The sequence below is a fragment of the Mucilaginibacter sp. P5_A4 genome (genome assembly GCF_056400605.1).
In genome coordinates, this window is sequence record NZ_JBFUKX010000014.1 from 1 (window position 1) to 115,343 (window position 115,343).

105 protein-coding genes and 1 tRNA gene (1 of these 106 running past the window's edge) are annotated in these 115,343 nt (G+C 41.6%); 55 read left to right on the forward strand and 51 right to left on the reverse strand.

The genetic code is table 11. The features are described from left to right. The first annotated feature begins 560 nt into the window (after positions 1-560). On the forward strand, positions 561-1,376 hold the full coding sequence (locus AC1DQW_RS10705) for a helix-turn-helix domain-containing protein (RefSeq protein ID WP_477454077.1): 816 nt from the start codon (positions 561-563) through the stop codon (positions 1,374-1,376). Between the two features lie 141 nt (positions 1,377-1,517). Here AC1DQW_RS10705 and AC1DQW_RS10710 read toward each other — a convergent pair whose 3' ends face one another. Further along, on the reverse strand, positions 1,518-1,889 hold the full coding sequence (locus AC1DQW_RS10710) for a hypothetical protein (RefSeq protein ID WP_477454078.1): 372 nt from the start codon (positions 1,887-1,889) through the stop codon (positions 1,518-1,520). Positions 1,890-2,144: 255 nt separating this feature from the next. Between AC1DQW_RS10710 and AC1DQW_RS10715 the strand changes: the two genes are divergently transcribed. Continuing rightward, positions 2,145-3,137 (forward strand): NADP-dependent oxidoreductase, encoded by a 993-nt coding sequence (locus AC1DQW_RS10715; RefSeq protein ID WP_477454079.1) that lies wholly within the window; start codon positions 2,145-2,147, stop codon positions 3,135-3,137. A gap of 177 nt (positions 3,138-3,314) precedes the next feature. On the opposite strand, the gene AC1DQW_RS10720 is transcribed toward AC1DQW_RS10715, so the two are convergent. Beyond that, the gene (locus tag AC1DQW_RS10720; RefSeq protein ID WP_477454080.1) at positions 3,315-3,812 is read right to left on the reverse strand and encodes a DUF6155 family protein; all 498 of its coding nucleotides are present in this window, start codon (positions 3,810-3,812) and stop codon (positions 3,315-3,317) included. A gap of 913 nt (positions 3,813-4,725) precedes the next feature. Here AC1DQW_RS10720 and AC1DQW_RS10725 point away from each other — a divergent pair. Beyond that, on the forward strand, positions 4,726-7,428 hold the full coding sequence (locus AC1DQW_RS10725; RefSeq protein WP_477454081.1) for a valine--tRNA ligase: 2,703 nt from the start codon (positions 4,726-4,728) through the stop codon (positions 7,426-7,428). Positions 7,429-7,527: 99 nt separating this feature from the next. Continuing rightward, on the forward strand, positions 7,528-9,336 hold the full coding sequence (locus AC1DQW_RS10730) for a response regulator (protein ID WP_477454082.1): 1,809 nt from the start codon (positions 7,528-7,530) through the stop codon (positions 9,334-9,336). 181 nt (positions 9,337-9,517) lie between these two features. On the opposite strand, the gene AC1DQW_RS10735 is transcribed toward AC1DQW_RS10730, so the two are convergent. Further along, positions 9,518-9,979, reverse strand: coding sequence for a type I restriction enzyme HsdR N-terminal domain-containing protein (locus tag AC1DQW_RS10735; RefSeq protein ID WP_477454174.1), 462 nt, complete (start codon positions 9,977-9,979; stop codon positions 9,518-9,520). A gap of 348 nt (positions 9,980-10,327) precedes the next feature. On the opposite strand from AC1DQW_RS10735, the gene holA reads away from it, so the two are divergent. The 3 genes from holA (at position 10,328) to AC1DQW_RS10750 (ending at position 13,069) form a co-directional block, all read left to right on the forward strand. Beyond that, positions 10,328-11,350: a DNA polymerase III subunit delta gene (gene holA, locus AC1DQW_RS10740; RefSeq protein WP_477454083.1), complete on the forward strand. Its 1,023-nt coding sequence runs from the start codon at positions 10,328-10,330 to the stop codon at positions 11,348-11,350. 283 nt (positions 11,351-11,633) lie between these two features. Continuing rightward, positions 11,634-12,197 (forward strand): adenylyl-sulfate kinase, encoded by a 564-nt coding sequence (gene cysC, locus AC1DQW_RS10745; RefSeq protein ID WP_477454084.1) that lies wholly within the window; start codon positions 11,634-11,636, stop codon positions 12,195-12,197. Positions 12,198-12,244: 47 nt separating this feature from the next. After that, on the forward strand, positions 12,245-13,069 hold the full coding sequence (locus tag AC1DQW_RS10750; RefSeq protein WP_477454085.1) for a sulfotransferase: 825 nt from the start codon (positions 12,245-12,247) through the stop codon (positions 13,067-13,069). A gap of 86 nt (positions 13,070-13,155) precedes the next feature. On the opposite strand, the gene AC1DQW_RS10755 is transcribed toward AC1DQW_RS10750, so the two are convergent. Then, positions 13,156-16,092: a PAS domain-containing protein gene (locus AC1DQW_RS10755; RefSeq protein ID WP_477454086.1), complete on the reverse strand. Its 2,937-nt coding sequence runs from the start codon at positions 16,090-16,092 to the stop codon at positions 13,156-13,158. A gap of 144 nt (positions 16,093-16,236) precedes the next feature. Between AC1DQW_RS10755 and AC1DQW_RS10760 the strand changes: the two genes are divergently transcribed. After that, complete coding sequence (locus AC1DQW_RS10760; protein WP_477454087.1) at positions 16,237-16,680, forward strand: helix-turn-helix domain-containing protein; 444 nt, start codon at positions 16,237-16,239, stop codon at positions 16,678-16,680. 49 nt (positions 16,681-16,729) lie between these two features. Continuing rightward, entirely contained in the window at positions 16,730-17,143 is a 414-nt protein-coding gene (locus AC1DQW_RS10765; protein ID WP_477454088.1) for a VOC family protein, read from the forward strand. A 57-nt stretch (positions 17,144-17,200) separates the two neighbouring features. On the opposite strand, the gene AC1DQW_RS10770 is transcribed toward AC1DQW_RS10765, so the two are convergent. After that, positions 17,201-17,572 (reverse strand): hypothetical protein, encoded by a 372-nt coding sequence (locus AC1DQW_RS10770; protein WP_477454089.1) that lies wholly within the window; start codon positions 17,570-17,572, stop codon positions 17,201-17,203. A 230-nt stretch (positions 17,573-17,802) separates the two neighbouring features. Here AC1DQW_RS10770 and AC1DQW_RS10775 point away from each other — a divergent pair, with 230 nt between their 5' ends. From AC1DQW_RS10775 to AC1DQW_RS10785, 3 genes are all read left to right on the forward strand, one after another. Continuing rightward, on the forward strand, positions 17,803-18,276 hold the full coding sequence (locus AC1DQW_RS10775) for a pyrophosphohydrolase domain-containing protein (RefSeq protein WP_477454090.1): 474 nt from the start codon (positions 17,803-17,805) through the stop codon (positions 18,274-18,276). Between the two features lie 78 nt (positions 18,277-18,354). Continuing rightward, positions 18,355-19,317 carry a 23S rRNA (adenine(1618)-N(6))-methyltransferase RlmF gene (rlmF, locus tag AC1DQW_RS10780; protein WP_477454091.1) on the forward strand — a complete coding sequence of 321 codons (963 nt, stop codon included), beginning with the start codon at positions 18,355-18,357 and terminating at the stop codon, positions 19,315-19,317. 142 nt (positions 19,318-19,459) lie between these two features. After that, a complete protein-coding gene (locus tag AC1DQW_RS10785) occupies positions 19,460-20,332 on the forward strand; it encodes a 3-keto-disaccharide hydrolase (RefSeq protein WP_477454092.1) in 873 nt (290 codons plus the stop codon). A 158-nt stretch (positions 20,333-20,490) separates the two neighbouring features. Here AC1DQW_RS10785 and AC1DQW_RS10790 read toward each other — a convergent pair whose 3' ends face one another. After that, positions 20,491-21,642 (reverse strand): acyltransferase family protein, encoded by a 1,152-nt coding sequence (locus AC1DQW_RS10790; RefSeq protein ID WP_477454093.1) that lies wholly within the window; start codon positions 21,640-21,642, stop codon positions 20,491-20,493. A 340-nt stretch (positions 21,643-21,982) separates the two neighbouring features. On the opposite strand from AC1DQW_RS10790, the gene AC1DQW_RS10795 reads away from it, so the two are divergent. After that, positions 21,983-22,672: a pseudouridine synthase gene (locus tag AC1DQW_RS10795; RefSeq protein WP_477454094.1), complete on the forward strand. Its 690-nt coding sequence runs from the start codon at positions 21,983-21,985 to the stop codon at positions 22,670-22,672. A gap of 55 nt (positions 22,673-22,727) precedes the next feature. Beyond that, positions 22,728-23,024 carry a hypothetical protein gene (locus tag AC1DQW_RS10800; protein ID WP_477402400.1) on the forward strand — a complete coding sequence of 99 codons (297 nt, stop codon included), beginning with the start codon at positions 22,728-22,730 and terminating at the stop codon, positions 23,022-23,024. 384 nt (positions 23,025-23,408) lie between these two features. Here the strand turns inward: AC1DQW_RS10800 and AC1DQW_RS10805 are convergent, their stop codons facing one another. The 3 genes from AC1DQW_RS10805 to AC1DQW_RS10815 all read right to left on the reverse strand — a co-directional run bounded on the left by AC1DQW_RS10805 (position 23,409) and on the right by AC1DQW_RS10815 (position 26,149). Then, on the reverse strand, positions 23,409-24,371 hold the full coding sequence (locus AC1DQW_RS10805) for an EamA family transporter (protein ID WP_477454095.1): 963 nt from the start codon (positions 24,369-24,371) through the stop codon (positions 23,409-23,411). Between the two features lie 8 nt (positions 24,372-24,379). Next, complete coding sequence (locus tag AC1DQW_RS10810) at positions 24,380-24,859, reverse strand: Lrp/AsnC family transcriptional regulator (protein ID WP_477403308.1); 480 nt, start codon at positions 24,857-24,859, stop codon at positions 24,380-24,382. 276 nt (positions 24,860-25,135) lie between these two features. Further along, positions 25,136-26,149 (reverse strand): threonine aldolase family protein, encoded by a 1,014-nt coding sequence (locus AC1DQW_RS10815; protein ID WP_477454096.1) that lies wholly within the window; start codon positions 26,147-26,149, stop codon positions 25,136-25,138. 44 nt (positions 26,150-26,193) lie between these two features. Between AC1DQW_RS10815 and AC1DQW_RS10820 the strand changes: the two genes are divergently transcribed. From AC1DQW_RS10820 to AC1DQW_RS10850, 7 genes are all read left to right on the forward strand, one after another. Then, the gene (locus AC1DQW_RS10820; protein ID WP_477454097.1) at positions 26,194-26,892 is read left to right on the forward strand and encodes a hypothetical protein; all 699 of its coding nucleotides are present in this window, start codon (positions 26,194-26,196) and stop codon (positions 26,890-26,892) included. Positions 26,893-27,200: 308 nt separating this feature from the next. After that, positions 27,201-27,755: a hypothetical protein gene (locus AC1DQW_RS10825; protein WP_477454098.1), complete on the forward strand. Its 555-nt coding sequence runs from the start codon at positions 27,201-27,203 to the stop codon at positions 27,753-27,755. A gap of 298 nt (positions 27,756-28,053) precedes the next feature. Further along, the gene (locus AC1DQW_RS10830) at positions 28,054-29,637 is read left to right on the forward strand and encodes a flavin monoamine oxidase family protein (protein ID WP_477454099.1); all 1,584 of its coding nucleotides are present in this window, start codon (positions 28,054-28,056) and stop codon (positions 29,635-29,637) included. A 203-nt stretch (positions 29,638-29,840) separates the two neighbouring features. Next, on the forward strand, positions 29,841-31,010 hold the full coding sequence (locus tag AC1DQW_RS10835; protein ID WP_477454100.1) for a pyridoxal phosphate-dependent aminotransferase: 1,170 nt from the start codon (positions 29,841-29,843) through the stop codon (positions 31,008-31,010). Between the two features lie 344 nt (positions 31,011-31,354). After that, a complete protein-coding gene (locus AC1DQW_RS10840; protein ID WP_477454101.1) occupies positions 31,355-32,350 on the forward strand; it encodes a Hint domain-containing protein in 996 nt (331 codons plus the stop codon). Positions 32,351-32,795: 445 nt separating this feature from the next. Beyond that, the gene (locus tag AC1DQW_RS10845) at positions 32,796-33,629 is read left to right on the forward strand and encodes an SDR family oxidoreductase (protein WP_477454102.1); all 834 of its coding nucleotides are present in this window, start codon (positions 32,796-32,798) and stop codon (positions 33,627-33,629) included. A 293-nt stretch (positions 33,630-33,922) separates the two neighbouring features. Further along, the gene (locus AC1DQW_RS10850) at positions 33,923-34,429 is read left to right on the forward strand and encodes a c-type cytochrome (RefSeq protein ID WP_477454103.1); all 507 of its coding nucleotides are present in this window, start codon (positions 33,923-33,925) and stop codon (positions 34,427-34,429) included. Positions 34,430-34,775: 346 nt separating this feature from the next. Here AC1DQW_RS10850 and AC1DQW_RS10855 read toward each other — a convergent pair whose 3' ends face one another. After that, positions 34,776-34,955: a hypothetical protein gene (locus tag AC1DQW_RS10855; protein ID WP_477454104.1), complete on the reverse strand. Its 180-nt coding sequence runs from the start codon at positions 34,953-34,955 to the stop codon at positions 34,776-34,778. Between AC1DQW_RS10855 and accC the strand changes: the two genes are divergently transcribed. Further along, the gene (gene accC, locus AC1DQW_RS10860; RefSeq protein WP_477454105.1) at positions 34,950-36,431 is read left to right on the forward strand and encodes an acetyl-CoA carboxylase biotin carboxylase subunit; all 1,482 of its coding nucleotides are present in this window, start codon (positions 34,950-34,952) and stop codon (positions 36,429-36,431) included. The genes AC1DQW_RS10855 and accC overlap by 6 nt on opposite strands. Here accC and AC1DQW_RS10865 read toward each other — a convergent pair whose 3' ends face one another. After that, a complete protein-coding gene (locus tag AC1DQW_RS10865) occupies positions 36,432-37,076 on the reverse strand; it encodes an HAD family hydrolase (RefSeq protein ID WP_477454106.1) in 645 nt (214 codons plus the stop codon). A gap of 323 nt (positions 37,077-37,399) precedes the next feature. Here AC1DQW_RS10865 and AC1DQW_RS10870 point away from each other — a divergent pair, with 323 nt between their 5' ends. Both AC1DQW_RS10870 and AC1DQW_RS10875 read left to right on the forward strand, forming a co-directional pair. Further along, on the forward strand, positions 37,400-39,238 hold the full coding sequence (locus tag AC1DQW_RS10870) for an ABC transporter ATP-binding protein (RefSeq protein WP_477454107.1): 1,839 nt from the start codon (positions 37,400-37,402) through the stop codon (positions 39,236-39,238). Positions 39,239-39,593: 355 nt separating this feature from the next. Beyond that, positions 39,594-39,923, forward strand: coding sequence for a hypothetical protein (locus tag AC1DQW_RS10875; RefSeq protein ID WP_477454108.1), 330 nt, complete (start codon positions 39,594-39,596; stop codon positions 39,921-39,923). A 226-nt stretch (positions 39,924-40,149) separates the two neighbouring features. Here AC1DQW_RS10875 and AC1DQW_RS10880 read toward each other — a convergent pair whose 3' ends face one another. The 6 genes from AC1DQW_RS10880 to AC1DQW_RS10905 all read right to left on the reverse strand — a co-directional run bounded on the left by AC1DQW_RS10880 (position 40,150) and on the right by AC1DQW_RS10905 (position 46,958). After that, positions 40,150-40,299 carry a hypothetical protein gene (locus AC1DQW_RS10880; protein WP_477401951.1) on the reverse strand — a complete coding sequence of 50 codons (150 nt, stop codon included), beginning with the start codon at positions 40,297-40,299 and terminating at the stop codon, positions 40,150-40,152. A 79-nt stretch (positions 40,300-40,378) separates the two neighbouring features. Then, positions 40,379-40,780, reverse strand: coding sequence for a DUF983 domain-containing protein (locus AC1DQW_RS10885; protein ID WP_477454109.1), 402 nt, complete (start codon positions 40,778-40,780; stop codon positions 40,379-40,381). Positions 40,781-40,793: 13 nt separating this feature from the next. Beyond that, positions 40,794-41,669, reverse strand: coding sequence for an AraC family transcriptional regulator (locus AC1DQW_RS10890; RefSeq protein WP_477454110.1), 876 nt, complete (start codon positions 41,667-41,669; stop codon positions 40,794-40,796). A gap of 88 nt (positions 41,670-41,757) precedes the next feature. Next, positions 41,758-43,521, reverse strand: coding sequence for an ATP-binding protein (locus AC1DQW_RS10895; protein ID WP_477454111.1), 1,764 nt, complete (start codon positions 43,519-43,521; stop codon positions 41,758-41,760). Between the two features lie 252 nt (positions 43,522-43,773). Further along, positions 43,774-44,724, reverse strand: a complete 951-nt coding sequence (locus tag AC1DQW_RS10900) for an aldo/keto reductase (protein WP_477454112.1) — start codon at positions 44,722-44,724, stop codon at positions 43,774-43,776. 89 nt (positions 44,725-44,813) lie between these two features. Further along, positions 44,814-46,958 carry an FUSC family membrane protein gene (locus AC1DQW_RS10905; protein ID WP_477454113.1) on the reverse strand — a complete coding sequence of 715 codons (2,145 nt, stop codon included), beginning with the start codon at positions 46,956-46,958 and terminating at the stop codon, positions 44,814-44,816. Between the two features lie 296 nt (positions 46,959-47,254). Here AC1DQW_RS10905 and AC1DQW_RS10910 point away from each other — a divergent pair, with 296 nt between their 5' ends. Next, positions 47,255-49,828, forward strand: a complete 2,574-nt coding sequence (locus AC1DQW_RS10910; RefSeq protein WP_477454114.1) for a phosphoenolpyruvate carboxylase — start codon at positions 47,255-47,257, stop codon at positions 49,826-49,828. A gap of 318 nt (positions 49,829-50,146) precedes the next feature. Here AC1DQW_RS10910 and AC1DQW_RS10915 read toward each other — a convergent pair whose 3' ends face one another. The 7 genes from AC1DQW_RS10915 to AC1DQW_RS10945 form a co-directional block, all read right to left on the reverse strand. Further along, positions 50,147-50,584: a carboxymuconolactone decarboxylase family protein gene (locus AC1DQW_RS10915; protein WP_477454115.1), complete on the reverse strand. Its 438-nt coding sequence runs from the start codon at positions 50,582-50,584 to the stop codon at positions 50,147-50,149. A gap of 81 nt (positions 50,585-50,665) precedes the next feature. Beyond that, the gene (locus AC1DQW_RS10920; protein ID WP_477454116.1) at positions 50,666-51,238 is read right to left on the reverse strand and encodes a Crp/Fnr family transcriptional regulator; all 573 of its coding nucleotides are present in this window, start codon (positions 51,236-51,238) and stop codon (positions 50,666-50,668) included. Positions 51,239-51,520: 282 nt separating this feature from the next. Continuing rightward, a complete protein-coding gene (locus AC1DQW_RS10925) occupies positions 51,521-51,943 on the reverse strand; it encodes an SRPBCC family protein (RefSeq protein WP_477454117.1) in 423 nt (140 codons plus the stop codon). Continuing rightward, positions 51,940-52,284: an ArsR/SmtB family transcription factor gene (locus AC1DQW_RS10930; RefSeq protein WP_477454118.1), complete on the reverse strand. Its 345-nt coding sequence runs from the start codon at positions 52,282-52,284 to the stop codon at positions 51,940-51,942. The genes AC1DQW_RS10925 and AC1DQW_RS10930 overlap by 4 nt, the downstream gene beginning before the upstream one ends. 298 nt (positions 52,285-52,582) lie before the next feature. Beyond that, on the reverse strand, positions 52,583-53,242 hold the full coding sequence (locus AC1DQW_RS10935; RefSeq protein WP_477454119.1) for a YdeI/OmpD-associated family protein: 660 nt from the start codon (positions 53,240-53,242) through the stop codon (positions 52,583-52,585). A 188-nt stretch (positions 53,243-53,430) separates the two neighbouring features. After that, complete coding sequence (locus AC1DQW_RS10940; protein ID WP_477454120.1) at positions 53,431-53,964, reverse strand: RNA methyltransferase; 534 nt, start codon at positions 53,962-53,964, stop codon at positions 53,431-53,433. Between the two features lie 56 nt (positions 53,965-54,020). Beyond that, positions 54,021-55,187: a galactokinase gene (locus AC1DQW_RS10945; RefSeq protein WP_477454121.1), complete on the reverse strand. Its 1,167-nt coding sequence runs from the start codon at positions 55,185-55,187 to the stop codon at positions 54,021-54,023. Positions 55,188-55,392: 205 nt separating this feature from the next. Here AC1DQW_RS10945 and AC1DQW_RS10950 point away from each other — a divergent pair, with 205 nt between their 5' ends. After that, positions 55,393-55,683, forward strand: a complete 291-nt coding sequence (locus tag AC1DQW_RS10950) for a YciI family protein (protein ID WP_477401943.1) — start codon at positions 55,393-55,395, stop codon at positions 55,681-55,683. Positions 55,684-55,816: 133 nt separating this feature from the next. Here the strand turns inward: AC1DQW_RS10950 and AC1DQW_RS10955 are convergent, their stop codons facing one another. Beyond that, positions 55,817-56,239, reverse strand: a complete 423-nt coding sequence (locus tag AC1DQW_RS10955) for a hypothetical protein (protein WP_477454122.1) — start codon at positions 56,237-56,239, stop codon at positions 55,817-55,819. Between the two features lie 87 nt (positions 56,240-56,326). Further along, positions 56,327-57,190 carry an aldo/keto reductase gene (locus AC1DQW_RS10960; RefSeq protein WP_477454123.1) on the reverse strand — a complete coding sequence of 288 codons (864 nt, stop codon included), beginning with the start codon at positions 57,188-57,190 and terminating at the stop codon, positions 56,327-56,329. Positions 57,191-57,371: 181 nt separating this feature from the next. On the opposite strand from AC1DQW_RS10960, the gene AC1DQW_RS10965 reads away from it, so the two are divergent. Next, positions 57,372-57,803, forward strand: a complete 432-nt coding sequence (locus AC1DQW_RS10965; protein ID WP_477454124.1) for a DUF6526 family protein — start codon at positions 57,372-57,374, stop codon at positions 57,801-57,803. Positions 57,804-57,893: 90 nt separating this feature from the next. Here AC1DQW_RS10965 and AC1DQW_RS10970 read toward each other — a convergent pair whose 3' ends face one another. The 5 genes from AC1DQW_RS10970 to AC1DQW_RS10990 form a co-directional block, all read right to left on the reverse strand. Continuing rightward, complete coding sequence (locus AC1DQW_RS10970) at positions 57,894-58,298, reverse strand: DUF1761 domain-containing protein (protein ID WP_477454125.1); 405 nt, start codon at positions 58,296-58,298, stop codon at positions 57,894-57,896. Between the two features lie 240 nt (positions 58,299-58,538). Beyond that, positions 58,539-61,262 (reverse strand): carboxypeptidase regulatory-like domain-containing protein, encoded by a 2,724-nt coding sequence (locus AC1DQW_RS10975; RefSeq protein WP_477454126.1) that lies wholly within the window; start codon positions 61,260-61,262, stop codon positions 58,539-58,541. A gap of 279 nt (positions 61,263-61,541) precedes the next feature. Continuing rightward, positions 61,542-62,498, reverse strand: coding sequence for a hypothetical protein (locus AC1DQW_RS10980; protein ID WP_477454127.1), 957 nt, complete (start codon positions 62,496-62,498; stop codon positions 61,542-61,544). Positions 62,499-62,677: 179 nt separating this feature from the next. After that, entirely contained in the window at positions 62,678-65,143 is a 2,466-nt protein-coding gene (locus tag AC1DQW_RS10985) for an ABC transporter permease (protein WP_477454128.1), read from the reverse strand. An 81-nt stretch (positions 65,144-65,224) separates the two neighbouring features. Then, on the reverse strand, positions 65,225-66,169 hold the full coding sequence (locus tag AC1DQW_RS10990) for a hypothetical protein (protein WP_477454129.1): 945 nt from the start codon (positions 66,167-66,169) through the stop codon (positions 65,225-65,227). 170 nt (positions 66,170-66,339) lie between these two features. Here AC1DQW_RS10990 and AC1DQW_RS10995 point away from each other — a divergent pair, with 170 nt between their 5' ends. Continuing rightward, positions 66,340-66,807: a CYTH domain-containing protein gene (locus AC1DQW_RS10995; protein WP_477454130.1), complete on the forward strand. Its 468-nt coding sequence runs from the start codon at positions 66,340-66,342 to the stop codon at positions 66,805-66,807. A gap of 15 nt (positions 66,808-66,822) precedes the next feature. Here AC1DQW_RS10995 and AC1DQW_RS11000 read toward each other — a convergent pair whose 3' ends face one another. The 5 genes from AC1DQW_RS11000 to AC1DQW_RS11020 form a co-directional block, all read right to left on the reverse strand. Beyond that, positions 66,823-67,116, reverse strand: a complete 294-nt coding sequence (locus AC1DQW_RS11000; RefSeq protein WP_477406102.1) for a hypothetical protein — start codon at positions 67,114-67,116, stop codon at positions 66,823-66,825. A 430-nt stretch (positions 67,117-67,546) separates the two neighbouring features. Beyond that, the gene (locus AC1DQW_RS11005; protein WP_477406104.1) at positions 67,547-67,765 is read right to left on the reverse strand and encodes a hypothetical protein; all 219 of its coding nucleotides are present in this window, start codon (positions 67,763-67,765) and stop codon (positions 67,547-67,549) included. 140 nt (positions 67,766-67,905) lie between these two features. Further along, positions 67,906-68,457 (reverse strand): GNAT family N-acetyltransferase, encoded by a 552-nt coding sequence (locus tag AC1DQW_RS11010; protein WP_477454131.1) that lies wholly within the window; start codon positions 68,455-68,457, stop codon positions 67,906-67,908. A gap of 6 nt (positions 68,458-68,463) precedes the next feature. Further along, the gene (locus tag AC1DQW_RS11015) at positions 68,464-69,621 is read right to left on the reverse strand and encodes a M28 family metallopeptidase (RefSeq protein WP_477454132.1); all 1,158 of its coding nucleotides are present in this window, start codon (positions 69,619-69,621) and stop codon (positions 68,464-68,466) included. Between the two features lie 123 nt (positions 69,622-69,744). Continuing rightward, positions 69,745-70,686, reverse strand: a complete 942-nt coding sequence (locus AC1DQW_RS11020) for a hydroxypyruvate isomerase family protein (protein WP_477454133.1) — start codon at positions 70,684-70,686, stop codon at positions 69,745-69,747. A gap of 312 nt (positions 70,687-70,998) precedes the next feature. On the opposite strand from AC1DQW_RS11020, the gene AC1DQW_RS11025 reads away from it, so the two are divergent. The 13 genes from AC1DQW_RS11025 (at position 70,999) to AC1DQW_RS11085 (ending at position 83,386) form a co-directional block, all read left to right on the forward strand. Next, positions 70,999-71,595, forward strand: a complete 597-nt coding sequence (locus tag AC1DQW_RS11025) for a TetR/AcrR family transcriptional regulator (RefSeq protein ID WP_477454134.1) — start codon at positions 70,999-71,001, stop codon at positions 71,593-71,595. A gap of 119 nt (positions 71,596-71,714) precedes the next feature. Next, positions 71,715-72,452, forward strand: a complete 738-nt coding sequence (locus tag AC1DQW_RS11030; RefSeq protein ID WP_477454135.1) for an SDR family oxidoreductase — start codon at positions 71,715-71,717, stop codon at positions 72,450-72,452. Between the two features lie 262 nt (positions 72,453-72,714). Next, on the forward strand, positions 72,715-73,239 hold the full coding sequence (locus tag AC1DQW_RS11035; protein WP_477454136.1) for a hypothetical protein: 525 nt from the start codon (positions 72,715-72,717) through the stop codon (positions 73,237-73,239). 303 nt (positions 73,240-73,542) lie between these two features. Next, the gene (locus AC1DQW_RS11040; protein WP_477454137.1) at positions 73,543-74,148 is read left to right on the forward strand and encodes a GIN domain-containing protein; all 606 of its coding nucleotides are present in this window, start codon (positions 73,543-73,545) and stop codon (positions 74,146-74,148) included. 124 nt (positions 74,149-74,272) lie between these two features. Continuing rightward, positions 74,273-74,995, forward strand: a complete 723-nt coding sequence (locus tag AC1DQW_RS11045; protein WP_477454138.1) for a head GIN domain-containing protein — start codon at positions 74,273-74,275, stop codon at positions 74,993-74,995. A 40-nt stretch (positions 74,996-75,035) separates the two neighbouring features. Then, the gene (locus AC1DQW_RS11050) at positions 75,036-76,013 is read left to right on the forward strand and encodes a c-type cytochrome (RefSeq protein ID WP_477454139.1); all 978 of its coding nucleotides are present in this window, start codon (positions 75,036-75,038) and stop codon (positions 76,011-76,013) included. A 114-nt stretch (positions 76,014-76,127) separates the two neighbouring features. Continuing rightward, complete coding sequence (tig, locus tag AC1DQW_RS11055; RefSeq protein ID WP_477454140.1) at positions 76,128-77,483, forward strand: trigger factor; 1,356 nt, start codon at positions 76,128-76,130, stop codon at positions 77,481-77,483. 407 nt (positions 77,484-77,890) lie between these two features. Then, positions 77,891-78,622: an ATP-dependent Clp protease proteolytic subunit gene (locus tag AC1DQW_RS11060; protein ID WP_477416391.1), complete on the forward strand. Its 732-nt coding sequence runs from the start codon at positions 77,891-77,893 to the stop codon at positions 78,620-78,622. 150 nt (positions 78,623-78,772) lie between these two features. Further along, the gene (gene clpX / locus AC1DQW_RS11065; protein ID WP_477454141.1) at positions 78,773-80,011 is read left to right on the forward strand and encodes an ATP-dependent Clp protease ATP-binding subunit ClpX; all 1,239 of its coding nucleotides are present in this window, start codon (positions 78,773-78,775) and stop codon (positions 80,009-80,011) included. 142 nt (positions 80,012-80,153) lie between these two features. After that, a complete protein-coding gene (locus tag AC1DQW_RS11070; RefSeq protein ID WP_477407711.1) occupies positions 80,154-81,008 on the forward strand; it encodes an AMP nucleosidase in 855 nt (284 codons plus the stop codon). Positions 81,009-81,129: 121 nt separating this feature from the next. Next, the gene (recR, locus tag AC1DQW_RS11075) at positions 81,130-81,747 is read left to right on the forward strand and encodes a recombination mediator RecR (protein ID WP_477454142.1); all 618 of its coding nucleotides are present in this window, start codon (positions 81,130-81,132) and stop codon (positions 81,745-81,747) included. 3 nt (positions 81,748-81,750) lie between these two features. Beyond that, a complete protein-coding gene (locus AC1DQW_RS11080) occupies positions 81,751-82,584 on the forward strand; it encodes a glycosyltransferase family 2 protein (RefSeq protein ID WP_477454143.1) in 834 nt (277 codons plus the stop codon). Continuing rightward, the gene (locus AC1DQW_RS11085; RefSeq protein ID WP_477454144.1) at positions 82,571-83,386 is read left to right on the forward strand and encodes an SDR family oxidoreductase; all 816 of its coding nucleotides are present in this window, start codon (positions 82,571-82,573) and stop codon (positions 83,384-83,386) included. Before AC1DQW_RS11080 ends, AC1DQW_RS11085 begins: the two co-directional genes overlap by 14 nt. A 45-nt stretch (positions 83,387-83,431) precedes the next feature. Here AC1DQW_RS11085 and AC1DQW_RS11090 read toward each other — a convergent pair whose 3' ends face one another. Continuing rightward, entirely contained in the window at positions 83,432-84,376 is a 945-nt protein-coding gene (locus AC1DQW_RS11090) for an ion channel (protein ID WP_477416401.1), read from the reverse strand. A 401-nt stretch (positions 84,377-84,777) separates the two neighbouring features. Between AC1DQW_RS11090 and trpD the strand changes: the two genes are divergently transcribed. The 4 genes from trpD to trpA all read left to right on the forward strand — a co-directional run bounded on the left by trpD (position 84,778) and on the right by trpA (position 88,455). Then, positions 84,778-85,767: an anthranilate phosphoribosyltransferase gene (gene trpD / locus AC1DQW_RS11095; protein WP_477454145.1), complete on the forward strand. Its 990-nt coding sequence runs from the start codon at positions 84,778-84,780 to the stop codon at positions 85,765-85,767. 2 nt (positions 85,768-85,769) lie between these two features. Beyond that, positions 85,770-86,414: a phosphoribosylanthranilate isomerase gene (locus AC1DQW_RS11100; RefSeq protein WP_477454146.1), complete on the forward strand. Its 645-nt coding sequence runs from the start codon at positions 85,770-85,772 to the stop codon at positions 86,412-86,414. Beyond that, positions 86,398-87,579 carry a tryptophan synthase subunit beta gene (trpB, locus tag AC1DQW_RS11105; RefSeq protein ID WP_477454147.1) on the forward strand — a complete coding sequence of 394 codons (1,182 nt, stop codon included), beginning with the start codon at positions 86,398-86,400 and terminating at the stop codon, positions 87,577-87,579. Before AC1DQW_RS11100 ends, trpB begins: the two co-directional genes overlap by 17 nt. 105 nt (positions 87,580-87,684) lie before the next feature. Then, positions 87,685-88,455 (forward strand): tryptophan synthase subunit alpha, encoded by a 771-nt coding sequence (gene trpA, locus AC1DQW_RS11110; protein ID WP_477454148.1) that lies wholly within the window; start codon positions 87,685-87,687, stop codon positions 88,453-88,455. Between the two features lie 466 nt (positions 88,456-88,921). Here the strand turns inward: trpA and AC1DQW_RS11115 are convergent, their stop codons facing one another. After that, entirely contained in the window at positions 88,922-90,883 is a 1,962-nt protein-coding gene (locus tag AC1DQW_RS11115) for a M1 family metallopeptidase (RefSeq protein ID WP_477454149.1), read from the reverse strand. 412 nt (positions 90,884-91,295) lie between these two features. Here AC1DQW_RS11115 and AC1DQW_RS11120 point away from each other — a divergent pair, with 412 nt between their 5' ends. From AC1DQW_RS11120 to AC1DQW_RS11130, 3 genes are all read left to right on the forward strand, one after another. Continuing rightward, entirely contained in the window at positions 91,296-93,305 is a 2,010-nt protein-coding gene (locus AC1DQW_RS11120; protein ID WP_477454150.1) for a thioredoxin domain-containing protein, read from the forward strand. A gap of 26 nt (positions 93,306-93,331) precedes the next feature. Next, complete coding sequence (locus AC1DQW_RS11125; RefSeq protein ID WP_477402912.1) at positions 93,332-93,829, forward strand: FKBP-type peptidyl-prolyl cis-trans isomerase; 498 nt, start codon at positions 93,332-93,334, stop codon at positions 93,827-93,829. 189 nt (positions 93,830-94,018) lie between these two features. After that, entirely contained in the window at positions 94,019-95,905 is a 1,887-nt protein-coding gene (locus AC1DQW_RS11130; RefSeq protein ID WP_477454151.1) for a S9 family peptidase, read from the forward strand. A 63-nt stretch (positions 95,906-95,968) separates the two neighbouring features. Here the strand turns inward: AC1DQW_RS11130 and AC1DQW_RS11135 are convergent, their stop codons facing one another. From AC1DQW_RS11135 to AC1DQW_RS11190, 12 genes are all read right to left on the reverse strand, one after another. After that, entirely contained in the window at positions 95,969-96,268 is a 300-nt protein-coding gene (locus tag AC1DQW_RS11135) for a type II toxin-antitoxin system RelE/ParE family toxin (RefSeq protein ID WP_477402908.1), read from the reverse strand. After that, on the reverse strand, positions 96,255-96,482 hold the full coding sequence (locus AC1DQW_RS11140) for a hypothetical protein (protein ID WP_477420238.1): 228 nt from the start codon (positions 96,480-96,482) through the stop codon (positions 96,255-96,257). Before AC1DQW_RS11140 ends, AC1DQW_RS11135 begins: the two co-directional genes overlap by 14 nt. A 138-nt stretch (positions 96,483-96,620) precedes the next feature. Beyond that, positions 96,621-97,511: a polysaccharide deacetylase family protein gene (locus tag AC1DQW_RS11145; protein WP_477402904.1), complete on the reverse strand. Its 891-nt coding sequence runs from the start codon at positions 97,509-97,511 to the stop codon at positions 96,621-96,623. A 188-nt stretch (positions 97,512-97,699) separates the two neighbouring features. Further along, positions 97,700-98,926 carry a Gfo/Idh/MocA family protein gene (locus tag AC1DQW_RS11150; protein WP_477454152.1) on the reverse strand — a complete coding sequence of 409 codons (1,227 nt, stop codon included), beginning with the start codon at positions 98,924-98,926 and terminating at the stop codon, positions 97,700-97,702. 37 nt (positions 98,927-98,963) lie between these two features. Beyond that, positions 98,964-99,986, reverse strand: a complete 1,023-nt coding sequence (gene ruvB, locus AC1DQW_RS11155) for a Holliday junction branch migration DNA helicase RuvB (RefSeq protein WP_477420233.1) — start codon at positions 99,984-99,986, stop codon at positions 98,964-98,966. 104 nt (positions 99,987-100,090) lie between these two features. After that, entirely contained in the window at positions 100,091-100,822 is a 732-nt protein-coding gene (locus AC1DQW_RS11160; RefSeq protein WP_477404912.1) for a polyprenol monophosphomannose synthase, read from the reverse strand. A 49-nt stretch (positions 100,823-100,871) separates the two neighbouring features. Further along, entirely contained in the window at positions 100,872-102,371 is a 1,500-nt protein-coding gene (locus AC1DQW_RS11165) for a POT-type proton-dependent oligopeptide transporter (protein ID WP_477454153.1), read from the reverse strand. 130 nt (positions 102,372-102,501) lie between these two features. Continuing rightward, on the reverse strand, positions 102,502-103,428 hold the full coding sequence (locus tag AC1DQW_RS11170; protein WP_477454154.1) for a hypothetical protein: 927 nt from the start codon (positions 103,426-103,428) through the stop codon (positions 102,502-102,504). 101 nt (positions 103,429-103,529) lie between these two features. Beyond that, the gene (locus AC1DQW_RS11175; RefSeq protein ID WP_477454155.1) at positions 103,530-104,708 is read right to left on the reverse strand and encodes an acetyl-CoA C-acyltransferase; all 1,179 of its coding nucleotides are present in this window, start codon (positions 104,706-104,708) and stop codon (positions 103,530-103,532) included. Positions 104,709-104,952: 244 nt separating this feature from the next. Continuing rightward, complete coding sequence (locus tag AC1DQW_RS11180) at positions 104,953-105,123, reverse strand: type II toxin-antitoxin system antitoxin (protein ID WP_477404922.1); 171 nt, start codon at positions 105,121-105,123, stop codon at positions 104,953-104,955. Between the two features lies 1 nt (position 105,124). Further along, positions 105,125-105,658: a hypothetical protein gene (locus AC1DQW_RS11185; RefSeq protein ID WP_477454156.1), complete on the reverse strand. Its 534-nt coding sequence runs from the start codon at positions 105,656-105,658 to the stop codon at positions 105,125-105,127. A 4-nt stretch (positions 105,659-105,662) separates the two neighbouring features. After that, positions 105,663-106,520, reverse strand: a complete 858-nt coding sequence (locus tag AC1DQW_RS11190; RefSeq protein WP_477454157.1) for an SPFH domain-containing protein — start codon at positions 106,518-106,520, stop codon at positions 105,663-105,665. Positions 106,521-106,637: 117 nt separating this feature from the next. Between AC1DQW_RS11190 and AC1DQW_RS11195 the strand changes: the two genes are divergently transcribed. The 3 genes from AC1DQW_RS11195 to AC1DQW_RS11205 all read left to right on the forward strand — a co-directional run bounded on the left by AC1DQW_RS11195 (position 106,638) and on the right by AC1DQW_RS11205 (position 109,488). Further along, positions 106,638-108,707: an HD family phosphohydrolase gene (locus tag AC1DQW_RS11195; protein ID WP_477454158.1), complete on the forward strand. Its 2,070-nt coding sequence runs from the start codon at positions 106,638-106,640 to the stop codon at positions 108,705-108,707. An 84-nt stretch (positions 108,708-108,791) separates the two neighbouring features. Then, positions 108,792-108,878: transfer RNA gene (locus tag AC1DQW_RS11200), tRNA-Ser, on the forward strand. Positions 108,879-109,128: 250 nt separating this feature from the next. After that, on the forward strand, positions 109,129-109,488 hold the full coding sequence (locus tag AC1DQW_RS11205; RefSeq protein ID WP_477454159.1) for an Arm DNA-binding domain-containing protein: 360 nt from the start codon (positions 109,129-109,131) through the stop codon (positions 109,486-109,488). An 88-nt stretch (positions 109,489-109,576) separates the two neighbouring features. Here AC1DQW_RS11205 and AC1DQW_RS11210 read toward each other — a convergent pair whose 3' ends face one another. Beyond that, on the reverse strand, positions 109,577-109,702 hold the full coding sequence (locus AC1DQW_RS11210) for a DUF5712 family protein (protein WP_477454175.1): 126 nt from the start codon (positions 109,700-109,702) through the stop codon (positions 109,577-109,579). 538 nt (positions 109,703-110,240) lie between these two features. On the opposite strand from AC1DQW_RS11210, the gene AC1DQW_RS11215 reads away from it, so the two are divergent. From AC1DQW_RS11215 to AC1DQW_RS11230, 4 genes are all read left to right on the forward strand, one after another. Beyond that, entirely contained in the window at positions 110,241-110,864 is a 624-nt protein-coding gene (locus AC1DQW_RS11215; protein ID WP_477454160.1) for a TetR/AcrR family transcriptional regulator, read from the forward strand. Positions 110,865-110,999: 135 nt separating this feature from the next. Further along, positions 111,000-113,882, forward strand: a complete 2,883-nt coding sequence (locus tag AC1DQW_RS11220; RefSeq protein ID WP_477454161.1) for a TonB-dependent receptor — start codon at positions 111,000-111,002, stop codon at positions 113,880-113,882. Positions 113,883-113,905: 23 nt separating this feature from the next. After that, on the forward strand, positions 113,906-114,724 hold the full coding sequence (locus AC1DQW_RS11225; RefSeq protein WP_477420205.1) for an SDR family NAD(P)-dependent oxidoreductase: 819 nt from the start codon (positions 113,906-113,908) through the stop codon (positions 114,722-114,724). 115 nt (positions 114,725-114,839) lie between these two features. Beyond that, on the forward strand, positions 114,840-115,343 hold the beginning of the coding sequence (locus AC1DQW_RS11230) for a TolB family protein (RefSeq protein WP_477454162.1). 1,173 nt of this gene lie beyond the right edge of the window; only the first 504 of its 1,677 coding nucleotides appear in the window; its start codon is at positions 114,840-114,842; its stop codon lies off the right edge, out of view.

Genomic DNA, 115,343 nt, shown 5'->3' on the forward strand with positions numbered 1-115,343 from the left:
TGAAAACCCTACTTCGTTTTTTCTCCTGCCGGATATCCTGGATATATCGCTATGCAATATTCCTTACATTCTGTTCAAACGCTAAAGGGTAAAAAGAAATGAGGCAGTATCTCTCTCTCAACATACCAATGGGTTGTTTGGGGCAAACTCTGCTCTCATTCCTCCTCACTTTATAATGCAAATTTATTTGCTTATATTATGACAACAAACATAGGAGGGGCAGACGGGCGTAGCCTCGTCGGGGTGAGTCGGCTCGCAGCCATCTGATATACGTCATTCCCCCTTCAGAATTTCCCGAAATTTTACAACTCAGCCCGACGACCTTGAACCCCTTATTAAAAAAGTGAACAGATGTGTCAATTGACAATCTAAACAAAGCAAAATTGACATTCTCAACAAAGCTTGCAGCATTGCTAAAACATAACTTTGTTCTTAATAAACATTAATAATCCATGATATCTCGTTGTTGATAGCATTCGTTTATCAATGAGTATAAAACTATTAACAGGCAATTTACTAACTTAAACACATTTTGTAAGGCACATCAATTATCAACACTAATGGCAAAACAAAACTTCAGCAGATTTACAGACCTTGTGTGGACGGTTACAGAGGAAGGCATTTTTAAAGATGATCTTAGTTTTGAATTCCACTCCTTCGTTTTGATCACTTCCGGGGAAATGAAAGTAATACAGGCAGAGCGGACTTATACATTCGATGCCCAGAGCATGTTGCTTTTCCCAAGAAACCAAATTTCAACTGTAATCAAACAGCCAAAAGATGGCAGGCCTTACCAGGCTGTCGTATTTGGCCTTACGCTCGATAGGCTGAAATCATTTTATGCGAATGAAAAACCAAAATTAACAGCTCCACCCGATAATGCGGTTAGGATATTGAACAAACAGCCACTACTGGAAAGTTTTTTTTCTTCGGTAATGCCCTATCTTGATCTTGAGCACAAACTTCCCGAAAGCTTAGCAAAACTCAAACTGGAAGAGGCGATTCATATCCTTAGATTTGTTGAGCCAGATATTGACAGTGTGCTGGCCGATTTCTCTGAGCCCGGAAAGATAAACCTGGTTGATTTCATGGAAAAGCATTACAAATTCAACATGCCTCTTGATAAATTTGCCTATCTCACAGGTCGTAGCCTTTCAACCTTTATCCGGGATTTTAAGAAGGCTTTCAAGATCACTCCCCAGCGTTGGCTAATAAAGAAGCGATTGGAATTAGCTCATTTTCAGCTTGCTAAAAAAGACAAGAAAGCGGGAGAGGTGTACTTAGAAACCGGATTCGAAAACCTTTCGCATTTTTCCTTCGCCTTCAAGAAGCATTTTGGGTATTCGCCATCTGAAACCGTAGGTAAGCTTGTATAGAATTGGCATAAACTGCTCTTATTAGCGCGAAGGCACTAAAAGCAAAGCTATCGCTATGAAATAATTCCCCTGGTTAAAAGAAGTTATCATAGCGGCGCTCCTACCGCTTTGCTACCGACCTGCAAATGCTGGAAACACTATTTATTTGTTTTTAAATACGTGGTTATATAGGTTAACTTCCGCACCGTTGGCCATTCCTTTCATCAGCGCGAAAATCTCCGGAGAATAATTTCCAAGTAAGTCTAATCTTTTTATTTTCCAATCCACCTTGTATTTATTCATTACCGGTGTAAAAGCCTCCGCGTGTTTTATTAATTCATTCTCGTTGGCATAAGATTCCAGGAAGAGGATATTGAAAGTCTCCGGATCATAATGACATTCATGGATTAAGACTCCGGCTCCTTCATTTGGCACAACGATTTTCGCTTCTGCCATGAATTGTTCAAGTTTTCCCCAATCGTTGGGATTAACAGTGGCGGACATTGTAAGCCGCAGGATAGATTGTTCTGACATATTTCAACTTATTTATGAGGTAAAGGTAGGCTATGCCTCATTTTTTAGTTTTGTTAGGCTTGTCAATTTTATATTGTTCTAAATGTCAATAACTATATCCGTAAATCATATCCGAACCTTTATGAGGCTGATCGGCTATCATCTTATTATCTTACCAAAGGGGATGATCTCGTGACACTCCCAGCAAAGTGAAATTGACATTTTAAACAAAACAAGAGCGCTTTCATGATTCTAACTTTGGTAAAAAATATAATCATGAAAGCTATAGTATTAAAAGAAGTTGGAGGGTCAGAAAACCTGGTACTTGCAGAGGTTCCTGTACCGTCAATTAAAGATAATGAGGTTTTGGTTGGTGTAAAAGCGATAAGCATTAATCCTGTAGATGCATTTGTCCGCAGAAACCAGGCAGCATTGGATATGATCTATGCCCGAAAAGGCGATGAAGAAAATATCATTCTTGGATGGGACGTTGCCGGTGTTGTGACCGAAGCAGGAAAAGCGGTGACAAAATTCAAGACCGGAGATGAAGTTTTTGGCAACTTTAAGTTCATTGGCCAGGCAAATGCCTATGCAGAATTCGTTGCGGCACCAGAAGATGAAATGGTATTGAAACCAGCCAACGTAAGTTTTGAGGAAGCTGCCGGAGCAACAATGGCAGCTTTAACAGCTTGGGTATCGTTAGTGAATTTTGCGAAAATAAAAAAAGGAGATAAGGTTATTATCCATGGTGCATCTGGCGGGGTTGGGCATTACGCGGTACAATTGGCCAAACATTTCGGCGCATATGTAATCGGTGTTGCATCGGGCGCCAACAGAGATTTTGTTTTGGGCCTGGGAGCTGACGAATTCATCGATTATAAAACGCAGGCAGTTGAGGAAATTATTGATGATGCTGATATTGTGCATGATGCGGTTTGGGTAGAGGGAGAAGTAAGTAGCACTGAAGACACCCATCTGGGCCGGTCATTAAAATCAGTCAGGAACGGAGGTAAGTTATCCAGTATAGTAGTATATCCGGATCAGGAGTTCGTCGATAAGGCAAAGGCAGAAAGAGATGTAACAGTTGAGAGAGTATATGTGACACCTAATGAAAGCTATCTGCAAGATCTTGAAAATATTGCCCGCTTATTGTCTTCAGGTGAAATCAAAACGCATGTGTCGCAAGTGCTACCATTAGCGGATATGGCAAAAGCTCACGATATTATCCAGACCAAAAATACGGTTGGGAAAATAATTCTTGTTCCTTAAGAGGCTGTCTAAAAATAAAAACAGACCGTCACGAATACCCACCAGGATTATCCTGGTGGGTACTCGCAATGACGATCACAAGGTGGTTGTGGTATCCATACATGTCATTACTGTTTTTTTCCAACTTGGCTGGTCCGTACTCGTATTACGACCAGTTTTTTATTTTTAAACAGCTTCTTAATAAAAATTGTAAAACGTATCGGAAAGTGCATCGTGAAAACCCCAGCCGATGTTTTCGCTATCAACAAGTAACTGTGATGCCGGTTGTTCAAATTGACTCAATAAGTCTTCTTTTTGGATAAGTTTTAGTGCATTGGCATATGTGCTTACAAGGCTGTTGTAAAAAGGCTCATTTATATCGCCAAAATCATTTGTAAATTGTACACCTGTTTCCACATAAAACAGCATAAGAGATGCCAGCAATTCGGGTGAAGGTCCTAATTTTTTAAATTCACTGATGCATTGTTTCCCTTGCTTAAGGTTGTAGCCGAAGCCACGCTTTGGATAAAAAGACTCGTAAACTTTAACTTTGTATTTTTCAAATAACCCATTTTCATCTGGCTTAAAATAAAAGTCAAGATACTCCTTCACCGTTTTGTTTTTTTTATACAAATCGGCTATTATTTCAATAAGCGCTTTTTTGTCGAGTTTGGTAAGGTCGTTTTTAAGGGCCATTATCGATATTTTTTTACGAGATAAAGTATTCTTTCATTACAAATATATTAAAGACCCCTAACCGGTCAATGCTTTCCCGTTTTTGGGTTGTAAATTTAAAAGCTTTGGTAAGTTGCACGAAAGGGCATGTGCGTATGATTCGACCAGTTGGCGAACGAGGCCGCCCGAGATAAGTCAAAAATTTGAAGTGGGATAAGTGGAAACGGTTTGGCGAATGGTAATGTTAGGTGTGGAGCCCACTACCTTGCTGTGGCAGGTTTATGTTTTACCTTTGGGGATTTAATGCCGTCAACAGCAAAAACATCCGCCAATAAAGGCCAATACGCAAACAGCATAAAGCACTGGAGCTTTAATTAATAAAAAATTTAAAGGTTAATGAAAACTAATATAAAATCCGCAACGGGTAGGGGGGATACCGCTTAACGATTAAACCAGTTTATCACAAAATCCAGCTTTGATCTTTTTAAAATATCAAACCAAAAACGATGTATATGCATTGATTTCATAGCAATTAATGCTTTAGTTACATATAATAACTTTTTAAATGGGAAATTATTGTGGAAGAGTTTGGTTGCGTGGGTCGGGGAGCGAGGTTCGGGTTGTGTGGATCGCGGTTCGGGTTGCGTGTGGCGAGGTGAAAGAGCCGATATTTTAGAGCATTAGGTTTTGAGTTAATAAAGTGGCATCGAATTTCACTTATCGAAATCCCGGCCTAACCATCCCTCTCCCGGAACCCGACCCCCGCTCCCCGCAATCCGAACCCCACAACCCGAACCACACAACCCGAACCCCACAACCCGAACCACACTCCCCGAAACCCGAACCTGGCTCCCCGCAACCCGAACCCAACAACCCGAAACCCGCACCAAAAAAGCCCTTCAACTATTCATACAATTCCTTATTTTTGCGCGTTATGAGTATTGCTAAAACATATTTGCCTAAAGAAACCGAAGATAAATGGTACAGTTACTGGTTAAAGCACGATTTTTTTAAGTCGGTGCCCGATGAGCGCGAGCCCTATACCATAGTCATTCCGCCGCCAAATGTTACCGGGGTTTTGCATATGGGCCATATGTTGAACAATACCATACAGGATGTACTGGTACGCCGCGCCCGCATGAAAGGCAAAAACGCCTGCTGGGTGCCGGGAACCGACCATGCCAGTATAGCCACCGAAGCTAAAGTTGTGGCCATGCTTAAAGAGCGCGGCATCAGCAAAACAGACCTTACCCGCCCCGAGTTTTTAACTTATGCCTGGGAGTGGAAAGAAAAATACGGTGGTATCATCCTCGATCAGCTTAAAAAATTAGGTGCATCATGCGATTGGGACCGCACCAAATTCACTATGGACGAGGAGCTATCCGAAGCCGTTATAGATACCTTTATCCACCTTTACAAAAAAGGCTGGATTTACCGTGGCGTACGCATGGTGAACTGGGATCCGCAGGGAAAAACCGCGGTATCCGATGAAGAAGTTATCCGTAAAGAAGTTAATCAGAAGCTTTATTATATTAAGTATGAAATAGTGAGTAGTGAGTTGTCAGCAGTGAGTGGTGAGTTGTCGGGCGTTAATAACGACGACAGCACTCACCACTCACCACTCACCACTCACTATTTAACGGTAGCAACCACCCGTCCAGAAACCATTATGGCTGATGCGGCTATCTGTATCAACCCAAATGATGAACGGTATTTGCATTTGCACGGTAAAACGGTATTTATCCCGCTCATCTGCCGCGAGATCCCGGTTATTTTGGATGAGTATGTTACCATGGATTTTGGTACCGGCTGTTTAAAGGTAACGCCGGCCCATGATTTGAACGATTATGAACTTGGCCAAAAGCATAACCTGCCGGTTATTGACATTTTAAACGACGACGGTACCCTGAACAACAAAGCGGAAATATTGATTGGTGAAGACCGTTTTATTGCGCGTAAAAAAATTGTCCTGCTGTTGGATGAAGAAGGTGCTTTGGAAAAGGTGGAGGACTATAAATCGCAGATAGGTTTTTCTGAACGTACCGATGCGGTTATTGAGCCAAAGCTATCTATGCAATGGTTTTGCAAAATGAGCGAAATGGCTAAGCCAGCCCTTGATTATGTGTTAAATGGCGAGGTAAAGCTGATTCCCGAAAAGTTTATAAACACCTACCGCCACTGGATGGAGAACGTTAGGGACTGGAACATTAGCCGCCAGTTATGGTGGGGACAGCAGATACCGGCATGGTATTTACCAAACGGCGAGTTTGTTATTGCCAAAAATATTGATGAGGCCTTAGCAGAAGCAAAACTTAAGACTCACAACTCACAACTCACAACTGCCGATTTAACGCAGGACCCGGACGTAGTTGATACCTGGTTCTCGTCATGGTTATGGCCCATATCTGTTTTCGACGGGTTTAAGGACCCCGACAACGCCGATATCAACTATTATTATCCAACAAACGACCTGGTAACTGCCCCCGAGATCCTGTTTTTTTGGGTAGCGAGGATGATTATGGCCGGGCACGAGTTTAGGGGGCAGGCGCCCTTTAAAAACGTTTACCTTACCGGTATAGTAAGGGATAAGCTGGGTCGTAAAATGTCGAAATCGTTAGGTAACTCTCCCGATCCGCTGGATTTGATAGAACAATACGGTGCCGACGGTGTAAGGGTAGGTATGCTGCTTTGCTCGCCCGCCGGCAACGATTTGATGTTTGATGTAAGCTACTGCGAGCAGGGCCGTAATTTTGCCAATAAAATATGGAACGCTTTTAAACTGATAAAAGGGTGGGAAGTTGATGCAAGCCTGGCAAACCCCAACCAGATAGCTATTGAATGGTTTGGCAGCAGGTTTAACCAGGCGCTGGGCGAGATAGAAGACAACTTTGCGCAGTACCGCTTATCAGAGGCATTAATGGCCACCTACAAGCTGGTTTGGGACGATTTTTGCGCCTGGTACCTTGAAATGATAAAGCCTGCTTACCAGCAGCCAATTGATAAAGATACCTATACAGCAACAGTTGGGTATTTTGAAAATATACTAAAGGTTTTACACCCGTTTATGCCTTTCCTTACCGAGGAATTGTGGCATGATGAATTATTGGGAGAACGCGGAGAAAAGGATTGTTGTATTGTTGCCCAATTGCCAAGCATTGGGGAAATAAATACTCAGCTGATTAATGAGGTGGAGATTGTTCAGCTTGTACTTACACAAATCAGGAACATTCGTAACACAAAACAGATCTCGCCTAAAGAGGCGCTTGAACTGTTTTACAAGTCAAATTCGGGAGTAAATTATCAGCAATACCAGGCCATTATATCCAAACTGGGTAATATAAGCCAGTTTAGCGAGGTTGATGATAAGGTTACAGGAGCAGTTAATTTTATTGCTTCAACCGATGAGTTTTTTATTCCCTTAAGCCAAAACCTCGATCCGGTGGCAGAGTGCGCCAGGCTGGGGAAAGAGAAAGAATATCTTTTAGGGTTCCTGAAATCGGTAGATGCAAAGCTTGGTAATGAGCGTTTTATGAACAATGCCAAGCCCGAAATTATTGAAATTGAACAAAGGAAAAAAGCTGATGCCGAGGCTAAACTGGGTATTATTGAACAAAATTTGATTGATTTGGCTTGTTAATTGTATGGTTAACCGACTGTGAGGGCAATAATGCTTAAAAGGCGACAGTAACGTTTATGCCTTTTAAAGCATCCTGCATTAACAGCTTTGTAGTTAATCATGAGTAAAGGAGTAAACTTTTTTAACTTTTCAATTTATAAAATTTTATCAAAGGAGCAGTCTTTTCTTGATCAGGCACGTATTCGACTGCTTTTTTACGGTTTTCCACTTGTATTTATAGCTTTAGGCGCTGTTTTAATGAGCGTTTATTTCGAGCGGCAAATGATGCTGGCCTATACCGTTGCCGCACTAATGGTGTGCATAGCTGTATTATTTAAATTTTTGACTTACCGGCCCAACTGGCGTTTAATTTCGCATTTACTGCTCAGCGCCGGTACTATAGTTAATGCCAGTATTGTTTTTTTAACCGTTCAAAGCGTAAACATAGTTGCTATACAGGTAATCATAATGGTTATTGTGTTTAGCTATTACATGCTTGGCCAAAAGGCGGGGCTGGTTTATTCTTTATTGAACACAGTGCCGGTACTTGCCTTCATGGTTATTGAATTTACCAGGGGTTATGTGATAGGCATAAAGCCCGATAAGATAGATCAATCAACCATTATTATTACGCTGTTTGCCAATTTTATACTGCTGATATTTATTCACAGCCAGTTTTATACAGCCTTTTTAAAAAATATAAAACAACTTAAAGATAGCAGCGACGAACACGAGGCCCTTAACTCCAGGCTTGAAACAGCAATTGAAAAGGCCGAAAAATCAACTCACGTCAAAACCGAATTTCTTGCAACCATGTCGCATGAAATTCGTACGCCGCTTAATGCCGTTATAGGAATGAGCAACCTGCTGCTGATGAGCGATCCGCGGAACGACCAGGTGGAAAACCTGGAGATACTAAAGTTTTCGGCAAATAACCTGCTTACCATTGTTAACGATGTGCTTGATTTTAACAAGATAGAATCGGGTAAGGTTGTTTTTGAAAACACCCGTTTTAACCTGTCCGAACTGATGAACAATACTTGCGGCGCCCAGATGATAAAGGCTGCAGAAAAAGGTTTGAAGTTTGAAATGGGGGTTGATTGTTTACTAAATGATAAAGTGATTTTTGGCGATCCTACACGCATTGCCCAAATTATTTATAACCTGGTTAGTAATGCGATAAAATTTACATCAAAAGGGAATGTTTTGGTTAAGGCTACTTGTTTTGAAGACCGGCATAATACTGTTATCGTCAAATTTTTGATAAAAGACACTGGCATTGGTATCGAAGAACATAACCTTAACAGCATATTTGAGCCATTTACGCAGGAATCATTAACCACCACCCGTCAATATGGTGGCACGGGTTTGGGCCTGGCCATTGTAAAAAGATTGCTTGATTTGCAGGGCCTGCACATGGATGTTAAAAGTGAGATGGGTGTAGGTTCCGAGTTTTCGTTTTTGATGGAGTTCCCGGTATCAACAGAACCGGTTGTTAAAAAAGCAATCCCCTCATCAATAAAGATCAACGAAAAAGGCGCCGGGGTATCAAGTATAAGGGTACTTATTGCCGAAGATAACATTGTAAATGTTATGCTGATGAAAAAGCTGTTATCAAAATGGCATATTATACCAACCATTGCCGAAAACGGTGTACAGGCTATTGAGATGATGCAATATGGCAATTTTGATATTATACTGATGGATTTGCAAATGCCGGTTATGAATGGTTTTGACGCCACCCTGGAGATCAGGAAAATGGCCGATCCAAAAAAATCAAATATCCCTATTATAGCGCTTACAGCTTCGGCTTTGTTTGATCTTAAGGAAAAAATTTATGAAGCAGGCATGAACGATTATGTATCCAAACCATTTAAGCCCGATGAACTGCTGGCCAAAATTCAAACCCTGGTGGCAGTAGCTTCATAGGTATTTGCCACCCAGAAAAATACTGGAAAAAACAATAATGACGTCTTGGTTTTTGAACCCAACAACAACCACGTCATTGCGAGGTACGAAGCAATCCCAAACTGTGCCGATCGAATTTGCAAGGCTGCTCTGTAAGTAGGGGATTGCTTCGTACCTCGCAATGACGTGGGATATACGTGCATTAAACAGGTTTGCTGTATGCCGGCAACTCTTCTATAAACTTGTATTCTCTTTTCTCCAGGTCGATATTGCAATAGTAGTGCTGCAGGCCGTTACTTACTGCCAGCAGTGATACCTTGTGTACCATGTTATAGCGGGCTACCTGGTCGAAGGTTTTTTGATCAATAGTTACTGATGGAGCCTTGCACTCTACAATTAATATCCGTTTCCCCTCGCTGTTAAACACCACAATATCCGTACGTTTTTGCAGTCCGTTGAGCTTAAGGCCGCCTTCGAGCCTGATAAGCGACCGCGGATAGTTTTTTTGCCTGATAAGGTATTGCACAAAATGCTGCCTTACCCATTCTTCGGGTGTGAGGATGATTGTTTTTTTACGGATCTCGTCAAACAAAGACAGCTGACCGTTCTCGTCGCTTATTTTAAATGGGTAGGGAGGAAGGTTAAGCGGAGGTAAATTCAAAATTCAAAATTAAAAAGTCAAAATTAAAAAGGAATATCTGAAACATCAGCCAGGTTTTGAACTTTAGTTTCAACATTTACCATAAAAGACCGGCTTTGCGGGCTGGAATTTTTAATTTTGATAAATAAAACAAACCGTCATTGCGAGGTACGAAGCAATCCCCGACTTACAGAGAAGCTTTGCAAATCCGATCTGCATAGTTTGGGATTGCTTCGTACCTCGCAATGACGGTCGGTTTATTTATTTTGACAGATTCGCAGGTTCAAAAACTATAAAAACATTAATAAATAAATTTTTAATAGCTTCTAAAGGTCATTTTTGACTTTTGAATTTTTACTTTTGACTTAAAAGATGACCGCAGCCGAGATTTTAAAAGATATCAAGAACCATAAATACAAGCCCCTGTATCTGCTGCATGGCGAAGAGCCTTATTTTATCGACCTGGTAAGTAATCATATCGAGCATCACCTGCTTCCGGATGCCGAGAAAGGCTTTAATCAAACTGTTTTATACGGTAAGGATACCGATATGATGACCGTGCTTAATGCCGCCAAACGCTACCCCATGATGGCCGATTACCAGGTTGTGATGGTAAAGGAAGCCCAGGACATGAAATGGGGTAAGGATGATGACGGCAAAAAAGGCATCGACCCGTTATTGAGCTATCTTGAAAAGCCATTGGCAAGCACCATACTGGTTTTTTGCTACAAGTACGGCAAGTTTGATAAACGGAAAAAAACGTATAAAGCCATTGAGAAAAGCGGGCTTATATTTGAGTCGGCCCCTTTATATGATAGCAAGATTCCTGCCTGGATTGAAGGGTTCATAAGCGATAAAGGATATAAAATAAACCAGCAGGCTTCGGCTATGTTGGCTGAGTATTTGGGCAATGATCTTTCAAAAATTTCAAATGAACTCGAAAAACTGATGCTGAATGTAACTGCCGGGCAGGAGATAAGCCTGAAACTTATTCAGGATAACATCGGCATAAGTAAGGAGTACAATGTATTTGAGCTGCAAACTGCGATAAGCAAAAAAGATGCTTTTAAGGCTAACCAGATTATTAATTATTTTGAGGCTAACCCCAAGGCCAACCCAATAGTACTGGTGCTGGGTAACCTGAATAACTTTTTTAGCAAGGTGCTGGCTTATCATTATGTAAAAGATAAATCGCAACAAAACGTTGCCCGCGAGTTGGGGGTTAACCCTTATTTTGTAAAAGATTATGAACTGGCCGGTCGTAATTATAGCTATCCGAAAACTATGCAGGTTATCAGTTACCTGCGCGAGTACGATTTGAAAAGTAAAGGGGTTGAATCAAACGCCCCTCACGGCGAACTCATGAAGGAACTGATGTTTAAAATATTGCATTAACAACAGGGCAAACCAGCCCGGATGATCCCAAAAACAAGTAACATTTTTGTTAGGTGTATCATTTTTATACTTTTATACGTAGCGCTGTCATTTAACTCAAAAACGCCCTTTACAGCTCAATTTAAGGGTTTTTTTACCTCTCTCGACTTGATTGTTAACTTATTTGTAAAGAACTCTTTACAATGTAACATAATTTAACCCCTGATTTAATCGTTATGTTCATTAAACGAAAGCAACCTGCAGTGCTTTCCGGTCATGGTAATAAAACATAAATTATTAAATTATGATACTACTTTTCTGCGGATTATCGGGAGCCGGTAAAACAACATTGGCTAAAAATGTTGCTATCGAACTAAACGACCTGGGCATAAGAACGGAGATAATTGATGGCGATGAATATCGCAACGAAATTTGCCGCGACCTGGGATTTAGTAAAGCCGACAGGTACGAAAACATACGGCGTTTGGGCTTTGTGGCCAGCCGGTTTTCGGCACACGGAATAGTTACTATAGTGAGCGCCATAAATCCTTACGATGAGTTGCGCCGCGAACTGGCCGAAAAGTATGAGCATGTAAACATTGTTCACATTGATTGTCCTGTTAGTAAACTGATTAGCCGGGATACAAAAGGGTTGTACAAAAAAGCCTTTTTACCAGATGGACATCCCGATAAGCTAACCAACCTTACCGGCATCAACGCCCAGTTTGATGTGCCCCATGATCCGGATTTGTATATAAATACAAGTAAAAGTACCATAGCACAAAGCACCTCGTCTCTATTGTACTTTATCCTGAATAATCTTCACCCTGTTGAAAAGGCTCAGCATAAAATGGCCGGCAAAGTTTAAACTTATCGGTCACATTATTGTTTATGTTATTTGCCCCACTGTAATTTATGCAAAAAAGAACGCTCATTATTGCCGGTATGCATCGCTCTGGCACCTCGCTTATTACCCATTGGCTTTCCAAATGCGGTATGCAGCTGGGTGAAAGACTGGCTTTGCCAAATCATGGAAACGTGGAGGGGCACTTTGAAGATGTAGAGTTTTTAAAAGTACATGAAGAGATCCTTGCCAATCATCAGCTTCCAATTTCGGGTTTAACAGATGAACATGTTTCCTTTTCAATTTACGAGCGGGAAAAAGTGAAAAGCATTATTAACGTTAAGCAGCGGTTATATGATCAATGGGGATGGAAAGATCCCCGTACATGCCTGTTCCTTGATGTTTATAAAGAGTTGCTCCCGGATGCCTGCTATCTTATCATTCTGCGCGACTACCAGTCGGTAATCAGCTCGTTACTGAGGCGCGAGTTCAGGTATGTTGATAATAAATACCTGGCCCGTAAATATTTATCACGACTTGCATGGCTAAAATTCAGGCGAAGCCGGAGACTTGAGGAATTTTGTCATACTTACGCCCAGGAATTTTTAAAAATCTGGATCACCTACAACCGGGATATACTAAATTGTATTAAAAAATTAAGCCGCGATGCTTTCATAGTGGTTAATTATTCGATGTTAAATAAAGAGGATGCCAACGTTTTTGCGCACCTTAAAAATAACTGGAATTTTTCGTTAAAATATTTCAGGTTCAAGGATGTATTTAAAGAAGGCATGATAGGTAAGGATGTTGATATTGAGCCCTACATTGCCGATAAATCATTAATTGCGACTGCAAAGCAACTCCAGGCAGAGCTTAAGGGGTATATGATTGATTAAACCCCCTAACCGGCGGGTCGTACCGTTCGCCAACTGGTCGGGATCGGTACCCCACATGCAAAGTTTCCCACAAGAGCCGTTTGCTGCTACTTGCTATCTATCCATTTTATCGCCGGCTCCACATCGTTAAAAAAACGGAAAACGATTTTGCCAACCAGGGTATCCACGCTTTTCCGGGCAGATAGCTGGCTGAAAACACTTGGCGAATTAATCCAGGCGAAGTACCTTAATCCCGATTTTTCCATAGCCGGGAACCATTCGTTATTGCTCCAGTCTGCCGCTTCAGACCAATTACCAAGTACATGAATGTTGTTATTAAGTACGCTGTGAACTTTGTTTTTTTTCAGCATATCCAGCATGCGAAGGCATCCCTTTTGTATCGATTCCAGGTTTTGAAAACCGGTCCAGTCGGCATCTATGCGGTTACGCGGCTGGTTATAAGTAAGGGTGATTGTGCTGTCCTGGTAGTAACGGTCGCCATCTATTACGGGTTCAGTTTTTTTGGCGGGGTCAAGCATCAGCCTGAAAAAGAAGGTTGAGCCTTCACCGGGTACGCTTTCTATCCAGAAACTGCCATGGTGTCTTTTCAGGATTTCGGCGGATATAAAAAGGCCCAGACCTAAACCCTCAAAACGCATGGCGGTATTATCAACCCGGTAATAACGATCAAACAGGCGCATCAGGTTTTTTTCCTCAATGCCGATACCAAAGTCCTGAACAGATACAATGAGGCTGTTATCGGTATGCAGGGTACAATTCACTATCACCCTGTCGGCCTCGGGCGAGTATTTGATGGCGTTGCTAAGGAAATTATTCACCACCTGTTCCAGCCGGAAACGATCGCCGGTGTAGGTTACATCATCGGCTTTTTCCAGAATGATCTGATGCGATGTTGTTGCCTGCTGAACACTTTCTATACTATCTTTAAGCATCTCCAGGAAACTGAAGGGTTCCATGTTATAAGCGATTTTACCGGCATTGATGCGGGTAACGTCCAAGAGGTTATTGATCAGCTTTTCCAGCCGCAGTACATGCGCTGCCGACTTTTGGACAAAGCTGTTGAGCTTTTGCGCATCAGTTGTTCGCTGCATCAGCTGGTTAAATGCTTTAATGCTGGTAAGCGGTGTTTTTAACTCATGGCTGGCTATTGACAGAAACTCATCCTTCTTTTGTTCGTTATGCTTTTGCATCTCGATATTGGTATTGGTACCCAGCCATAGCCTTACCTGGCCATTTTCTACCAGTGGCACAGCCCTCACCAAATGCCATATATATTGCCCGTTATAAAATTTAAGGCGAAACTCAACCATAAATTCATCAGCGTTTTGCAAAGCTGCCTTCCATTTTTGCGAACTGATAAGCCTGTCATCGGGATGGATAAATTCCTGTAAACTGCGGCCCAATATCTCCTCCATGCTTTGGCCAAAGTCGTCGCATACAACTTCGTTCACATAATCAAGGTAACCATCTGGGCGGGCCGTCCAAACCTGTTGTGGCATTGCATTCAGTAAAAAGCGGAAACGCTGATCGTTCTCCTTTTCTTTTTGCCGGGTAAGTATAGTCTCGGTCATCTCAAAAGCAAAGCCCAAAATTCCATCAACAGTGCCATCAGCATCGTATCTTGCCTGGTAAATAAACGTAAAGTAGCGGTCTTCAAGCGGGCCGTTAACAGTTCGTGCCAGCGGTACTAATAGCTCTTTACCTTCAAATGTATTGCCGGTGTAGTAAACATTTTTTAAAATATCTATAATAGGGGTGCCTGCCAGTTCGGGCAAAGCTTCTATAATAGGTTTGGCAAACAGATCCCGGCCCGGGAAAAGCTGCTGGTACGCCGGGTTTACCAGTTCAAATACCATTTCGGGGCCGTCGAGTACGCAAATGCCGGTAGGTACCTGCATAAAAAATCTTTTCAGCCTGTCGCGCTGACTGGCCGCTGCGGCCTGGGCATTAAAAAGTTCAATATTGCGTAATTCCACCCGTTCTTCCAACTCGTCATTTAGCTTAAGCACATCTTGCTGCGACTGGAACAACTCTTCGTTGGCGGCGCTTAGTTCCTCATTTGCTGATCTTATCTCCTCGTTGGTTGCCTGTATCTCTTCGTTGGCATTTGCCAGGTCCAAATTTGCAGTCAATAAGTCCTGCTTGTTTTGTTCATGGCGATTTTTTGCCAAAACAAGGTCGGTTATTTCGTATTTAAAACTTAAAACAGATACTATTTTGCCACTCTCGTCTCTAAGGGCCTGGTAAAACACGTTGAAATAATGATTTTGTATTGGTCCGCCCGGTTCCTTGGCCAGCGGGATACAAATCTCGTTGCCTGTAAAGGTTTCGCCGGTTTTGTAAACATGCTGCAGGGCATCAAAAATTGGCTGTCCGCCTACTTCGGGCAAAACGTCTAACAAGGGCTTACCTAATACTTCGCGGTTTGGAAAAAGCTCATTTTTATACCGCGGGTTTATGAAATCATAAACCAGGTTGGGGCCGGTGACTATGGCTATCTGCGCGGGAATCTCCTCCAAAAGCTTTTCCATTTGCCTGCTCAAATTTGGGGCTTTTGCGGCGGCAGTTATTTCTTTTTCCAGACTTTGCTTTAAATTCCGCTCGGTAATTACCTGTTGGGTAACATCCTCTGTATAATGAATGATGTAGCTCATATCGCCCTCGGCATCAAACACCGGGGTATGTGCGGTATTCCAGTAACGTTCTTCCATTTGCGAAGGATCGGCTGCGTTGGGTATATCAAATCGCATTATGGGCAACTGATGCGGCTGCCCGGTTTCTAATACTTTATTAAGCGAAAAGCAAATGCCTCCATCTTCAGATGACCAGTCGGGAATTTTAGGAAAAACATCAAAAAGGTATTGCTCTGCCAGCGCCAGCCTTGTTTTGCCTGTTAGCTTTAAATAGGCATTGCTGGCTGTGAGAATAAATAGTTCTGGCGAAAGAATAAGGTAGGGTTGAGGTAACGTCTCAAAAACCCTTAACATTTCCGGAGGTAAAGCAGAACTATGTTTTAAAGCCATTTAAGCTGTAGAAAGATGGATGCAACAATACTAAACGGATAATGTTATTATAGGGGAAAATGTTTTAAAAAAAATTAATTACTGGTTATGGTTTGAGTAATTTAACTAATTGCCTCATCTTTACCCAGGTTTTTATATAATGATATGGCAGGCACCGCATCAATCCCAAAGGTATATTTATACAGGCGTATTGTACATGCCAAATTATTTATTGATGATTACTACCACCAGCCGATTAATCTTGATGATATTGCTGATGAAGCCTTTTTCTCAAAATTCCATTTCATTCGCCTGTTTAAATTAACTTATGGCAAAACGCCGCACCAGTACCTGATAGCGGTAAGGATTGAAAAAGCCCGCTTATTGTTACAGGATGGCACCCCGGTAACACAGGCCTGTTATGCTGTAGGGTTTGACAGTGCCAGTTCATTTTCGGCTTTGTTTAAAAAGATTGTTCATCTGTCGCCATACGCTTACCAGCAACAGGCACTTAAAAGACTGGCCGATATGTTGCAATCGCCATTAAAATTTATTCCCAATTGTTTTGCGCAGGAAAATGGCTGGGTAAAAAACAGCAATTTTCAATAAGTAAGCCCCTGGTTTATTGTTCATCTTTGGTTTAAACAAATTATTCCACATGATCACAAAAATGAACCACGTTAGCATATTTGTTCTTGACCAGGACAGTGCTTTTGAGTTTTACGTTAATAAGCTTGGTTTTAAAGTGCACACCGATGCGTCAATGGGCCCCGGAATGCGCTGGCTCACCGTATGCCCGCCCGAACAACCCGAACTGGAAATATCGCTTATGGCCATTGCCGAAGGCATGATGTTTAAAGGGGAAGCTGCACGGCAAATGCGTATGCTGGTAAGCCAGGGTACCTTTGGTTTTGGCGTATTTGAATGTAACGATCTGATGGCAACCTACGAAGAGCTGAAAGCCAAAGGCGTTGAATTTAAAAAAGAACCAACAAAAGAGTTTTATGGTTTTGAAGCCTTGTTTAAAGATGACTCGGGCAACTGGTTCTCCTTAGGCGAAAAACAAAAATAACAAAGCCGGGTCATAAAACCAGATTTTGTTATTTTATTAAAATCGTAATAAACGAAATTATTTTACAGGTGAGCTCTCCTCTTTGGCAACAACCGGTTTGGCGGCAACTTTTTTGACGCTGGTTTTTGCAACGGGTTTTTTAACTTCTGCTGGTTTAGCAACAGGTGCAACCGGGGCTTTAACTTCGGCTGAAACCACTTTGGTTTTTTTATCGGCTTTTGCAGGAGCTTCTTTTTTGTCGCTTATTTTGCCAGTAAGTTTTTTTGCTAAGTTCCTGGCAGTCTTTTCAATAGCCTTTGTTGCTTTTTTAAGATCGGGTTCAATTTCGCTTACGATAGCTTTTAGCTGAGCGGTAAACTTATCGGTTAACTGATTTTTTAGTGCTTTGCGGGCTTCTTTTTCAGGGGATTTTGCTTTTTTATTTTTCATAGAGAACGTTTGAGAAAATTCAGGTTGGGTTTGAACTTATTTTCGGCACAAAGATAAGTTAATATAATGCTATTTTAATATTATGTTTATGTTAACAAAACGCCTGTATGTTAAGTGATTGTTAATTATATAATATAACCCAATCTTTAACACTCTGTTTTAAATTTGTGTTTTTTTGAAAGCGTTGTGGTTATTCATAACTTAGCGGCCTTAGATATTTCCTGATAATCATGATCAAAGATTTAAACTCATTAAACCAGGTTGCCGAATTTCACAGCACTTTTAAACATCCTATTATAGCAGCACCGCAAATCCCGTCAAAGGAGCGCTGCCAGTTGCGGATAGAACTTTTGGCCGAAGAGTTGAAAGAATTGCAGCAAGCCGTGAATGACAATAACCTGGTTGAAATAGCCGATGCATTGTGCGATTTGCAATACGTATTATCAGGCGCTGTACTGGAGTTTGGTCTTGGAGAAAAGTTTAAGGAATTGTTTGATGAGGTTCACCGGTCAAACATGAGCAAGGCCTGTAAAACCATAGAGGAAGCCAACCAGACTATTGAACATTACCGTAATACAGCCGATACTGAGTCGCACTATAAGGAGATTGACGGCTTGTTCCTGGTATACCGTACTGCAGATAACAAAACCCTTAAATCAATTAATTACTCGCCTGCCAATTTGGGGAGTATTGTGATAGCTTAAAGCTTAAAGCTGAAGGCCGAAAGCTTAAAGCTAAATAATGGACTACCGTTTTTAAATTATAAATTAAAGTACAATAACTTGCCCGAATCAGCACCAAACCAACCCGAAGTTAAAGAATTTATGCACCCGCGTAACCGCCACCGCGAGGGGTATGATTTTAAGGCGCTGATGAAGGCTACGCCCAAATTGCGGCCCTTTGTAACCGTAAATAAATACGATAGCCAAACCATTAACTTTGCCAATCCCGAGGCGGTTAAATTGCTGAACAAGGCTTTGCTAAAGCATCATTATGGGATTAGCTTTTGGGATATCCCCGAAAGTTATTTATGCCCTCCTATCCCTGGCCGTGCAGATTACATACATTATGCGGCCGATCTTTTGGCTGCAGCTAATGACGGTGTTATCCGTAAAGGCAAAAAGGTTAGGGTATTGGACATTGGGGTAGGAGCCAATTGTGTTTATCCCATTATCGGTCACCAGGAATATGGCTGGAGTTTTGTTGGGGTTGATATAGATGAGCAGGCTTTACAATCGGCACAGGAGATCATCAGTAAAAATGATGAGCTGAAAAATGCCATCGAGCTTCGCCTGCAAAAGCACAAGGCCGATATTTTCACTTTTGCCATAAAACCTGGCGAATTGTTTGATCTTACGGTATGCAACCCGCCTTTCCACGCGTCTGTTAAAGAAGCTGCCGAAGGCTCAAAACGTAAATGGAACAACCTTGGTCTTAAAGTTGGCCGGGAAGAACCCTTGCTCAACTTTGGCGGCCAAAATACCGAACTTTGGTATCCCGGCGGCGAGGCCGCGTTTTTAAAGCAAATGGCCACTCAAAGTACCCGGTTTGCCAAACAATGCTTATGGTTTACCACCCTGGTATCAAAAAAAGAAAATTTACGCATTTTGTATAATGCTTTGCAAAAGGCAGGTGCAATTGAGGTGCAAACCATTAACATGTCGCAGGGGCAAAAGGCAAGCAGGATAATGGCCTGGACTTTTCTATCGCCCGAAGACCGGCAACAATGGGCTAAAAAGCAATAATTAAGCTGGTAGCATTTAATCAATTGCTGATTGTTTTTTACCAATAGCGGCTTTTCTTTAAAGTTGAATGTTTACTTTTAATGTGCAATAACAATCGATTGCGTGTTAAATTAAACCTCAAATTTTATAGCATCTCACCACTATGAAAAAAATCTTAACCATCGTAATAAGCTGCTTGTTTATTTCAGCGCTTACATCCTTCAACGCTGATAAAGGGTGGACCAATCTCATGGATAAAAAAATGAGTAAATGGTCCATTTACCAAAGTTACCGGCTTAAATTCCCATATAAGGGCGAAGCCCCTAAAGATGCCGATGGCAAAACCCTGCCACCTATCGGCTATGATAAAAATGTGGCCAATGTTTTCACGGTGGAAATGCAGAACAACGAGCCTGTATTACACATCAGCGGCGAAATTTATGGTTGTATTTATACCAAACAGGATTTTCAGAATTATCACCTTAAACTGAAAACTAAATTCGGTACCAAAAAATGGGATCCCCGTTTAAATGAACCCCTTGACTCGGGCTTGTTATACCACTCGCAGGGCGATTGCGGAGCAGACTATTTCCATTCGTGGATGCTGTCAGAAGAATTCCAGGTGATGGAAGGCGGCATTGGTGATTACTGGAACGTAGGCACTGCACATGCCACAGTTCGCGCCGGCAAACCAACAGGAGTGCCCAATTATGTGTTTAACAAGGATGCCGATAAGGTTTTTATGGGCGTAGGCGCACCTAACCAGGGTTTTTGCCAGCGCAGCGAAAACTTTGAGAATCAAAAAGGAGAATGGAACACCATGGAGCTGATTTGCTACGGCGATAAAAGCGTGTACATTGTAAATGGTCATGTGGTTAACGCGCTATCAAACCTAAGTTACCAGGATGGCAATGAAAGCAAACCCCTAACCAAAGGCAAACTCCAGCTGCAAAGTGAAGCCGGTGAAGTATATTTTAAAGATATCCAGATTAAAAGCATTGATAAAATGCCGGAGGAGTATGCTGCTTTCTTTTAAACAGGATTAAAAGATTAGGCAGGATGAACAGGATGCAGATTGTTTTGCCTGAACCGAAATTCATCGAATTGGTTGAATTATTAGAATTCTAAAATTCTGCAAATTCGTTAATTCGATGAATTCCGGTTCAGACACCCTGTTAATCCTTAAATCGTGTATTAAACGCGTAAAAATGTCTTCTTCTGGTACAAATAATACAAAAACAGCCATTTCACCATTACAAAGGTAATGGCCATAGCTACGGCATTAAAGGGATCGCCAATGAGCTTGCCTATCCAGCCAAAGAAACCGTTGTTGGTATAGCTCCATTTAATAAAGTGACCGGATACATAGATCAGTATGGAGTTCATGCCGATCACCCTGAAATAAAACGACCACTTTTGATAACCCAGCACATCTATGATATAATAAAAAAATGCCATCAACAGCAGACTTAAACCACCCACCTGCATTACAAACGAGCTGGTCCACAGGTTTTTGTTGATAGGGAAATCGAGGTTCCATATTTGGGCTATCACCAGGAATATTATACCGGTAATAGTAAGTATAGCCACTTTTTTCATTTGCGCTAAACCGGTCTTTTTTAATACGGTACCGGTAATTATACCTAATAATCCGGTGCTGATGGCCGGTATGGTAGAGAATAAACCTTCGGGATCATGAATGCCCAGATACAACTTGCCCGGCAGAATGATCCTATCCATATAGGATGCAAAATTGCCCTGCATGGTTAAATCGCCATGCGGGAAGCCTGGCGCCGAAGTAAATTTAAGCAGCAACCAGTAACCTATAATGAATACCCAGAACCATACCATTTGCATGCGCTCGCTGCTGTATAGGTAAATAATGTTGGCAAACATATAAGCAATCCCGATACGGCCCAGCACACTGGCAAAACGGATCTCGGATATTGGCATAATGTTTAATCCGTTGTTAACCACTAAACCCAGCAATACCAATATTAATGCTCTTTTTATAACCCTAACAACCAACTGTTTTTTGCTTTTGCCTTTCTCTAATTCCCGGCCAACCGAAAACGGAGTAGATACACCGGCCATGAACAGGAATAGTGGAAAGATAAGGTCGTACAGGTGAAAACCATTCCAGTCGGGGTGTGTAAACTGGTTTGCAATGGCCTCCCAAAATGGCGATTTGGTGGCTTTGGCCATGGTATGAAAAATCTCTTCACCACCCATAATCCAAAACATATCAAACCCGCGAAGGGCATCCAATGAAAATAAACGTGTAGGGGCGGCATTAATATCATCAGGCGCGGAATCGCCTGATTTTGTTTTGGTTGTAGTGGTCATTGTTTATAAGATTTTGTTTGAACTAAAGATATAAAAAGACCCACTAATTAAAATATTTTTTTTAGCTGCCTTACTTTTTAAATTAATTGAATATGAGATATGAGATATGAGATATGAGATATGAGATATGAGATATGAGATATGAGATATGAGATATGAGATATGAGATATGAGATATGAGATATGAGATATGAGATATGAGATATGAGATGAAATTTTCAGGAGGCTGGTTAAAAATAGATCGTCACAGCAATGACGTTCTTTTATTTATTTTTAAACAATTTCCGGGTCTCAAATCTCATATCTATTCTCGTACCTTCGCGGTTTGTAATCGCACTGAATGTTAGAGATCTTATATCGCGACGAATTCCTTATAGCCATCAATAAACCGCATGGTTTGCTGGTGCATCGTTCTTCTATTGCTGCAGATGCATCGGAGTTTGCCCTGCAGATGCTACGCGACCAGGTTGGCCGGAAAGTTAACCCGGTGCATCGTATTGACAGGAAGACAGGAGGTATATTACTTTTCGCGCTGGATAAACAGGTGGAAATTGCCATGCAACAGCAATTTATGGAAAACCAGGTGCAAAAAAAATACCTGGCCATAGTGCGTGGTCATACTGCCGATACAGAGGATATTGATTATCCCCTGCGGAAGGAAAACGGTACGCTTCAGGATGCGTTTACAACCTATACCACCCTTAAACGAGCCGAACTGGATATTCCATTTGGCGCTCACCCAACAGTCCGGTATTCGTTGGTTGAGGCAGTCCCAGCTACAGGGCGAATGCACCAGTTGCGCAAACATTTTAGCCATATTTTCCATCCCATCATTGGCGATCGTACCCATGGCTGCAATAAGCAGAACAAATTTTTTAAAGGTACCTGGGATATGACCACCATGCTGCTGCATGCTTCGTACCTGAGCTTTAACCACCCTATAACCGGCGAAAGCATTACTATACGCGCAGATTTACAGCCCGAGTTTAAAAGAGTTATGCAGCTAATGAAATGGCAGCTTCATAATTAAAGTGATAATGAAACAAAACCCGCCTATGTTTGTAAGTTAACCATATACTTTAAACATGATAAAGCCGGCGAATTATAATCTCTATACAAATAATGGAGATCGCCTGATCATTATAAAACCAGTAACTCAAATTATGCCGGGGGGTGACATATATTCTACCGGGGTATTTGGCTTGAGCGAAGGCAGCATTGATTTGGGCGACATTGTTTTTGACGATAAAATGAACGAATGGGAATACAGCGGCATGGGTGACCTAACCCACAAGCAAGCCGAAGAAATTGCAAGGTTTATTAAAAATTACCACGAGCCCGATCCTGAAGACAGGATGATGGATGAGGGTAGGATTGTGTGATATTAAAACTATAAAAATCTTATTGTTTGTATATATCCATGATGTGTTTTTCCTGATCGCGAAAAAAATCTACGAATTTTGACCCGAATATATTGCTTTTGGCCCCGTTGAGGGCTTCGTTGTCTTAAAACTAAGTCTTTCGCCGGTTTGCAATTCTTTACTTCAGGGTCCGCAGGATTTTATCATTACCCATAACGTGTTAAAAAAAAGCCTTTCGTCACGCTGAACGCTTGAAGCGTCTATTATTCGCCCTGTACAGTCTGCGAAAAGATCCTTCAATTGTTCAGAATGACAAATCTTTTTAAACGTCATTTACCCTTCAGAATCCCCAGGTTTTACCCTTCATATAACGGATGCGAAGGCAATAGCTGTTGACTGATATAATTAGTTAGTTGCTAATTCCTCTTCCTTCGGCACCCTCTCTTTTCGGTACTTGCTCAAATTTATCAGCAGCACACTGCCTAATATAATCACCAGGCCGCCAACCTGCAATAAGGTAACGCTTTCGTGGGCAAAAAGCACCCCTAATATAACGGCTATAACCGGGTTAACATAAGCGTAGGTACTCACCTGCGTGGCCGGGCGAACCTGCAACAGCCATACATAAGCGCTAAAAGCAGCTATCGAACCAAAAACTACCAGGTAAAGCAATGCATACCAGCTATGAGCCGGGATAGCGTGCCAGTTGAGGGTTTGTACCTCGTTATGAAAAAAGCTTGATGGGATAAATACAATACCTGCAGCCAGCATTTGCCACGCGGTGTTAACAGATACGGATCCCTTTGTGTTATTGTGCTTGGAGTATAACGACCCCGATGCCCAGCCTAGTGTGCCCGCCAATAATAACAGCATTCCCGGTAGTTTTGACGGACCGGTTGATGGGCCGACCATGCTTCCTATCTGTTCGCTGAATAATAATATTACACCTATAAAGCCTATTATAAGCCCCAAAATGGTGCTTTTACTTTTAAAGTTGGTACTCCAGTTTGGCTTATCCAATAACACAAACCATATTGGGGGAGATGATACCATAATGGCTACCATGGCGCTTGGCAATGTTTGCTCGGCCCATATTACAGCGCCATTACCTACTACAAGTAATAAAAAGCCACTTACCGCGGCATGAATGATGTTGCGCTTTACAAAAATTTGTTCGCCTTTAATGGCGCACCATATCAGCATTAAAATACCGGCTGTAAAAAAGCGCAGGGCTCCCAGCAGAAACGGCGGGAAACCATCAACAGCCATTTTTATAAAAAAATAGGTAGAACCCCAAACCAGGTAAACAGTAGCAAAAGCTATGATAACCAACAGGGGAGAAGCAGTTTTTTGTGTAGTTGTAGTCATGGCAGTATTTATTTTTCGGGTATAACTAATTGTTGTTGTTCTTTAACAGTTTCGAGCACTATGGTGGTACGGGTGCTCAAAATATTAGGGATCTTACTAAAGTAAGTGCGCATCAGCTGCATCAGCGAGGCTGAATCATAGGTGCGGATCTTTACCAGGTAGCAATCATCGCCGGCAATATGATGCACTTCCTGTACCTCGGGTATTTTGGCAAGCTCGCGCGACGTATCGTTACATCCCGGGCCATCCGCAGCACGCATGAAAATAAAGGCCAGCATTTTTTGCTGTAATGCCACCGGGTTAATGCGCGTGGTATATTGCTGGATAACGTTTTTCTGTTCCAGTTTTTTTACCCTTTCCAATATGCCCGATGGGGCCATCCCCAGCTCGCGGGCTAGGTCGGCATTTGATATGCGGGCATTTTCCTGCATCAATCGTAAAATATGCAGATCGGTTTTGTCTAAAACTATTTCTGTTTCGCTAATCATGCAGTAATATTAGCCATTGTATGAATTAAATTCAAAATAATTTTAATAAAATGAATTTAATTCGACAAAAGTACCGTATTGGTGTTTAAACAGATATTTGAGTAGGTAGGATTGTGAGTAAAGATGCTTATAGCATCAGCTTAAAATGGGCGTTGTTTGCAAGCTTCGGGGAGAAAGAAGAATCCGGTCAGGCAGATAGTGAGTAAAATATTTGCAATCCCTCACTAATTTCCATTCACAACTCACCATTCACAACTCACCGCTCACTACTCACAATTACATCCCCTTCAACACATCAACCAAATACTCCACCTGTTCTGCATGTACATCCAGGTGGGTTACAAAGCGGATGCGGTGTTTGGCGGTATCAATGGCCTTAATGTCTTTAGCAGCAAGTTTGGCCAATATGGCGGTTGTAGGCTCAATAGTATCAAATAATACAATGTTGGTTTCTACAGGCAATACATTACTTACCCATGATAGCTTGATTAGTTCATCGCCCAGGATGCGGGCATGGGAATGATCTATCTTCAGGCGTTCTACATGGTGGTCAAGGGCATAGATGCCCGCCGCGGCCAGGAAGCCCGCCTGCCTCATGCCGCCACCCAATACTTTACGGATGCGGCGGGCATATTTAATAGTATCCTTATCGGCCAATAAAACCGAACCAACGGGAGCGCCCAATCCTTTGGATAAGCAAACCGAGATGCCATTAAAATATTTACCATAGTCGGCCGCCTTATCACCGGTATGAACGAGGGCATTAAATATGCGTGCGCCATCCAAATGAAGCTTTAGGCTTTTGGCCTGGCATAGTTCGGCAATGGGTTTTATATCGTTTAGTGTATAGCAACTGCCGCCGCCTTTGTTTACGGTGTTCTCTAAAACAACCAGGCTGGTATGCGGGTAGTGAATGTTTTCGGCGTTTATTTCCGGTTCTATCATTTCGGGGGTGATGATACCCCGGTAACCATTCAATAAGCGGGTTGATACGCCGGAGTTAAAAGCTATGCCGCCGCCCTCGTAACGGTACACATGGGCGGTTTGGTCGGCAATTAACTCATCCAGGGGCTGGGTAAAGCATTTAATGGCAATCTGGTTGGTCATGGTGCCCGATGGGCAAAATATACCAGCCTCCATCCCAAACATGGTGGCTGCTTTTTGCTCCAGTTCGTTTATAGTTTCGTCTTCGCCAAACACATCATCGCCAACTTTTGCACTCCACATGGCTTCCAGCATGCCGGGGGTAGGCTTTGTTACGGTATCGCTGCGTAAATCAACAGTTATCATATTAAATATGTAAAAATTGCGTTCTTTGTATTATTATACTTGTTATGCGCTCAATTTTAATCATTTTATTTTTTATGCTGTGCTTTGTATCAGCAAAATCGCAAAAATGGCAGCCCGGTAATTTTACCGATGTAAAGGGCAACCGCACAACCGGCTTTATAAGGTTATACCCTGGCGGCAAAAGCCCGATAAAAGATGAGGGCTTTATTGAATTTAAGGATGACCCCAAAACAAACCCCTATAAACTGAGTGCAAGTGATATACGGTCGTTTGTGGCAGGTAAGGATAGTTTTGTGGTTGCCCATGCTCCCCGCAACGAAACCTGGAGCCTGGAAGAAACCGATTTTGTGCAGGTGGTGCTTGATGAGCCATTGAAACTTTACATGGCAAAGGCTGGTTCGGGCGGCGGTGGCGGCGTGCGTTTTTCGCCGGGAATATCCGCGGGTTACGGCAGCGGCGGCTACGGTGGCGGACTTGGCGGCGGCGTAGGTGTGTCTATTGGTGGAGGTGGAGGGGGCGGTCGTGGAAAAAGCTCCAAAGCTGTTTACTACTTTGGCGAAAGCACGGCTGATATGAAGCGCATTACGGATGAAAACTTTGAAGATATTATGGTAGAGATCATGGGTGATGAAGAGCCGGTGGTTGATAGCATCAAAGAGCATAAATTCAGCCTCAAGAGCATGGATAAGCTGATTGATTATTTTAATAAGGTAGCAGCATCGCATGCCCCGGCGGCTCCCTGAAGGGCGAGCTTTTGATCTTTTAGTTCATTTTGCGAGTGCCCGGATGTTCCATCGGAACGCCTGGTACACCTGGAACGCTGTGGAACGCATTTGTGTTGATAGTCAGCGTGTTGTGGTTTCTAAAAAATAGAGGTGGAACACTGGTGTCTCTGATAATCAACACTTTATCTTCTTCTGTAAATTGGCAAGTGTGAACTTTTTTCAGGACGAGACACAATATATTCTCCGCTTTAAGCCTCTTTAATCAAAAATTATACTATTTGTAGCTATCATTTTGAGAGAAATAAAAAGAAATATTTATATATAACGTGAAAAAACTATTTTGCATTTTTAGTGTGATTTTTACATTTTCCTGCCAAAAAAATGACAAAGTCATATCAAAGAAAACGATAGACGATTTTATCGAAAAATATCAAACTGAAAGCTTTTTAGAGTTAAAAAATGTAACCATTTATGTGAGGCAAAAAGATTTGCAAAATACTACATATATATTGCAGAAGAATGAGGGAAATCTACCAGTATATATTGTAACCTACAACGAATGGATAAATGAAATAACTGAAGTAAATAACTCAGTACTGAAAGGAAAAAAAGTAGCCGATTATTTTACCAGAAATCAAATTGCTTATCTCATAAATAAGTTCAGGGTTTATAATTTTTGTATGTTGAGTATGGACAAGCAGGAAAACGTTTTTATAAACCCATTTTATCCAGATAATCCAGCCTTTTTTTTACGATTAGGTAAAACATCCAAACTTAAACCGTCTAAATTGTCGGGAGATTTTAAACAGTACAAAGATAGTTGGTATGTAAACCATTCATTGGTTGATACAAGTATGCATTTAACGGGACCAGGTATGTGACGTTTGCAAGCCGTTAAAAGCCTGCTTCTGATTTTATTTGTTGTGCGGAACAATACATAGGTTGATTCATTGACGAATGATCTGCCTTATGAAGGCCCGTATCCTCATTTCCGGATGTGTTGTTTTTGCATCCGGCCCGAAAGCTTCATTTCTTCTCCATAATATTCTCCATTTTCAATAATGCATACAAATCCTGTAGATGTTATCATATTTAAAAAAATATGGCTTATCTTTTATTAAATCATTTAAAAAACTATCTTTAAGGCTGGCATTATTGTAAAACGTAAAATTAGTCTTATTGAAAACTATTACACGCAGGGATTTTCTGGGTAAAGGCGCTATGCTGGCCGGGGGTGCTTACCCCGCCATGATGGCTTTAGGTCTGTTGCGCCCTGCCCCGGCTTATGCCTTTAATTTAGAGGGAGACGGTAAAGGAAAACATATCATCATATTAGGTGCGGGTTTGGCAGGGATGACCTGTGCCTATGAACTTAATAAACTGGGCTACCAATGCACTATTCTTGAGGCCCGCCAGCGTACCGGCGGCCGCTGCTGGAGCATCCGTAACGGCAGTACCAACCAGGAGATTGATAAGCCCGCCGCTACCGCAAAATTTGATGATGGCTTGTACTTTAATGCTGGTCCGTCGCGCATCCCTCATAACCATGAGCTTACTTTGCATTATTGTAAAGAATTGGGCGTGCCTATCCAGGTTTATAACAACGTAAACGAAGGCGCTTACTATTTTGCCGAAGGCAAAGGCCCGCTATCAAACAAAAAAGTCCGCGTACGCGAGGTTCATAACGATATCCGTGGTTACATGACCGAGATGCTGGCCAAAAGCATCGATCATGGCAGCCTTGATGCTAACCTTACCAAAGAGGATGGCCAAAAGATCATCGAATACCTGCAGGCCGAAGGCGGCCTTGATGTGGATAAGCTGTACAAAGCATCTGCAAGGCGTGGGTATACCGAATCGCCCGGTGCGGGTGATAAGCCCGGTAAAATTGCCGATGCGCACAAACTGGCAGATATCCTGCACTCAGGCCTGATGGATCCTGATTTTTATAACGTTGCGGAGTACACTTACGAGCTGCAGATGACCATGTTCCAGGCTGTAGGCGGGATGGACCAGATAGCAAAGGCATTAGAGAAAAAAGTTGCCCCATCCGTAAAAAAGGGAGCCGAGGTTACTGCAATAAATAACCTTGCCGATGGTGTTAAAATAACTTACAAGGATGCGCTTGGCGAGCATCAACTTGCAGGTGATATGTGTATTTGCACATTGCCGCTGCCGGTATTAAGCAATATCAGCAATAATTTTTCTGGTGATGTTAGTCGTGCAATTGATTATATCGGGTATATACAAACCGGCAAGATAGGCTTGCAGTTTAAGCGGAGGTTTTGGGAGGAAGATGAGCATATTTACGGCGGTATTACCCACACCAACAACGATTTAACTCAAATTTTTTATCCATCCTATGATTATTTAGGAAAAAAGGGTATCTTAATAGGTTATTACAATTTTAACGAAAAAGCTCAAAAAATAGGTAACTTAGATTATGCAAACCGGGAGAGATTTGCATTAGAAAAAGGCAGACTTATCCACCCACAGTATGATAAGGAATTTGAAGGGGCGTTTTCGGTAAGCTGGCATAAAACAAAATATAATTTAGGCGGATGGGCTGTTTACAATACCGATACCCGTAAAACGCAATACCCGGCACTGTTAAAACCCGATAAGCAAGTATATTTTGCAGGTGAACATTTAACCTATTTAAATGCCTGGATGGCCGGAGCATTTGAATCGGCCAGGAGCACCGTGGCTGCCCTGCACGCACGGGTAACCGATGGACGCGCGAGCTACCCCGTGCAGAAATGAAGAGAATAAGGGGAGCAAGGATAAAAAGATAAAGGAGCAAGGACAAAAAGATAATGGACAAAGGATAGAAAGAAAAAGGATAAAGTTTTTTGGAGCTGTCTGGATACTTGATACTAATTACTTGATACAAAACGCATGGAGTAGTCTTGATGCTTGATACTGACTACTTGATACCGACTACTTGATACTAAAACCAAACCACCATGGCAAATTTACTCAACCGCAGAAACTGGATAAAATCCAGTGCAATTATGGCCGGAGGACTGGCCTTCTTTTCGGGAACTATTAATAAGCTGGCAGCTATGCCTGTTGCCAGGGCCTTTAAACCTGCCGCAAGGAATTTAAACGACCAGGAAGCAATTGTCAATGCAGGCTTCGAGCTAAAGGCAAGGTTGTTAGCCAATGAAAATCCGTTTGGCCCTTCGCCTGCAGCAAAAAAAGCTATCCAGGATGCCCTTAGTCTTAGCTACCAGTACCCTATGTTTTCAATGGGCACCCTTTACAATAAAATAGCTAATTACGAGGGGATCTCAGAAGGTAATATTTTAATAGAATCAGGCTCTTCTCCGCTGTTGCTTGCCGCCGCCCTTTTATTCAGTAAAGGAGGAAAAAGCATTATTACCGGCGATCCTTCCTATGAAGATCTGCCAACGCGTGCTCAGCAATTTGATGGTAAATGGGTGAAAGTTCCGCTTACTGCCGACTATAAGCTTGATCTGGACGCTATGGAGGCAAAAATTGATGCTAACACCGGCCTTGTTTATATCTGTAATCCTAATAATCCAACTGCAACAATATTAGATACCGCCAAATTGAAGGCCTTTTGTGAGCGCGTATCTAAAAAGGTAACCGTATTTGTCGACGAGGCTTATATCGATTACCTGCCCGATCCGCAAGGGAGCAGTATGATAAGCTCGGTTAAAGCCGGAAACAATATTATTGTGGCCCGCACATTCTCCAAATTATATGGTTTTGCAGGCCTACGCTGCGGTTATGTAATTGCACAGCCCGAAACCATTAAAGCATTGTCTATCTACAGTACCGGGTTCTCACTTTCGGCTACAACAATTGCCGCTGCCATAGCTGCTTATCGCGAAGAGGACTTTTTGAAAGAGGCATTACAAAAAACACTGGCTTCAAAAGAATATTTATACTCAGTACTTAAAAAGGAGGGTTACGATTACATTCCTTCGTCGGCCAATTTTGTGATGTTCCCGCTAAAAATGGATAGCAAAAAATTTGTAAGCGAAATGATGAAGCGCAGCGTAGGGGTACGTAGCTGGCAATTTGATAACAAGCAATGGTGCCGTGTAAGCATTGGCCGCATGGACGAAATGGAAGCCTTTGCCGAGGCGTTTAAGCAGCTGAGTTAGGGGCAGGCCAACCTTCCCCGGAAGGGAAGGCTTAAAAACAGTCCGTCATTGTGGTAAAATTTCGCGAAACTCTGAAGGGAAGAATGACAAATCGGCGAAAGACTTAGCAGTTTTAAAAACTTCGTAAGACTGGGTTTCTCCAACTTGTCATAGGTAGTACGAAGCAATCCCAAACTACACAGAGCGGATTTGCACAGCTACTCTGTAGGTTGGGGATTGCTTCGTGCCTCGCAATGACGGGACAATTTGCGTTACCCTGAGGAGACGAAGAGAATATTTAATTAATAACAACTAACAAATAAAATCTCCCTGCCAACCGGCGGGGGAGATTTAAAGGGGGCTTTATGCGTAAACTAACATTAACACTACTTTTAGCAGGTTCTATTTATTTAGGGCAGGCGCAAACTGCGGCAAATCCTCGTCCGCTTACTATGGACGAGTATAATAAGGCACAAACCTTTGCTATAGCCGATCTGGATAAGGATACCTATGTTAAATTCGAGAACGCTTATGTGCTCGATAGGTACGAGAACCGCAAACCTTATTTCGTTACCGGATCTGATGGTTTAAAAAAACGAATCGACCTGTACAAACTGATTGCGAAAGAGGGTATGCAGGAAATTGGGCTAATGGTGTTTTATACCAACGAAAAGGGTAAATTATACAAGGCCCTTGTACCCGATTTTACCGCCGGTGGCAAGGTGTGGGAAAAGTATTTTACCGATATTGATAACATTAATAAGGCCGAAACTAACTTCATCCTTAAGCTATCATACATTTTATCAAAAGAAATGAGCTTTCAGCAATATAAGCTGTTGAATGGCGGTAAGGATATGAAGGAAGAATCGGCCACTTACGGTAATGATATTTGTTTCCCCGGCGATGAAATGGTAACCATGGCTAATGGCGCTAAAAAGATGCTGAAAACCATAAAAAGCGGCGATGAGGTAATTACTATTGATCCCGCTACCAATAAAAGTTCGGCAGTTAAAGTGAAAGCACTAACAGTTCATGATGCTAAAAACTATGCGCTAACCCGTTTGGTATTGGTATCGGCAGATGTAAAAAATACAAATGCGGGTCAATTGATAAACCTTAATTCGAAAGTATTGCAGGCTACGCCAAACCACCCTATGCTCACCAAACAGGGCAACCTTAAAATGGGCGAGATAACACAAGGGAAGGAGGTGCTTTGCCTTAACGAGCAAACCGGCAAATATGAAGCCTTTACCGTGCTGCAAAAAACAGAACAAGGCGGCGGTATCCAAAAAGTATACAACATTGTAGCCGATGGCGGCAGTACCCTGTTGATGAACGGTGTAATGGTGATGCAGAAGTAGTGTTAAGTCAACAGTACTAAGTTGTAAGTTTTTCGTCCCCTCAGGGTCTCTCGCAGAGGACCCTGAGGGACCCCGATCATCACGCATAAACGCGGTTTTCGTAAATAAAACGGGCTTAGTGCAACCGCAGGGTCCTCTTTCGAGAGACCCTGCGGGGACGGAAAAAACAGACCGTCGAGGTACGAAGCAATCCCAAACTATACAGATCGGATTTGCAAAGCTACTCTGTAAGTTGGGGATTGCTTCGTACCTCGCAATGACACGTGGAGATGGCCTTCATTGGAAGTACAAAAACATTAATAAATCAAATTTAGACAGCGTCTTTGCTTCTTTGCGTGAAATTATCTTATGCTATTATCCTTTTGCTTAAAGTGTAACAGATAACCACTATCTTACACGCAAATCAAAAAGTATCCCCTTCAGGGGGCGGAGGGGGCTTGCGCTTATGGCATTAAAAACAACCGTAATAACCGGCGCCACATCGGGCATTGGGAAAGAGACAGCGCTTTCATTAGCAAGACAAGGCCATGCGCTTTATTTACTGGTGCGCAACACGCTAAAAGGCGATCGGCTTAAAGAGGAATTAATAGCGCAAACAGGTAATAAAGAGATCAGTGTTATTAAATGCGACCTGGCCGATTTACAAAGCGTACGCGATGCCGCTGCCGAATTATCAGGAAAACTGTTTGCTATTAATATACTCATTAACAACGCCGGTGGAATTTTTGCCCGGCGGGAGTTGAGTAAGGATAGGTTTGAAATGACTTTTACCACCAATCATTTGGGCCATTTTCTGCTCACCACCAGTTTAATGCCACTGCTGCAAAAAGGGCAGGCGCGTATTATCAATGTGAGCTCAAATGCACATAAAAGGGGTAGCCCACGTTTTGATGATCTTCAATGGGAGCAATCCTATGGCGCCTGGAAAGCTTATGGGATGAATAAACTATTCAATATTTATTTTACCCAATCGCTTGCTTCAAAATTTGGCAATACCGGTATCCTTGCGTTTTCGCTGCATCCGGGCGTGGTAAATACCGATTTTTGGGTTGGCTTTAAAGGGCCCGAGAAACTGATGGGAGTGTTGATCCGTCCGTTTATGATCACGGCCGAAAAAGGTGCCGAAACCTCCGTATTCCTGGCCACCGCCCCCCGTCTTGATAAATACAACGGCGGGTATTTTAAAAATAAAAAGATCGCCAAAACATCATCCATTGCAACTGATACCGCTGCCCGCGATAAGCTTTGGGCTATAAGTGAAAAACTGGTAAGGCTTTAGAAATTTCAGATGTGCGGATTGTTTTCTGAACCGGAATTTTTCGAATTCATCCAATTTTTCGAATTTTAAGAGTTATCGTATAAAAATTCTGTTAATTATTTAATTCGAAAAATTCCGGTTCAGAAAATAAACCGGAATCAAATCATCATCTAAATCTGAACATCTGAAATCTGCACACCTGCACATTTAAAATCTGCAATCTCTGTATCCAAAAAGTTACTTTCGAAAGTGAAGGCTAAAAGTTGTAACATTAAAAGTTAATCGATACATTAGATGACTTAAATATGACAATTATGCTGGTAAATAAAAAATTATTAGTCACTCTCGCGTTAATATCGGTTGTGGTATTAGGTGCCATGACATCTATGACACCAAAGGCTGCGGACGATGAAGGGTTTAAAAACCTGAAAGTGTTGCCGAAGAATATTACAAAAGATCAACTTCATGCGGTAATGGATGAATGGGAACATTCATTAGGCGTACATTGTAATTTTTGCCATGTGCGTGATGAAGCGGCCAAAAAGATGGATTGGGTAAGCGATGCCAAACCTGAAAAGCAAATGGCCCGCGATATGTTCAAGATGATGAACAAAATCAACAGCAAATATTTTCATGCAAAAAAAGATTCATTGGGTATGGTGCTAAAAGCCGGTGTTAATTGTAACAGTTGCCACCGCGGTACCGCTCATCCCGAAGTTACTGTTCCTGTTGGCCGTGGCCCTGGTGGCCCGCCTCAAGGCCCCGGTGGTCAGCCTGGTCCGCCACCTGTTGGTACTCCGGTTTCCGATAAAAAGGAGTAATTTTTAATTTAACCTATATTTAACATGCCCGTAACCAAAAATTACGGGCATTTTGTCTGAAAAGGGTAAAAAAAAGTGTTAAGGTAGGGTAAAAAACACCTTTTTTTAATTTATTGTTGAAATGTTCACGGTATATTCATGATTTAGTGGTAAATTTAATTGATTTTAATCCCCTTAATGAATTAATACTGTATGACTGCCGATCTAACTAAATCTGATATTGATAATACAACTCAAATAAAACAATTGAGTGCCGAAAAAGCCGTGCGTTGCAGATCATGTAATGGTAGCCTATCCCGTGTAAAACGCGGCCCGGTGGTTAAAACATTTTTGTTTTGGTTGCCGATTAAACGATATGTTTGCTATCGTTGTAATAATAAAACTTACCGGCTGGATAGAACTGCCAGGTAAAAATGTAAGTTACCAGCGTAGTAAGTTTTGCATTATCGTATTTTGTTATTTTGATTTCCGGGTAGAATTTTTCCTGCCTGCTATCCGGTAATTCGGTTACATTTGTTTTATGCAAAAGATACTGGTAGCCAACCGTGGCGAAATAGCTTTAAGGGTAATGCGTTCGGCACGCGAAATGGGTATAAAAACTGTTGCAGTTTACTCGGATGCTGATCGCGATGCGCTTCATGTTCGCTACGCAGATGAAGCTGTACATATTGGTGCCGCCCCTTCAAATCAATCCTATCTTGTTGGCAAAAAAATTATTGCGGCCTGTATCAAAACCGGGGCAGAGGGCATTCATCCCGGTTATGGTTTTTTGAGCGAGAATGCTTCGTTTGCCAGGCAGGTACGCGAGGCCGGGCTTATCCTGATTGGTCCATCGCCCGAGGCTATGGAAGTAATGGGGAATAAGCTATCGGCAAAAGCTGCTGCACTAAAATACAACATCCCGATGGTTCCGGGTACCGTGGAAGCCATAACCGATGTTGCCGAAGCAAAAATACGCGCGGTTGAGGTGGGTTTTCCCATCCTGATAAAAGCTGCGGCCGGTGGCGGCGGCAAAGGGATGCGCATAGTTGAAGGTGCCGGTGATTTTGACGAACAAATGCAGCTGGCCGTATCTGAGGCTACCTCGGCATTTGGCGACGGATCTGTTTTTATTGAGCGTTACGTTTCATCTCCCCGGCATATCGAAATCCAGGTTTTAGGCGATACCCATGGTAATATTGTGCACCTGTTTGAGCGGGATTGCTCGGTGCAGCGCCGCCATCAAAAAGTAATAGAAGAAGCTCCCTCAAAAGTGCTTACGCCTCAAATAAGGGCGCAAATGGGCAAATGCGCCGTTGACGTTGCCCGCGCTGTAAATTATACCGGTGCAGGCACGGTAGAGTTTATTATGGATGATGAGCTTAACTTTTATTTTTTGGAGATGAACACCCGTTTGCAGGTAGAGCATCCTGTAACCGAGTTGATAACAGGGATAGACCTGGTGAAAGAGCAGATAAATATAGCCCGCGGTTTACCTATAAGTTTTAAACAGGAAGACCTGCAGATGCGTGGCCATGCCATAGAACTTAGGGTATATGCCGAAGATCCGGCTAATGATTTTTTGCCTGATATTGGTACACTGCAAACATACATTACCCCAAAAGGAGCTGGTGTAAGGGTTGATGATGGGTTTGAACAAGGCATGGAGATCCCCATTTATTACGATCCGATGATAGCCAAGCTTATTACCTACGGTAAAGATCGCACGGAAGCCATAGAGCGGATGATAAGGGCTATTGATGAATACCGGATAACCGGTATTACAACTACATTAGGCTTTGGCAAATTTGTGATGCAGCATGAAGCTTTTACATCCGGTAATTTTGATACTCACTTTGTAAAAAAGTATTTCAGCCCGGATGTGTTACAAACGGGTAATAAAGATGAGGCCCGGATTGCGGCGATATTGATGGAATTATTGCTTAGCCATAAAAAAGCTAATATATCATCGGTTAGTACTGCTGAAACAAGTAACTGGGTGAAAAATAGAAGCAGGCATTAATTACAACAATTCCATCAGCTCGCTAAAGCTATCCACGGTAGCAACCATTCCATCGGGCACCACGCCAAAACCATAGCTGGCAAAAATGAAGGGTACACCTGCTTTTGTTGCCGATGAATAATCGCCCATGGTATCGCCTACGTAAACGGGCGCCTTAAGATCATGATCGTTAACAATATCTTTAATATTATCGGCCTTAGGGTTGCCTTTGGTGCCAAAACACTGGTGGGCCAAAAAGTAAGGGTGCATATCGTTCAAATCCAAAAAAACTTCAATATAGCCCCTTTGGCAGTTGCTCACAATGTACAGCTTATAGTTGGCACCCAGGTATTTTAGGGTTTCTTCCAGTTGTGGGTATAGCTCGCCTCCTTTGGTATGTAAAATTTCCAGCTCGCTTACCGCGCAAAGGCTTTGCACCTCTTTACGCTGACCGGCATCAAGGGTAGGGAAAAGTTTATCAAAAATGGCATCATAGGTCATCCCGGTTATGGATCTTACACGGTCAACAGTCATATCTTCGTTCAAATAATCAACCTGGTTAAGCGCATGTTGCCATGCCAGCGCTACGTTGGCGGTGCTATCCCAAAGAGTGCCATCCAGGTCGAAAATTATACTGTCGAATTTGTTTTTTAGTGAAGTAGCCATAATGGCGGCAAAAATACGGGATTATTTGTTGAAGGTTTTCAAAAAGTAATAAAAAAAACCGTCGCTACCTATTATGTTTTAAAGTGTTTGTCATCCTGAACGGAGTGAAGGATCTATTCGCAAACTCTACAGAGCGAAGAAGCATGGCGTATAATAGATCCTTCACTCCGTTCAGGATGACAAAAAGTTTTTTGAAAAACCTCAGGAGTAGATAAGAAGATACCCCATTGCTAATGCTATGTAAAATAAGGGCACCTCGGGACAAACACCAGTAACAATTAAGTAAGTTTGTTTAAACACATTAAACAAAGAAAGATTTTATATTGAATACCGATCGTCCGCCAAAAAATACAATAAATACCAAAGTAACTTTAAAGGAGCGTTTCGACGCATTACGCAACCTGCCCGCCTTTTTTAAACTGGTATGGCAAACCAACCGTTGGATGACAGTGGTTAATGCCCTGCTGCGTATTGTTCGCTCGGCTATGCCCCTGGGTTTACTTTATGTTGGTAAGCTCATTATTGATAAGGTGGTTACTATAAGCCATACCCCGGTTAAAGACATGACCGAACTTTGGGAGCTGGTAGGATTGGAATTTGCCCTGGCAATTTTAACCGATGCGCTAAGCCGCGCTATTACCCTTATGGATAGCCTGCTTGGCGACTTGTTTAGCAACCATACTTCGGTAAAAATTATGGCGCATGCCGCCACGCTTGACCTTGACCAGTTTGAAGATTCGGTGTTTTATGATAAACTGGAACGCGCCCGGCAACAAACCGTAGGCCGCACCATATTACTATCGCAGGTAATGAGCCAGGTGCAGGACCTCATTACTATGGGGTTTTTGGCTGTAGGGTTAATGACCTTTAATCCATGGCTCATTGTTTTATTGTTAATTGCCATAATCCCCGCTTTTTTGGGCGAATCGTACTTTAACGACAGAAGTTATGCCCTCACCCGGGGCCAAACACCTGAACGCCGTGAGCTTGATTACATCCGCTACCTTGGCGCCAGCGATGAAACCGCTAAAGAAGTAAAGATTTTTGATCTTTCGAATTTTATTATCAATCGCTTTAAACAACTATCGGGCAAGTTTTATAACGATAATAAGCGCCTTGCTGTTAAACGCTCATTATGGGGAACATTTTTTGCTATGCTGGGTAGTTTGGGCTATTATGGGGCCTATGTAGTTATTATAATGAGGGCCGTACAGGGTAGCGTAACTATTGGTGAGCTGGCTTTCCTGGCAGGGTCATTCCGTCAGCTTCGGGCTTTGTTAGAGGGGATCCTTACCCGTTTTACAGCAGTATCGCAGGGCGCTATTTACCTGCGCGATTTTTTTGAATTTTTTGAGATAGAACCTAAAATAAAACGGACAGAAAACGCACTGCCTTTCCCTAAAACCATACAGCAGGGTTTTACTTTTGAGGATGTGGGTTTCAGATATGTAAATACCGACCGATGGGCCAACCGGCATTTAAATTTTACACTATATCCCGGCGAAAAACTTGCCCTGGTAGGCGAGAACGGAGCGGGGAAAACCACCCTGGTAAAATTACTATCCCGCCTTTACGACCCTACAGAAGGCCGAATTTTGCTGGATGGTATTGATCTGCGTGATTATGACCTTGCCGATCTGCGGCTTAATGTAGGCATCATTTTCCAGGATTATTTACGCTACCAGATGAGCTTTGCGCAGAATATAGCTGTTGGTAAAATAAGCGAGCAGGATAACAGGCCATTGATAGTGAATTCGGCCAGGCAAAGCCTTGCTGATGTGCTTGCAGCCAAATTACCCGGCGCTTATGACCAACAATTGGGTAAACGCTTTGCCGATGGTGTAGAACTATCGGGCGGCGAATGGCAAAAGGTTGCCCTTGCCCGTGCGTACATGCGCGATGCGCAGTTGCTGATACTTGATGAGCCAACCTCGGCACTTGATGCCCGCGCCGAATTTAACGTTTTTGAACGCTTTGCCGAGCTTACCAAGGGCCGGTCGGCAGTGCTGATATCACATCGCTTCAGTACCGTACGTATGGCCGACAGGATTCTTGTATTGGAAAAGGGCGAACTGGTAGAAATTGGCAGTCATGAAGAGTTGCTGCTTAAAGGCGGGCGTTATGCCGGGTTATTTGATCTGCAGGCGGCGGGGTATAGATAGTGGTGAGTGGTGAGTGGTGAGTGGTGAGTGGTGAATAAAATTGCCATACAATTTAGTCAAAAATCGTGGTAATCCTTTTAATCTGTTTGATCCGTGGTCCACACAAAGCTCTGAAAATTCGTGAATCCGATAGGCAGGTTCAGGTAGACTTCATTGTAATAGATTTGTTACAAAAAATTCAATTCCTGCTATGTTTCCTATAAATAATGCCAATAAAACGCAATTTTCCTTAAAAATTGCGTAAAACTACGTATGCATTTTCAGTGAAATCCCTATACGTTTTTTGTAGATCAAACCTTATCTTTGATAGAACGTTCATTGATTACCTAAGTCTACATTTAATACACCTATCGCTATGAAATTATTTTACCACTTTTTATTTTTTGTGTTTACGACGCTCATATTGCTTGCCTGTGCTAATATGTTTGCTTCAGATCCTCAAAGTAAATCACAAGCAGATGAATTTCCTTCACCAGAATCCAATAATTATGAATCGAAAGATGATTCAACATTTGCAGCCAGTCAGAGTAGTTCGGTTGTACTTGCCAATTTAAAAGATAATACGCTGGTATATTCAGGTTTAATGCTGCAGAGTGCAGAAGATTTTGCACGCCAAAAAGCCATCTATTCAAATAACTTTCAAATAGCACTTAATTATTTCGGCACACTTAAAAAAATTAAATAAGTAGTTAGTTAATAGTTAGTATAATTTAGTTAGGGAAACAGTTGCAAGCAGCCATTACAGAAATGTAATGGCTGTCTTGTTTTTGGTGACCAGGATGAAACCCTGCGGGGATTAGTGTCGTGTCAACCTTGAATTGACATCAGCCTTTAGTCTAAAGTCTTAAGTTCGAAGTCAAAAAAGAACAAATCCGGCTTATAACTTACGACTTAGTACTGTTGACTTAATACTAATATTCAAAGTGCCCCAAAGTAAAAATTACTGTTAAAAGGGGGATAGCTAATAAAAAGTATGCTTTGGCTAATTGCACGTTATCGGCATTACCCAATATAAATACCCTGTACATGTCGTTTTTTATGGTGTTTAATTTCGCTTTCATTGTTCAAAAGTTTGGAGTCCGGTAAATGTGAACTGTTGTAGTTTTGACAGAAAGCGCCGGGCAGGGTTTAATCCATTTATTATTTATCCTTACTCATTTCGGGGTGATAATGCAGGCCTGGGGTAAGCCAGTGAAGCAAAACAACCCTTGAATACCTGAAATTAAACGGTGATAACAGTACAGCTACACTCAGTATAATGGCACAATACAACCAGGGATTGCTGCTGCCGGTTAACACATGTATGGCCACGGCAATGGTAACCATCTCGGCGACGTTTAAGGCATAGCTCACAAACATGGCCACATAAAAATAACCAGGTTCGCGTTCATAGGTTAAGCCGCAATGCGGGCAGGTTTTATTCATTACCTGTCCTTTAAAACCATACATGCTGTTGGCAAACAAATTGCCCCTGCGGCAGCGCGGGCATCTGGCATGTACTATTGCAGGCCAGGCAGCTAATTTATATTGGGTATTTTCCATGATCGTATAATTATTAATTTTTCAATATTTGTTTGCGAAATTCCTCGGGGGTAATGTTCTCTGTTTTTTTAAAAAACTTGGTGAAATACGAGTTGTCGCTGAAGTTTAGTTTAAATGCAATATCGCTGATGCTAAGCTGTGGATTGGTTAACAATCGCTTGGCCTCCAATAAGGTACGGTTACGGATCAATTCGCCGGCCGAGAGGCCCAGTAAGTCTTTACAAACCGCGTTAAGGTGGTTTGGGGTGATATATAGCAATTCGGCATAATCCTTTGGTAATTTGATATTGGTATAATGCTGCTCAATTAAATTCTGATAGTTTTTTAGCAGGGTTTGGTTGTAGGTTAATTTACCCGTGATATCCTGTTTTGCGTTTAGTCTGTTGATATGGATAAACATCTGCAACATCAACAGCCTCACCATATCACTGCCCGATTGGGCCGGTTTAATAATCTCTGAGAGTATACTCTCTAATAAAGCTTTAACCAAATCAAAACTATCGGCTGGCAAGTTAATCACTGCATCTTTTAAACTTCCGCTGAAGAATGAAAAGTTATTCAGATAACCGGGTTGTAATACAAACGACTGGATAAATGATTCAGAAAAATTAATGATATATCCGTCTGTAAAGCCATCAAAATGCCAGGAGTGTACCTGCCCCGGAATCATAAAATAAATTTGACCAGGTTTTACCTCAAAGCTTTCAAAATCGATGGTATGTGATCCGGCACCATCGGTAAACAATACAAGGTGATAAAAAGAATGCCGGTGGGGGAAAAACAAGTTTTTATGTATATCCAGGTAAGCAGCAAAACGGCTCACCAGCAGGTCATCCTGCCTTATGTCAGACAGGGAGCAAATATCATATACCGGGATGCTTTGTATCATGAATCAAAATTACATACAATACCATAGTTTTAATGGTACTATACTTATTTTGAATGGTACTATTTACTGATCTTTGGTTTTCAGCCAATTAAGTGCTCGTCCATTTCTGGATTACGTTTTCTAAACGTTCAAATGTAAATGGCTTACTCACAAAATCTTTCATACCGGCCATGGTGCATTCGTTTTCATCTTCGCTTAATACATTGGCTGTCATGGCTATAATGGGCGGCGCACTCTTGCCGTGCTTTTTAATAATGCTCCTGGTGGCCTGCAGGCCGTCCATTTCGGGCATCTGGATATCCATGAAAATAAGGTCGTATTGCTGGCTGTCATTCATCCTGATGGCATCTAAACCGTTTTCGGCAATGTCGATATTGTAACCAACTTTTTTAAAAATCTTACTTGCTATAAGCTGGTTCATTTTGTTATCCTCGGCCAATAAAATCCGTAAGGGACGGTAATGAAAAGTTTCTTTATCGGCTGGTTTTAGTTCGGCAACTACCTCTTCGCTGGTTACCTGCAGCGGCAAACTAAAAATAAACATAGACCCTTCTGTTTCTTTACTGATGACCCATATTTTACCATGCATCAATTCAACCAGCTTTTTACAAATGGAAAGACCAAGCCCGGTACCGCCATATTTGCGGAGCGCGGTGGTATTTACCTGGGTAAATGGCTTAAACAGCTGCGTTAACGATTCCTGGCTGATACCAATGCCATCATCTTTTACATGAAAGCTGATATCCTGTACGCCATCTTTTATTTCAGATCCTTTTACCGTTACAGTAACTGCGCCTTCATCCGTAAATTTAATGGCGTTACCTATCAGGTTAACTAAAATTTGCTGCAGGCGGCCTTCATCAACTTTAACAAATTGTGCCACATTATCATCAACTATATAGCTAAGTACAATAGGTTTATGCTGATTGGTAATTCCGGGCTGGCTAATATCAATTACAGTTTTAACACAACGCCTTATGTTGGTCGTAACAGGAGCGATGATTAATTTATCGGCCTCTATTTTAGAGATATCCAGGATATCGCTGATAATGTTAATAAGCAAATTGCCGCTTGTTTGCAGCGTTTGTAAAAGTTCCTGCTGATCGGGCAATACTGCCGACCTCGACAGTAATTGTGAAGCTCCTATGATGCCGTTAAGTGGTGTGCGTATTTCATGGCTCATGTTGGCTAAAAAATTCGATTTGGCAAATGTAGCGGCTTCCGCCTCTTCTTTCGAAGCCTGTAACGCAATTTGCGATTTTTGCAGCTCTTCGCTTTTGTGAACAAGGTCGCGCTTATCGGCTTCGTGACTTTTTTTGATAAATCCTATCAGCAAGCCCACCAGCACAATGTTTGTAACTGCCGATGATATAAGGTCAAATTGGTTTGTCGATTCGTCTGAAGCTGCCGAAATCCATTGTGGGTGTGCTTTTTCGAGCAGATAGCAGGCAATAAATACGCACGAGAGGATACCTATAAAAATATAGTGGTAACGCTGTTTCACCAGCAAGGTTATCAGTACAATTAAAAAAACAGCTATTTGGGTGGTTGAGCCGTGTATGCCCCCGTTATAAAACCAGCCAGGAAAAACTACAGCTATTCCTATGCCTATGAAAATATATACAAGGGTTTCTTTATAGCCTTTAAAGCGGCTTTGGTAATAGGTAATTGCCGAAAATAAAAATACAAAACCATTTGCCAGGATTAAACCCAGCCCAAACCCTAATAAGATGTTTATTATCAGCGATATAATATTAATCAGGCAAACGAATAAAGTAATAGCATTAAAGAGTTTATTCTCAAGAGACAATCGAGAATCGCCATAACCAATAATTTGTTTTAGCTTCTCCATTTAAGTTAAAAAATTAATTATAGGGTTTTTTACGTAAAATCCATCAAAAAGGATAGGCTAATTAAGGGAGATTTTTTGAAAAAATGCTTTTATTGTTAAAATAGTAAAATACCTGCACAAAATTGTTTAACAAGTAAATTATTATATAATGCTGATTGTTAGTAAATTAACTCACTTAAAAATTTAATGTTAAAAAAGATAGGAAGAGATAAATAAGGCAGGCGTTGGTTAAAGCATGCAGTTTAACGAGCATCAATATGAACTTGCGTTGGTTAGCGCATCAATTGCTTCATTATTTAACTGTAGGGTAGCTGCAAGGATAAGCTCGTTCAATTGAGGTATGCTTGTGGCGCTTGCAATTGGTGCTGTTATGGTAGGCCGGGCAATTAACCAGGCTAAGGCAACAGCGGCGGGTTTGGTATTATACTGTGCCGATACTTCATCAAGTGCTTTTAAAATGCGCATGCCTCTGTCGGTTAAATATTTTTTTACCAAAGAAGGACGATTACTGCCTTCCAGATCAGCGCCCGAGCGGTATTTACCAGTTAAAAAGCCGTTTGCTAATGAAAAATAGCTGATAACACCTATATTCTGTTCTTTGATGAATGGCTCAATACTGGTCTCGTATTTTTCTCTATCGAACAGGTTATACTCGGGCTGCAGGCTCTGGTAGCTGGCCAGGCCTTTTTCACGACTTGTTTTAAGTGATTCATGCAGCCTTTCAACAGAAAAATTAGATGCGCCTATTGCCCTTACTTTGCCATTATTTATTAATTGGTTAAAGGCCTCAAGCGTTTCTTCAACGGGTGTATACGGATCGTCATAGTGCGCTTGGTAAAGGTCGATATAATCGGTTTGCAGCCTGGTCAACGAATCTTCAGCTGCTTTTATAATATAATCCTTTTTAAGCCCCTTTTTACCGGCAGCAAATTCGGCGCCTACCTTGGTTGCAATAACAACTTTATCGCGCTTACCGCTTTGCTTAAGCCATTTGCCAATTTCCAATTCTGATTCGCCGCCTTTATTGCCGGGTACCCATCGATTGTATACATCGGCTGTATCAACAGCGTTAAAACCTGCATCTAAAAATGCATCCAATAATAAAGCTATATCGTTGCCTTTAACTGTCCATCCAAAAACATTTCCTCCCAAAACCAGGGGGGCGGTTTTTATGCCCGATGTACCCAATTCGCGCTGTTCCATAATAAAATTTATAAAAAAAAACGTTTGATGATAAAACCGTGCAGGGCGTAAGTTGTTTGTTGGTGCAATATAACAATATGGCAACAAACTTACTTCAAAATGCTATCGGTAACCTTGGCTATATCGTAGCTTATCTTATTTATAAATCCCAGTTGCTCTTTCAATAAACTTTCATCTGCCGTAAGCACAGGTTTTTCAACTTCGGGTACAGAATTGGCTTTGCCAATATTAAACTCAATACTTTGTCCGTGAAGCTTTTTATTGGTTTCGTTTAGTACTGCAATATTTTTTTTAATGAGCTTTAATGCTTCGGGATGTTGCCGGTGCGTGTTTTTTAGAAGGCCGGCTGCAATGGTGGTGATATATGACGACAGAATATGGTTAAGTACAACAAATTTATGTATTTCCTTTACATTGCGCTGTTTGCTTTTGGGCTCGGATGTCATCCTTTCAAACGTTGCCGATAAATTGGCCGATTTTACATATACATCTTTGCGGGCAAGCTTATACGCTGTAGTGCCAACAATCTTGTCTGAAATACTTTCGGCAATGGTAATAAGGTAATTGATATTGGCTGTTACAACCTCGCGCAAGGTTTCCTCTATCATTTCAAATTCCCAGGTTGGGAATATAAGGTAACTGGCAACAAACGCTATAGAAGAGCCAATAGCGGTATCCAATATCCGTTCCTGGGCCACATTAAGCAATCCTACGCCCAAAAATTTGAACAGGATGAGCACGTATGGCGTCATGAAAATTACACTCACAATATAGTTAAGCCGCTGAAAGCTATAAGCACCGATCATAAAAATCATCAGGAAAATGAACTGAACGATTGTATTGGGTATAAAGCTCAATATCAGGATTCCTATAGCTCCGCCGCCGATGGTGCCTATAAGCCTTTGGTAATTACGCTGTTTGGATAGGCTGAAGCCAGGTTTTAGTATCACAATGATGGTTAGCAATACCCAATAGCTATGATGCCCCTGTGCTATGGTTTTGGCGGTAATAAAGCCCGCCAAACAAACCAGGGCTACTCTGAGCGCATGCTTAAATGCACCAGAGCCTAAAGTTAAATTATCGAAAAATATGTGGGGCGCGTAATCCTGATGGGTTACAAACTGCGAGTATTCTATTTCGCCCTTTATTTCGGTTGATTTTTGGGCGGTTTTGGAGTTATAATAGTTGTAAATGTTATTAATGCCTTCGCTGAGGTTACGCAGGTTGATCAGGATTTTTTTTAGCACCAGGTTACTGGTTTCCTGCTGGTCTTTACCAATAGAATCTATCTTTAGCTTTAGTTTCTCCAGTTCTATATTAAAATCCATTACATGGCGGTGCCTGGTGTTTGATAGCACGATATAGGCAATATCCTCCAGTTCATCGGCCATATGGTGCAAAATGCGGGCTATCTCATTTAATACCCCGGTATCTTTAAACTTTTCGCGAATGGAGCTGTAATCATAATGGGTTGCCATTATCTGCTCAAACATATCCACCAGGTCAACAAACGTTAATACCAGGATCCTGCTTGCCCCGGTTGATTCCCGTACCATCAGCCTGCTTTTAAACAACAGCTCGCGTACGGCATCCTGGTGCTGGCTCACCTGTATCTGCTGCGATACCAGCTTGCGGTAATTTTCGTCGATATCGCTTTCTGTGTTATAAAACTCGGCTTTGATTCGTAAAAATTTAGCTATATCGGCTACGTTTTCGCCCAGGGTTTGCTGCGCGGCACGGTAAGGGCGGATACCAAAAAATACCAGGCTGAATACCATATACCATACCCCTCCCAGTAATATGGTGGCGCTATACATCAGTACTTGTGACGGGGCAAGGGCCTTATCCATCATAAATATCATAATAAGTAATGATGATGTACCTACTGATGCAGCACGGTTACCATAAACGGTAAACATGCTGAACAGGAACGAGAACAGGGTGATCTCTAAACCAAGGGTATAAACATTTAACCTGGCAAAGCCTGTTGTAACTGCCACCTGGAATAAGCATAAATTACCAACGGCCATAGCATTACGCTTGTGTGTAAGCGGACCGGGATTATCTATGACACAAATACAAAGTGCGCCTAATGACAACGTTAGTCCAAGATCGAACTGGCCAAACTCCAGCAGCACCAGGGATGGAAGCAATATTCCCGCAGAAATACGCAAGCCATCAGAAAAATACTGACTGTAGAAGAAGCTGTTGATCTCCCGGGTATTAAATTTCATCAATTTGTATTTGTATTTTTAACCGAGATAAAGCTATGATGTTTATACGGTTCATTGCAAATTTTTAGCAATGGGTATCCTCATTTCATTTAACACTTTTTTTGTGCCAAAAACGGTTTCCAAATTTACAAAAATTAAATATTTTAGGCTTATTTTAATAAATATGGCATTAATAGCTAATAATTGTTATAAATTATTCACTTTTTGCTGAAATTAAATTTTAGATAATTAAATTCACCCCCGGTATTGTGCCCTGCTCATTGCCCATCAATTTTAACCTTCAATTTATTTGTGCTATGTCGTTAACCTTAAAACTCAGTCAAAGAGAAACAACTTTTAATAACGAAGTTGTAACCCGGTTTGAGTTGTACAATAGTTTATTTCAAACTCTTCCTTTTTACCAGGTAAAGGATACCGGTATTTTGTTGCCTTTTTTTAGCTCACATTGCGAAAAGGGGGCTGCAATGAACGCATCGCCTACAGATATTATTGAAACTTTTTTTAAGAAATACGTTCCCGATATCGATCACCGCGAACAGATAAACCGGATGTTTCGTTTTATACAATATATTGAACGCCAGGTTGTTTTGTTTGATGCTATTGAAGATTCTTCTTTTAATAAAATAGGCAAGTTTGATGATACCGGTACGCTGCAAAGCCTGTTGCAACAAGCTGCTATTAGTGACGAAACCCGCAAAAACATTAGCGAAAAGTTAAAAGATTTTTCACTTAGGCTGGTACTTACCGCGCATCCTACCCAGTTTTACCCGGGCACGGTGCTGGGCATCATGACCGATCTTATTGAAGCCGTAAAGGTTAACGATATTCCAACTATTGATGTATTGCTGCAGCAATTGGGTAAAACACCATTCTTTAACAAAACTTCACCTACGCCGGTTGATGAGGCCATTAGTCTATCGTGGTTTTTGGAGAATATATTTTACCATGCCGTATCGGGCATACAGGCCAAGCTTGAAGATGAGTTTGATATTGATGCCAGCAATCAATTGCTTGAAATGGGCTTTTGGCCAGGCGGCGACAGGGATGGTAACCCCAACGTAACTACCGAAAGCACAAAGGCTGTTGCCGCTTATTTAAGGCTGCGCCTTTTTAGATGCTATTACCGCGATTATCGCGTGCTTAAACGCCGCATCACCTTTCGCGGGGTTGAAAAACCGATGGCCAAGCTGGAAAAACTGATCTACAAAAATGCGAATGAGCAGCATGGTGAGCCAAAGGATCTGCAACCCGAATTGTTAGATCTGCTGCAAGACATCAAGCAAACGTTAATAACAGATCACGATGCTCTTTTTGTGGATGTTGTGGATAACCTGATCCAGAAAGTTCGCTTATTTGGTTGTTATTTTGCTACGTTGGATATCAGGCAGGATAGCCGCGTATTGCGCAGCGTATTTAATTTTGTGACTTCAAAAGCCGATACCGGTGTTGCCAAAGGATATGCAGAATTGGAGGAGGACGAAAAGCTTGAAAAGTTAACTTTTAACGAAGTTGATTACCATCGCCCCGAAGATACCGATGCCATGACCTGCGATACGCTGGATACCATCAGGCTGATGAAGCAAATTCAGCATAGCAATGGCGAGAAAGCCTGCCAGCGCTTCATTATCAGTAACTGCCAGCAGGCATCGGATATTTTACAACTTATAGATTTGTTTTTATGGAGCGGATGGCAAAAAGACAACCTGACGGTTGATTTTATGCCACTGTTTGAAACTGTTAATGACCTTACCCGCGCCGGTGAGATCATGGAACAATTATATACACATCCGTACTATGCCCAACATTTAAAAATGCGCGGCAATAGGCAAACCATTATGCTTGGTTTTTCTGACAGTACCAAGGATGGAGGCTACCTGATGGCTAACTGGAGTATTTATAAAGCTAAGGTTGAATTAACAGCCATGGCCCGTAAATATGGAGTAAGTCTGGCGTTTTTTGATGGCAGGGGAGGCCCACCGGCACGTGGCGGTGGTAAAACACACCGCTTTTATGCCTCAATGGGCAACGAGATAGCCAACGAGCATATTCAGTTAACCATACAGGGGCAAACAGTAAGCTCGCAATACGGATCAATTGAAACCGCGAGGTTTAACATGGAGCAACTGGTTAACGCTGGTGTTATATCGGCGTTGCACCCTAATCGTAATGATCTTTTGGATAACAGGCATAAATCCCTGATATCGCAAATGGCCGACGAAAGCTACAGTCTGTTTATGGCGTTGCGCGCACATCCTTTATTTGTAGAGTACCTGGAAAAATTTAGTCCGCTTAAATTATTGTCCCGCATCAATATCAGCAGCCGCCCAACCAAACGTGGTGTAGGCGGTCCGTTAAAACTGGAAGATTTGCGTGCTATCAGCTTTGTGACTTCATGGAGCCAGCTTAAACAAAGCATTCCCGGTTTTTATGGCGTAGGTACAGCATTGAAAAAAATGAAAGACGATGGCAACTGGCACGAGATTCAGGAATTGTACCAAACATCCGGTTTCTTTAAAACAATGCTGGATAATTGTATGATGTCTATGTCGAAATCAGATTTCAGGGTTACGGCTTACCTCGAAAAAGATGAAACATTCGGCGATTTCTGGAAAATGCTGAAGGATGAATTTGATCTTACGCGTGTTATGCTGCTTGAACTAACCGGCAGTACGGTACTGATGGAAGAATATCCGGTTGAGCGCCGTTCTATCGCTATCCGCGAAAAAATAGTACTGCCCCTGGTGATCATTCAGCATTATGCCCTGCAATGCCTGAACAATTGCAAGGATAACGAACTTGTTGATATTTATGATAAGCTGGTGATTCGTACGGTTTATGGTATTGTAAATGCCGGAAGGAATTTGGCGTAGACCTCTCTAAATCTCCCCCGGTAGGGGGAGACTTTTTAATATATAGCAGAAGGGCCATACAAAATCCCGTTGCGGAAATAAAATGCGTAGGGTCTGAAGCGGAAATTGCAAATCGGCAAAAGACTTACGAAGTTTCTAAAACTTCGTAAGTCTGGGCTTCTCACGATTGCCGCGCTGCGCTTATAATGACGTAATTGTAAGTAGTTGATTGTCAATATATATGTCATTGCGAGGCACGAAGCAATCGCAGGCTGTACAGAGCGGATCTGCATAGTTCGGGATTGCTTCGTGCTTCGCAATTACATAATGTATAATCCCTTACAAAGCTGGCTGCATCCCTGTTGAAATAGCAAACCTGTTCCATGCATTAATTGCTATAATGGCCAATATCACCTGTGCAATATAAGTTTCGGGCAACACTTTGGCCACGGCTTCATAGGTAGCGTCAGAAACGTGGTTTTGTATCAACGTAACCTCTTCTGTAAGGGATAGTATTGCTCTTTCCTCTTCGGTAAAAAATGGTGTTTCTCTCCAGGCGTTAAGGGCATAAATGCGTTGCTCGGTTTCGCCGGCTTTACGGGCGTCTTTGGTATGCATATCTATACAAAAAGCACAGCCATTTATCTGCGAAGCACGAATCTTGATCAGTTCGCGGTGGGTTTTACTTACGCTGCTTTTAACGATATACTGATCAAGGTTTAATAATATTTTGTAGGCTTCCGGGTCTGTTTTACCGATGTTTACTCTTGTTTTCATTTTCTTGTTTGTTTTAATACCCAAAGGTGGTAACAAAACATGTTTCAAAAAATGAATCAGGATTAAGAAAACACAAGTCGATTAGCTTTTTTTAGCCCGTATTTTGCTCATAAATTGCGGGGTAAATCCAAGATACGATGCCAGCATGTATTGAGGAACCCGTTGCATAAAAGCCGGGAATAAACTGCTGAAATGCCTGTATCGTTCCTCATCGGTCATGCCGTAAATATATTTAATACGGTTTTGGAACGCGGCAAAAGCCCGTTGCTGTATTATCCTGAAATAGCGCTCCAGTTTAGGTATCGTCATAAAAAGCTCTTCGAGTTTGTTTTTTGTTATGCTTATAACTTCTGTATTTTCAATCGCCTGGATATAGTAAAATGAGGGGCGGCCGCTTTCCAGCCCATCATAATCTGTTATCCACCAGTTTTCTATTGCAAACTGGGTTATCTGCTCATTTAGTTTTTTGTTGATGAAATACAGGCGCAAACACCCCGTGTTTATAAAGTAAAGCTCCTTGCAAACATGATCCGGCTGTAGCAAGAAAGCTTTTTTTTTAATGGTTTTCATTTCTACAGCTGCATTGATCAGTTGTTCATCAGCTTCTGTAAGCTCAATGAACTTCTTAATATGATCTGTAAGATTGGAGTGCATAATTGTAGATAGAATTAAGAATCCGTTTAAATTTTATTCAATAATGTTTTATACGTTTTTGAAATATATAACTCACCGTCATTGCTTCGTGCCTACCCATGAGTTTTTGCAATTAAAGCTTTTTGTCATGCTGAACACAGTAAAGCATCTGTTATTCGCTATGTTTCTTCGCCCAGCACAGTCTGCGAATAGATCCTTCACTGCGTTCAGGATGACAAATCTTTTAAAACTTCATTCCCCCTTCAGAGTCCCCGGATTTTAGTTCTCGCAATAGCGATCTAATCATTTTTCCAGGTATTCTTTTAATGATCGGCCAGTAATATCGGTCCAGCCGGCAACAAAATTCTCCTTTTTGAAGGCATCCACGCGAGGGAAGGTTTCGAGGCCCGAATGGGTAAGTTTAAGGCGGGTTTGCTCACCCAGGGGGAACAACTCCCATGTAACTTCCGAATCGCCTTCATAGCCGTCGTAACGCCAGGTATAGGCAATTTTACTGCCCTCAACAACCTGGGTTACCCTGCACAGGTGGCGATACTTTACGTTATCATCACCAGCGGTGAATTCAAACTCAAAGCCTACTTCCGGTTTAAATTCTGCCAGGTCAAAGTACCATTCCTTCATTTTGTTCTTGTCGGTAATAGCTTCCCAAACTTTGCTGATGGGGGCGTTGTAAGTACGTTCAATTTCAAAAGGTTGTGCGCTCATAATTTTTCATTTTTAGGATTTATAGTTTCTGTATTTTGTTCATTGATAAGGAATACATCCAATGCATCAAGTTTTTGCGTCCAAAATTTGCTGTACTGTTCGGCCCAATCAGTAACTTCTTTAAGTTGTTTTAAATCGGCCCTGCAAAAACGCTCCCGCCCTTGTTGTTTAATAACCAGCAGGCCGCATTCGGTTAATATTTTGATATGTTTAGATACAGCCGGTCTGCTTATATCAAAATTATCGGCCACGGCATTAAGGTTCATGCTTTGGTGCGCAATCAGGTTGATGATTTCGCGGCGGGTAGGGTCGGCAATGGCTTTAAAAACGTCTCGGTGCATAACATAATGGCAATATGAAACCATATGGTTACAAATATATATGAAGCCTTTTGGTTACGCAATAAGAAAATAAAAAAGTTAGTCACATGATTATAGAGAGCTAAATTCGGGGATTCTGAAGGAGAATGGCATTTTAAAGATTTGTCATGCTGGACAGTGAAGGATCTATTGGCAGGCTGTACCGGGCGAAGAAACATAGCGAATAATAGATGCTTCACTGCGTTCAGCATGACAAAAGGCTTTTTTTGCAATACGCCATAGGTAGTAACCACAGAGAGTGTTGTATGGGCTTAAACGCTTACTTATCCGAAGGATTCTTCTTCTTATCCAACAGCATATTCACCATTTTAATTAAACGGTCGTCACGCGTTTTTTCCTGCTTGGCGGTTAATATCCACAATGCATATTCTTTTTTATTGCTGTAGGAGAGTTGCTGAAACCAGGCGAGGGCAGCAGGTTGCTGTTCAAGAGCATATTTGATATAATCCGGGAGGGTTATGATCTTGTTATCAACATCAACATAAGCACTATACTCGTTATTACGGATACCTTCATTGCGGCCTTCGGAGGTTTTAACCTGCTCTATTGGTCGAAAGCGTAACGCTGTCCAGGTTTCATTCACAGCGGCAGAAGCAACGGGGCGTAGGCCGTATACCGTTGGTTCATCCCAACTGCTCATCATCTCCAGGTCGGATTTTATGCCTGAACTTTTTTTAGGGTAGATTATCCAAAAAGTAGTGTTATCCTTTAATAAAGAAACAATTACTTTAAGCTCGTTTGTTAGCTCTGCTCTATTAGTAACAAATAACAGGATGCCGTCGAAATCGCCAACAGTATTAAATGCCACCTGGGCGCCATCGGGCAGGGGCGTTAAGCTATCCAAAAAATTAGCAGGGGCGTTATAGAGCAGCCAGCGTGATTCGGGTTTTATTTGTAGTTTTTTAGCTAAGGCGTTCATCGGTTTATTTTAATGGCGATAGCTAATTTAGGAAATATGTTTTGCATATGTAATTACAAATGGTAACATCTGAAGACGCCGGGGTAAATTGAACTGATAAGTTTAACACGATAATATTATTGGGGGCCTCGTTGAGGGCTTCGCCGTTTTAAAACTTTGTAAGTAGTTGATCACATGCAAACCGCCAACTACTTTACCACCAGCTTTGCAAAAAAATCCCAGAGTACAATGCCCGCAGAAACTACAATGTTGAAAGAATGTTTAGTGCCAAACTGGGGGATCTCGATACAGGTATCTATGTTTTGCATCACTTCGTCGCTTACACCGTTTACTTCGTTACCAAATATAAGAGCATATTTTTTAGCAGCATCAGGGATGAATTCATTGAGCATGGTACTATTTTCGGCCTGCTCCACGGCGATGATCTGGTAACCGTCGCGGCGCAGTTGTTCAACGGCCTGCAATGGGGTTTCATAATAGATCCAGTTTACAGATTGGGTGGCGCCAAGCGCGGTTTTCTCAATTTCACGATGGGGAGGTTGTGCGGTAATACCGCAAAGGCAAATTTGCGTTACGGCAAATCCATCCGAAGTGCGAAAGATAGAGCCGATATTGTGCATACTGCGTACATTATCCAACACTACGGTAACCGGCAGCTTATCCTGCTGTTTAAACTCATCAACCGAAGCACGGTTCAGCTCATCTAACTTTAATTTGCGCATATAGTTTGTCCATGGTCTATAATCCACAAACCACGGACAAAAGTATTAAAAAGTGCTTAACTAACCACTGCGTTTAACAAGCCTACGCCGTTACCAATCAGTGAGCTGTAAACTGATGGCGCGTAACCTATTTTATTGGTATAATATTCGGTAACGCCTTTGCTGTAATCTTCAAATGCATCACCCTTTACCAAAGCAATGGCGCAGCCGCCAAAACCGGCACCTGTCATACGGGCACCAGCAACATTGGGGTTGGTTTTACTGTATTCGGCCACAGTATCAAGTTCGATACCACTTACTTCGTACAAATCGCGCAGCGAATCATGAGATGCATACATGAGTTTGCCAAACGCAGCTAAATCATTATTGGCCAAAGCCCTGGCGGCAAGTTTTACCCGGTCGTTCTCTTCAATAACGTGTTTGGCACGCTTAAGCACAACAGCGTCAGTAATCAGATGTTGGTATTTTTTTAGCGTTTCGGCATCAATATCGCACAAGTGGTTGATATTCAGTTCCTGCTGAAGGGCAGTTAAGGCCATCTTGCATTCTTCTACGCGTTCATTATATTTTGATTCTGCCAGTTTACGGGGTTTGTTGGTGTTAATAATGGCCAACACGTAATCGCCCAGGTTGCTGTCAACAGCCTCATAATCCAGGGTGTCGCAGTTAAGCATCAGCGCTTTGTTCTTTTCGCCAAAGGCAACAGCAAACTGGTCCATAATGCCGCAGTTTACGCCAATGAAGTTGTTTTCTACTGATTTGGAAAGTTTTACCAGGTCAAGCTTGCTGTAGCCGCTGCTGAAAATATCATTCAGCGCAAAAGAGGTTACTACTTCTATAGATGCAGAAGATGACAAGCCCGAGCCGATAGGGATATCGCCATAAAACAGCATATCCAAACCCTTAAGCTCATGGCCGTCTTTTACAAAACTATTGATAACGCCAATAGGGAAGTTATACCAGTGTTCGCCTTTTTTTACATAGGATTTCTGCAAAGGGACATCCTGTTTTTCTGCAAAATTTAAGCTCCTGAAACGGAAAACGCCATCGTCATTAGGTGATGTTAGCAGGTATGTGCCAAAAGTAATTGCGCACGGCATAACCAGGCCGCCGTTGTAATCAATGTGTTCGCCAATAAGATTTACACGCCCTGGCGAAAAGTAGGCATTGTCGGCTTCTTTGTTAAAAATCTTATTAAATTCCTGGTGCAAAGTGTTCTTCATTATTCAGGTTAGTTTATTGGAAAACAAATATTGTAAAAATTGTCAACTTTACAGTTATAAATATAAATTAATTTGAAAAAAATGTCCAATTAGAGGATATGTCGTAAAATTTTGTCTGCATTTTTAATTTTATAGCTTTACAGCGACCAAAACAGGCAGAAGCCTGCCCGACAGGTTAGCTAATTAATTACCAAATTTTAACCCCATGAAACAATACCTGGTTACCGGATATGACTATACCGACGAAGGCGCGCTGCAACGCCGCATGAATGTACGCCCGCATCACCTTGATGGTGCCAAAGCTCTTAAAGCAAGTGGAAATTATGTTTTAGGCGGCGCTATATTAAATGATGAAGGTAATATGATAGGCTCGGTGATGATACTGCAATTTGAAACCGAAGAGGAGCTTGATGCCTGGAAACAAAACGAGCCTTACATCACTCAAAAGGTATGGGAATCTGTTGATGTAAAGCCATATAAAGTAGCGGCGGTTTAGTTAACACTGGGCAGTATGCAAGATTATGCCATTGCCTCTCTAAATCTCCCCGGTAGGGAAGAATTTTGATCTTTGGATTTTTAGCCCTCCCTTTCGGGGGGGCTGGTTGGGCTCGTATGATATTTTGAGCCTGCTACCTCCCCAGTTTCCATCTTTTCATTTGCCAGTAGCCATCACTGTCTTTTGCGTAAAAAGCGGTGTAACCAATTCCCATCATGTTAAAATCAAACGAGAATTCATTTACGGAAGGATCATCGGGTAAAAAGTTTGGTAATACGCTGTCGGCAACTAAAGCTATATGTTCGCCCAGCTCATCTTTTTCTGCCTTTGATACTTTAATCCCGATATTTTTAATGTATTCATTAAAGTTAGCAAACCTGTAATCGGGTTGGATAGATGATTCATCTTTAAGTTTACGGGCAGCGTTAAAAGTTTCTTCCAGGCTTTGTTGTTTGTAGGCTTCCATAGCCTTAAGAAGGTCGGCTGCAGATATTTCGGGCATGCCATCTGCACTGGCGGTGTAAAAGCTGTTTAGTATTTCTTCTTTGGTTTTCATGTTCGTTATGTCGCTTTCAACTAAAACAAAAAGATGCCATAAACATAATGACATCCTTTTGTTTTTATCTGCAAAAAAAGAAGTTTTTTATACTTCGCCCAGCGTGTTCAATATATCTATATCATCCTCTGATAATTGGATATTGGCGGTTTTCATATTTTCTTCCAGGTGTTCAATGCTTGATGTGCCCGGAATTAACAAAATATTTGGCGAATGGTGCAGCAACCAGCTTAATGCAACCTGGTGAATGGTGGCGTTATGCTTGTCGGCAATACGTTTTAATACCGCTTCGCCCTGTACGTTGCCGCCGCCCAGCGGGAACCACGGGATAAAGGCTATATTATGGTCGCGGGTATATTCCAGTTCGGCCTCCCATTTACGGTTATCAACGCTGTACATATTTTGTACCGATACTACCTCGAAAAACTCCTGTGCCTTTTTTATTTCATCTATACTAACTTCGGATAGGCCGATGTGTTTAATCTTGCCTTCCTGTTGTGCTTTTTGTAAAAACGCAAACGATTTTTCGGCCGGTACTTTTGGGTCGATACGGTGTAACTGGTAAAGATCGATTCTTGGTAATTTTAAACGCTTCAGGCTGCCCTCCAGTGCCTGCATTAAATGCTGGGGTGATGAATCAATAGGCCATTCGTCTGGGCCGGTACGCAGCAAGCCGCCTTTAGTGCCAATAACCAATTTGTCGGGGTAGGGTGCAAGGGCCTGGGCAATTAACTCTTCAGATATGTTAGGGCCGTAGCTATCGGCCGTATCAATAAAATTTACGCCCAGTTCAACCGCACGTTTTAATACGCGGATACATTCAAATTTATCGGCCGGAGGGCCCCAGATGCCTTTTCCGGTAATGCGCATGGCGCCATAGCCCAGGCGGTTTATAGTGAAATCGCCGCCTAAACTAAAAGTTTTTTCAAATGAACTTGTTGTAGTAGCCATAATGTTGGTGTTGGTTATAAATTCAACTCAAATATGGCCGCATTGTTTAAGGAAAATACACATAATTCATTATAAGTATCAAGTAGTTAGTGTCAAGTATCAAAATCTTGAGGCCATACCGATACCTGATACTAACTACTTGCTGCTAAAAAGCTATCTTTCCGCTAAAAAAGAAATCCAAATGACCGATCAAAATTTTGCCAATCACAGGCGTCATGTAACAGGCTATCATTATGTGCTAAATGTTTTCATTTTAGCGGGATTTATATTAGCAATAATAAATGTAGTAAAGCAATGGCAAACCAACGGGCAGATTACCTCAGTGCTGCTTTTGCTTGTTTTTGTTTGCTTCTTTTTTATATTCTGGTTTATGCGTGCATTCCCCTTGAAAGCGCAGGACAGAGCCATACGCGCTGAAGAAAGTCTACGATATTTTATACTTACCCGCCAACCCTTAAGCCGCCAGCTTACAATTGGCCAGATAGCTGCCTTACGTTTTGCACCTGATGAAGAAATGGTACAGCTTGTTGAAAAAACATTAACCGAAAACCTTCAACCGAATGATATTAAAAAAGCCATCCAAAAGTGGAAGGGCGACCATCACCGGGTATAGTAAATTGTTGAGGTTGTGATTTAATTAATTATGTATTAGTTAATTACGTCAGTTGTGGAAATAAATTGAGGCTTTGTCCATTTTAACCACCTACCTCCATGCTCCCAAAATAGCACCCATCAGCGTTAACGATACCAGGCTGTAGCCGCCATTAATAAATATCAACCGCCAGCTTTTTAGCTCGAACAGGCTCATGATGGCAATGGCGCTAAATGTCCAGATGCCGGCCAGGAAACCTGCAGCTGTACCCCAGGCTAAGTCGGTTTTGGCATCGGCTAAAAATGCGGCAAGGTTTGCAGCCATAATTAAGGAGAACAAGGCCGTCATCCCAAATGATCGTAATTTGTTTGCTGCTTTTAATTCATCAACGTTGAGTTTATTATCGGCTACCCAGGCGTTAGCAAACAGCACAGGCGAATACCAGATACCGCCAACTAAAAACGAAGACAGGGCAGCTACTATAACCGCCAGCCAATTAATTAATGAAGGATTCATGATGATAAGTTTATGTGTTTAATAAAATTAAACTTTTTTTACGATAAAAGACGATAGGAAGTTGGGACGGAAGGACGAAGGATTTTCAGACAAAGGATTTTTAGACAAAGGACTTAAAGATATTTGGATAAATGATGAAAAGACAAAGGACAAAGGATCTGTTCCTTTGTCCTTCCGTCCTTAATCCTTTGTCCGAACGTCTTTTGTCCGAAAATCCTTCAGTTCGAATGTCCAAAAAACTTACTTCACGTTAAAGTGCACTACCTGCCTGCCTAAGTTGCCATCGCCGTCAATGCCTTCAATTATGGCACGGTATGAGCCGCGTGCATCGCTGTTGTAAAAGCTAAAGGTTGCCACACCGTTTTTATCGGTAATGATCTTAGGGTTCCAGTAAATGGTGTTGCGCAGATCGAGACCTATAACACTGCTTTTGCCCACCTCATATTTAGGTACATAAAAATCTTTTGCTTTGCTATAACCTTGTACGGCAAACGTAATTACGTTTTGCTTTGGTATAAGCGCCATCAGCTGCGAAAGGGAGATCTTTTGTTTTTTAACTATTTTTTTATTAATAACCAGTACACCATTTGTATTGGTCAGGCGGTTAATTCCACTTAAACCATCTTTCATAAATATCTCTACCGATTCAACCTCGTCGCCGGTAATGGTAGATAAAAAGCTAACCTCAACAGGCATACTGCCTACATAAATTTGTACCGGCAGCTTTTTACCCTGGTTATAATCGCGGGTTACATAAAAGTTATTATCAACATATGTTAATCCCAGGGCCATTGTGCTTAAGCAGTTGATCAAAATAGGGCATCCTTTTAGCTGATCGGAATTTATTTCGTGATCAGCCTGCGGACTTAAACCCGAAAAGGTTCCATAATCACTATGGCTTGCTTTTTTAACAATGGTTTTGGCCTTTATCACTACCTCTTTAAGTACCCTTGAACTTTGGTATTGTTTACGGCTGTTTTCAAGATAAGGGCGTATAACACTGTCGATATTTACTATTTCATCGGCTACGTTGTTGTTTTTGCTGATCTTCTGATAAATTTCGCCGTTTACATTGATCACCATGTTTTTACTGTTTACGTTATTACGGGCGCTCAGGGTAATCTTTGAAGTATCTCTCACAGCCACATCCGCGAATTTAAAATTACCCGACATGTCTGTTAGCGTTTCGGCCGAGAAATTATTATCAGGAACAAGCAGCCTGATACTGCCTTTACTTACCGGTAAACCTGTATTGGTACGCAATATACCCGATACTTCAATGCCCTGCTCGGGAGCCACATAAATTGGCGGGGTTTTATCGGCCAGGATATCCTCAAAACTAAAACGACTGTAGCCCTGGGTAAGCATCAGGATATCAAGGTTATCCAGCTTTTCCTGGTCGGGTTTGTTAAAGTAGTAGTTGGGTTTTTCTATGTAGCCTTTCAGGTCTGACGTTAAGAGTATGTTGCTTAAAATAGTTTGCTCATTGTTTTCATCTGATGGTATGGTAGCATCATCCAAAACAGCAACCGAAAAACTGCCTATAACAGGAGCGGTTTTGTTAAGTGCCGTTACCGACATTTTTACATTTTGCCTTATGGTATAGGATGGTTTATCGGTTTTTAAAGTAAGACTTAACTGATCATTATGCTGAATGAAAACTACGCGCTGACACAAAGCATAGCCACCTGATGAAAAAAGCGTTACCTGCAAAATACCCGTAGGAAACTTGTTTTTAGGGATACTGGCCGAATAGCTAAGGTTTTGCAGCACTGTTGAAGCAGCATAATAAATAATGCCGCCGCTTTGCGCTACCAGGTAAAAGCTTTTGTTTTGCTTACGCTGTAAAAATATATCATTGGCCGATATTTTAACAGTCAGGTTTTCAGGATCGTTATTATAAACAGCCAGGCTTATACCCATATTTTGTACCCGGGGCAGCTTATAAGTAGCTGTTGAGCCGTTTGGGAAGGTAACGTTTGCCGTATAGATCTTACCGCTTTCGGGTGTTATGCCAAATACGCCCATACCCAAATGACTTGATGTAAATGTGGCAACTTCGGCACCTTTATCATCGGTAATATTTCCTTTAACATCTGCACCCAAACCTTTTGCGTTAATGGCCTTAAATGCAATTTTTGTACGTATGCCGTTGGTTAACTGCCCGCTTTCGGGAAAAAACTGTACATCAAAATTAGTAATGGAGCCGTTTAACGGGAAAGTGTTGGTAACAAACTGGCGGTCGCCCATATCAATAGCTGTTACTAATGATCCGGATGTTATAGTTTCTGCATTATTTTCAGGTATCTCTACCAAAAGGTTACCATTGGCATCTGTTGTGCCCCGGCCTTTACTTACGGCGTCGCCGTTGCGCACCAATTGCCAGTTTACTTTTTTATCGGCATAGGGTACGCTCGATGGATTTTTATAGAGGATGTTTGCATTAAGCTTTATAAGTCCCCCTCTTTTGCCCGAACTTTTGAAGGATATATAGGTGTTTACCTTGTTATCAATAGCATTACCTACATTTATGGTACGGTCATAAAAATAATCCGGATCAAAATTACGCATCCAGTTTGTATATGCCCTTATCCTATAGGCGCCCTGCTTAAATGTTTCGCCGTCGAGCGTTATATTGCCGTTGGCAAAACCGTTTTTGAGCCGCAGCCTAAGGCCTGCCAGTACCGAATCCTGGCTATTAAGCAGGTCGACATACACAATACCGCTAAGTGCCGATGGCTGATGCTTTTCAACAGTAACATAAGCCTTAAGCCAAATGGTATCGCCGGCGGCATAGTAAGGTTTATCTAAATGAAGGTAAACCTTTTCGATAGGGAATGCTGCCGAATATTTGGAGGTTTTTTCGATAATGGTGTTAATGGGGATGCTATCCTGCTGGGCCAGTGTGGCTAAGCTAAAAGATAATAACAGGGATACTACGAGTAAAAATTTTCTTGATATCATTAATATAATATAAAGCGGCTAACAGGGGCTAATATAAACATTTAGGGTTGTTGCATACCGGGCACACATATGATTTAACATTTTTTTACAACCCGGCAAAATTTTGAACGAAGTTTTATAGTTTAAATTACATTCAATTGGTACGCAAAATTGCCTAATAACATACTTTGCAGCGTGAAAGTTAAGGGCAATTGTATGCACCGGTTTTATAATAACATAATTGTTACTTTTTATGCCCCCAAAACAAGCCCTGTAATACGGTTGGCTGCTACTTGGCTGCTACTTGGCTGCTGCGGTTTTTCCCTCCACATGCACAGATATCATGCTGGAATGTACTATTCCAAGCGTTGATCCAGGTTTAACATTTAAGTAAAATTTAAAATAGCTGTCCATAATACCGCTGGCAACCCGGCTGTAGGCCTGCTCAAATTCGGGGCCGCTTAAGCCAAGGTCAATAAGGGGTTTACCATAATACATCCCGCCTTTATCATCAACATACATGGTGAAAGAGTAATAAAAATCCTTATAAGCCTTTTTAATAACAATATCATAAGTAGGATCGAGATAATCGTCGGATGGGTCGAAATTGTTTTCAATTTCGGGTTTGGTAGTACGGCGGGTAACTTTTACCTGCGGACTTTTGCTGATAAGCTCAACCGGTTGCCTGGCCGAAAAAGCTTTTTTATAATCCCTGTTTGCCTTTACAGCTAAAGATTGGATGAACAGGGTATCCTTGCGACTGGGGCGCCTTAATATGGATGTATCGCTACGCAATACGTTTTTTACATAGTTATCGGCAAAAAAACGCATGTACACCTTGGTGCCTTTAATATCCAGCGAATCGCCTTTTTGTTTAATGATCTCGAGAACAAGGCTGTCTTTATTAATTTTTTGAACCTTTAACCATGATCGTGCCGCATTAAAAATGGAGTCGTAACCGCGGGTGAGCGGGAAGTTGATAAAAGTCCTTTTTGTAGGACTGTATATGCTTACCGAATCGTCTGACACAAACTTCATTTTCCATTGAGGTTCCAACTGGTAGCCATATTCATTAAACGAAAGTCCGTTTTTTTGCCTGCGGGATACTTCTGAATAATTGATACCATTATAGGGCTTAAAATCTATGAGTTGCTTTTTACCTTTATTGGAGCCGCCGCAACCTGTTTGGATAATTGAAATAGCAGTAAGCAGTGTAAAACCAACCAGCTTTAATGTTTTTTTATTGATAGATAGCATACGGCTTAAAGATATATATAATTCAATAAACCGGTAAAATGATGAGGGATTTTTGGATAAAAGACGATAGTGTCGTGTCAACCTAAATTGACGTAGCCTTTAGTCGAAAGTCTTAAGTTCGAAGTCAAAAAAGAGCAAACCCGGCTTATAACGTACTACTTAGTACTGTTGACTTAACGCTACTCACTTTTTAAGCTTTTTACAGGATTAGCAATGGCTGCTTTTATAGTTTGAAAGCTTGATGTAATTATGGCCACAATTAGCATTCCGCCGCCACTTAATGCAAATATCCACCAGCTTACAGGGGTGCGGTCGGTAAAGCTTTGTATCCATTTATTTATGGCCAGCCAGGCAATCGGGGTTGCTACCATAAACGCAAGCATAATAAGTAAAACCAACTCTTTTGACAACAGCGTCACTATCTGGCCAACGGAGGCGCCTACTACTTTACGGATGCCAATCTCTTTGGTGCGCTGGTTTGTGGTGTATATAGTAAGGCCTAAAAGGCCCAGGCAACTGATTAAAATAGATAAGCCGGTTGTCCAGCTAAGAAGGGTAGAGGTGCGTTGTTCGCTTTCATAAAACTTGGCTATATTTTCGTCAAAAAAGTGATAATCAAAATCTTGCCCCGGGTAGGCTTGTTTCCATGCGCTTTGCATAGTTGCGATGGCTTTTTTCCAATCGCCGGAGGTAGTTTGTGGGTTTAAGGCGATATGGAACGTTCTGTTAAAATATTGTCCACCCTGAACTATCAGTATTACAGGTTTAATCACGTTATGTAGTGATGACTGATAAAAATCGGCAAGTACACCGGTAACTTGTCTTTTGCCATGAAAGGTTATGGTTTTTCCAATCGCATCGGCAGGATTTTTAAAACCAATTGCTTTGGCATAGGTTTCATTAATGAGCATGCCGCTTAGGGTATCACGTTGTTCCAACGTTCTGCCTTTTATCAATTTTAAATGATAAATCCTGGTGTAATTTTCATCACCGTACTTTGGCAATACATCTGTTTTAATCTCTTTTGTACCATCGTTGTAAGTGGATTGCTGCATATCTGTATAATCAGATGCCGGCGCATCAATGCCCATACTCAACTGCTTAACCTGCGGAATAGCCATTAATTTGTTTCTGAAAAAGTATTGAACCTGCATTGACTGGTTTTGCCACGGAGTTTCTATAATAAGAATAGCATCTTTTTTATAGCCCAAATCTTTGTGCAATGCATAATATACCTGTTTGCTAACCAACAATGTTGCCATCACAAAAAATTGTGCTATAACAAACTGCGTAACTGTTAAACTTTTGCGTAAAAAAGCGTTCCTGGTTTGTGTACTATCAAAACGCGACTGGTTTTTAAGCACCTGCAGCGTTTTATAACCCGATAGTACCATAGCCGGGTAAATACCGGCGATAAGACTTACCGTAATTGTTAAGGCCGATAAAAACAAAATAAGGTTTAACCTGGTAAAATCAGCGTTGATACCAGCGGGTATAAAGCCCGAGAATATGTTGAGTAAAACGGGGGTAAGGGCTACTGCAATTAAAACAGCAAAAAGTGTTACAAAAAAAGTTTCAAACAAAAACTGTAATACCAGCTGCTTGCGGCTGCTACCCAAAGTTTTTCGGATACCTATTTCCCGGGCCCTTTGGGTAGCCTGAGCAGTTGTTAAGTTGATAAAATTGATGCAGCCCAACAGCAACAACATAATTGCAATTGCAATTAAGCCATACAAAGTTGGCTTGCTGGCTGTAGGCCGGTTGTAAAATATGCCGTACCTGTTATCGAAATGAACATCGGCCAACGGCTGTAAATGAAACTGATAAGGCTGGCTTTTGAATAACTGATCTGTAGCAGTATAGGCCTTTAATATAGTATTTAACTGTTTTTCAACCGAGGAAGGAGAGGTGCCTGCTGATAATTTTATAAAATATTGGTCCCAGGCCAAATTTGTATTGGGGTGCCAATCGGCAAACTTATATTTTAAATCTTTATTAGCCTTTAATGTATTTAACGAGATAAAATCATGAAAAGCAAGATCAGTATTACCGGCGGGTAGTTCCACAATGCCGGTAACAACAGATGTTTGTTGATCATAATGCCTATCGTAAATGATTGTTTTGCCTATTACTTCGGCAGGAGATAGATTGGGGAAATATAACTTAGCCCTGGCAGCGGTTAAAACCACCTGGTTAATGCCGGTTAATGCCGTTTTTGCCGAGCCAGCAAGCCAATGGTAATTGAACAGCTTAAAATAACGTTCATCAGCATACAGCATATCGTCCTGTTCTTTATAACGTGTTGCAGCCGCCTGGCCATTAGATATCACAACATCAAGGTGCGCAATGGTTTCAAAAGGGGCAGCTTTTTCTATCCCGGTGGCTTCCTTTTCTGCCTCATCTGGCAGCGGCCACGATGAGGCGCTACTATATGATAAATTGCCATTAACCGTATAGCTGGTTACTACACGATAAATGCGGTCACCATCTTTATGGAATTTATCAAACGTAAAATCAAAATGTACAATGAGGTAAATGACCAACGCGGCGCTAACGCCTACAGATAAGCCAATGATGTTAATAAGCGTGAAAAGTTTGTGGCGCCAGAAATTTCTAATGGCAAATTTAAAATAGTTTTTAATCATAGGTATTACTATGGTCTACAGATCACGCGTTTAATGTTAATTTATAAATTTAATAGGCTCAGTTTTAAATTAGAAATTTAACTAACCCCCCGTTTTGCCTTCTACGTGTACATTAATTACACTTGCATGGGGTATTCCAAGGGTTTTACCCGGAATCACCTGCAGATAATATTTAAGATAGCCATCCATAACCGACTGTGAAAGACGGATGTAATTATCTTTAAAAGATTTGTCGAAAAAAGGTATTAATGGTTTGCCGTAGTGCATCTGTCCGGCTACATCAACAATAGCGGTGAATGAATAATAAAAGTTAGTATTTGCTTTGCTGATGGCAATGTCATATGTTGGGCTCATATAATTATCAGTGGTATCGAAATGATTAAACAGGTCGCCCTCTGCAACCCATTTTTTTACCCTTACCTGTGGGCTTTTGCTAATAAGTTCAACCGGTTGCCTTGCCGAAAAAGCTTTCTTATAATCTTTACTTGCAGCGTCTGATAATGATCTTACAAATGAAGAGTCTTTACTTGTAGGCTTTTTTAGTTTTGCTGTATCGCTATGAAGTTCGTTTTTGATGTAATCATCTGCATAAAAGGTCATGTAAACTTTGGCGCCCCCTGTATCAACGGTATCACCGTAGGCTTCAAGTATTTCCAGCTTAAGGCTGTCTTTGTTCATTTTTTTAACCTTGAGCCATGTTCTGGCGGTGTTAAAAATAGAATCGTACCCACGGGTGAGCGGGAAGTTAATAAACCGGCCCTTTGTGGGGCTGTAAATACTTACAGAATCATTAGAAACAAAGTTTATCTGCCATTGCGGCTCCAGTTGGTAGCCGTTCTTATCAAAGGAAAGCCCGTGTGCGGTGCGTCGCGAAATTTCTGTATAACTAATTCCCAACACCGGTTTAAACGATATCCGGTCTTTTTCGCCACCATGTTTAACAACGTTGGGTTGCTTACAACCCTGGTTAATAAGATTAATTGATAATATCAGAATTAACCCTAAAAGTTTTGTGCTCGGTTTCATATGGCTATTATTAATTGGTTAAAAGGAATATAACGGTTATAGGGATATAACATTAAATATAGCTTATTGATTTAATATTTTGTTGATATTTTATAAAATAAGAGTACCATTGCCCGGTAAAATTTAAAACCATCTGCCCGGCCGCAGGTTAATTAAAAAACAAGAAACTGATGGGAGTTGAAATTGAACGCAAGTTTTTGGTTGATAAGGAACAATGGCAGCAAATGCCCAAGCCGGTAGGGACATACTTTAGACAAGGATACATTTTAAGTGATGATACCAAAACCATCCGCATCCGCGTAACGCCTGATAAGGGTTTTATCACTATAAAGGGCAGTACAAAGGGTATTAGCCGATCGGAATATGAGTACACCATTCCGGCTGTTGAGGGCGAAGAATTGCTTAATAATTTTGCCGTATCTGAACTAACGAAGCGCCGCTATCGTATTGAAGTTGCTGGTAAGGTATGGGAGGTAGACGAGTTTTTAGGAGATAATAAGGGCCTGCTGCTTGCCGAGATTGAGCTTGACAGCGAAGATGAAAAATTTATACTTCCGCCATGGGTTACCATTGAAGTTACCGGCGACGAAAGGTATTACAATTCATACCTTTCTGTAAAACCGTTCGGTAAATGGTAAATTCAAGGTCGATTTTTAGGCGCTCTCAGGTAGTCCAAGCAATACGTCGGGTTCAGATTCATCTTTAACCGTTTTTACATATTTATTTCCTTCGGGACAGAGGGCCGGGATCAGGCTGGTTTTATTACCCTGCTCGTCAATAATGTAAGCTTCACCGGCCTCGTTCTTTATCCAGTCGTAAAGTTTGGTGCGTTCGGTTATTCCTTTAACATTAATACGCTCGTTAATCCACTCTAATGAATCAATAGCTACGTATGGGTTATGATGTAATGTGGTATCGGTTTTAATACAAAGTATGCGTACAGCCATATTAAATTGCTTTAATGAATGAGATGCTGTAAAATTAAAGGAAATGTTAAAGCCGATGAATAGGTGTTTTCACCCATTTTTGCGTACGTAATATTACTTATTTATAGCTGTTATTAGTAAAGATTGGTGTTGAGGGTACAGGGAAAGTGCTACTGTTGTGTTCGCAACAGGTGAAACAGTAAGAAATTACATCTGTCTAACAATCAGGAAATTGTGAATTGTCATAAAATCAAAAACGCAACAAAACCGCAACGGCAGGCGAAAAAGAGCGGCTATCAAGAGGCAAAACTTTTGGTTTTAACTTTACCATAGCAATTTCCGATGTTAAAGTATTCGATATTAAGGATAGGGGAGTTGGGGAAAAAAGCTTGATACATACAAAAGCCCTGGTTAAGCTTACTTAACCAGGGCTTTTGCGGCTAATAAAATACTAAGCCCAGCCAGTACCTTTTTTTGCATTACCATTGGCGATATGTTCTTCGGCAGTAGCTTTGCCCATAATGGCAGCCATTTTATTTCCGGCACCATCTGTACCCGTTGCTATGTACCTTCCCGATTTAATATCAATCACTGGATCAATCATCGGTACATTCTTAGTTTTTGTTTTTACTGAATACGCGGTAATACCGCTTCCTTTTTCTGTTGCCATGATAAGTTCTTTTTTGTTTTTTAGTTTAACCCCATTTATACTGAATTGTTTTCAGCCCATCTATAATTGGTTTCGAGTTGTAAACATGCATTAAAATTTTTTAAATCAAAATACTTCGTATGAATATTTTGTTAACACATTTACAATTTTGTTAATAAAGAATAAATAATGGTATCTGCAAACCTTCCGTTATGCAAATGATTCTCTTTAAAATGGCCCTCACGCTTAAAATTATTGGTTTCGAGCAGTTTGATGGAGCCTATATTTCCGGGGCTTACATTGGCCTGTATGGAGTGCAGGTTCATCGCCCCAAATCCAAAATTAATAACCGCTTCTACAGCTTCCTGCATAATACCAATGCCCTGGAAAGCCGGATTTAGCAGGTAACCTATTTCGGCCCGGTGATTATCTTTCTCTATTCGCCAAAAACCAATACTACCTATAAATTTAGAGTTGTTTTTGAATGATATGCACCAGGTAATACCGTTATTACCTTCCAGCAGATCGTCAATAACTTTTATAAGCCCCAGGGCATCATCCAGCGTTTTAGTTAGGGGGCGGTTGATATATTGCATAATATCGGCATTGCCGCGTAATTCCAAAAGATCGGCCGCATCAGCATCAATAAACCGGCGTAGTATTAACCTTTGGGTTGTTAAAACAGGAAAGGGCTGAAAATTTGGACTGAGCATAAAAAATCAGGGCTTTGCTTTTTGCATCAAAAAATTATTAAACTTTACAATGAGCCTGAACAGATCGTTATACTTATTGAGCGGCAGGGTGGCGCTGATATCAAAAACATCATGATACGCTTTGATACCGCCCAAAGTGTATATAAAAAATGCAGGCACACCTTTTTCTGTAAATAAATAATGGTCGCTATTGGCAGCTTTTCCACGGGGTACTACCTTTGCAAAGTAATGGTACTCATTGTTAATCTGCCGCATGGCGGCAAATTCTTTTTGATAAACAGTTGCGTTTACCACAGTAATTCCGTCGATGCCTGTACCATTAAGATCAAGATTGATCAAAAACCGGATATTTTTTAAGGGGATCAGCGGGTTTTCTGTAAAGTACCTGGAGCCGAGCAAGCCTGCCTCTTCGCCCGAAAAACCAATGAACGCCATGGTATATGGCTGCGGATTTGCAGCGTAATATTTGGCCAGGCTTAATAATTGGGTAAGCCCGCTGGCATTATCATTAGCCCCCGGGAAATAGGTATCGCTGCCCATACCACCTAAATGATCATAATGAGCCGTAATTACAATAATCGAATCGGGTTTTATTGTTCCTTTTACCACACCGCAAACGTTGGCCGTTTTAAAATCGGGGATAACCTCATTTTCTATGGCAACTTTAAGGGTGGCAGGCATTTGTGTAAATGCTTTTTTATCAACCTGTATCAGCGTAAAATCAAGCGCTTTACCTTCAACAGACCAGGTAAGCTTATCCTCTAACGAAACGATGACCCTGTTTTTACGGTCGACAAAATGTGTACTGTCAGTTTGTTCCAACTTGCCTTCACCGGTAACCCCTTTACTGTCCGGACTTACAATAAATTCTTTACCGGGGATAAGTTTAACGCCATTTATAGCCACATTCATTTTGCCGGGGAAAATATTTACCGGGTAACTAAACTCCTGCAGATAGTTTTTGCCATCCATTGGCTTTACACCGTAACTTTTAAATTGTGAAGCTATAAATGCCGCCGCCATGTGTACCCCATCGTGCGTGTAACCGCGCCCCCAAAAGTAGGGTGAGGTAAGAGTATCAACCAGTTTACGGGCAAACAGGCTGTCCTGGGCGTTGCTAAGGCCGGATATGAAAAGGAATAAGATGGTAAGTTTAAATTTCATTTTGGAAAAGAAGATGATTCAATTAAATAAAACCCACGCAAAGCCACTCAGGAGTAAAGAAAAATAATGCATGAATTTTACATCCTGAAATATTGACGGGAAATTATCTGATTCTCATTTTTTCTACATAAAGCTATCTGCTTCCCTATAAGCTTTGATTAAAGCCAGCTCGCCCTCTTTGCCCTGCCCGGCTGTGCCATGCTCCATACCCAAAACGCCTTTATAACCCTTGCTATAAATGTGCTTAAATATGTTCTTGTAATTTACTTCGCCGGTACCCGGTTCTTTACGGCCGGGGTTATCACCAATCTGGTAGTAGCCAATTTCGTCATACACTAAATCGAGGGTAGGGATAATGTTGCCCTGGTTACGTTGCACGTGATACATATCGTAAAGGATTTTGCACGATGGACTGCCCACAGCCTTGCAAATGGCGTAGGCCTGGTCGGGTGTACGCAGGAACAGGTCGGGGTTATCGCTCAGTGGTTCCAATACCATGATAACGCCATGCGGTTCCAATATGGCGGTGCCTTTTTTTAGGGCTTCTATTACATTGCCTGTTTGTACGCCAATGGGCAGGCTGCGTACAAAATCGCCGGGCACTACCGTTACCAGTTTGCTGTTGAGGCGTTTGGCTATTTCAACAGCTTGCTTGCACGAGTTTATGAAATTTTCAACCTGGTCGGCCTTGCCCGATGCCAGCATGTTGCTATCATTACCCAGGCCCGGCTGCACAAAAACGCCCATGGCCATACCCAGTTTGGCAAGTGTATCGCCTATTTTTTTCTGTTGATCTTCGGGGCGGCGACTCATACCATTATCTTCTATCGAGCGGAAACCTTTATCGTACGCAAATTTTATCTGTTCAATAAAATCATCGCCTGCATGATTTTTAAACATGCCATCATGGATGCCATAATTAAGGGTGAATGGTTTATCGGAGGCTGTAGTAGCTACACCGGCTGGATCGGTACACCCGGTAAGCGTGGCTGCATTTAAAACGCCTGTTGTAAGTAATGATGCGCCTGCAAGTACCGAGCTTTGGACAAAGTTTCTGCGTTTCATAGGTTTGGATTGGTTTGAGCAGGCAAGATAGGTTTTTGAGGATAAAGGACAAAGGATTTGTGGACTTATGAACAAAGGATTTTCGGACAAAGGACAAAGGATCTTCGGACGAAGGAACTTATAGACAAAGGATTTATGGATAAAGACAAAGTGGTGAAGTACACTTACTTTGCGTCTCTGTATCCGTTGCGCGAAACAAAAATGAATATTTTTCCGCTTTCTTCATCCCAATGTCACAACAAAAAGAACTTTGGAAAATAATTTCATTTTTAGACTTTTTGGTCTATTTTTGTTCTGTTAATCAATAACACAATGAGCAAAGCAGAAAGAACCAGGCAATTTATCATAGAGCAGGCTGCACCTATCTTTAACCAAAAGGGTATTGCCGGTACTACTATTGATGACATCCTGGCTGCTACTAAAATGGCAAAGGGTGGCCTGTATGGTCACTTTAAAAGCAAGAACGAAATTGCCGCCGTAATGGTTGATTACCTGCTGACTAAGTTGACAGACAACGTAAATTTGGTAATGGCAAAAGAAAAAACCGCCATAAAAAAGCTTTTGGCCGTTATTGATATTTACAAGGATCCAATTAACTCCTATATAACGGGTGGTTGTCCGGTATTAAACTTTGGTGTAGAGTGCGATGATACCAACCAGGACATTAAACAAAAAATTAAAGCGATTATTGAGGGTGGCCAGCAAGGTTTTATCAGCGTAATTAAACAAGGGGTTGCGGATAAAGAATTGTCGCCTGAAATTAATGCCGAAGAATTTGCATTAAAGATCTTCGCTATGCTGGAAGGCGGCATGGTTATGTCAAGGGTTACCGGTAATACAAAATACATGCATACGCTCATAAAAATGTTGAAGGCTGATTTGAAAAGCTACCAATTAAAGTATGCGTAGCAGTGATATGCTTCAGGTCGGGAACGGCCTTTTTTTAATTATTAAAAACGACCAAAAAGTCTAAAAAAACAAAACACAATAAAGTAATCATTTAACACAACATCATTTAATAAAATATCATGTCAACTAAAAAAGTAGCCTTAATAACAGGCGCAAACCGCGGTTTAGGATTAGAAACTGCCAAACAATTAGGAGAAAAAGGAATAACCGTGATTGTAGCCGCGCGCCAGATTAGCGCTGCCGAAGCAGCAGCAGCCCAGCTTACAGCCCAGGGAATTGAGGCATATGGCATTCAACTGGATGTTACCAATGCCGATGACAGAGCAGCCGCAGCTGCCTATATCGAAAATAAATTTGGTAAGCTGGATATTCTGGTGAACAATGCAGGTGTTGGCCCCAAAGAGTCAGCGTTTGTAAAGAAGAACGTAGAAACCACCGCAGATGAATTTCAATATGTTTTTGAAACCAACTTTTTCAGCGTTGTTTACTTCACTAATACCTTGTTACCGTTATTGAAGAAAAGTGAGGGCGGCCGTATTGTTAACTTATCAAGTATATTGGGCTCGCTCACCGTTCACTCTATTCCTAACGGCCCTATAGATGCAGCCAAGAGGTTATCGTACAATGCCTCAAAAACAGCTTTAAACGTATTTACAGTGCATTTAGCACAGGAACTTACAGGTACAAATATTAAAGTAAACTCGGTACACCCGGGCTGGGTTAAAACAGAAATAGGTACAGAACATGCCCCAATGGAAATTCCGGATGGTGCAAAAACCAGCGTAGAAATGGCATTGGTTGGCGAAGATGGCCCCAGCGGTAAGTTTTACCACCTGGGCGAAGAGTTGCCCTGGTAAATAAAAGAACTATAGTAAATAAAAGAGGAAGTTGCTTTTAAACAACGCCCTCTTTTATTTATCCATCTGTTATATCAAAAATTGAGTTTTTTGTTATGTATTAGGAAATGCATTTTAGCTCAATTAATATGAGGCAGATTAAGCGAGCTAAAACAGACAGGGGAAAGTCCTTCCGGTATAAAAAAGACATCCGAAAAGTAAAAAGGATACCAATAGTTAAATTTATACAATTTTAACATGGGATGCTTTTATAGTATTGCGCATGCATTTACCTATAAAGCTATACAAACCTTATATAATCATTATAATCTTCATTTTAGGAGCCGCTAAAATCAGCCATGCACAGCAACCGGCAAATTATCCTAAAATTACGGGTTACTTTAGTGTTTTAAATCCTGTTGCAACCTGGAATAAAGATGGGGTCACCAGCAATTTTTCTGACGTCTACACCATTGCCTTTCCCTTTGGAGTTAATATTTTAAAAAGCGACCGCTTTGGTGTGAGCTTTGAGATTGCGCCTGCAATCCGCACAGAAAAAAATATATCAAAAGTAAATTCTGTTTTATTTCATCCGGGCGCCATGTTTCGGTTTAAACATGGCTTTACCTTTATTGGCCGTATGGCTTTTGAAACAAATGGCCGTTTTGGGTTTACACCGGTTTTTAACCAGGTGGTTTTTAAGGGTAAGGATGCCGGTTTTTTTGTATCGGTGCCCTTGCCGGTAAGGTTTGGCAATAACCTGCCGGCTTCTGTAACTACCGGCCTGCAATTGGGTGTAACTTTTTAAGCAGATCTTTAATAAACAATTCCCAGGTTAAGGGTCAGTTCAGCGCTATTCTTCTAAATTATAACAGAAACTTTTGTTTTCGGGTAGCTGTATGCTCATAAAACAGCTATAGTTATATTATTGCGCCCTCTCCTCCAAAAATAATCCCGCCATTCACCGATGATTTCACCCCGTTCGCCGAGGAAAACAGGGGGTACGTCTAATTCGCCCAAAATGCCTGTAACGTTTTAAAAACGGGGGCGTCTTATTGGTGTATTTAAAAATATAACAATACAATTACTTGACAATCAAAATATTAATATCATGAAAACAAAATTATTTACCATCGCTGCTTCATTAATTTTAGTAACCGGTTTATCAAACTCAACTTTCGCATCTACAAAAAATACTAAAATTGTTGCTACCGTTTTAACCGATGTAAGCAATATCAACAAGATCGAGATCCGCGGTAATGTGGAGCTTTATGTATCTGCCGGCACAACCGACCAGGTTAAGGTTTACAATAAATACTATGCCGAAGGCGCATTGGTACAAAGCTCAAAAGGTGTATTACGCATTGCATCATATACCAAAGAAAAACTGGTAGTTTGGGTAACAGCAAATGACCTGCATGCCATCAGCGCTTATGACAATGCCGAAGTTAAATCATTTGGTAACTTATCTGCTATTGACCTGGAAGTTAATCTGCACAACAATGCAACTGCTAAATTGAAACTTGAAACTTACAATACCAATGTTAACGTAAGCGACAATGCTAAAATTGAGCTTAGCGGTACAGCTACTATGTATACCTTAAACCACAACTTACAATCAAGTGTAAACAACAATAACTTTGTTGCCGATACATACAATGATAAAGTAACCAATGGTACAATAGCTAAAAACGAGAATGATTTAGCGGTCCTTTAATTATAAAACCAGCTTTTGCAAAAGTCCATCATATATTTTGAAAAGCTATCGCTCAAATGCGGTAGCTTTTTTTATTTTTGATGTAACTTCCTGTTTATAAACAGCGTCTAAAAAAAGAAATACTATGAAAAAGCTTGGTTTAAATATTGCAGCGGTTGTTGCTATCGCATTGGTAAGTATACTTTCATCATGCCGTTTCAGGTGTGTGCATGGCTCTGGTAATATTACTACCGAAAACCGTAAGGCCAATGAATTTACCAAACTGGATATTTCTGGTGAATTTAAAGTTAATTTAAAACAGGATAGTTCATTAACCATCAGCATTACGGGCGATGATAACCTGCTTAAATATGTATCAACATCTGTTGAAGGGAACCAGTTAACCATTAAATCTAAAAAGAATTTCTGCAAAGAAGATAGTATCGTGGTTAACGTAGGGATCCGTCATCTAAAAGAAATTGGTGCATCGGGCGCGGTAACTGTCTCTTCAATCGGTAAAATAAATACCGGCGATATTAAGTTTGACCTGTCGGGCGCTACCAGGATAAACCTTGATCTGAACGCCGCCAATGTAATAACCGAAGGCAGTGGCATGAGCGAACTGAATTTAACCGGGCAGGCAGCATCACATCATGTAGAATCAAGCGGGGTATCTAAAATCAATGCCTTTGATTTTGTGGTTGGCGATTATGTGATCAAAACCTCGGGAGTAAGCCATTGCCGGATCAACGTATTAAAAACATTAAATATACACTCAAGCGGTGCTGCCGATATTGATTATAAGGGTTCACCATCAACAGTAAATAACGATAAATCAGGAGCATCAACTGTAAAAAAGGTTGATTGATGTAGCCCGAAAGTAAAAACCTTAGCCTTATAACCTTATCATGAAAAAGTTTTTAAAGTATACAGCTTACGTTGTAGTAGCTGTAATTTTAATTGTAATTGGCGGCGTATCGTATATTACGCTGGCCCTGCCAAATGTTGGCGACCCCGCTAATATTAAAGTAGATGCCACCCCGCAGCGTATTGAGCGGGGCGAGTACCTGGCCAACCATGTAACCTTATGTATGGATTGCCACTCCACCCGCGACTGGACTAAATTTGCCGGCCCTATGATAACGGGTACCGAAGGCAAAGGCGGCGAAAAGTTTGATGCCAGTGTAGGTTTTCCGGGCAATGTAGAAGTGCCCAACATTACACCATACCATTTAGGTAACTGGACCGATGGTGAGCTCTTTCGCGCTATTACAACCGGTGTTAAAAGGGATGGTTCGGCTATATTCCCGCTGATGCCATGGCCAAGCTATTCAAAAATGAGCAGGGAGGATGTGTATAGTGTTATTGCCTACCTGCGCAGTCTTAAACCTATCGAAACAAATTATCCTGAGGGTAAACTTGATTTTCCGTTAAATGTACTGGTACATACCATGCCGCAAAAGGCAACATTGGGTATTGTACCCAGCGAAAAAGATACCCTTAAGTACGGCGAATACCTGGTAACCATTGCAGCCTGTAAAGATTGCCATAGCCAGGTAAACCAGGGTAAAATAATAGCCGGGCTTGAATTTGCCGGTGGGAGGGAGTTTACTATACCCGGATCAGGGATTGTACGGTCGGACAATATAACGGCGGATAAAGCTACAGGTATTGGTTCATGGACCAAGGAACAATTTGTAAGCCGTTTTAAGCTATATGCTGATAGTGCCAAAAAAATGGTTAGTGTAAAATCGGGTGAATTTCAATCAATTATGCCTTGGTATAAGTACGCGGGGATGAAAACCGGCGATCTGGAAGCAATATATGCGTATGTTAAAACTATTAAGCCGGTTAAAAATCAGGTTGTGAAATTTATGGCGAAGTAAATGGACGTTTAAATTAAAAATAAATTCATACTTTTGCGCCTCGAAATTTGTATAGTCCGCAATTGATTTTCGGTCTACGGTTTCAATAGATCAATTAAAATACCCGGTAGAAAGATGAATATTACACAGGAAAAAGTAGATGCCCTGAATGCTGTTGTTAAGATCAACATCAACCCCGAAGATTATCAGCCACGCGTTGATAAAGCGATAAAGGAAAACGCAAAAAAAGCAAAATTGCCGGGTTTTCGCCCGGGTATGGTGCCAGCATCACATATAAAAAGAATGTACGGTAAAAGCATATTGGTTGATGAGATCAATAACTTATTACAAGATACTTTAACCAATTACATAGACGAGCAGAAGCTGCAGGTATTAGGTCAGCCGCTACCTAAGCTTGATAACGAAAAGGAATATAACTGGGATTTTAACGATGATTTTGAATTTAACTATGAGCTGGGCTTAGCTCCTGAGTTTAATATCGACTTTTCATCAAAAGATAAAGTTACCCAATATGTGATCAAAGTTGATGAGGAAACATTGGCTTCACGTATCAAAAATATTCGCCGCAGTTATGGCAAAATGACAAATCCTGACGTATCGGCAGATGATGACGTGCTTTACAGCGAATTGGTTCAGCTTTCTCCGGATGGTAGTGTTTTTGAGGGTGGGATAAGCAATACCGCATCTGTGCGTTTAGACCAGATCAAGGATGAAACCATTAAAGCTTCGTTGATTGGCCTTAAAAAAGGTGATGTATTAACGTTTGATATTCAGAAAGCTTATGATAACGATGCAGCTAAGGTTGCTGGGTTATTAAAGATAGAAGAAGATGAAGCGGCTGATTTAAAATCAAGCTTTCAGTTAACTGTTAAAAACGTTAACCGTTTAGAGGAAGGTGATTTGAACCAGGAGTTCTTTGACAAATTATTTGGTGAAGGTGTAGTAACAACCGAAGCGGAATTTACAGCTAAAATTACCGAAGAGCTTGAAACAATGATGGTACAGGATTCTGAACGCAAATTGCAGGATGATATCTACAAAGTAAGCATTGCTAAAGTTGACTTTAATTTACCTGACGAATTTTTAAAACGCTGGTTAAAAGCTACCAATGAAAAACTGACTGCAGAAGAACTGGAAGGTGGTTATAATGATTTTGCTCAAAACCTTAAATGGACGTTGATTGAAAATAAAATAATTACTGATAACAAAATCGAACTTAAGTACGATGAAGTTTTCGCTTTGGCTAAACAACGTTTAGATCAGCAATTCAGAATGTACAGCCCGCAACCGATCCCCGAAGATCAGTTAGCGCAGTACACTGTTCAATACCTGCAAAACAAAGAGAATGCTAATAAAATATTTGAAGAAGTAAAAGCATTAAGAGTATTTGACTTTATTAAAGGTGTGATCACTTTGGATAAACAAGATATCCTGTTTACCGATTTCAATAAATTGGTTTCTGAAAAATAAGCCGCTCTAAATCTCCGCTGCCGGTTGGCGGAGAGATGTTAAGAAGCGATATATAATTTACCAAAAGCAACTCACAAGGTTGCTTTTGGTGTATAATAGCATATTGCATAAAAAGCACTCATAAAAAACGCGTCATTGCGAGGTACGAAGCAATCCCAAACTATGCAGATCGGATTTGCAAAGCTACTCTGTAGGCGGGGATTGTTTCGTGCCTCGCAATGACGGTAGAGTAAGGTCACTTCACTAATAAAATAGCCTTTCAAAGCCCTCTCCTTTAGAGGAGGTAGCATGAGGCTAAATAATTTTTACTTTATACAAACTATCTTTTTAAAATTGTATTCAACTAAAAACTATATTTATCGCGGGTAAAAAAGCCTGCACACCTAAAATTAATATACACAAAAACCATGAGTAGTAACATCGATAAAAACGAATTCAGAAATTACGCTGTTAAACACCACCGGATTAACAGCATCTACGTAGATAAATTTATTTCGAACGTTGAGCGCAGCAATATGCCAAGCGGTATTGCAACCCTGCCAACCGGCATGACCCCTTATATTATAGAGGAACGCCAGCTTAACGTAGCTCAGATGGACGTGTTCTCGCGCCTGATGATGGACCGCATTATTTTCCTGGGTGATGCTATTTATGAAAATATTGCAAACATTATCCAGGCTCAATTGCTGTTCCTTCAATCGGCTGATAGTAAACGCGATATCCAGATCTATATCAATTCACCCGGAGGTTCGGTTTATGCTGGTTTAGGTATTTATGATACCATGCAGTTCATATCAAATGATGTAGCAACAATTTGTACTGGTATGGCCGCTTCAATGGCTGCCGTATTATTATGCGCAGGTACCGAAGGTAAAAGGGCGGCATTACCGCATGCAAGGGTAATGATCCACCAGCCATCAGGCGGTGCACAAGGTCAGCAATCAGATATTGAGATCACTTATCATGAGATCACTAAACTGAAAAAAGAATTGTACCAGATAATTGCCGATCATAGCGGCGCATCATACGAAAAAGTTTGGGAAGCATCAGACCGTGATTACTGGATGATAGCCGAAGAAGCCAAAGAATTTGGTATGGTAGATGAAATTTTAAAGGGAAGCAAAGGAAAAAAAGTATAAGTGAGAAGTGAAAGGTAAGTCGTAAATAGTGAGTGGTACGAATGGAAGTTAATATTTTTAATCTTTTCGCCACTCACTACTTGCTATTCACCATTCACTACTTTGATTTCTCAGTCCTATTAACTAATTTTGATCAAGTAAAGGAATCAGATGAATAAAAACAGTAAGGAAATCAGGTGCTCATTTTGTGGCGCCGGTAAACAGGATTCCCTGATGTTGATTGCAGGGCTCGACGCTCATATCTGTGATAAGTGCGTTAACCAGGCTAATGAAATATTAGCTGAGGAGTTAAAGGTGCGTAAAGTAAAAGCCTCGCCTTTGGCCCCGGCTTTGCTTAAACCATACGAGATCAAAACTCACCTCGATCAATATGTTATTGGTCAGGACGATGCCAAAAAGATATTATCAGTAGCCGTATATAATCACTACAAGCGCCTTAATCAACGTATTGACAAGGATGAGGTTGAGATTGAAAAATCAAACATCATAATGGTTGGCGAAACAGGTACGGGTAAAACCCTGCTTGCGAAAACGCTTGCCAAAGTACTTAATGTGCCGTTTTGTATTTGTGATGCTACAGTATTAACCGAAGCCGGTTATGTAGGCGAGGATGTTGAAAGTATCCTTACCCGTTTATTGCAGGCCGCCGACTATGATGTAACCCTTGCCGAAAAAGGCATTGTTTATATTGATGAGGTTGATAAAATTGCCCGCAAAAGCGATAACGCCAGCATCACCCGTGATGTATCCGGCGAAGGGGTACAACAGGCATTGTTAAAAATACTGGAAGGTACTATGGTTAACGTACCACCACAAGGTGGCCGTAAGCACCCCGATCAGAAAATGATTACTGTTAATACCAGTAATATACTATTTATTTGCGGTGGAGCCTTTGACGGTATCGACCGTAAAATAGCGAACCGTCTGCGTACCCAAACAGTTGGTTACAAATTAAAGCGCGATGATGGCGAGGTAGATATGAAAAACCTGTACAAATACATCACCCCGCAGGATTTGAAATCATTTGGCTTAATACCAGAACTGATTGGCAGGTTACCAATATTAACTTATTTAAATCCGCTTGACAGGACTGCCCTGCGTAACATATTAACCGAGCCTAAAAATTCATTGTTGAAACAATACAAAAAACTGTTTGAATATGAGGGCGTAAAGCTTGATTTTGAAGATGAGGTGCTAGAGTTTATTGTTGATAAGGCAATGGAATTTAAGCTGGGAGCAAGGGGTTTACGTTCGATATGTGAAGCCATTATGATTGATGCGATGTTTGAGTTCCCATCAAAAAAAGATGTGAAACGCCTGCACATTACATTGGATTATGCTCACGAGAAATTTGAAAAATCAGATCTGAAAAAATTAAAAGTAGCTTAACCTACCGGTAAAAATCGATAGCTATCTTTATTAAAATAAATGCAGACCCTGGTGCAACGCCGGGGTTTGTTGTATAAGCAGAAATTTTCAACAGGCAGCTTCAGGGCTGCCATTGGAGATTAAAAGCAAAAATATTACGCATATGAACGAAGAATTAAATGTTAAAAAAAATCCTACCGATGCAGCGGTAGTAAAAGAAGTAGGCTCACCGGTAAAATCGGGGTTAAAAACCAAGGATGCCATTGTTGCCAACTGGTTACCGCGTTATACCGGCCGGCCGCTGGAAGCCTTTGGTGATTATATTATATTAACCAATTTTTCTAAATACATACAGCTGTTTTCGCAATGGAACGATAATGCGCCTATTATGGGCCTGGAGAAACCAATGCAAAGCGTTACTGCCAATGGTATTACCATCATTAACTTTGGAATGGGAAGCTCGGTTGCAGCAACCGTGATGGACTTGCTTACGGCCATTCATCCCAAAGCGGTTATATTTTTAGGCAAATGCGGCGGCCTTAAAAAGAAGAACAACGTAGGCGACCTTATCCTGCCTATAGCGGCCATCAGGGGCGAAGGAACATCAAACGATTACCTGCCGCCGGAAGTGCCTGCATTGCCATCATTTGCCCTGCAGAAAGCCATCTCAACCACCATTCGCGATTTCTCACGCGATTATTGGACCGGTACCTGCTACACCACCAACCGCCGCGTTTGGGAACATGATAAAGTGTTTAAAAAATATTTGAAGGATCTACGCGCCATGGCCGTTGATATGGAAACTGCCACCATTTTCACTACCGGTTTCGCCAACAAGATTCCAACCGGTGCATTGCTGCTGGTATCAGATCAGCCGATGATTCCCGAAGGTGTAAAAACCGCCGAAAGTGACTCAACCGTAACCGAGCAATATGTAGAAACACATCTGAAAATTGGTATCGAATCGTTAAAGCAACTGATCAATAATGGCTTAACTGTTAAGCACCTGAAGTTTTAAGGTTTTTGAATGGTTGATTAGTGGAGAGGTTGAAAAGATTGGCTGTCATTAACCTAACCTAATCTATTCTTTCAGACTTCCCCGACTTTCGGACTTCCTTACTTATTATTAACTTCGCAAAATGAATTTTTCGTCCAAGTTGCTGGAGAATGCTGTAGCCGAGTTTGCTAAACTACCGGGTGTGGGCCAAAAAACCGCTCTTCGGCTGGTGTTGCACCTGCTAAACCAGGATAAACCGGATGTTGAGCAGTTTAGCACTGCTATAAGCAAGCTCCGTAATGAAATTCAGTTTTGCTCTGTTTGTCATAATATATCCGATAATGCTGTTTGCGAGATCTGCTCATCACACAAACGCGATCACAGCCTCATTTGCGTGGTTGAGGATACCCGGGATGTAATGGCCATTGAAAATACCAACCAATATAATGGGATTTATCACGTACTTGGAGGTTTAATATCCCCAATGGATGGGGTAGGGCCTTCGGACCTGCAGGTTGATACTTTGGTAGAGCGCTTAAAAAACAACGAAACCAAAGAAATCATTTTTGCCCTTAGCGCTACCATGGAGGGTGATACCACATTGTTTTATCTTCATAAAAGAGTAAAATCTTTCAATATTACCATATCAACTATAGCCCGTGGCATAGCCTTTGGGGGTGAATTGGAGTACGTAGATGAGATCACCTTAGGGCGATCCATTGCTACACGTGTTCCGTATGAAAATTCCTTGTCAAAGTAAGATATGAAACTATCCGTAATAGTTGTAAACCACAATGCCTGTGCAATGCTCAGGATTGCCCTTAATTCGTTAATGGAGGCTGTTACGGGCGTTGAAAACGAGGTTTTTGTGATCGACAACGCATCTGCGGATAAATCTGTAGATATGATTAAAAATGAGTTTCCTGGTGTTAAGGTAATAACTAACGCCCGCAACGAGGGTATTGCAAAGGCCTGTAACCAGGGTATTAAACAAACTACAGGTGAGTATATTTTAGTGGTCAGTGCGGATACAATTACAGGCAAAAAGACCATTGAGAAGTCGCTGCAATTTATGGATATGCATTTAGATGCCGGCGGTTTGGGCGTGCGTATGATAACGCCCGATGGCAGGTTCCTGAAAGAATCTAAACACGGTTTCACCAGGCCATGGGAAGTGTTTTTTAAGCTTACAGGTTTGGCCAGGCATTTTTCAAAATCGCGTTTAACAGATGTACAACATAAGGATTGGGTAGAGGAATTTCAAACATCAGAAACTGATGTGGTGAATGGCGCTTTTATGCTGATGCGTAAAGAAGCTATTAATCAAACCGGGCTGTTTGATGAACGCTTTCGTACTTATGGTTATGATATCGACCTGAGCTATCGTATAAGGCTTGCCGGGTTTAAAAACTACTATTTCCCCAAAACATATATCATTAACTTCAACAGTAAAGGTAGTATGAAATTTAGCTGGAGTTACCTTAAGGAATTTTATGGTGCGATGATTATCTTCGCGACCAAATATTTATTTAAGGTGCCCGAAATTAAAGTGGAGGGCTTACCGCAGCTATTCCCTTCTGCTTATGAAGTTAAATGATAAAGTTATAGTTATTACCGGGGCATCATCCGGCATCGGAAAATCATTGGCTATTGAATGTGCTAAACGGGGAGCCATCGTTGTATTGGCGGCCCGCCAGTATGTTACCCTTTGCGTTATTACACAGGATATAGAAAGGCGATATCAAACAAAGGCCTTAGCCATACAATGTGATGTAACCATTGAAGACGACTGCGCTCAGCTCATCAAACAAACCCTTACAACTTTTGGTAAAATAGACGTACTGATAAATAATGCAGGTATAACCATGCGAGCGTTGTTTAAGGATGTGGATTTGAAAGTACTCAAATCTATCATGGATGTTAATTTTTGGGGAACAGTGTACTGCACAAAATACGCCCTGCCCGAAATTACCAAAACCAAAGGAAGTATTGTAGGCGTATCATCCATAGCAGGCTATAAAGGTTTGCCGGGCCGGATAGGTTATTCCGCGTCAAAATTTGCTGTGAATGGTTTTTTGGATGCTTTAAGGGTCGAGAACCTTAAAACCGGCGTACATATATTAACTGCCTGCCCGGGTTTTACGGCATCAAACATCCGCAATACAGCGCTTAATAAAGAGGGGGTAGAGCAAAGAGAAAGTACCCTGGAAGAAGATAAAATGATGACATCTGACCAGGTTGCTAAAATTATTGTTGCTGGTATTGAAAGCCGCTCCCGCACCCTTGTTATGACCTTGCAGGGGAAACTTACAGTGCTGTTAAGTAAACTGTTACCCGCTTTTTTAGATAAAATGGTGTACAATGTTTTTACAAAGGAAAAGAATCCGCTTTTGAGATAGCTTATGCGTCTTCAGAAAAATATAAAAGCAATAAGCACCAATTAACTATTGAACCACTTCATATTCACTTATCTTACTCAAATCCAAAATCGCCTGGCCATCTTCATTCCTGTGGAACACGGGCTTAAATTTAGCACCCCAAACTATATCCGAGTATATGTATGACGTACGTGAGTGCACGGTTTGAGAGAATGTATCATCAAAGGTTTTAAGAATAACCGATAAGCTGGCCTGGTTGGTTTCAAGTTCTTCCGGGGTCATATCTTTTAGGGGGCTGTTTTCGTCAAGCGGGTGTACTACCGTCCAGTTCAGGGTTAAAATACTTACATACTTCCTTTCCAGTTCAAGCTGGAAAAACTTGCGGATCACCTTGCCGTTCACTTCCTCGTTGTAGCCAAAAACAACTTCCATTTCCAGGTCAATCAATATATTGCGTCTTAAATTGGCCAGCCTGAACATCAGTCCCCTGCCATTATCACGATAAGGAGCTATCAGCACATTATTGCTATACAATATTTTGGCCGATGGACGGGAGAAACGCCCGTAAAGCAAACCGGTTGCCAAGGCAAAAGCCAGTAAGCCCATCATCGATTCAAATGCTGCTACACTGTTTGCAGCCATTCCCAGGGGGCTGATGTGCCCGTAACCAACCGTTGAAATGGTTTGTGCCGAAAAAAAGAAGGCATCCATAAAATGGTCAAAATAAGTTGTACCGCTTTTACCGTCAAGACTATCAGTGCCCAGCGAAACATATATGAATGCAAAAAACAGGTTAGCTGTTAAATATCCGCTTAAAACTATCGCCCAAAACTTACTCCAGCTCATGGTAATAAGCGAGTGATAGTTATTTGAGGTACTGAAAAATGGCAGCCCGGTGCGTTTTACGTTAATAGAACCATCCTTATTAATAACCGGCTGGCTTTTTACAACAGGCTGCGTGCCAAAGCCAAGATCATCCTCGGGGTTTATTTTTTCTTTATGTATCGCCATTTTGATTAATTAGTGAATTGCTGATTTAGTGAATTATTGAATTTTGATTCGCTGAAATATAGGCTGATCTTTTACCCAATCACTAATTCAATAATTCTGCAACTCACCAATTGCCTCCGGTAAATTTATCATTCTGTTTGTTTTTATAAAAACTATTTCCATATTTGTGGCATAAATGAAAATAAACGCAATAAACAATAACTGGTGGTGGCTTAACGAGTAATCGTAAGGCAATTCCGTTTTTTGTTTTTTAACATAATATTCAGAAGGGTTGCCATACGGTAACCCTTTTTTTTTAGTCCACCGGCCTCCGTTAACCGCCGGGGAGTATAAATCAGGATGGCAAATAATAGTAACGACGCAAATCAAAATTCCCCTGTAGGGGCTTAGGGAGCGAGCATATGAAACAGATACTTAATCATCTTTTTGAACATAAAACCTTCAGCAGGGAGCAGTCGAAAGAAATTTTGATGAACATTGCACAGGGTAAATATAATAACTCGCAAATGGCTGCCTTCATGACGGCCTATTGCATGCGCAGCATAACCGTTAACGAGCTGGAAGGCTTTCGCGATGCCATGCTGGAGCTTTGCCTGCCCATTAACCTGGAAACCGATGAGCTGATAGACCTTTGCGGTACAGGCGGCGATGGGAAGGATACATTTAATATATCAACCCTTGCATCGTTTGTCGTAGCGGGTGCCGGTTATAAAGTGGCCAAACACGGTAACTATGGGGTATCTTCGGGTTGTGGTTCATCAAACGTGATGGAATGTCTTGGTTATCAGTTCACTAATGATGCCGATAAGTTGAAAAGAGGAATTGATAAGGCAAATATTTGCTTTTTGCATGCCCCCTTGTTTCACCCGGCTATGAAAACGGTTGCACCTATCCGCAAAGAGCTGGCTGTAAAAACGTTTTTTAATATGCTGGGGCCGTTGGTTAATCCGGCAAAGCCTGGTAATCAGCTTGTTGGTGTATTTAACCTGGAGCTGGCCCGTGTGTATGCATATCTTTACCAAAAATCAACCACCAAATACACTATAGTAAATGCTTTGGAAGGTTACGATGAGGTATCGCTCACCTGCGATTTTAAAACATTCTCGGCCGATGGCGAAAAGATACATAGTGTTGAAAGTTTAGGTTTTGAAAAACTAAACCCTACTGATATTGCCGGTGGTGATACCGTAAGTGCCTCAGCAGCAATATTTAGCAATGTGCTTAACGGGAAAGGCACCACAGCGCAAAATAACGTGGTGTTATCAAACGCGGCGCTGGCTATCAAAACCATCGGCCCCGAAAAAACTTTTGCCGATTGTTTTTATGAGGCCGAAGAAGCTTTACTCACCAGGAAGGCGCTAAACAGTTTCAATGTCTTATTGCAGAACTAAGCATGAAAATAAAAGTTTGTGGTTTAAAAGATCCCGAAAATATTGAAGCCGTAGCCGCCTTAAAGCCGGACTATCTGGGCTTTATCTGTTACGGACCTTCGCCGCGATATATTGCTCAATTATCTGCAGAAAAATTAAAAAAAATCGAGAAAAATATTAAAAAAACAGGGGTTTTTGTAAACGAAATTGAGGAAAATATTAATAAAATGATTGATGCCTATAATTTTGACGTAATACAACTGCATGGCGACGAAACGCCGGAGTTTTGCGAAAATTTTAAGAACAGGGTTACCGTGTTTAAAGCTTTTGGCCTGGATGAAAATTTTGATTTCGGCAAGCTTAATAATTATGTAAACAAAGTAGATTATTTTCTGTTCGATACCAAAACCGCCGCTTATGGTGGTTCGGGAAAAACCTTCAACTGGGGTATGCTGAATAATTATAAACTGGATGTACCCTTCTTCTTATCGGGCGGGATAAGCCTTGATAACCTGGACGAGATAAAAAAGATAAGTCACCCGCAGTTTTATGGGGTTGACCTGAACAGCCGTTTTGAAACGGCGCCTGGTGTAAAAAACATCAGTAAACTGGAACAAGCATTTGAGATCATCAAAAAACAAAATATTAACGATGAAGTACGGAGTTAACGAACATGGTTATTACGGCGATTTTGGCGGCGCCTACATCCCCGAAATGCTGTACCCAAACGTGGAGGAACTAAGACAGCAATACCTCAGCATCATTAACGATGCGGATTTCAAAGCTGAATTTGACGACCTGCTGAAAAATTATGTAGGCCGGCCTTCGCCATTATATCATGCCAAAAGATATTCGGAAAAGTATGGCGCCAACATATTTTTTAAACGGGAGGACCTTAACCATACCGGTTCGCATAAAATTAATAACGCCATCGGGCAGATCCTGCTGGCCAAGCGCCTTGGCAAAAAACGCATCATAGCCGAAACCGGCGCCGGGCAGCATGGTGTGGCCACCGCTACAGTTTGCGCCCTGATGGGTATAGAGTGTGTAGTTTACATGGGCGAGATCGACATGGCCCGCCAGGCTCCTAATGTATCGCGCATGAAAATGCTGGGCGCTACGGTGAGGCCGGCTTCATCGGGCAGTAAAACGCTTAAGGATGCAACCAACGAGGCCCTGCGCGATTGGATTGGTAACCCTGTTGATACACATTACATTATTGGTTCGGTTGTTGGGCCGTACCCGTACCCGGATATGGTGGCCCGTTTTCAATCGGTTATATCCGAAGAAACAAAAAAACAGTTGCTGGAGCAAACCGGGAATGATCTGCCGCAATATGTAATGGCCTGCGTGGGCGGCGGTAGTAATGCAATGGGGATGTTCTATCATTTTTTAGATGATGAGCAGGTAAAACTCATTGCGGTTGAAGCAGCCGGCAAAGGTGTTGATAGCGGCCACTCAGCAGCTACTACTTTTTTAGGTCATGAAGGTGTGCTGCATGGTAGTCGTACCATATTGATGCAAACACCGGATGGGCAGGTTATTGAGCCGTATTCCATTTCGGCGGGATTGGATTATCCGGGTATTGGTCCGCAGCACGCGCATTTGTATAAAATAAACCGTGCACAATATACCAGCATTACCGATGATGAAGCTTTGCAGGCGGGTTTACTTTGTTCGCAAATGGAGGGCATTATCCCTGCCATTGAAACGGCACATGCCTTGGCACAGTTAGAGAAAATGACATTTAAGGCCGATGATACCGTAGTGATCTGTATATCGGGCAGGGGAGATAAGGATTTGGATACGTATATAAAATATTTTAATTTCTAAAATGGTCTGAACCGGAATTCTCAGAATTAATGAATTTACAGAATTTTAAAACTCGTGTAATTCTACAAATTCGATAAATTCCGGTTCAGACAAATAAACCGCATAATGAACCGCTTAAACCAGCTTTTTACATCAAAAAAGGATAACCTGTTATCCATATACTATACAGCCGGGTATCCTGCTTTAAATACTACGGTAGCTATTGCCGAAGCTTTGGAAAATGCCGGGGCCGATTTCCTGGAAATAGGTTTCCCATACTCGGATCCCGTTGCAGACGGACCTACCATTCAGCACAGTTCTGAACTGGCCCTGGAAAATGGGATGACCCTGAACAAGTTATTTGAGGAGTTAACTGAGCTGAGAAAAAGGGTAACAATCCCTATTTTGCTGATGGGGTATTTTAACCCTATTGTACAATATGGTATCGAGCGTTTTTGTAAAAAGGCTGCGGAGCTGGGTGTTGATGGTGTTATAGTGCCCGATTTGCCCATGTACGAGTACGAAGAGATGTATTCATCCTGCTTTATTGATAATAACCTGAGCAATATATTCCTGGTAACTCCTCAAACATCAGAAGACCGCATCCGCAAGATTGATAACCTGAGCAACAGCTTTATTTACCTGCTGTCGTCATCATCCATAACCGGTGGCGACCTGAAACTGACCAACAGTATTGAAGATTACTATAAACGCATAAAAGCCATGGACCTTAAAAATCCAACCATCATAGGCTTTGGCATTTCGGACAATAATACCTTTAAACAGGCCTGCGCCTATGCAAATGGCGCCATTGTAGGCAGCAAGTTTGTAAAACTTTTAGCCGAAGAAGGGTATATGGAAAAAATTCCTGGGTTTATTAAAGCGATAAGGGGGTAAGTATAGGCAATGACGGATCTTAAGAATGACGTACCTCACCTTACAAGCTGCTTAAAAACGGTTCAACATAAGTCTTATAGCGGATAAACTTATGCTCCTGAAATTTTAATGCGTTTGCCCTGTTCATATCTCCGGTTGCGTTGTGAATCGAAATATTTTGACATAACTTGCCATTGGCTATCGCTTAAATTGCCTGGATAATTTGTCATACTAATTGCGTTTGTGGTTATTCTCAATTAGTATTTATTCAGCCATAAAGCAATGGCCTTTTTATCCACTTCTCAACACATACACTTTTCTTTTATTCATTTTTAAACAGCTTCTAAGAGAATTATAAACAACAAAAAAATAGCGATGAGCCTAAAACACCCATCGCTATTTAAAATTCTCACTACTCACTACTCACTACTCACTACTCACTACTCACTACTCACTACTCGCTACTCACTACTCACTACTCACTAAATTACTCCCCGTAATAAACGTTGTTTTTCAAATTAATATCCGGTAGCTCATGCTCAGGATCAATCACCATCGATTTAATTTTTGAAGTTGATGGATATTTAAACGTCCATACACCGCCGCGTTGCCATACATTTACAGGTAAATGTATGGTTTCGGTTTTTCCGTTGGCCTGGGTGATTTTCAGATCAACGGGCATAGCCATTTTTTCGTTATTGGTGATGGTGATCAGCGCGCCTTTGTCTGCTTTATCATCTACGTATTTAACGTTGGTAATTGCCTGGTCAAGCTTCCAGGTGGTGGTAAACCATGCTTTCCAAAACCAGTTAAGGTCTTCGCCGCTGGCATCGTTCATGGCGCGGAACAGGTCGTAAGGTAATGGGTGTTTAAATGCCCAGTTTTTAATGTACTCATGGAAAGCATAATCAAAACGCTCGGGACCTAATACTACGTTGCGCAGCATATCCATGCCTAAAGCGGTTTTTACGTAATACTGACCATAATCATTCAAGCCAATAGCCTCGGGGGCTGTCATCAAAGGGTCGTTGCTGTGGCGAAACATACCCAAAATACGCTGAGCCATTTTAGTAGTATCGTTATACTCGCCTTTATTGAATTGCTGGCTGGCATATTCATTAATAAAGGTGTTAAAACCTTCATCCATCCACATGTATTTGCGCTCGTTTGATCCTACTATCATCGGGAACCAGTTGTGGCCTATCTCATGTGTCACATCGCCCCAAAGCTGTCCTTTTTTAAGGTTGTTTAAGCAAAATATAGCTCCCGGATATTCCATGCCCAAAGCCACGCCCGATACATTTACTGCAGAATTCCATGGGTATTCAAAATAAGCTTTGGAGTATATCTCCATACTGTTTTTCAGGTACTCGGTTGAGCGGCCCCAGCTATCAGCACCAGCGCTTTCAACCGGGTAGGCCGACATGGCAATACCTTTACGGCCCGATGGGAAATTAACCATTGCAGCATCCCAGATGAATGCATTTGAGGCTCCAAAAGCAACATCACGACTGTTCAGCATTTTATAATGCCAGGTAAGGCAGCCTTTAAACGGACGGGTTGCCGCTTTGCCAACTTCGTTCCGTTTAATCAGCATTACGGTTTTATCGCTGTTTTTAGCTTCGGCCATGCGGGCTAATTGCGCGGGCGATAATACATCCTCCGGGTTTTGCAGATCGCCAGAACCAACTACCACCATATTGGCAGGTGCGGTTATGTAGTAATCAAAATCGCCGTATTCGCAATAAAATTCACCAAGGCCCATATAGGGTAGGGTGTTCCAGCCTTCAACATCGTCATAAACACACATGCGGGGGTACCATTGGGCAATTTCGTAAACATAGCCTTGTTTAAACTTCTTGCGTCCCATACGGTCGGCTCCATAAAACGGAATTGCGAAATCATAATTGATCTTCACGTTTATCTTTTCGCCTTTACCATCCATTGGCGCGTTCAGGCGCAGCTGCATACGAGCGTCAGTTATTACCGGGGTTACTTTATAGGTTTGACCTTTGTAAGTAACCTCAACCGAACCTATGTGATAGCCGCCACGATTAAAGCCGCGCACATCAAAGCGGTCGCCAGTAACCGGGGTAACTGCTGCTCCGCGCGAATCGGGTTTAAATAAGTTTTGATCCAATTGCAGCCACAGGTAGTCTAATTGATCGGGGCTGTTATTGGTATAGGTGATGGTAACCTCACCAGTGATGGTAGTATCCTTGCCCTCGTTAAGACTGGCTTTGATCTGGTAGTCGGCACGGTTTTGCCAGTAGGTTGGCGAAGGTTTGCCACTGTTTGAGCGTGTTCCCTGCCCGGTAACCGGCCAGGTAATGGGGCCGAATGATTCCTGGTGATTATACTTAATGGAGTCGATTTGTGCCGATGCCGGGCCTGCGATAGCAAACAAGCCGCCAACGCATAAAATGTTGATCAGTTTTAAATAGCGCATTTTGTCAGTCAATAATAAAAACCGCAAATAAAGGGAATTAATTTGTGAAGTTGGCAATATGAGCGCTCTGAGGATGCAGATATTTGTGATTAATAGGTTTTTATGGAGTTGTAATGGGAATGTTACGTGAAGGAAATAAACTACGTAGCGATGTGTTAAGAAAACGACGATTCGATTTTCCATCGTTATGGACTATAAATTTCATTTTAGATACTGAAGCAGGAAGGCCATCGGTTTATAAATATTTGCTGCCGTAATTGTCCTTGATTATTTTTTAAGTATTTAAGGAAAGTCTTCCCCTTTGGAGAGGATTTAGGTGAGGCTATGTAAAACTTTTCCAATAAATCCAACTTTACCTTACAGGTACAATTATATTCGCACATTGCATTTATAACGCAATACATCATCAGTTATGAACAGTCTCGCAAATTCTACATCGCCCTATTTGTTGCAGCATGCCAATAATCCTGTAAACTGGTTCCCCTGGGGTAAGGAGGCACTGGATAAGGCCAAAGCCGAAAACAAGCTGATATTGGTAAGCATCGGTTACTCGGCCTGCCATTGGTGCCATGTAATGGAGCATGAAAGCTTTGAAGATGAAGCCGTGGCCACGGTAATGAACGAATTTTTTGTTTGCATTAAGGTAGACAGGGAAGAGCGTCCAGACGTAGACCAGATTTATATGAGTGCCGTACAACTGATGAGCGGCAGGGGTGGCTGGCCGTTAAACTGTATTTGCCTGCCCGATCAAAGACCCATTTATGGGGGTACCTATTTTCGCAAAAACGATTGGACATCGCTATTGTTTAACCTGGCCGATTTCTTCAAGCAAAAACCCGAAGAAGCCGAGGAATATGCCGTACGATTGACTGAGGGCATCCAGAAATATGAATCGATACAGTTTATAGCCGAACAGCCCGACTATACCAAAGAAGATTTAAAGCTGATAGCCGATAACTGGAAACGTTATTTTGATAAACAGGAAGGTGGTACCGGCAATGCGCCCAAATTCCCGATGCCTAATAACTGGCAACTGCTGATGCGTTATGCACACCTGGTGCATGACGAGGAGATTGCCAAACAGGTAAAACTCACATTGCATAAAATGGCTTATGGAGGTATTTATGACCATGTGGGTGGCGGTTTTGCCCGTTACTCGGTTGATGGCAGGTGGCACGTACCGCACTTTGAAAAAATGTTGTATGATAATGCCCAGCTCATTAGCCTGTATGCAGAAGCCTACACCTGGCAGCCGGATGAACTTTACGCGCAGGTGGTTGACGAGATCATTCATTTTGCTACCAAAGAGCTTACTTCACCCGATTTTGGCTTTTACTCGGCACTTGATGCTGATAGCGAAGGAGTAGAAGGCAAGTTCTACATCTTTACTAAAACAGAGATAGAAGAGATCCTGGGCGATGATGCCGACCTGTTTTGTATTTACTATCATATCACCGAAGACGGCAACTGGGAAGAGGAACAGTCCAATGTGCTTTTTCGCAAAGAAACTGATAAGCAATTGGCCGAAAAATTAGGCTTAGGTGTTGATGATCTGTTATCACAAGTAAAAGCATCCCGAAAAAAAGTTTTTGAGGTCCGCAGGCACCGCATCAGGCCCGGCCTTGATAACAAGATATTAGCATCTTGGAACGGTTTGATGCTGAAAGGATTGTGCGATGCTTACCGCGCGTTGGATAAACCTGGGTACCTGGAGCTTGCTTTAAAGAACGCTGATTTTATTGTAAATAATCTTTTAGGTCAAAATGGCAGGCTATCACGGATTTACGGCAGCACTACGGTGAATGGTGTCCCGGTGGCATTTTTAGATGATTATGCCAATATCATTGACGGCTTAATTGCCCTGTACGAGGTTACTTTCAACGAAGACTGGCTGCAGCATGCAAAAGCCCTTGCAGATATAGCTATTGCCCATTATTACGATGAGCAGAACGGTATTTTCTTTTATACAGCAGATGATGATGAGCAGCTGATAGCCCGCAAATCTGAGATTATGGATGGTGTTACACCGGCCAGTAATTCGGTAATGGCACGCAACCTTAAAAAATTAGGCCTGCTTTTTGATAACGAAAACTATGCAGCGGTTTCGGCGCAGCTGTTACGCAACATAATGCCACAGCTGGCAAAATATGGTACGGCTTATTCAAACTGGACTATGTTATTGCTTGATGAAGTGTTTGGTATATATGAAGTTGCGGTAACTGGCCCCGAAGCTGAACCTGTAAGAAAGGAACTTGAAAATAATTACATCCCAAATAAAATAATCTTGGGCGGTACAAAAGGAAGTTTACCTTTGTTACAGGATAAGTTTGGTAAATCAACACAAATATTTGTTTGTAAAGATAAAACCTGCGGATTACCTGCTAATAACACGGCCGAGGCATTAAAACAAATGCAAGCCTGATTGCTTATTTATAAAAATACTTTACAATGAAGATTGAACCACAACACGTAGTGTCATTAACTTACGATTTGTATGTTGACCAGGATGGTACCGAAACCTTAACGGAAAGTGCCACAGAAGAACAACCTTTAACCTTTTTGTTTGGTGCCGGCCAGATGCTGCCCAAATTTGAAGAAAATTTAAGCACCCTATCAACCGGAGATGCTTATGAATTTCGCTTGTCGGCCGAAGATGCTTATGGCGAATATGATGAAGAAGCAGTAGCCAACCTGCCTAAGGAAATGTTCCAGGGAACTGAAGTTCCTGAAATTGGCAGCATTTTACCTTTACAGGATAACAATGGCAACCGTTTCCAGGCCCAGGTAGTATCTGTTGCCGAAGATGCGGTGATAGTTGACCTTAACCACCCTATGGCCGGCCAGGAACTTCACTTTAAAGGCAGTATCCTTAACGTACGCCCCGCCACACCAGAAGAATTATCACACGGCCACGCGCATGGTCCGGATGGTCACCACGCTCACTAATAGCCCCCTCTAAATCTCCCCCTGAAGGGGGAGACCTTTTAATATTTTAGCCCGTTATGTGAATAGCGGGTTTTTTTATGTCCTGTTCCGAGATGAAATATTGAGGCTGTTTATTTAAACTATGAATTGAGTAAAGTTCCTTTTGGTTTTCAAATATTTTGGCATAACTTGCTGAAAATTAAACCTAAAATGAAATACCTATCCTTAATTGCACTGGCTATTTTATTTAGCGCGTGCAGCAGTCCCGATAAGCCCACTGCAGTAAAATTATACTCCATTGAGCAATTGTATAACAATAAAGCGATAAATGGGGCCGGTTTTAATGCCGACGAAACGAAGGTGCTGGTTGATGATAACAGCACAGGGATATTTAATGTATACGCCATAAATATTGCCGATACCGCCTCAAAACCACTTACGCACTCTGTGAAAGATTCATACTTTTCAATAGGGTATGTACCGGGTACCAATAACTTTTTATACAGTGCAGATCAGGGAGGTAACGAAAATAGCCACATCTACCTGCAAAAGGCCGATGGATCAGCGGTGAAAGATCTTACACCCTGGCTCAATACCGCGAATGGTACCAATGGATGGAGTGCCGATAAAAAGTTCCTGTACATTGTCAGCAATAAACGCGATCCTAAATTCAACGACATTTACAAACTCGATGTAAATACCTGGAAGGACGAACTCCTTTATCAAAACGACGGCGGGTATTCGCCCGGCCCGGTTTCAAAGTCGGAGCGGTACGTCGCCCTTACCAAGTCTATCACTACCGATAAAAATGAGCTTTATATTTACGACAGGACAACAAAAGCAGTCAAAAAAATAAGCAACGATAATGAAGCTACCTGGTATCCGGCCGCGTTTACCAAAGGCGATTCGAGTCTTTACTACATTACCAACGATGGCAACGAGTTTAGTTACCTGGTAAAATACAACCTGAATTCAGGAGCAAGGTTAAAAGTTTATTCAACCAACTGGGATGTGGTTGGGATGGAACTTAGCGACCTGGGGAAATATTATACCGTGTATGTAAATGCAGACGGCAAAACTAAAGTGTTGTTGTTTGATAATAATACCGGCAAACAACTGGATTTTCCGGAAGTGAAGGATGGGGAAGTAAAATCGGCGACGTTTTCACTCAGCGAAAAAAATATGATGCTTACAGTAGGAAGCAGCGTTAGTCCCAACAATCTCTATGTTTATAATTTCGAGAAAAAGGAATTAAAGCCAATTACACGTACGCTTAACCCGGCAGTAAGTACTGATGACCTGATATCGGCCGAAGTGGTGCACTTTAAATCTTTTGATGGATTGGAGATCCCTGCCATTTACTACAAACCCAAAAATGCAACCAAAAATCACCCGGTACCTGCTATACTTTTAATACATGGTGGTCCGGGCGGGCAAAGTAATACCGGCTTTAGCAATCAAGTTCAGTTCCTGGTAAATCATGGCTATGCTGTACTGGCGGTAAATAACCGGGGCAGTAGCGGTTATGGCAAAACCTTTTATAAGCTTGATAACAAAGACCACAGCAATGGCGACCTGAAAGATTGCATCTGGGGCAAAAAATGGCTACAGCAACAGGCCTATATTGATACTGCAAAAATTGGCATTATGGGCGGCAGCTATGGCGGGTGCATGGTATTGGCTGCACTGGCCTTTCACCCCAATGAGTTTAAAGTGGGTGTCGACCTGTTTGGTGTGGCCAATTGGATGCGTACGCTAAAAAGTATCCCCCCTTATTGGGAAGCCGAGCGTAAGGCCTTATATAATGAGTTAGGCGATCCATACAGTGCCGATAGTGTACACCTTAAAAAGATCTCGCCGCTGTTCCATTACCAAACCATCAATAAGCCACTAATTGTTTTTCAGGGGATGAATGATGTACGGGTATTGCCTATAGAAAGTAAAGAAATTGTAGATGGCGTTAAAAAGAACGGCGTGCCGGTTGAGTATATTACCTATCCCAATGAAGGCCATGGTTTCCAGAAAAAAGAAAACCTGGTAACTACTGCCAATAAAATACTTGCGTTTTTGGATAAGTATTTGATGGAGAAGAAGTAAGAGAAAAACGTATCGCTAAAATAAAAAAGGTTTCATACTGAGACCTTTTTTATTTTAGCATATTTATTTGGTTTCAAAACGTTCCGGATCTCTTTTGGTATGAAAAATTGATGTGATAAATATAGTGGATAGTTGCTCATCATACCAGTAAACAATGATGTATGGAAATTTTCTTACCGGTACAAAACGTAGATCTGATTGATACCTTTTTGCATAGAGTTTAGGATTCAGATCAATAGAATGAATGATAATTTTAATTTCTCTTCTAAAATTTGCCGAAAGGCCTCTTTGCTGTTTTTCGTACCATTCGCAAGCATCAATCAACTCAAGTTCGGCACGTTTTAGAAGTTTAATTGTAGGCACGGTTCAGATCTTCTTCTATGTCTGTCCAGTTTCGGGCAGTGGTTTTTCCATCCAAAAAGTCCTGCCTGGTTTGCAGCAGATCCTTCATTTCATCTTCAGAAAAGGTGTGATCATTATCTGAATCAATATGATAGCTTAAACCAAACCTGTTTAGTATCTCTTGCAAAACAGGCAGATCTTTTTCGTTTTGAATATTTACTGTAAGCGTGGTCATAAACAAATTTACTAAAGATAAATTTCAAAATGTTGGAATTTGAAATATTTATTGATTCATTATCAAAATAAAAACGGCCTTTCTCTACAAAAGAAAAGCCGTTTAATATGTTGATTAGCCCCTACAAGGAGTTGGGTATTAGAAACTATTTCTTACGCTATTGCTGAAAGTTTTGGTTGTCCAATATCCGCTATCCAATATACGGCGTACCGTCATTAAAGGGTAATCGGGGTCGCGCTTATCAGCCAGTTGGAAAGCTATTTTAAAGCCTTTTTTCTGGATCTCGGGTAAAACCGGTTTTTTCCATATCCCAAAAGGATAGGCAAAATATTCTATTTTTTTACCGGTAATTTCTTCAAGTTTTTTGGTCGGCTTATCTATTTGGGTAACCCAGTCGTCAACAGGTCTGGTAGTTATTTTGCCGTTTTTTCCGATGATCTTCAGTTCAGAATTATGCGAGTATTTGTCAACCCTGTGATGGTCCCAGGTATGGCTTGCAATTACATTGCCCTCGTCAGATAGTTTTTTAACCATATCAGGTGTCATGTAATGCGGGCGGCCTAATGATACCGTCATCACAAAATAAACAGCTTTAAAACCGTATTTTTTTAACGTAGGGTTAGCTATTGTGAACTGATCAAGATCTGTATCATCAAAAGTAAGCATAATAGGCTTTTTGGGCAGGGGAGCCCCGGTTGTGAGATAAGCATATAGCTGATCGGGCAGTATAGTATGGTACCCACTATCGGCCAGCATTTTAATATGTTCTTTAAAGGCGGCTATCTGTACAATATAGTCTTTGGCATTTTTTGAATCAGTAGGTTTCCAATCGCGTATTTGGTGGTAACAAACAACAGGTACCTGTTTGCGGGCCATAATGGCGGCTTTATCCGCCGGTTTGCCAGCGACTGTTGCTGCTGCGGCAGTACCTGTAGCAGGTGTTCCTGCTGTTTTATCGGTAGGTTTACTCTGGCAAGACATTGTGCCCAAAGCACATACTGCTAACCATACAAAAGCTTGTTTAATCATAGTAAAATGATATTTTTTTAATTAATTCAACAACGGCGAAATTAGGATATAATATATGGAAGGTGATAATTATTTTGTTTTTTTTAATAGAGGCAAAATATTGGAATCAAAGGGCAACAGTGAAATATTACATAGAGGGCGAAGGGGCTCATTGCTCATTTTGTCTCTTGAGTTAATATCTTGCTCTTTTACAAAATTATCCGCTTACCATCCCTGATCGATCTTTTGGCAGCATCCAGTATCTGCATCACAATCATATTATATCTTAATGAGGAACGGTCATTACGGGATTTGATGGGGTTTTTAAGCGCTGCTGTAAAATAGGGCACCGGTGCATCGGCCGGCGAAGGCAATGCCGGGGCCTTAAAGCTGCGAACGTCATTATTGATCCTTACTTCAAGGCTGTCTTTATCAAAGGTGTGGATATATCCTTTAGCGCCAAATACTTCCATATCTTTTATGCTGAAAGGCCAGTTCCAGGAGGCTTCTATCAGTCCTGTGGCATTCGGATATTCCACAATAATGGTGGCATCATCTTCTACTTTAGGATATACTGATGGCTTGTAGTGTTTGGCTACCGCGGTAACCGCTATAGGCCTTTGTCCCTGCATTAGCCAGGTCATCATATCGGCGCCGTAACAACCAAAATCGTTAAGTGCACCCGCGCCGTTAAGCAAAGGATCTGTAAGCCAGCTTAAAAAATCTTCGCTGCAGCCAATTTCCCGCGGTCCCTGGTGTCCGTCATGAAACACCATTTTGCGGATCATGCCCACACTGTCGGTTTTGATAGTATTATAAGCGCTTTGTACCGATGGATACCAGGTAGTTTCATAATTGGTAAGCAGGTTGATATAGTACTTGAGTGCCAAAAACTCCATACGTTTAGCCTGTTCAAGCGTGGCGGCCAAAGGTTTTTCAACCATTACCGAAATACCCATAGGGGCACAGGTTTCCACAATATCAACATGTTTGGCAACAGCGTTGTAACCCAGTACAATAACTGGTTTACGGGCCACACACATGGTTTTCAGGTCTTCAAAAAATAAGGAATCGGGTACGCCGTATATTTTGCCAAACTTTGCCCACAGTTTTTTATCGGGTTCGGCAATGCCTACAATGTTTACATTACCATTGCGGTATTCGTTTAATATCAGGTGGATATGATCGTGGTTTAACCCGGCGATGCCCACTTTTGGCCCGGTGGCTATTTTTCTCACCGGGACGGTATCCTTTTTTATTATAACGGTGTCCTTTCTGAGCTTTTTTGCGGTGTCTGCCGGTAATGCCTCTGGTTTGGTTGGCGCCATTGGCGAAGTGGGGGTAGGTATTGTTGTTTGAGCCTTAGTTATTGCCGCGAAACTTATAAAAGCCAGCACGAAGAATAATTTAAGACCTTGTTTTAGTTTTGTTTTCATGGTAGTATAGTAGATAGCTGATGTAATATTGGTTTGATTAAAATAAGGAAGGATTGCCTCCCAGTTTTATTTTCCCCAAATGTTTATAAGCACTCTCGGTTGCCTCCCGGCCACGGGCGGTACGCATTAAAAAGCCCTCTTGTATTAAAAACGGTTCATATACCTCTTCAATTGTGCCCTCATCTTCGCCCACGGCAGTAGCAATGGTTTTTAGGCCTACCGGACCACCTTTGAATTTGTCGATAATGGTGGTCAATATCTTATTGTCCATTTCATCAAGTCCGTGCTCATCAACATTAAGGGCGTTAAGTGCATATTTGGCAATGGCGGTATCAATATTGCCATCGCCTTTTATCTGGGCAAAATCCCGGGTACGGCGTAACAAGGCATTGGCAATACGTGGGGTACCACGGCTACGACGGGCAATTTCATAAGCACCCTCATCTGTTATTGGGGTTTTAAGTATAGATGACGACCGCAGCACAATGGTAGTAAGCAGTTTGGCATCATAATACTCCAAACGGGCATTAATGCCAAACCTGGCTCTCAGCGGGGCTGTAAGCAGGCCCGAGCGGGTGGTAGCGCCAACCAATGTAAATGGGTTAAGCGAGATTTGTACCGAACGGGCGTTGGGGCCGCTCTCCAGCATAATATCTATCTTAAAGTCTTCCATGGCCGAATACAGGTATTCCTCCACCAGTGGACTTAAACGGTGAATCTCGTCAATAAAAAGGATATCGCCCGTTTCCAGGTTGGTAAGCAGGCCTGCAAGGTCACCGGGTTTATCCAATACGGGGCCCGATGTTATCTTGATGCCCACACTCATTTCGTTGGCTATAATGTAAGATAGGGTGGTTTTACCCAAGCCGGGAGGGCCATGCAGCAGTACATGGTCAAGCGCTTCGCCACGCTGGCGGGCAGCCTGTACAAATATTTTTAAGTTGGCCAATATTTTATGCTGACCGGTAAAATCTTCAAACTGCTGCGGACGTAAAACTTTTTCAATATCACGTTCGGCATTACTGAGACGTTCCGGCGCCGGATCAAGATGCTCATTCATTACCAACGAAATTAGTTTTTTTAATTAGATTTGAGATGTGAGATTTGAGATATGAGACAGATTTTTTACATTTCATCTCAAATCTAATATCTCACATCTCATATCTATCCTTCGGGATACTTTCTGAAAATACTATTAATCTTCATCTGGATCACTCCAAAAAATGCTTCCTTGAAAATTCCGGTTGACATTTTGGAGGTACCCGCCGTGCGGTCGGTAAATATAATAGGGACCTCTGTTAACTTAAAGCCATGTTTAATAGTAGTGTACTTCATTTCAATCTGGAAGGCATAACCTACAAATTTTATCTTATCCAGGTTTATGGTTTCCAGTACTTTACGCTTATAGCACATAAAACCAGCTGTAGAATCGGCCACGTCAATCCCTGTAATAAACCGTACATATACCGATGCAAAATAGCTCATCAGTACCCGGCTCATAGGCCAGTTAACCACATTTACGCCACTGCTATAGCGCGAGCCTATTGTTGCGTCGGCGCCGTCAATGCAGGCCTGTCTTAATCTTAACAGGTCATCCGGATTGTGTGAAAAATCGCAATCCATTTCAAAAATATAGTCATAATGATGTTCAATGGACCATTCAAAACCACGGATGTAGGCTGTTCCCAGGCCCTGTTTACCGGCCCGCTCTATTAAAAAAAGCTGCTCAGGATAAACATTCATCAGGTTTTTAACAATGACATTGGTGCCATCCGGCGACCCGTCATCAATAATAAGTAAATGAAAATCATGCGGAAGGGAAAATACTTTACGGATCATCCGTTCTATATTTTCCTTTTCGTTATAGGTAGGTATAATAACAATACTGTCTGGCACGTATTAATTTTGATGTTTAATGAAATAAAACACAAAACAACGATTTTTATTATACAATTGGGTTATCCGGATGAATTGGAACTACTTTATTATCCTGAATATCTAATCCCTTAGCTAATACATCATCTACCAGGTAAGCCTTTTCTCTTAATCTTGGACTAACAAAAAGGAAGATCACAAAAAATCCAAGACAAATACCTACAAAAAGCCAAAAGAATGATGCACCTGTATACCGTGCAAAATAACCATGGTTGGCAATGCTGTTGTTTACCACCGTATTAAAAAATGAACCCACTGAATACGTGAAATACCAGATAGCTGTCATGGTGCTTTTCATAGATACGGGTGATTGGGTGTAAGCATATTCTAACCCAACAAGTGAAACCAATACTTCGCCTGCTGATAATATTACATAGGCCAGTATTTGCCACCAAACAGATGGGTGCAGGCCTTTATCAACTTTTTCTTGTAGCAGAGCGATGATAACGAAACTAAATGCTGTAACCAATAGCCCAAAACCTATTTTACGGAGCGGGGTTAATTTTAATCCAAGCTTTTCGGCCAAAGGGTATAAAAGGAAATTGAAAAGAGGGATCATCACCAGCAAAAACACAGCATTAACGGTTTGTATTTGTGATGGTAAAATATGCCAGCCAAAAACGCCCAGGCTCAGGTTAAGCTGTGTTGATTGCAGTACCCACTCGGCACTGTTCATATCCCATAGCGACCAAAATATAGGAATAAAAGCGAACACCGCCATTATGCGCCAAACTGCTTTGATGCCATCTACTTTTTCAAAACCATATTTATCTTCGGCATAAGCCCAGGCGGCTTTGCCCGCTTCTTTTTTCCTAAAGCTCCATAGCATCGCATAAAAGCTTACCGATACAAAATTTGCTTTATTGATGCCTTTTGCTGGTAGTTTTACATAGCTTTTACTGCCCGAGAAGAAGATTACAGTAGCAAGCGCCATTAATATACCCGGTACGCCAAACGCCCATGATGCGCCAAATTTATCGTAAATTAAAGGGATCAGGAATAAGCTAACCATGGAGCCCGCATTGATACTGAAATAAAACCAGCTGTAAATAGTGCTCATGAGGTGCTGGTTACTATGATCAAACTGATCGCCAACGTTGGCAGATACACATGATTTTATAGCACCTGCCGAGAAGGCTATAATAATTAAGCCGGTTTGGAAGCCGGCCAGGCTGGTATCAAACATTGATAACAGGAAATGGCCTATGGTGTAAATAAGCGAACCTATCAGGATAACCCGGTATTTGCCAAAAAACCAGTCGGCCAGGATAGCACCAAGCAGAGGGGTAGCATACACCAGGGTTGAAAACATGTGATTGATGCTATTTGAATGTGCATTTGCTTCAACAGAGTTTTCATGACTGAAAAACTGGTGAACCAAAAAAACAGCGAGGATGCTCCGCATTCCGTAAAAGCTAAAACGTTCTGCAAACTCATTGCCTATAATGAACGGTACTGCTCTTGGAATTTTACCTATTGACCTGGACTGTGCTGCTGTTTTTTCCTGCATTAGTTATGAATATAAAATTTGGGCCTAAATTAGTATAAATCTTTTAAATCAGAATTTAATACCGAAAGTGTTACAAATTATGTATGAATTGTTTTGATTATTAAACGCTAACGTAGGTTTAATTCTAAAATTAATGTGATGTTGGAACAAGTTTCTTGTCTTTCAAAGCTTGTTTTTTAGGGTCGATGTATTCCTTATCGGGGGTATTGCTGGCATTATCATGAACATTGCGCATATCCAGCTGCTCAACATAAACCCAACGGCCGTTCTTTAATTTATAACCGTCATAAGTAAGGTCGGGGCCAAAAGTTTCAGGCTTATCTTTTTGCTTGGCATCAGGGGGAGCCAGGTGATCAAATATGATAAGATTTTGCTCCGGCACATACCTTAACAGCATGGAGGCTTGTCGGGCGTATTCAAATATCACTCTTTTACGGCTTTTGCCATTGCCGTCAAAAACCGGCATGCCAAATACAGGCCCGGCATCATTAAATGATAGTACATCAATAACCCTTTTGTTTGATTTTACAGTATTACCTTTCCAGCCTATTAAAACATAATACGTTTTTTGAGCATAAACCGGTATTATTTTATAATACTGTGCCCCATACCATTTATGACTGTCGGTAACAGAGTCTTCGGGGTTTTTTAGCAGTGGTGAATAATCCTCAAGGGGATACATTTTTAAAAACCCACCGGTATTCATTTGCACAGTACCATAAAAGCGGTAACTGCCATCCTGGTTCATGATAGACCAGCTTAAGATCCGGAAACGATTGTCGGGCGAGTTAATGATGCTGATAGCTTTTAACGAATCAAAATGGTAAAGGAAGGAATTGGGTATTTTTAAAGCACTCACCATTGTTTTAATAAACTTGTAATTGGCGTTTTTACGTTCCAGATCGTTTTCATTGTTAATGAAAGTTTTACCCAGGGTTTTAAGTGTATCCTCGTAAAGCTTTAACTGTTTAATGCGTGCGCTCTCATCTGAGTGCTGAGCATAGGTATGTAAACAAAGCAGGAGGGATAGGAGGGATACAAAAAGCTTTTTTATCACTTGTTGGTAGTGGTTTTAGTTATAAAAGTAATAATTTATTGTTAATGCATATAGGCTGTACATTATTGCGAGAAGCAATAACGTACAGCCTAAGTTTATCACTAACGTAAATTTTCGACAACCATTGCGCTGGCTCCGCCTCCGCCGTTACAAATTCCGGCTGCGCCAAATTTGCCCTGGTTTTGCTGTAACACATGTACTAAGGTTACAATGATACGTGCCCCCGAAGCACCTAATGGATGCCCCAATGCTACAGCGCCGCCATTAACATTCACTTTTGCCGGATCGAGCTTTAAAAGCTGGTTATTGGCGATTGCCACTACCGAGAAAGCCTCGTTGATCTCGAAGAAATCAATTTGGTCTGCTGATAAACCAGCCCTGTGCAGGGCCAGCGGAATTGCTTTTGATGGCGCTGTGGTAAACCACTCGGGCGCCTGTTGTGCATCGGCATACGATACAATGCGGGCCAGGGGAGTAATGCCCAACTCATCAGCTTTTTCACGGGTCATTAATACCAAAGCCGCTGCTCCATCATTTAAGGTTGATGCATTGGCTGCGGTTACCGTACCATCTTTTTTAAATACAGGTTTTAAAGTAGGGATCTTATCAAATTTAACCGTATTGGGCTCCTCATCATCAGCAAATAAGTTGACGTCGCCTTTTTTGTCTTTAAGTTCAACAGGGGTAATCTCATTCCTGAACTTACCGTTGGCCTGGGCTTTTTGTGCCCGGTTATATGATTCTATGGCGAAGGCATCCTGCTCTTCCCGGCTTATGTTGCAATCCACGGCGCAAAGCTCGGCGGCAGAGCCCATGTGGTAATCGTTATAAACATCCCATAAGCCATCTTTCACTAATCCGTCGATGATCTGTCCGTTCCCTAATCTGTAACCGTTACGGGCTTTATCAAGGTAGTAGGGAACATTGCTCATGCTTTCCATCCCGCCGGCAACCACGATATCGTTTTGACCAAGGGCGATACTTTGGGCAGCCAGCATAATAGCTTTCATGCCCGATGCGCAAACCTTATTAACAGTTGTAGCAGGTAAGTAAGGTAAACCAGCAAATATGGCTGCCTGTGTAGCCGGTGCCTGCCCTAAATTGGCCGACATTACGTTACCCATATAAACTTCCTGGATTTGACCGGGTTTTAAGCCCGCCTTTTCAACAGCCGATTTGATAACCTGCGCACCGAGCTGTGCGGCGCTTATTGCGGCTAAGCTGCCTCCGAAACTGCCTATTGGTGTGCGGGTAGCGGCTACTATTACTACTTCTTTCATGTGTCCCTCATTAAATTGGTGAGGCAAATTTAGTTATTTTGAAGAGAGTAAAAAGCTATGCGTGCATAATAATTAGTCCATGGTCAATAGTTTATAGACCATGGATAATGGTAAGCATGGATTATTTTTATCAACGATGGACTTTGGTCCATCAACTTGGCCCATGGTCCATCGTTCATAGACGATGGTAAGCACGGGGTATTTTTTGGCTATGGACTATGATCCATCGACTATGGACAACAAATCATTCTGTTCCTTTTTTCTTCTTCGCACTTTTTTTACGTGTAAGCAAAGCCTGCTGCATCAGGTATTCTATTTGCCCGTTGGTGCTCCTGAATTCTTCGGCGGCCCAGGCTTCCAGTTCCTTTAATACATCAGGATTAATGCGTAATACAAATGCTTTTTTCTCAGCCATATCAACTCCCCGCCGCAGCTGCGGCCTGTGCCTGTTTTATTAAAATTAAATTTACCCCCAGCAAGGCAAGTAAGGGCAGGTCGGGTATGCTTTTCAACTTGTCCAGGTTAACCGATATCTCAAATGGTTTTTTAAAGCCCCACATTAGGGTTTTTACATCCAGTATATCGCCGTATTGGTCGCTGGTTAAACTAAAAGTGCGGGTAAATATTTTTTTGTTTAGGTACATTGCTTCAAAGCCATTATTCATGCTCAGTTTTACCTTGCGCGATAATATTTCGGGAGTAACAATGCCTATTTCCATACCATCATGGTCATGGATCAATAACGACCGGTTAAAAATTCCCTTGCGTTTAATGATCCATTTTTTTTGTGCCGTCTCCAGTATCGTAGTGGTTTTCCATAAATTGGCATAGCTTAGTTTGCCATAGCTAAACTGACCATCGGTCAACTCAAAGCCGGGCCGGAAAAATCCATTCCTTGTGATGGAGAGCTCGCTGGTGCGCAGCTGATCAAAGCTTCTAAACTGGTTCATACTATTAATGATATAAAGTGCCTGTATTTACAACCGGACTAACACTTCTGTCGCCGCATAGTACTACCAATAGGTTGCTCACCATGGCAGCTTTACGTTCTTCATCAAGCTCTACTATATTTTTTTCGGATAGTTTGTTCAGTGCCATTTCAACCATACCTACGGCGCCTTCAACTATCAGCCTGCGGGCAGCAATAATGGCCGATGCCTGTTGTACCTGCAGCATGGAGTGTGCAATCTCCGGCGCATAAGCCAGGTGCGAGATTCTTGCCTCCAAAACCTCGATACCGGCACGGTCGAGCCTTTCATTAAGTTCCTTCTCCAATAAAAGACTTACATGCTCAGCACCCCCGCGCAGGGTGATTGTAGCTGTTTCATCCTCCAGGTTATCATAAGGGAATGAGTTGGCCAGGTGCCTAACAGCTGCTTCGCTTTGTATGTTCACGTACTGTATGTAATTTTCAACCGCAAAAACCGCGCTGGCGGTATCTTTTATCTGCCATACAATTACAGCTGCAATTTCAATTGGGTTACCAATACTGTCGTTCACCTTTAGTTGCTGGCCGTTAAGATTAAATGCCCTTAATGAAACTTTTCTTTTTACAGTGAAAGGGTTCACCCAAAAAAATCCGTCTTTTTTTACCGTACCTACATATTTACCAAAAAGCGTAAGCACTTTTGATTCATTTGGGTTTACAATAACCAAACCGGGTAGTATAAAAACAAGGCTCAGTATGCCTAATATGGAGCCTATCGGTTCTTCGCCAATAAATAAGCAAACAGCGGCTACTGCCAGTACAACAAACAGCAAGGCAAAAGCCATAAAGCCAGAGGGCGGGTTGATGATTTTTTCGGAATCCATGATGATTTAAATTGATTTTAAAATGATATCACAAAGATATCATAATTGATTTGATAAAAGCAAGAAAAAGTCCATATAACAGAAACTTATATTAATTTTGAGCGGTTAATTAAACAAATGGCAAAGCTATCCACCTCGCGGCAAAAGGCCTTAATGCGTAAATACGCCCGTAATGTTAAGTTTTTGATGATGCTGGTCAGCATCAGCCTTATCGTTTTCTTTTTGCCCAAGCAGGCAAAATTTAGCTATGAGTACGAAAAAGGGCGTATATGGAACCAGAAGGACCTGGTATCACCCTATAATTTTGCTATATTAAAAACCGCGCAGGAAATTGATAACGAAAAGAAAACTGCTTACGAAAGTATCACTCCTGTATACCAGCTTGATGCAGCCACTGAAGGTCAGCAGATAGAGGGTTTTAAAAGCGACCTTGAAATAAAATGGCATAATGCCGGCATCAATGATCGCTTTAAATCAAAATATACAGAGGTTGGTGTCGCTCTATTAAAAGAAGTGTACGATACCGGTATTTTAAAACTGAACGATAAATACCTGCAGCACGCCAATAATTATCCGGTTACTATTTTAAACAAAAATGTAGCCACCGATAAAAATACCAATGCGCTGTTCACCAAAGAAAAAGCTTTAACGTATTGTGATAAAATACTAAACAAACGTACCGATATAGATAAGGCTTTTATGCTTGATTTGCTGCAGAACAGGATCCAGAGCAATTTAAACTATGACGATAACCTTACCCTACGCCTTGAAAAAGAGGTTTACGATGGGCTTTCCATAACCCGTGGCATGGTACAAAAGGGAGATGTAATAGTTTATAAAGGATCGGTTATTAATGATGATGTTTACCAGAAATTAGAATCGTATAAAAAGGCTTTTGAAAACAATGCCCGGGTAAACGGTAACCATACACTGGTATTACTGGGGCAGTTTTTCCTGGTATCTATAGCCATATCGCTGCTAATGATATTCCTATACCTTTTCCGTAAGGATATTTATGCCGATAACCGACTGGTGGGTTTAATATTGCTGGTTATTACGGCTATGCTGGCAACTTTATCGGCAGCCATAAAGCTGCAGTTTCCGGCAAACCTGTATTATATCCCTTATTGTATTGTGCCAATTATCATCCGTATTTTGTTTGATACACGTTTGGCGCTTAATATTCACTTGCTGGTGGTACTAATAGCCGGCTTTTTTGTTCCCAACAGCTTTGAGTTTGCTTATTACGAGATCACGGCCGGGATGGTGTCTATTTACAGTATTAAAAACCTTATCCGCCGCGAGCAGTTCCTGATCTCGGCTGCCATTATCATCTTTACCTATTTTGCAGCTTTCCTGGGCATCACTTTTATCAGGGAGGGAACATTTTGGGATATCGATTGGATGGATTTTCTGCCTTTTGTGGTGAGCGTGCTGCTTACTCTGCTGGCCTACCCGATGATCTACATATTCGAGAAGATCTTTGCACTTACATCAGATATTACGCTCATTGAGCTTACCAATACCAATGCGCCATTATTGCGCGAACTGGCCTTCACGGCTCCCGGCACTTTCCAGCACTCGTTGCAGGTGGCAAATTTGGCCGAGAATGCTATTTACACCATTGGTGGGAATGCTTTACTGGTTAGGGCAGGAGCATTGTATCATGATATTGGTAAAATGGAAAATCCACTGTTTTTTATTGAAAACCAAAGTTCGGGCTTTAACCCACATGATAAGCTGCCATATGAAGAGAGCGCACAGGTGATCATCAGGCATGTTAGTAAGGGGATTGAAATGGCACGCAAAGCCAACCTGCCCGAAGTTATTATTGATTTTATCCGTACCCACCATGGCAATACCCGGGTTGACTATTTTTATCAGTCGTCGTTGAAGAATTTTCCCGAGAAATTCATCAATGAAAACATTTTTAGGTACCCCGGACCGATCCCTTTTTCAAAAGAAGCAGGTGTTTTGATGCTTGCCGACTCGGTTGAAGCAGCCTCGCGCTCATTAAAAGAGCCAGATGAAGAATCAATAAGTGTTTTGGTTGATAGGATAGTAAAATACAAATTAGATCAGAACCAGTTGAAAGACAGTAATATAACTTTGAAAGATATTGAAACTATTAAAACTATTTTTAAGCGGATGCTGATGAGTATCTACCATGTGCGAATAGATTATTAGAAATCGAACTTTTTTTTTGACGGGAATATTGAATTGCTATATTTGCAATCCCGAAAAAAGGGAATCTATTTAAAAAAAACACTCGGTGAGGTGCCTGAGAGGCCGAAAGGATCAGTTTGCTAAACTGACGTACGGGAAACTGTACCGAGGGTTCGAATCCCTCCCTCACCGCTGATAGAATAGTCAAAAAACACCAAAAGCCTGTAAATTATATATTTACAGGCTTTTTTGTTGCCATGAGTTAACCAAAACATACACGAATTCGCAAAGAAAATGAGCGACATCCATGGCGTCTTTTTTAGTCGAAAAAAAGACGCCACGTAAACGGTGTAATTAACTGATTTACAAGATGTTAAATCATTAAACATCTTGACTTTTTACCGCTGCATTTCGATATTTATTCACTTAAAAATCTATCGTCATGTTAGAAAAAAGTTTAGGCTTAATGTTTTTTTTAAAACAACCAAGGAATTACGAGGGTGGAGAAATGTATATCTACCTTAAGATTACTGTAGATGGATTTTCCAAAGACCTTTCGGTAAAACGTTCCTGGCTTCCTTCCAGATGGAATTCAAAAGGGAACCGTGCCATCGGTAATAAAGAAGATGCAAAAGCACTTAATGAGTTCCTTGATGTTATGCAAAATAAAGCATACGATGCCAGGAAGCATTTGATCGACCGAGGTAAAGTGGTAACAGCTTTAGCAATAGTAGAATTGTTATCTGGGATTAGCGAAAATGGATGTTGCTTTCATTATTCGAAGTGCATAACAAAGACTTAAAGAAAATGATTGGTAAACGAGTCGCTAGAGGAACTTATACTAATTTTAACACATTCTATAAACACACCTGCAAATTTATTAGGGACATCTATAAAGTTGAAGATATCAATATTCGCTCACCCCGTTTGGCAAGTCCCTGCTTTACTTCTTCATCCTTATGGGTATAATAACGGTGATTTTCCAGCTTGCCAAAGTATAATATAGACGCTACCAGACGGCTTTAGGCCTTTATAGAATTTGATCCTGGTGGTGATGATGTCATAAACATGATTAAAAAAGCTTCTACCTGGCCGGCGTTCCTTTGCAAGTAGTGATTTAATTGGTGATTGTAAAACGGGGCATATTCATCTTCCCTGATTTTATAGATCTTATACACAAAGAAATTTAAACCGAAAATCCTGTCTGTAAATATCGGCCAGCCGATACTCTAAACTGCTCAACTTTTTTACTTATAAATCTACTGGGATGAATCAGATCCATCTAAACAGATTTAGGTTCTTAAATTTCGGATGGGTTGATCAGTCAGTGGTCAATACGTTTTCAACCAGTCTTTGCCTGCCGCACGATATGCCAAATGATGATTCACCTTGATTGAACAGCATTTTTAAATAAAGGTGCAACTTAAAATTCTCTTCAGATTAAAAGCCAAATAAGTTTAAAGAAAAACCACGGAAAATTTGTTTTTATAAATATTTTCCATTTACTTTGTTGGAAAATATTTCACTAAAAATATTTTCCAACCAATTATAATCATGAAAACCGAAATTCTTGAAGTTTCACTTCGGCAATTCCTGCAATACGGAATCCGGGACACCTCCATTCAAAAGATTGTGGATGGCCTCGGCATTTCAACCAAAACGTTTTATAAATACTTTAAAAACAAAGAGGAACTTTTAGCTGATGCTCTGGAGCTGTTCTTTAACCAGCAGTATCAGGATTTCAAGAAATTAAAAGTAGCTCAAAATGCCGCTGCGCGCTTTTTTGATATCTGGTTAACATCTATTGACGTTTCGTACCGGGTTAACAAAATTTTCTTCCATGACCTGTATTACTATTATCCGGACTTAGCCGCTAAGAGCAATGCGACCAACAGCGGAAGGTTTACGCCGGAGTTCTTAAATGTTATTAACCGGGGTATTCAGGAGGGGCTTTTCAGAAAGGATATTGTACCCGATGTTGTCCTTGAAAGCATTTTTGTATTGTATACCGCTGTTGTCCGTGAAGAGCATTTTAAGAGATTTGACCTGGCGCCTTATGATTTGCTGCTAAACACCATCACCTTGGCTGTCAGAGGTATTTGTACCCCTCAGGGAATTATTGCGCTTGATGAGCAGATCAGTATAAGAAGTATACAGGCTACAAATAAAGAATCATAAAAGAGTATTCACTTAAACCGATAATATGGATAAATAAACACTCAAAAAAATACCGGTAATGCGGCAAACATTACCGGTGATATTTTTAATCAACCAAATAACCGATTATTTTATTAATTAAAATTCCCTAAAATTATGAAAAAAACGCTTACTCACAAACGTGTTTGGTGTGAACTCGCGAAAAAAATACTGGTGCAGGCGGTATTCTTAATGTTCTGCTGTATTCCGGTATTCGCCCAGCAACAGGTAAAAGGTACAGTTGCTGATGAGAAAGGCAATCCACTGCCCGGGGTGACCATCCATGTAAAAGATGGAAAAAGCAGTACGACTACGGACTCCAAAGGAGTGTTCACCATTTCAGTGCCTTCCTCTTCTTCTGTATTAGTATTTTCTATGGTCGGATTTAAGAGCGCTGAACAAACCGTTAAAATCGGTAGCTCGATGACTATAACGCTTATAGATAACGTAAGTGAGCTGCAGCAGGTTATTGTAACCGGTGTATTTGATTCAAGGAAACGGCTCGATGCGTCTATCGCGATCTCAACAATCAGCGCTCAGCAAATAAAGATACAGACGCCCCAAAGTGCGGCCGAATTATTAAAAAATGTTCCCGGCGTTTATGTCAATTCATCTGCCGGTGAAATCCGTAACCAGGTTGCCGTCAGGGGTACACCCACCTCAAACGATGTTTCAATCGGTTATTTCTATGTTTCCATGCAGGAAGACGGCTTACCCGTTACCAATTTTACCGGGGCTAATTATGGCCCGGATTATTTTCTGCGTGCGGACGCCACAACTGCAAGGGTGGAAGCTGTTCGTGGCGGATCAGCTTCAATTACTGGTTCTGATGCTCCTGGCGGACTTTTTAACTACACGTCTAAAACAGGCGGCAATAAATTCGCGGGCGAAGCAATAATTAAATATGGCCTGGAAGGAAATTCTAATCCCTATTACCGTGCCGATCTCAATATCGGGGGGCCATTAAATAAAAAGGGCGATCTGACTTATGACGTGGGTGGTTTTTACCGCTACAGCGACGGGGCAAGATATGCAGGCTACCCCCTGAATAAAGGTGGACAGTTAAAATTCAACGTGGTTAAAAAGTACGGTACCGGACGTATCAAACTTTATGGTAAGTTTCTGGATGATAAGAATGGCTATTTTGACTTTCTTCCTTTTACAAGCTATACCAACCCACGACCGGCTGCAGATTTTTCCAACAACGTTACTTTGGCCGGCCCGTCAAGTCAAACGCTGGATTTTAAGTATACCAGCGATGGCAATGTTAACCAGTTTAGGCCATCCAACCTCATTCATAACCTTGACAGGGCAATTGGGCTTGAATATCAGCAAAACCTCGGGAGTAATTGGTCGATCACGAATAATTTTAAATACAGCAATAAGGAAGCAACGTGGAACGCTGCAGCGCCTCTGGGCATCCTTTCTGCTGATGGCGTACTCTTTTATGGATTGCAGGGCTTAGCCGGAAAATTCGGAACCTATAATTTTACAGATCTGACCACCGGGCAAAAAATGCTCACGGTAGTACAGTCTCCGAACATCTCGCCGACAGGTCAGTTTTTGGGCATCAATTTCATCAAGACCTATAATCAGCTTCCTAACGGTCAGGTGCAATCGGCCCCTGTTTTGTTTGAATTAGCCAATGCGCTCCATAATAAAGTTAAGGAGGTAATGGAACAGTTCAGTGTTCGCAAAGTGGTTGGGAAAACAACTTTCAACGCAGGTGTTTATATCGGCCATTCCAACATCAGCTTTGTAAAAGGTTATGCAGGACAGTCCTTTACTACCCTTGAGGATAAGCCGCATCCTTTGGGTTTAACCTACACCAACTTTTCGGGAGCGGTTACACAGGTAACTGATGCAAACGGCTTTACCGCTTACGGCACGGGATATGGCAATAGTATTATTACGAATAATAGATTTGACGCTTTCTTTGGCCAATCATCGCCGCTAACAGACCGCCTTACGCTTGATTATGGTTTCCGGTATAACTATAATCAATTTACCGGATCCTCCAATAATGCGGTAATTGATGCCAACGCCACTGCAGCAGGCGGTTATGATAAAAACTTACTCACCTATTATGATAATAACGTTTACGTAAGCAATACGCCGTTTCATATTAACAAAACAGTAAAAAGCTTGTCTTATTCGGCAGCATTAAATTATAAGTTTTCCGAAGAGCAAGCAATCTATATACGTTACTCCGAGGGCCGCAAAGCGCCCGATCTCCAATCGGTGACAGCAGTAAGCTCCCAGGCACAGGCAGATGCGGTATCATTTATCCCGATCCACGTAGTGCAGGCCGAACTGGGATATAAGGTTCAGAAAGGGGGATTCACCGGATATTTTACACCATTTTACAGTGACATCTCTAATAAACCGACCTTCGACTATACACAGGATGTACAAGTTAATACCTACTACTACACAAAGGCCGTGTTTAGTGAACAACGCACGATTGGCGTGGAAATGGAAAGTGTTTTTAACATAGGTAGTCATATCAATGTCCGCGGCGCTGTTACACTGCAACATGCAACTTCGGTGGTAGAAAGACACTGGAATGTGGGCAAACCAGGGCCTGCTGATGACCAGGTAGCAGAAACCCGCGGCGGAAAAGTAGGGCTGACACCTGCTGTATTGACAAGCATAACCCCTTCCTATAGGTTAAACAGGTTCATGACTTCTCTCGGGTGGAGGTATGTCGGCTCCTCGGCTGCGAATGCTGCAGATGCATTTGAAATACCCGGATACAGCACCTTCAATTACCAGGCAGGATATCAGATTTCGTCCAGACTATATGTGAATTTAAATATTAATAATGTGTTTAATTCTACTGGTGTTACAGGTTGGTATGCTCCGGGAGGATTCCCCAATAACTTATCGCCCGAGGCTTTAACGAAAGCTCAGGTTGCCGCCAATCCGAATGCAACTTATGGGGCAAGGCCAACGCAACCCAGATCATACTTCCTGAGTCTTTCCTATAATTTTAACTAAACATAAATATCAGCAACGAGCATATGAAAGTAAATGGAAAGGTGGTATTGATTACCGGTGGTGGCAGCGGCATTGGCCGGGAAATAGTGTTGAATCTGCTATCAAAAGGAGCAAAAGTCATTGCTGTCGATATCAATTGGGCTGCTTTGCAGGAAACTTTAAAGCTTAGCGGAGCGTCTGATCCCAACTTAAGCCTTTTCGCGGTAGATATTACCGACAGTACCGCGGTTGATGAATTGGTTGGGCACGCTATTGCAAAAAATGGCCGTGTAGACGCTATTATCAATAACGCCGGGATAATTCAGCCTTTTGTTGATTTTAAAGATCTTGACTATAAGATAATTAAAAGGGTGATCGACGTCAACTTATATGGGACATTGTTTGTCACCAAGGCATTTTTACCACACTTACTGAGCCGGCCAGAAGGTCATATTGTCAACATTTCCAGCATGGGTGGATTTCTGCCGGTTCCAGGCCAAACTGTCTATGGTGCAACCAAGGCAGCTGTTAAGTTGCTTACCGAAGGCCTTCACTCAGAACTACAACATACCAATGTACATGTCACCGTTGTTTTCCCCGGCGCCGTAGCTACCAATATCACGGCAAATTCAGGTGTTACGATGAATATGGTACAAAAAAGTAATCAGGCGTCCGCGGAATCGAAGATACTGACACCGGAGAAAGCGGCAGAGATAATAGTCAGGGGGATAGAACATAATGAATACCAGGTATATGTGGGTTCTGATTCCAGGTTTCTGGGGATTTTCAACAGGATTAGCCCGAAAACGGCCGCCTCTTTTATCAATAAGCAAATGAAAAAGTATGGAATTACCAGTCAGTAACAAAGTATTTCATCGTAAGGCTACTTACAGTGTAGATACACTTTACTTGAAGAGGGGTAAAGTAACCATAACAGCTATCATTTATAAACATTAAAAAACTATTAAAATAACAATTATGAAAAGGTTAAACGGGCTACTACCCGGGGTAGTAATTTTAGCATTCCTTATAGGCTTTAAGGGCTATGCACAAGAAAAAAACGAACAAAGAAACTATTCCATTATACCCAAACTTCCCCCGGCTCCGAAACCGGAACCATTTGAGGTCACCACTATACCACTTCCGGCAGATGTAAGTGATGCTGTGCTGGTTAATTATCTTCCCGATGCAAAGCATTTGATCATGGAGATTCATATGGCCGGGAAAAAAAAGTCGGACCTTGGAGTCATGTCGGATGACGGGAGCGGTTTCAAGTGTCTGACCTGTGAGTTAAAAGAAGAGATCGGCGGCGAAATGCCGGTACCTCTTCCGGATGGAAAACGAGTTTACACTCCTACAGGAATTTTGGAATGCACACCATCGATAGTGGATTGTAAAGAAGCTAAGATCCTTCCACTGGTATATCCGGAAATACCGGGTTCACGTATTCTCATGCGGATAGCTTCTAATATGTCGCCGGAT

Coding starts and splice junctions, on each gene's coding strand:
- AC1DQW_RS10805 (WP_477454095.1), bottom strand. CDS start 24,371: ATGACTACAACTACACAAAAAACTGCTTCTCCCCTGTTGGTTATCATA.
- AC1DQW_RS10800 (WP_477402400.1), top strand. CDS start 22,728: ATGATAAAGCCGGCGAATTATAATCTCTATACAAATAATGGAGATCGC.
- AC1DQW_RS10885 (WP_477454109.1), bottom strand. CDS start 40,780: ATGGAAAATACCCAATATAAATTAGCTGCCTGGCCTGCAATAGTACAT.
- AC1DQW_RS10810 (WP_477403308.1), bottom strand. CDS start 24,859: ATGATTAGCGAAACAGAAATAGTTTTAGACAAAACCGATCTGCATATT.
- AC1DQW_RS10875 (WP_477454108.1), top strand. CDS start 39,594: ATGAAATTATTTTACCACTTTTTATTTTTTGTGTTTACGACGCTCATA.
- AC1DQW_RS11150 (WP_477454152.1), bottom strand. CDS start 98,926: ATGAAAACAAAACTAAAACAAGGTCTTAAATTATTCTTCGTGCTGGCT.
- AC1DQW_RS10920 (WP_477454116.1), bottom strand. CDS start 51,238: ATGCACTCCAATCTTACAGATCATATTAAGAAGTTCATTGAGCTTACA.
- AC1DQW_RS10955 (WP_477454122.1), bottom strand. CDS start 56,239: ATGAAAACCAAAGAAGAAATACTAAACAGCTTTTACACCGCCAGTGCA.
- recR (WP_477454142.1), top strand. CDS start 81,130: ATGAATTTTTCGTCCAAGTTGCTGGAGAATGCTGTAGCCGAGTTTGCT.
- AC1DQW_RS11225 (WP_477420205.1), top strand. CDS start 113,906: ATGAAAGTAAATGGAAAGGTGGTATTGATTACCGGTGGTGGCAGCGGC.
- AC1DQW_RS10815 (WP_477454096.1), bottom strand. CDS start 26,149: ATGATAACTGTTGATTTACGCAGCGATACCGTAACAAAGCCTACCCCC.
- AC1DQW_RS11130 (WP_477454151.1), top strand. CDS start 94,019: ATGAAATACCTATCCTTAATTGCACTGGCTATTTTATTTAGCGCGTGC.
- AC1DQW_RS11090 (WP_477416401.1), bottom strand. CDS start 84,376: ATGGCGATACATAAAGAAAAAATAAACCCCGAGGATGATCTTGGCTTT.
- AC1DQW_RS11220 (WP_477454161.1), top strand. CDS start 111,000: ATGAAAAAAACGCTTACTCACAAACGTGTTTGGTGTGAACTCGCGAAA.
- AC1DQW_RS11205 (WP_477454159.1), top strand. CDS start 109,129: ATGTTAGAAAAAAGTTTAGGCTTAATGTTTTTTTTAAAACAACCAAGG.
- AC1DQW_RS11045 (WP_477454138.1), top strand. CDS start 74,273: ATGAAAAAGCTTGGTTTAAATATTGCAGCGGTTGTTGCTATCGCATTG.
- AC1DQW_RS11195 (WP_477454158.1), top strand. CDS start 106,638: ATGGCAAAGCTATCCACCTCGCGGCAAAAGGCCTTAATGCGTAAATAC.
- ruvB (WP_477420233.1), bottom strand. CDS start 99,986: ATGAATGAGCATCTTGATCCGGCGCCGGAACGTCTCAGTAATGCCGAA.
- AC1DQW_RS10850 (WP_477454103.1), top strand. CDS start 33,923: ATGCTGGTAAATAAAAAATTATTAGTCACTCTCGCGTTAATATCGGTT.
- AC1DQW_RS10725 (WP_477454081.1), top strand. CDS start 4,726: ATGAGTATTGCTAAAACATATTTGCCTAAAGAAACCGAAGATAAATGG.
- AC1DQW_RS10895 (WP_477454111.1), bottom strand. CDS start 43,521: ATGGAGAAGCTAAAACAAATTATTGGTTATGGCGATTCTCGATTGTCT.
- AC1DQW_RS11005 (WP_477406104.1), bottom strand. CDS start 67,765: ATGGCAACAGAAAAAGGAAGCGGTATTACCGCGTATTCAGTAAAAACA.
- AC1DQW_RS11175 (WP_477454155.1), bottom strand. CDS start 104,708: ATGAAAGAAGTAGTAATAGTAGCCGCTACCCGCACACCAATAGGCAGT.
- AC1DQW_RS11120 (WP_477454150.1), top strand. CDS start 91,296: ATGAACAGTCTCGCAAATTCTACATCGCCCTATTTGTTGCAGCATGCC.
- AC1DQW_RS10995 (WP_477454130.1), top strand. CDS start 66,340: ATGGGAGTTGAAATTGAACGCAAGTTTTTGGTTGATAAGGAACAATGG.
- AC1DQW_RS10940 (WP_477454120.1), bottom strand. CDS start 53,964: ATGCGCAAATTAAAGTTAGATGAGCTGAACCGTGCTTCGGTTGATGAG.
- AC1DQW_RS11035 (WP_477454136.1), top strand. CDS start 72,715: ATGCATTTACCTATAAAGCTATACAAACCTTATATAATCATTATAATC.
- AC1DQW_RS11050 (WP_477454139.1), top strand. CDS start 75,036: ATGAAAAAGTTTTTAAAGTATACAGCTTACGTTGTAGTAGCTGTAATT.
- AC1DQW_RS10890 (WP_477454110.1), bottom strand. CDS start 41,669: ATGATACAAAGCATCCCGGTATATGATATTTGCTCCCTGTCTGACATA.
- AC1DQW_RS11020 (WP_477454133.1), bottom strand. CDS start 70,686: ATGAAACGCAGAAACTTTGTCCAAAGCTCGGTACTTGCAGGCGCATCA.
- holA (WP_477454083.1), top strand. CDS start 10,328: ATGACCGCAGCCGAGATTTTAAAAGATATCAAGAACCATAAATACAAG.
- accC (WP_477454105.1), top strand. CDS start 34,950: ATGCAAAAGATACTGGTAGCCAACCGTGGCGAAATAGCTTTAAGGGTA.
- AC1DQW_RS10980 (WP_477454127.1), bottom strand. CDS start 62,498: ATGCTATCTATCAATAAAAAAACATTAAAGCTGGTTGGTTTTACACTG.
- AC1DQW_RS11190 (WP_477454157.1), bottom strand. CDS start 106,520: ATGGATTCCGAAAAAATCATCAACCCGCCCTCTGGCTTTATGGCTTTT.
- AC1DQW_RS10910 (WP_477454114.1), top strand. CDS start 47,255: ATGTCGTTAACCTTAAAACTCAGTCAAAGAGAAACAACTTTTAATAAC.
- AC1DQW_RS10760 (WP_477454087.1), top strand. CDS start 16,237: ATGGCAGGCACCGCATCAATCCCAAAGGTATATTTATACAGGCGTATT.
- AC1DQW_RS10840 (WP_477454101.1), top strand. CDS start 31,355: ATGCGTAAACTAACATTAACACTACTTTTAGCAGGTTCTATTTATTTA.
- AC1DQW_RS10985 (WP_477454128.1), bottom strand. CDS start 65,143: ATGATTAAAAACTATTTTAAATTTGCCATTAGAAATTTCTGGCGCCAC.
- AC1DQW_RS11115 (WP_477454149.1), bottom strand. CDS start 90,883: ATGCGCTATTTAAAACTGATCAACATTTTATGCGTTGGCGGCTTGTTT.
- AC1DQW_RS11010 (WP_477454131.1), bottom strand. CDS start 68,457: ATGCTCAGTCCAAATTTTCAGCCCTTTCCTGTTTTAACAACCCAAAGG.
- AC1DQW_RS10750 (WP_477454085.1), top strand. CDS start 12,245: ATGCAAAAAAGAACGCTCATTATTGCCGGTATGCATCGCTCTGGCACC.
- trpD (WP_477454145.1), top strand. CDS start 84,778: ATGAAACAGATACTTAATCATCTTTTTGAACATAAAACCTTCAGCAGG.
- AC1DQW_RS11080 (WP_477454143.1), top strand. CDS start 81,751: ATGAAACTATCCGTAATAGTTGTAAACCACAATGCCTGTGCAATGCTC.
- AC1DQW_RS10820 (WP_477454097.1), top strand. CDS start 26,194: ATGCGCTCAATTTTAATCATTTTATTTTTTATGCTGTGCTTTGTATCA.
- AC1DQW_RS10790 (WP_477454093.1), bottom strand. CDS start 21,642: ATGACCACTACAACCAAAACAAAATCAGGCGATTCCGCGCCTGATGAT.
- AC1DQW_RS11100 (WP_477454146.1), top strand. CDS start 85,770: ATGAAAATAAAAGTTTGTGGTTTAAAAGATCCCGAAAATATTGAAGCC.
- trpB (WP_477454147.1), top strand. CDS start 86,398: ATGAAGTACGGAGTTAACGAACATGGTTATTACGGCGATTTTGGCGGC.
- AC1DQW_RS10705 (WP_477454077.1), top strand. CDS start 561: ATGGCAAAACAAAACTTCAGCAGATTTACAGACCTTGTGTGGACGGTT.
- AC1DQW_RS11215 (WP_477454160.1), top strand. CDS start 110,241: ATGAAAACCGAAATTCTTGAAGTTTCACTTCGGCAATTCCTGCAATAC.
- AC1DQW_RS10715 (WP_477454079.1), top strand. CDS start 2,145: ATGAAAGCTATAGTATTAAAAGAAGTTGGAGGGTCAGAAAACCTGGTA.
- AC1DQW_RS10965 (WP_477454124.1), top strand. CDS start 57,372: ATGACCGATCAAAATTTTGCCAATCACAGGCGTCATGTAACAGGCTAT.
- AC1DQW_RS11125 (WP_477402912.1), top strand. CDS start 93,332: ATGAAGATTGAACCACAACACGTAGTGTCATTAACTTACGATTTGTAT.
- AC1DQW_RS10930 (WP_477454118.1), bottom strand. CDS start 52,284: ATGCACCGAGACGTTTTTAAAGCCATTGCCGACCCTACCCGCCGCGAA.
- AC1DQW_RS11180 (WP_477404922.1), bottom strand. CDS start 105,123: ATGGCTGAGAAAAAAGCATTTGTATTACGCATTAATCCTGATGTATTA.
- AC1DQW_RS10755 (WP_477454086.1), bottom strand. CDS start 16,092: ATGGCTTTAAAACATAGTTCTGCTTTACCTCCGGAAATGTTAAGGGTT.
- AC1DQW_RS11060 (WP_477416391.1), top strand. CDS start 77,891: ATGAGTAGTAACATCGATAAAAACGAATTCAGAAATTACGCTGTTAAA.
- AC1DQW_RS11085 (WP_477454144.1), top strand. CDS start 82,571: ATGAAGTTAAATGATAAAGTTATAGTTATTACCGGGGCATCATCCGGC.
- AC1DQW_RS10835 (WP_477454100.1), top strand. CDS start 29,841: ATGGCAAATTTACTCAACCGCAGAAACTGGATAAAATCCAGTGCAATT.
- AC1DQW_RS10720 (WP_477454080.1), bottom strand. CDS start 3,812: ATGGCCCTTAAAAACGACCTTACCAAACTCGACAAAAAAGCGCTTATT.
- AC1DQW_RS10950 (WP_477401943.1), top strand. CDS start 55,393: ATGAAACAATACCTGGTTACCGGATATGACTATACCGACGAAGGCGCG.
- tig (WP_477454140.1), top strand. CDS start 76,128: ATGAATATTACACAGGAAAAAGTAGATGCCCTGAATGCTGTTGTTAAG.
- AC1DQW_RS10845 (WP_477454102.1), top strand. CDS start 32,796: ATGGCATTAAAAACAACCGTAATAACCGGCGCCACATCGGGCATTGGG.
- AC1DQW_RS10945 (WP_477454121.1), bottom strand. CDS start 55,187: ATGAAGAACACTTTGCACCAGGAATTTAATAAGATTTTTAACAAAGAA.
- AC1DQW_RS10865 (WP_477454106.1), bottom strand. CDS start 37,076: ATGGCTACTTCACTAAAAAACAAATTCGACAGTATAATTTTCGACCTG.
- AC1DQW_RS10915 (WP_477454115.1), bottom strand. CDS start 50,584: ATGAAAACAAGAGTAAACATCGGTAAAACAGACCCGGAAGCCTACAAA.
- AC1DQW_RS10770 (WP_477454089.1), bottom strand. CDS start 17,572: ATGAAAAATAAAAAAGCAAAATCCCCTGAAAAAGAAGCCCGCAAAGCA.
- AC1DQW_RS11015 (WP_477454132.1), bottom strand. CDS start 69,621: ATGAAATTTAAACTTACCATCTTATTCCTTTTCATATCCGGCCTTAGC.
- AC1DQW_RS10905 (WP_477454113.1), bottom strand. CDS start 46,958: ATGAAATTTAATACCCGGGAGATCAACAGCTTCTTCTACAGTCAGTAT.
- AC1DQW_RS10925 (WP_477454117.1), bottom strand. CDS start 51,943: ATGAGCGCACAACCTTTTGAAATTGAACGTACTTACAACGCCCCCATC.
- AC1DQW_RS10900 (WP_477454112.1), bottom strand. CDS start 44,724: ATGGAACAGCGCGAATTGGGTACATCGGGCATAAAAACCGCCCCCCTG.
- AC1DQW_RS11030 (WP_477454135.1), top strand. CDS start 71,715: ATGTCAACTAAAAAAGTAGCCTTAATAACAGGCGCAAACCGCGGTTTA.
- clpX (WP_477454141.1), top strand. CDS start 78,773: ATGAATAAAAACAGTAAGGAAATCAGGTGCTCATTTTGTGGCGCCGGT.
- AC1DQW_RS10960 (WP_477454123.1), bottom strand. CDS start 57,190: ATGGCTACTACAACAAGTTCATTTGAAAAAACTTTTAGTTTAGGCGGC.
- AC1DQW_RS11145 (WP_477402904.1), bottom strand. CDS start 97,511: ATGATTAAACAAGCTTTTGTATGGTTAGCAGTATGTGCTTTGGGCACA.
- AC1DQW_RS10775 (WP_477454090.1), top strand. CDS start 17,803: ATGATCAAAGATTTAAACTCATTAAACCAGGTTGCCGAATTTCACAGC.
- AC1DQW_RS10730 (WP_477454082.1), top strand. CDS start 7,528: ATGAGTAAAGGAGTAAACTTTTTTAACTTTTCAATTTATAAAATTTTA.
- AC1DQW_RS11140 (WP_477420238.1), bottom strand. CDS start 96,482: ATGACCACGCTTACAGTAAATATTCAAAACGAAAAAGATCTGCCTGTT.
- AC1DQW_RS11000 (WP_477406102.1), bottom strand. CDS start 67,116: ATGGCTGTACGCATACTTTGTATTAAAACCGATACCACATTACATCAT.
- AC1DQW_RS10970 (WP_477454125.1), bottom strand. CDS start 58,298: ATGAATCCTTCATTAATTAATTGGCTGGCGGTTATAGTAGCTGCCCTG.
- AC1DQW_RS11040 (WP_477454137.1), top strand. CDS start 73,543: ATGAAAACAAAATTATTTACCATCGCTGCTTCATTAATTTTAGTAACC.
- trpA (WP_477454148.1), top strand. CDS start 87,685: ATGAACCGCTTAAACCAGCTTTTTACATCAAAAAAGGATAACCTGTTA.
- AC1DQW_RS11070 (WP_477407711.1), top strand. CDS start 80,154: ATGAACGAAGAATTAAATGTTAAAAAAAATCCTACCGATGCAGCGGTA.
- AC1DQW_RS11025 (WP_477454134.1), top strand. CDS start 70,999: ATGAGCAAAGCAGAAAGAACCAGGCAATTTATCATAGAGCAGGCTGCA.
- AC1DQW_RS10935 (WP_477454119.1), bottom strand. CDS start 53,242: ATGAACGCCTTAGCTAAAAAACTACAAATAAAACCCGAATCACGCTGG.
- AC1DQW_RS11185 (WP_477454156.1), bottom strand. CDS start 105,658: ATGAACCAGTTTAGAAGCTTTGATCAGCTGCGCACCAGCGAGCTCTCC.
- AC1DQW_RS11165 (WP_477454153.1), bottom strand. CDS start 102,371: ATGCAGGAAAAAACAGCAGCACAGTCCAGGTCAATAGGTAAAATTCCA.
- AC1DQW_RS10785 (WP_477454092.1), top strand. CDS start 19,460: ATGAAAAAAATCTTAACCATCGTAATAAGCTGCTTGTTTATTTCAGCG.
- cysC (WP_477454084.1), top strand. CDS start 11,634: ATGATACTACTTTTCTGCGGATTATCGGGAGCCGGTAAAACAACATTG.
- AC1DQW_RS10975 (WP_477454126.1), bottom strand. CDS start 61,262: ATGATATCAAGAAAATTTTTACTCGTAGTATCCCTGTTATTATCTTTT.
- AC1DQW_RS10795 (WP_477454094.1), top strand. CDS start 21,983: ATGTTAGAGATCTTATATCGCGACGAATTCCTTATAGCCATCAATAAA.
- AC1DQW_RS10765 (WP_477454088.1), top strand. CDS start 16,730: ATGATCACAAAAATGAACCACGTTAGCATATTTGTTCTTGACCAGGAC.
- AC1DQW_RS10880 (WP_477401951.1), bottom strand. CDS start 40,299: ATGAAAGCGAAATTAAACACCATAAAAAACGACATGTACAGGGTATTT.
- AC1DQW_RS10710 (WP_477454078.1), bottom strand. CDS start 1,889: ATGTCAGAACAATCTATCCTGCGGCTTACAATGTCCGCCACTGTTAAT.
- AC1DQW_RS10990 (WP_477454129.1), bottom strand. CDS start 66,169: ATGAAACCGAGCACAAAACTTTTAGGGTTAATTCTGATATTATCAATT.